Source organism: Undibacterium sp. GW821-FHT07F11, assembly GCF_059418665.1.
In genome coordinates, this window is record NZ_JBWKQH010000005.1 from 57,672 (window position 1) to 173,014 (window position 115,343).

Consider the following 115,343-nt stretch of genomic DNA (forward strand, 5'->3'; position numbering starts at 1 on the left):
TCCCAGACCTTGATGGTGCTTGCTGGAGTGGAGGTGGAAAAAGCCAGATACAGTTCCAGGCTGTCGAGGACTTTGACTTTTTCTACATCATCCGCAGAGCGGCCTATTTCTTTCAGTACCGATGACACCACAAGGCTGCCCTCTACCCATAAATCAAAACGTTTGGCCAGCAACATATTGGCGATGATTTGCGGTGTTGGTGCCTGTTCTATATTTTGAAAACCCTTCTTGCGGGCGGTATCTGCAAAGATGCTGGAACGGTAGGCACCGACCTTGAGTTTTTGTATCTCGTCCCCCATGCTGTGCAGGCGTGTGGCATTGCCTTTGCGCGTATATAAAGACGTGGTCGAGATGGCGATAGGGCCTAACAAGACCATGAGTTTTTCGCGCTCTTCTGATCTGCCGACGGTGAACAACAGGGTATTGGGTTCTTCCAGCAAGGCCTTGTAGCCACGCGCCCAGGGCACAACCTGTATGGGCTGACTGCTGCCTATATGTGCCTGCATGGCTTGCACGACTTCGACTGCCATGCCTTCTGCTTTATTGCCGTTGCCAAAACTGATGGGTGGCCAGTCTTCGGTAAAAATTTGCAGTTCCTGCGCCTGCACATGCATCAGAAACGAAGGCAATACCAATGTACAAACCAGCAAGGTTTTAAGCAGTGTGGAATAGCTGGCGAAGGAGGGAAATTTTTCCGGGCGCATCTTGAACCATTATCTTATTGTGCAAAATGTAAGCAACATTTGCAGACTGTGATGATAGTCTGTAAAGACTGTATTTAAGAGACTGTATTGCGAGTGCTTTGCAAGATGATCGTATTACCGGAATTTACAACAATTGCCGTACTGATGGTAGAGGTATGCGAAAACTGTGTTGGTTAAACCGCATACCGACACAGTTTTCTACAAATGGGATTTGATTTAAAAGACGTATTAGTTTTTTCCTGTGCCTGATTTTTCTGCCATTCTCAACTCCAGTGCTTTTTGAAAATCCATGATAGTCCCGCTGCGGCCATGTACACCGACCAGTTGTTGCACCTGGAGCTGATATTGTTTGATTAAGCTATCCAGTTCCAGGCCGACATCAAACACTGGCGGGATGGGGCCAATTTCTGGCAGATAGAACAAGTCGCCCTGAAACACAATCTGGTTAACTGCATCATAAGCCACCAGCATGTCTGATGCATGGCTGCTTGTCATGGGATAAATGCGGATACTGCGGCCACCAAGATCGAGATCACATGCTGTGCTGACTTCGATCACCCTGCTGGCAACTTCCTGACCCAGTTGCCGCTCCACGGCCATCTTGCCATCCTTGCCTGTCAAAATCTGTACACCTTCATGCATGTACGCTGGTGTACCAGCGATATGGTCGCGATGGGTATGTGACAGCACGACATAGGCAAGTTTGCGGCCGGGTGCAGTCTGCTCTATCAATGCCCTGACCTTGGCGGTTTCGGCAACACTGATGGGGGCATCATAGATTGCCACGCTATGTGTGCCTACCGAAAAACTTGTGTGATAACCGGATTCGTTACCATCGACCCGGTAAGTGCCGGGGGCTATCATGGTGGCGCGGAATGCGCCTTTGTCTTGCTTTTCTACATAGCCTGCTGGCAAGTCAAAAGCGTGGGCATCAAGATGCACAGGTACTTGAGCATTGATACTCCATTGCAGTACCAGCTTGTCACCATTTTTGATCGTAATCTGCCTTGGTTGTTTGAAATTTTGTACCGCGCTGTAGTCTGCATATTCATAAGCAGATGTGGCAGTTTTGGCGCTCATTACCTGGCCGCTGCTGCGCTCAATAATCATGCTGGCAGGCCGTCCCGCAGCATCACTAAAATTTATTTTCTCGTATTTTTCACTCTCTGCACCTGGTAAGCTGGCGGACACGCGCATGCTGGCATGTTCCAGCAATAATGCCGGGCTCAGGAACAGCATGTTGGCGTACTCATTGCGCGCCTCTGTTGCATTGTCTCTGTCTATTTCAATACCCTGCCGCCATTGCAGCAAATCGACCTCCGCTACACCATCCTTGTTACCCGTCGTCAGGAAATGAAACTTGATATTGCCTGGCCAGAGTGATTCACTGATGGAACGGAATTGTCCATCGCTTTGCAGTATCAATTGCTGCTTGAGTTTGATTTCTTGCGTGGCATTCTGTGGGCTTGCAGCCTGGTGCGACGCATAGCGTATGCCCTGCATATCGAGGGTGACAGCAAAGGCAGGAGAAATTGTTTGGGCAACAGCACTGCTAGCAGAAAATAAAATGCAGATGCCTGTGATGAGCGGTAACAGTGGCAACAGCCGTAATAGTCGCAATGGTCGTAACGTAGGTGATGTAAGCATCATAGCCTCTGATTATTGGTGAACGAAGTAATTCCGCATGCCTTGCATGGCATGTCAGTTTGGGCAAAAAACTGAAGGGCTGGTTCAACAAAACCAAACCTCTGCAGCATGCTTTCGTCACATCTTGGTGGCGGGACTAACAGGGGGATCCGGGGTATCTAATCAGGAGAGGCGATCTGAGGAAACAATAGTCAGGCAAGAGCATCAGCCTGGCAGTACGCAGAGTAAAGCAGTGACGAGCAGAAAAGAAAAAGCCAGCCCTTCGTCCCGTATGACCGGACAGGCTGGCTTTTTAAGCTTAAGGGTTTAAGGATTAACGTTCGCTCAAACCACGTATTTTCGCATTGCGTGGATCATCCTTTTCTTTCGGTGGTTCAGCTCTTGGGGCAGGCGCAGGTGCTGGTGTGGGGGCAGGTGCAGGCATTGCCCGTGGAGCTGGTGCTGGCATCGGCGCTGGTGCAGGCGTATGCACTATCGCTGGTGCAGGAGCCTGTCTCTGTTCCATCCGTGGCTCCATGCGTGGTGCCTGCTGGGGTGCTGGCTGTATCATGGGTGCTTGTGCTGGCGCTCTCTCTACCGGCCTTTCCACTGCTCTTTCGACTGGCGCGACTGGAACGGGTCTTTCCCTTGTGCGTTCAACCGGTCTTTCATTGCCACGGTCTATGCGATCCGGCTGGCGTTCAACGCGCGGTTCTTGCTGTGGATTATTGTTGAAGCTATTGCCATATCTGGATGACCTGTCATTGCTTTCGGGCCTGCCCTGGTTCACAGTATTAGGTGAATTCATGATGGCATTGTTGGCCGGTGTATTGGCATTCGGCGTACGCATGGGCGTATTGCTGATGACATTGACCGGTGGAGCCACATTATTATTGGGTGGTACATTCACCGTTGCTGCCGGTGTCGCTGGTGCAATATTGACTTGCGGCCTTTGATTGTAATTATTGCCGCCCTGATTGACATTATCCCGCATGCCGTTGCCATATTGGCGTGGCGCATTGCCTTGTATTTCCGGGCTGCGGTTCATATTGCCCATGCCCTGGTTGGTTGGATTATTCGCAGGGGCAATACTGTTGGCATTTACAGGCGGTGTATTGACTGCATTTGAAATAATGCCCGATACCGTATTTGGCTGTGCATTCTGTGTCCCCACGCCATTGTTTTGTGCACGTGGATTGCCATTTATTTCTGCCGGACGGTTCACTGAACGGATTTCATTCGGATTCTGATTGGTGATGGTACCCGCAGCCCGCGCTGGTGGCATGTCCAGGTTTCTTTGCCTGAACTGTTCACCGTTACGCAAATTGCCCTGGCGTGCTTCACCAAAGCGGTTATTATTGACTGGCGTGATATTCGGTGCCTCAGTGACTACCACCGGGGCCTGGCGGGTTTGTACTGCTGCGACAGGATTTCTGGACACCGGTAATACATGCTCGCCACGTACAAAGGTATTGGTTGGCACTATCGTCACAGCATTACGCACACCCTGGTTTACGAAGCGGGCATTTGTGATGCTGCTGTTGACCACCATGTTTTGATTCAGTCGTTGTATATAGTGGTTATTGTGGGTGTAGCCAGGCCTGTAGACTTCGCCAGGCCCAAGCGGGAACCATGCAACAGAAGGGTGTGAGCCTGGCCTGGATCCATGATTGTTGATGTAAGTGCTGCCGCCGACAAAGGCGACCAAAGCTGGCGCATACACCGGGCGCACATGATGCTGACGTGGGCCAGGTACCCAGGCCCAGCGTGTGCCTACATAAGCCCAGCGGCCATAATGGTAAGGTGCAAATCCCCAGGGCGCACGGTCTACCCAGGTCCAGCCCCACGGCGCAACCCATACCCAACTGCCGTCGCGGTAAGGTGCCCAGGTGGCGCTGACCTGACGTGGATACCAGACTGCGCCGTAGTCGGCGGTGGTTTCCCATGCGCCGTATTGATCAAGCTGCTCATAGCCGATCACTTCGCGCGAAACATAGCGCACGGTTTCCAGATTTTCTTCAGCACGGTCACGGTCAGCAGCCCATAGGTCAAAAGTATCGGGTGGCGGTACGTAGCCTATCATGGTGTGTTGCAGGTTACTGCCAGAGAAACGAGATTGTTCACCTTGCCTGATAGTGACAGTATCGCGTTCGCCACGTGCTATGGCTGTGCCACGCCGCACCAGCACGGTGGTGGTGTTGTCATCATTGACGTTAATCCTGTATTCGCCCGGTTCTTGCAGCGAGAACACCAGATTTGGGGTGCGTATGTCAAAGTTTTCTTTATTGCTGAGTTCACGCACACGTATCACCATGCTGCCCTGGTTCAGGTCAATTTGGGTGTTGTCATCGTCGAGCAGGCTGAAACTCATGCGTGTATTTTCTGCCATGCGCAAGGCATTCGGCCCTACATGCAATTCCGCTTTACCGGCATAAGGTACTTGCAGACTGTCGCCGGTAGAGATGGGACGATTCTGTACCAGCGAACTCCAGCTATTGCTACCGGCATCAGCGAAACTGACATTGCCATAAGAGTAACTGACCCTGGCGACACGCCCAGGCGGCTCATCCTGAGCCTGAGCCGTGCCTATATAAAACAGGCTGGCAACTGCCAAAGCGGCAATTTTTAGCAGGGGACGATGACGGATTTTTTTCCGTAAAACTGGCTGATCTGGGGCGGACATGGATTTCTTCCCGGCAAGGGTAAATAAAAGTGACCTGGTTCAGCTTTAACGCGCGACCAGTCTGTTTGGATGTCATGAAATGTCACAATTTTGTATTTTTTTGTAGCAGGTCGCTTAGTCCAGCTTTTCCTGGAGGTCTGACGAGGTGTGGTTGTCCGGTAAATCCAGACACCGCAGCTGGCTCAACTCTGTTGCACTTTGTAAACTAAATTCTTGTGCCTGTTCGATGAGCCATGTATGCACGCATTGAACGGCCTTGATGCTCAAGCCTTGTTTTGTGGAAAGTAAATAATAGTGACTCTGGCTTTGCAAGCCACTGTCAAAAAGTCTTTGCAAATACCCTTGCCTGATCCTGGCGCTGACATGGCTGTGACGCTCAAAGGCAATGCCATGTCCATGCTCGGCTGCTTGCAAAACCAGGTTGCTGTCATCAAAGCTGATGCTGCGCAAAGTCTGTTGCGCAGGCAATCCCAAAGCCTTGAAATAGGCTGACCAGGAGGAACCTGCGCCCCTGGTATTGGCGTGTACCAGAAGGGGCAATGTGAGCAAGTCCCGGGGTGTTGCAGGCTGGTGTCTGGCGATAAAATCTGGTGAGGCTAAGGGGTAATAGCATTCAGACATTAGTTTGCGGGCCTGCACATTGGCCCAATGACCAGTGCCAAACCGCAGGGCCAGGTCGACACCGTTCTCGCCCAGTTCTGCCAGTTCCACACTGGCCTGTATTTGTACCGAGATATCGGGATGGGCCAGATAAAAATCATGCAATCTGGGCAGTAGCCAGTAAGAGGCAAAAGCTGGCAGGCTGGCGATCCTGACAACCTGACGCGGGCTCTGGTGGTGCTGGGTGATGCGGTCGATTGCCGTACTCAGTTGGTCCAGCGAGAGGCTGACTGCCATATGCAGTTCGCGCCCGGCGTCGGTCAACCGGACACCGTTTTGACGCTCGAATAATTCCAGCTCCAATTGTGTTTCCAGTGAGCGTATGCGGTGGCTGACTGCGCTGTGTGTCAGATTGAGTTCTTGGCCTGCCAGACGAAAATTCTGCAAGCGGCCCGCCGCTTCAAAAATACGTAAATCATTCAAACCAGGAATTTTTCGCATGCCTATGTTTTTTATTCAGTGAGTTTTTCTCTATACCCTGGTGCGTATTTGTCGCTAGTCACGATGATGTTGCTACAAGATACTGTGGGCTTCATTGACAGGGAGTTTGTATGCAAAAGCAATATATACGCAAGGCCAGTTTTCTGGGCAGGAAAGTACTGGTGAATTTGCTGACCAGCATGATGTTGTTGAATATATTTTCAAACCTGGCGGTTGCCGCGGTTACCCCGGTTGCCACGGCTTACCCACTGGCGGCAGATGTCAGCAGCATTGATGGCATTATGCACGCCTATTATGATGTTGTCTCTGGCCCGGCCAATACGCCACGCAATATTGTCAGGGACATCTCCCTGCATCATCCCAGGGCGCAAATTTTTCCGGTCGTGCATGGCAAGGATGGCGAACCACAACTGCTGGTTTTTTCTGTTCAGGAATTTCATGCCTGGAGCAAGCCGGTCTACGATGCTGGCTTCTATGAGAGGGAAATCAAGCGCGAAGTGAAAAGTTTTGGTAGCTCCATCCACATCTGGAGCACTTATGAAACGCGCCAGGCTCCCGAAGGTGAAATGACGGGGCGCGGCATCAATAATATCCAGCTATATTTCGATGGACAGCGTTACTGGATATTGTCAGAAACCTGGGATAGCGAGAGCCTGCAAAACCCCATGCCCACGACAGCGGGAGCAGGCAAATGAAGATAGATCATATCTCCCTGCTGGTGAGTTCACTGGAAACCAGCATGCCCTACTATGAGTGCCTGTTGCCACAACTGGGTTTTGTCGAGAGCGGGCCTCAGGTCTGGACCGATGGTGAGGGTTTCTATTTCCAGTTCTTGCAGGCACACCCTGATACCCGTCCCTATGAGCGCTATGGTGCAGGCATGAATCACCTGGGTTTTGGCGCTACATCGGCAGAGCAGGTCATGCAAATCCGCCAAAGCATGCATGAGGCAGGGTTTGACGTGCCAGCAATGCAAAACCTTGGTGGTTCACTGGCTTTGTTCATGAAAGATGCCGATGGCATCCGGTTTGAAATTACTTATTATGCGCCAGGCGCGGCTGTGGTGGGCTAGCACACCCAGGAATGGCTTTAGCTGAGAATAGCCTGTGCAAAAAAATGTTCAGGGTTAACACTGTTCCCGCAGCGCACGGTGATTGAAATGAACCATGTTTTTGAGCCATTCCGTGCCCAGATGAATAAGCTCAGCATTAAACTCTGTTTGCAAAGAAAAATGCCCCCAGTCAATTTCGACATAGGCTTTTTGACCAGACAGGCGCTGGTAGCAATCCAGCGTCAGTTGTGGCTTCACCATCTTGTCGCGCTTCTGGTTGATGACCAGTACCGGCACTTGCTTATTTTCCTCAAGCGGTATCGCAAAAGCAGTATCGAGCATACTGGCAAAATAACGGGCCGTGACTGTGCGCAGAGTCAGCGGATCGGCTTGCCATTTTGCATAAAACCCTGTTGCCAGGTCGCGTTCATCCATCATGTTTTCAAAGCGCGCGAGTGGGCGGTAGGGCAAGCGTATGCGCGGCGCCAGTTTTGCGAGCAAGCCACTGATGATCCTACATGCTTTGGCCAGGCCGGGGGTTTTTGCCAGGGCCGCAAAGCGGGTAAATGCCAGGCCAGTGACTGGGTCGCCAAAGTCAAACAGGTTCAGGCAAACTGCAGCTGCCGGAGGCTTGCCCTGTTTTGTCAGCGCGGCGGCAGCTGCATAGGTCAGGCCACCACCTATGCTGCCACCGCACAGATAAAGTGATCCACTGAATTCTTGCCTGGCCCAGGCTGCGACATCGACGATGTTTTGCACTGCCTCAGCCACTGTAAAGTCCCCCATGGCACCGCCAGACCGCCCCTGGCCTTTCTGGTCAGGCACGATGACTGTATAGCCCTGTTCATAAAAAGCCAGCGCCAGGCCAACAAACAAGCCGCCATAACCACCACCGCCGTGATTCAATATCAGCACAGGAGCAGCTTTGTCTCGTTGCTGGTACAGGTCTATGTGCAACTCCACCCCTGTGGATTGCAGATGGCGGGTTTGCACCACAGCCAGCACGCGTGTCAACAAGGCTGGGTCGTGGTAGCAGTGCCAGTAAGTCTGGTTTGAGCGGGCTTGATTGAGTTTCATGATATTTAGATGAGGAAGAATGCATGGCTTTGGAGGTGATCTATAATATGAATAATCATTCACATTGTCTATTCGCATTCGGAGGCTGGTTTTTGCCATGACTAAATCACGCGTACAGCCTTTAAAACAGCCTTCTCAGCAACGTTCCAAGGTCACGGTGCAGGCAATTCTGGAAGCGGCTATTCATGTTTTCGATGAGTTTGGCTATGCCGCTGGCACTACTTCGCGCATTGCCAGCCGGGCCGGGGTATCGATAGGTTCGCTCTATCAATACTTCCCCAACAAGGATTCGATACTGACGGCATTGGCAGAACAACACCTGGCTGAAGGTCTGGCACTCAGTGTGCGCCTGCTGGAAACCCTGCGCACAACGACACAATCACTTGAACCTGTACTGCATGACATCGTTGGCCATATGATTGCCCTGCATGAGAACAATCCCGGCTTGCACCGGTTGCTATACGAAGAAGGATTGTTGCCCGCGCAATTGCGGCAGACCGCGAAGCAGGCAGAGCAGTTTTTGATAGAAGAAGTGGCACGCTGCCTGAGCCAGCGCCCCGACGTTGTCAATGTTGCAGACCGCCAGATGCAGGCCTACTTCGTGGTGCATGCGATAGAGCATTTCACGCACAGGCTGGTGATAGACCAGGCACCGGTGGAGTTTCGGTTGCGGGGGGAAAATGAACTGGTCAGTTTGTTGCAGCGGTATTTGCGGGTATAGACTCGTAGGTTGGGCTACGTTTCATCAGCCCAACACTGGGCCTCTGCAAACGTATACGTTATTTAAACGCCGAGTGTTGGGCTGGTAAACCGCAGCCCAACCTACAATACAACTACATCATCACATTGATGATGGCATTACCTATACCCAGGATAGCCGCACCCGAGATCAGACCGGCGCTGATTGCTTCACAACCCTCTACCCAGAAGGTATGTCCCTTAGTGCCTTTTTCAGAATTTTTCTTGCCCATGTACCAGAATATCAAGGCACCCAGCCACATGGCGAAACAGGATTCTGGTGGCAGGACCACGCCCAGGCCTATGGAGACAGCAGACAGCGGCAAGCGGCCACGAGTGATGACGTTAGTCACTTCGATGAACACTGCGCACAGGCCAGCCACCGCCATGGCGATGATGGCAGAAGTCGGCAAACCACTCACGCCCTTGGCGATGATCTCTGCCACACCCTTCCACTGCAAGGCAGACGGGAAGGCGAATTGCTCGCTGACGATAGTTGCCGTGCTGCGCAAACCATTGGCATCTGGTGGCAGGAACAGCAAAAAGAACAGCGGTACGCAAGCCAGCGCGCCAGAAACGATACCGATGATATGGCCGATGACCTGATGACGCGGCTTGCCACCCAGCATATAACCAGGCTTGATATCAGACAGCAGTGAAGAGGCATTGAAGGCGATGTCTGCAGTCATACCGGCTGGCAGCAAGTTATTGGCCGGATTGCTGCGGTCTATCGCACCCATGCTGAATTGCGTGATCTTGGCCAGCGCACCGATAGGTGCCCAGGAAGTCAGCGCCATCGCATTGATACAGATAATGGTCAGCACGAAGATCAGCGGGAAGGCAATCAGCGCCATGATGTAAGGCACGCCAAACAAGGTATTCACCAGCCAGGCAGCCAGTGCACACAAGACCGGTACACCCACGTAAGAAATCCACAATGGTACTTCGATGTCCTTCAATGGATCGGGACCTACATCTTTTTCTTTCTTGCCATTGCCTGTCATGGATTTGAAGGCCGCCTTGAACAGTTCAGGTTTAGCCAGCAAGCCCACCATGGAGCCGACCACCATCATGGTCACCGCCCACCACAAACCCCATTGATTGACAATCTCGGTACGGGAAATTGCCACCACCGTGCCATTTGGCAGGGTACGTGCAGCGATGTCGCCGTTTTGTATCATCCATGGTGCCAGTATGACGAAGTTGATGAAGGCACCCAGCATGACACTGCTGGCAACCCGCACGCCCATCAAGCCGCCGACACCAAACATGGCGACATCCAGGTTCAGGCGTAAACCCAGTTGGCGTATATCCGTGCCCATGATCTTGGGTAGCCACCACTGGAACTTGGTGGCAGTCACGTAGTAATAAGTATCCAGACGTTCTTGCAGGTACCAGGGCTCTGTCATACCGGCCCATTTGTCCATACGTAAAATCTTGAACTGGATCAGACGCATCCAGCCATCGCTGACGATGACCTGATACAGACCGGCGAACAGGCTCGTGTAGCCAAGCAGCTTGGCCTTGTACAAACCGCCACCGGCGCCATCGGTGTAAAGGGAGTCCAGCACCACGCCACAGGCGCGGCCTTCTGGGAAGGGCAGTTGGTCTTCATTGACAAAGCGACGCTTCAGCGGGAAAGCCACCAGCACACCTATCAAGGCCACCACAATGACCCAGACCAGCATTTGCCACCAGGGGATGATCTTGCCGGTGATCAGCATGTAGGCGGCCAGGCTGGAAATCATGGGGTTGATCATGTAGCCTGCAGCTGTGGCGATGGATTGCGTGCAATTGTTTTCCAGTATGCTGTAGTCGGCAGTTACGCCCAGGCTATGCAAAATCTTGAAAATCGCAAACGACAAAATCACTGAAGTCAGGCCAACACCAATACCAATGCCTGTTTTGGCACCGATATATAGTGCCGTGGCGGCCAGTATGCCACCCAGCAAGAAACCGGTCAGGGCTGAGCGCAGGGTAAGCTGCGCCATGTCCTTGCGGTAGACATTATCAAACCACCACTGATCTTTCTGTCGTCGTGTCCAGGTGCGTATCTGTTCATCATCCAGCTGTTGCAGAGCCATGTATCCTCCAATTTTATGTAAGGACTTGCGCAAAACCACCCCGACTGCACAGCAAAGACTGGCAGTAACAATTTTGCGTAAGTCCTGATTTTGATTTGCTGCCTTGTGGGCCGCATATCTATCCTCAGTGTCGCGCCATGGCTCAATTTTTGTAAGGATGAGCTTAGGCGGTAGCGCAATATAGTGTTAGCTGAAGATCATGTCAATTTTTGTGCACTGCATTGACGAATTAGCCTTGAACTTGACGATACGCGTGGAGTCCAAGAGCAGTAAAATGCATACAACAAAATTTGTAATAAATACATGCGGAGAGCATTTCATGAAACTCGATCAGGTGGCAGAAGCCTATGTCAAACTTGTCCTGGCGGTAGGCCAGCATGACCCCGGCTATGTTGATGCCTATTATGGCCCGTCAGAATGGCAGGCAGCATCACCAAAACTGCCTCTGGCAGACTTGTTGCAGCAAGCAGAAGAATTGACGAAACAGGCACAATCCCTGCCGCCTGCAGAGGCGGGGCAAGAGTTGCGCCAGGATTTTTTGGGCTTGCATGTCGCCGCAGTACGCACTTACATCGCCCATCTGGCAGGTAATAAACTGTCTTTCGATGATGAGTCAGTGGCCTTGTATGATGCCCGTTCACCCGATTTAAGCCCGGCAGATTTCGACCCCATCCTGGCCCAGCTGAGCCAGCTCTTGCCCGGTGAGGGTGATTTGAATACGCGTTTGAGTAGCTACGCCAAGCAATTTGAAATCCCGCAGGACAAGCTCGATGCCGTGTTCAAGGCCGCCATCAATGAATCGCGCGCGCGCACCAGGAAATACATCAGCTTGCCGGAAGAAGAAAATTTTGAGATTGAATATGTCAAGGACCAGGTCTGGAGTGCCTACAACTGGTATAAGGGCAATAGCTATAGCCTGATACAGGTCAATACCGACTTCCCCATGTTCATCAGCCGTGCCATCGACCTGGCCAGCCATGAAGGCTACCCAGGTCACCATGTCTTCAATCTGCTGATAGAGAAACACCTGGTCAATGAAAATGCCTGGCTAGAATACAGCGTCTACCCTCTGTATTCACCCATGTCCTTCCTGGCTGAGGGCAGTGCCAATTACGGCATAGAAGTCGCCTTCCCGCATGCAGAGCGCATGGCCTTTGAAAAAGAAGTCCTGTTCCCGCTGGCGGGCATAGACCCGGCCAAAGTCGAACATTACTATCAGGTGCAGGAAGTCCTGCAAAAACTGACTTACGCTGGCAACATGGTCGCCAAGCAGTATCTCGATGGCGAAATAGCTACCGAAGCCGCTGTCGCCATGTTGATGAAATATGCCTTGTCTGACGAAGCCAGATCGCGGCAACGCCTGCGCTTCATGGAAAAACATAGATCCTATGTTATCAACTACAACCTTGGCCAGGATATGACCAAGACTTATGTAGAAAAACTCGCCAAGCCGGGTGATGAACAAAGCCGCTGGCAAGTCTTTGCCGAGCTGTTGTCCAAGCCCCGCACCGCTTCCATGATGAAGGTCTAAGAACCTGCTTACGATCTTAAGCGCGAGCGCAACGTGAGTCCAGCGCGGGCCTCATGCGCTGCTCTTCAACCCGCTGACGCACGCTCGCTACAGATCGCAAACAGGTTCTAAGCTTCCAGCTTAGCTATATTAGTTATTTGGCGTGCCTTATCGACATCCGGGCTGCGGTAAGCTTTTTCCGGGATCGTCGATAAGGTCGATGCATGCACTTGCTGGTTATCGAGCCCATAGAATTTCTGGAAGCTCATGATCAGCGGCTTCCATTTGTCGGGGTCTATGCGATCAGGATTGCCATCTTGCAGTAAGGACGCATCGACATGCAGGCGTTGTATCCGCAACTCGAACGTGAGTATGCCACCCTTCAACATGGCTTCGTCATCTGCTATGCCATGCATGGCCGCGACTGTGCATTCCTGTTGCACCAGGCATTCCTGCACCCGTGCTGCGGCCACGGTTTCTGATTTTTGTGGCGTCAAGCCTGCCAGTTCAAATTTATTCCTCTCCAACCGGTAACCGCGTGCCGCCTTCCACGCCGACATCGCATCCGAGCCTGTCGTCAGCGCTAGTTTGTTGACTGCTGCTACTTCATTGACAGAAGCCAGATTAAGTACGCACTGGCCGTTTCTGTTCAGGTTGCGGGCAGTTTGTGAGCTGGAACCTACGCCTATGACGGCGCGCCAGCCCAGCCAGAAGATGGAGGAAATCGGGGCCAGGTTAAAACTGCCATCTTCATTGACAGTGCTGACCAGAATGACGGGGGTGCCGAAATAGAGTATGGCGGATTCGCTGCTGATGTGCATGGTGTCCTCGCTTGTTGGTTGTTCGATGTTTGGTTCGATGGAGGGAGTATGCAGGGTGTTTTTTGTTTGGGCTGGCTGGAAACGGACGAGGGATTTTTGGGCTCAGCTTGAGCATTTGCAGAATTTGAAGATATTAACCAGGCTGACTATTCGTTAATAAACAGCAATTCTAAATACGTAATTCCACCGGGCTGGCGCTCCAGCGGCGTTCGTGACATGCCGTGTCGTTTTTTGAGTGTCGTACTCTGACTAAAGCGATTACCCTCCGTGGATACAAGCCGGGTCTCGGCCCGGCGGCCGAAATACTTTCTTTGCGTCGCCAAAGTAAGTATTCAAAGAACCGCGACCCAAGCGTCGTCGCCCCTGCGGGGTTCCCATTTGTGCAATACAAAAAATGGGAAAGTCCGAAAACTCGCCTTCGGCCTTGCCCTTAGGAACATGCGCTTGCAAGCGGTTGTCGTTACGCAGGCGCGCAGCAATGCTGCACGAGACCTCTGCTACACCTCAAACAGCGGCTCTTCTTAATCCATTTTCTGTACTGCACAAATGGCGTCGACACATGGGAACTGCTGAAAGTCAAAAACAACGGCAAACCCAACAGCAACAGCAGAGCCACCAATATTCACATTCCGATTGAACGCTCCCTTCTCAAATCGCCAGTTGCTGATACATCCCGGTAATCTTGTCCATCACCTCCAGTATTCTTTCGCTGGTGGTTGCCACGTTGCTGGCGGATTGGCGTTGCAGCTTGCCATCACCAGTTTGACGTAATGCGGCTTCGAAAAATGTCCATTGCGACTGGGCCAGTAGCAATTCATCTTTCAATCTGGTATTGCTGCCGCTGGCAGCTTGCAGGGTTTGCATGGCGGTGGAGAATTCCTTGCGGGTGTTTTCTATGCTGCTGGCAGCATTGCCGGGCGCGATATTCCAGCTGGTGGCTTGGTAGAGTTTGGCCAGGCGTTGCGACAGCATGCGCTGGCGGCCTGCCAGGTTGACCAGTTTGCCTGTGCTGCTGCCTGCATGTTTTTCCAGTTGTGCGGTGACTTCATCGGCCATGTGCAGCAGAGTTTCGCTATGCTTGAGTACCAGCCTGGCGTCGCTTTGATTAGGGGCCTTGCCTACCAGTGCCTGCTTATATTCCTGCCAGGTTTTCTCCATGCTGGATAAATTGCTGCGTATATCTGCTGCGGGGGCAAAGGCATGTAGTTCTACCAGTTGACGGTCAAAGCTGGACATGGATTGATCCAGTATTTTCTTTGATGCTTCTGTTTCCACATTTAAACCAATTTGCAAATAAGCCTTAGCCAGCCTTTGCGTTAGCATGCGCTGGCGGCCAGCCTTATTGATAGCGTCGTGTACTCCAATAATCTGGGCCATGGCCGGGTGAGGTAAAAACAGATTGGCTGCCATGATGGCACTGCCAGTGACAAATGTTCTGCGTTGCATGCCAGCTCCATATACATATCGAATTCAATGGAGTTCAGGCTAGTCCGCACAAGGATGAAAGACTATTCTTCGATGGAACTAGTCCTGCTGTTTTTGACATAGGATTTGATATAGCGCAAACCTGAGCATAAGCACTCTATTGTTCATGCTCTGTGATCTGTGTCAAAGCCCTTGGCGGTATCGGTGCCGACATGATGATAGAAGTGCGTGTCTCACCATAGTGGTTGATATTTCCGACAAAGCTCTCCAGATGACGCAAGTCCCTGGTAGCGACTCGCAACAAAAAAGAATCCTGTCCTGTCACATGCAGGCATTCCAGCACTTCAGGTAAAGATTTGAGGTGGGCGATAAGGCTGGCTTTTTGTGGTTGAGGGACAGTGATGCCGACGACCGCCTGAACTTGCAAGCCTATGGCTTCGGCGTTCACTTCTGCACGATAACCCTTGATGACGCCAGCTTCTTCCAGGCGTTTGACTCTTTCTGAAGTGGCGGGCAGGGACAGACCGGTTTCGTCGGCGAGTGCTTTCAAAGAGATGCGGGCGTCGCGTTGCAGGGCGGCGAGGATTTTCCAGGCTTTGGCGTCGATATCCATGATATTTAAGTCCAGATGAGGGTGCGCAAGAATAGTGAAGGCAATGTAGCAGTTTTACCTGAATTATTCCATGTTAATCCCGGTCTCAAATCTTCATACTGGAGGCATCTTCTTTTTGATCTGGGTGTAACCATGGAGTGGGATTTATTTTTAAAAGCAATGCTGATAGGCGTGTCGATTGCAGCACCGGTAGGCCCCATAGGCTTGCTATGCATACAGCGCACGCTGGCATACGGCATGCGTACAGGATTTATCAGTGGCATGGGCGCAGCTTGTGCTGACGCAGTGTATGGTGCAATAGGTGCATTTGGTATGGTAGCCATCACCGATTATTTTGTATCGTTGAGCGCACCGCTCGCAATAGCTGGTGCCGCGTTTCTGGCATGGATGGGTGGCAAGCTGCTATTGAGCAAAGCGCAAGTTGTGGATCAGGCTGTGGCAAACAAGCAGCCTGTGATCAAAACATTTTTATCCATATTCATGCTGACCATCACCAACCCCATGACCATAGTCTCTTTCATTGCAGTGTTCGCCAGCATCGCTGGACCGGTTGCGGTGCACCCATCTGCCGCAGCCTTCATGGTCACGGGTGTATTCTTTGGATCTGCTTTATGGTGGCTGGTCTTGAGTGGTGGAGTGGCATTGATACGCAAGAAAATCAGCATCAGAGTAATGACGTTGATCAACCGGACAGGTGCTTGCTTGTTGCTGGGGTTCGCAGCATGGCAAATTTGGGGTTTGTGCGCCGCGGTCTGAGATATTCCGGGATAAGAAGTCAAGATAATAAAGCATAAGATTGCCTCTATTCGTCTTGTAAGTGTTGCACTAAATGAGCGAATGAAAATTAGCTTATTGCAGCCTTGCCTGTTTCAACGTAGAGTAGCTTGGCGATCAAAATGATCAAGACAATCAAGGAAAATATAGGCATGAACAAACCGTATTCCCTAGCCTGTGAAAGAAACAGCGCACCCATCCTGCAAGTCATCACACCCGTATTGGCTGACTGCAAAAGCCTGCTGGAAATCGGTAGCGGCACAGGCCAGCATGCCGTGACGTTTGCGCGGCAGCTACCACATCTGCAATGGCAAACCAGTGACAGGCCTGAATATCACCCCGGCATACTGGCCTGGCTGGAAGAGGCCGCTTTACCAAATGTGTTGCCACCGCTGGAATTGAATATAGGTAAAAGCCCCTGGCCAGAAAGGCACTTTGATGCCGTCTTCACCGCCAATACCTGCCACATCATGGCATGGGAAGAAGTGGAGTTGATGTTTGCCGGAGTAGCGTCCTTGCTTGTGAGTGACGGGCGTTTCTGCATTTATGGCCCCTTCAATTATGCAGGCCAGTTCACCAGCGACAGCAACCAGCAGTTTGATGCGTCACTCAAGCAGCAAGCTGCGCACATGGGGATACGCGACATAGAAAAAATCACCGAGCTGGCCGGCCGGCATGGCATGCGCCTGTTGGAGGATGTTGCCATGCCAGCCAATAATCGTTTGCTGGTGTTGACCAAATAGACGAGGATTTTTATAAGTGCCGTGTGCTGAAATCACAGTAAGGTGCGCAGGGGGCACCTTACTGCTTGATGGCAATTATTCGGACGTATTCAAATGCGCCGTGATCACGGCATGCGCAATCAAATCCAGTGCTGGCCTGGCTTTACCCTGTTTGTCTGACCAGACCTTTGGTGTCAGCGCCCCCGACAATGACAGGCTGTCACCATCACCCAGACCCAGCAAAGTATTGCGTGTTGCATCGTTGAAGGCGATCACATTGCATATGATGAATTCACCATCATCCGTCGCGGCACGCACCTTGCAGGTGACGTAGACTGAACCATTTTGTCCTGAGCGTTCTTCGACCTGGCCGTAAATGCGTCCGGCGATGAGTGCGTCTATCATAAATTCTTTCTTTTGCTGTTGATGTTTTGATTAAGGCCGATAAGAGAATCAGGCAACCTGTACCAGGCTGCTTCCGCCCGATACTCTTTGCACCTGTATCCTCGTCGATATTCTTTCTGTCATTTCCTGCACATGAGAAATCACGCCTACCTTGCGGCCCTGGGCTTGGAGGCTGTCGAGTGCATCCATGGCGATGCGCAGGGTGTCGGCATCAAGGCTGCCGAAGCCTTCGTCGATGAACAGGGATTCGACCTTGATGCGGTTGCTGGACAAGGATGCCAGGCCCAGCGCCAGGGCCAGCGATACCAGGAAGGATTCACCGCCGGACAGCGAATGTACAGAGCGCTGCTCATCGCCCATGTCCTGGTCGATGACCATCAAGGCCAGCGTGTCTGTCACGCGTTGCAGGCGGTAGCGACGTGAGAGCTGGTACAGGTGCTGGTTGGCATAGGCGAGCAAGACGTCGAGCGTGATTTGCTGGGCATAGTTGCGGAACTTCTTGCCGTCTGCTGCACCTATCAACTCATTCATCTGTGCCCACAGGCGGGTCTGGCTTTCTTGCTCCTGCATGGTGGCGATCAGGCTCTTGGCTTGCTGGTGGCGTGCTTCGTCCTGCGCCATCGTGAGTTGATGGCGGCTGTATTCTTGCTGTGCGTGTTGGCGTTTCTCACTGACATTACCGAAAACTGATTGCAGATGTTCGCTCTCGCCTATTTCAGTTGGCGCAGTCTCACTTTCTTGTTCAGTCTCATCATGCATGGGTTCTGCCTCAGTAAAACTGAGTGGAGCGGGACGTTGTAGCAAGTGCTGTTGCCTTTGCTGGCTGCGTTCACGCAATATGGTTGTGGCTTGCTGGACTGCATTATTGATGGCTTGCATGGCCTGGCGTTCTGCATCAATCCACGTATGAGGATGTGCCAGCAATTCACGCAAGTGCGTTACGTCCAGATTTTCTATCGTGGCTTGCTGCTGAGCTATCCACTCCTGCAGTTTTTCATGGGCATTGTGTAGTTCCTGGTTTTGCTGGGTGATGCGTCTATTGATTTGCTCTTGTGCTTCATGCAGGCGCGCCAGTTGCTGGCGTATTTCATCATGCGCTTGCAGTTGGATTTGCAGTGCCGCTTTTGCCTGATTGATGGCTAGTGTGAATTGCGCTTCTGTCTCGCTGACGGCGCGACCCTGGAATAGTTCCTGTCGTTTGTATTGTTGCTGTTTTAATGCCGCATCTACATCGAGATAGCGTTTGTTGTCGCTGGAAAACTGCTCATCCAACTGCTGGGAGTGTGTTTGCAGTTTGTCGATTTCCAGCTGCAGCTTCGCCAGTTGTTCCGCATTTTGGATGGATGCGAGTTGATGGCTTTGCCATTGTTGCACATGGGTTGCGCACTGGTTCTGGAATTCCATTGGCGATGCATGCCAGTTGTCTTGCCAACTGTTGCCGTCGTCTGATTGCGCGGCAAATGCCGGTGCCAATTGAGCCAGGGCTTCATCCAGTTTTTGACGGGCATCCTGTTCTTTTTCTGTTGCCTGCGCCAGTGCAGCAGTGAATTTTTCAATGACATGGACTAGCGCTGTATGGCTATCTTTGTGCTCTTGCAGGGTGCGGCGTATTTTTTCTGTATTGGCAAATGCCTCATCCCTGCCCTTTGTTGCCTGTTGATAGGCCTGTTCGGTTTTAAGCAATTGTCGCAGTTGTTCTTGCAGGCCAGTTTGTTGCTGGCTTAACCAGGTGCTGGCTTGTTCATTATCGATTTTCGCTATCCGTAATTCAGTGGCGATGCTGTGCGCTTGCCATGCACTTGCTACGATTTTTTCCTGTTGCTGCAATGCTGCCAGTTCTTGCTGCAATTGTTTTTGCTGCTGTTGATATTGCTTGTGCTCAGCCGTTGCGGTTGCCAGTAACTGGCGCTGGTCTTGCTCGACTTGCTGGCAATGCTTGAGTTCATTTTCCAACTGCACCAGCAAGGCATGCAGTTGCGGGTTGCCGGTTTTGTAGGGGTGTTCAGTCGCTCCGCAGACCGGGCAGGCTTGCTCGTCTTGCAGGGCATCACGCAGGCTTTCTACATTGGCATTGCAGGCGGCCTGGGTCAGTTGCAGGCTTTTATTTGCCTGTTCTTTTGCAGCAATCAGGCTGGGTAATTGTGTCTCGATTTTAACAACGGTTTTATCGGCGGTTTGCATACTCAACTGGCTGGTTTGCTGCTGAGTGTCCAAAACCTGCTTGCGTCGCGCCTGTTCATGCATTTGCCTTTGCAAGTCTGTGGCACTGCTTAATAGTTCACGCCTTTGATCCAGCGTCAGTCTTTGTGCCTGCAAACCGGGCAAGTCAAACTGTGCCAGTTTGTCTGCCGCCTGTTCACGTGATTTTTCTGTAGCTATCCAGCTTTGTTCGCTTGCCTGGAGTTGTAGAGCGCGTTCTGCCAGTAACTGTTCTTGCTTGTCCCTTTGTTTTTGTAGATCAAGTATGTTTTGTTGCTGGTAACTGGCATCTTTTTGGGCTGTTGCGGCCTGCTTGAGTAATAATTCCCATGCTGTCCAGTTGTCGGCCAGGCTTTGCAAGCCAGCGTGTTGGGTCAGCCATATTTGCAGGTCATGCTGCTTTTTGTGCAGTTGTGCCAGGTCAGCCTGTTTGCTCTTAAGTTGTTGCCTTGCAGTCGCCAGTGCCTGTTCTGTCTGCGCTTGCGTCTGTTGCGCAGCCAGCCAGTTGCTGCGCAAGATGTTCAGGCTGCTGTCGAGCGCCTTGGCGGCATCCAGCAAAGGCGTTGCTTCTTGCAAGACATGTTCGGCTTGCTGCAATGCTTGCTGTGCTTGCGTCAGCGCCAGATGTTTTTCTTGTGCGCTGAGCATGCCTGTCTGTATATTGTTATGGGCTGTAGTGATTTCTGCCTGGCCCAGGCTGATTGCCTGTTTCAGACGTTCGAGTTCTGTCAGCAGTGGGCGTGCAGCTTGTATGCTTTCTACTTGTTGCAGATAAGCGGCTCTTGCTGCAGCTGCAACCTTCTCCTGTTCATGAATTTGCAATTGCTGCTGTGCTTGCTGTTCGCCCTGTAGCAACTTGCTATCATCGGCCTGCCAGCGCAAATGTGTTTGCAGCTCTGCGAGTTGGGCATCAAAATCATCTAAGCGGATTTTGCTGATGCCCAGGTCAGTCTCCAGTTGTGTGCGCTCTTCTGCGCTCAGCGGTTTATTGTCTGCCAGGCGCACATGAAAGCGCTCCAGTGCTTCACGTTCCAGCTTGGCACGGGCAAAGGCGCGTTGTGATATCTGGCCATAGATGTCGCTGCCGGTCAGGGTTTCCAGCAATTCGCCACGGTCATTGTCATCGGCTTTTAAAAAGCTGGAAAACTCGTTTTGTGCCAGCAAAACGGCGCGGGTGAATTGTTCAAACTTCAGGCCAAGGCGTTTGATGATTTCTTCCTTGACCTCGGTTTTCTTGCCACCTATGGGCTGCAGTTGCGGCAACTGGTGCAGCGACATCGTGGTCGGCTGCAAGATGCCTGTGGCTTTATTGCGCGAACGGCGCACACTCCAGCGTGATCGATAGGCATTGCCATCGGTGCCCACAAAATCGACTTCGGCATAACCTTCACCAGTGCCGCGCCTGAGCAGGTTACCGGTATCTTGCTGGGTCACCGCATCTGCACCATCTGGTAATTTTGTCGTGCCTGCCTTGATCAGTCTTGGCGTGTTTTCATACAGGGCCATGCAAAGGGCATCCAGCAGGGTGCTTTTGCCTGCACCGGTGGGGCCGCTGATGGCAAACAGGCCAGCAGACTGCAAAGGCTCTTGCGTAAAATCGACAGCAAATTCACCTGCGAGAGAAGCCAGGTTTTTACCGCGTATGGCGAGTATCTTCATTGCACGTTCTCGTCATGCAATAGTTCGCCAAAAGCCCGCAGCATGTCGTCTGGTGCATCTTGCTGGTATTTTCCTTGATACAGGCGACGGAAGATGTCTTCTGGCTGCAGGCGGTCGAGAGTGTCTTGTGTTGCCTGTTCATCGCTATTGTCGTCCTGCGCTTTGCCCGGGTAGTGCGTATCTATCTTTAGCAGTCGCAAGGGCTTGCCTGCTATATAGCCTTCTATGCGCGTACGCAGGCCGGGCTCTGGTGCCTCTAGCTTGATCCTGACTTCAAGGTAGGGATCATATTGTGTACCCTTGCTGGCATCGACGATACTGGCCAGGTCAAGGCTGTCAAGTGCATCCAGCACAGCAGGCAGGGGTGCTGCCTGTTTGGGAATGCGCAAGAGCTGTACTGAACGTGGCACATGGACAGGCGTCACTTTTTCAAGTTGATCACCTTTGATATCCACACACAAGACCTGATGCTGGTAATCGACTTCAGAAAAAGACAGGGGCAGGGGGCTGCCACAATAGCGGAGGTGCTCTTGTTTGCCAACTCTTTGCGCCAGATGCAAATGTCCCAGGGCCGCATAGGTAATTTGGCTATCAAACATACTGGCCGATAAAGCCTCAGTGCCACCGATGACAATACGGCGTTCAGAGTCTTCTGATATTTCACCGCCTACCATGTGGCAATGCCCCATGGCGATGAGGGCCTGGCCAGGCTGGCGCACACTGAGTGCATGCTCAGTCACATCCTTGTACAGCTGGGCGATGCCTGCCATGTAGGGATCGCTGGCATTTTCTACCCTTGGTACGTCGCCAGGGCGCAGAAAAGGTATGGCCAGGCACCAGGCGGCAATTTCATCATTCTGCCGTAATGGCAAGACCATGGCTGCTATATCAATGCTGCCATCGGCCCGGCGCGGCACCATGCCTATGACGCTGATGTCCATGCCATCCAATAGCGGACCGGGTGCTTCCAGCCTGCCAGGGGAATCGTGGTTGCCTGCAATGATGACGATATCCAGTTTGGGCAAACGCGCCTTGGCTTGCTGCAAGAAACGGTAAAACTGTTTTTGTGAAATGGCGGACGGGTTGGCATTGTCGAACACATCGCCTGCGATCAATAGGGCATCTGCCTGTTGTTGTTCCAGCGTAGCGATGAGCCAGTCAAGAAAATACTGATGTTCCAGGGCACGCTCGGCACTATGCAGTGTTTGGCCAAGGTGCCAGTCAGAAGTGTGGATGAAGCGCAAGAGTTTTCCTTAGCCTGTGCAAGTACAAGTGTTTAGCAAGGGAAGTGTAACCGTTTTTATATCGCGATGAAACTTCAAGAAGGGCTGAGCTGTTACCAGCTTAATCAGACTTTTGTCCAGACCAGTTCCGGCGTAATTTGCGCATCTTCAAAATACCGCTGCCCAGGTTCCTGCGCCAGGTATTGTTCTTCACGCACTGGTATTCAACATAGTCTGTGACAGATGGCCCCCAGCGGGTTTTGGAGACATCTTCGCCGACTGATAAATTAATGCGCTTAAAATTTTGTGTGTAAGACCATTGTATGATTTCGGCCAACAGGGTAGTCATGACGCTGTAACGAGCAAACTTCAAGTCATAGCCTGAATAGTAGAGATACAGTTCTTCACCCATGGCAAAGCCCAGACGCATTGCAACGACACGACCGTCCAGCTCCAGGCTGAACAGGCGCATGCGCTGACCAAAATCATTGTCAAGTAGTGCGGCCATGAAGGCGCGGTGCTTGGTGTCGGCAAAGTAGTCTGGGTGTTCTACCGTATTGGTGGCACCGGCGCGGGCTGCATGCAGGACATAAAATTCCTCCAGCCTGGGTTTGATCCCGTCGGCACCTTGCCAGACTTGCAGGCGCAATTGCAAATTGTCGCGCGCCAGTGAGTTATAGCAGCGACGCAAGGATTCCTTGATATTGCGTTTCAGTGCGGATTTAAAGCATGACCAGCTTTCACCCAGATGCAGGATGTAGTTGGGTATGTCCCTCGCTTCCAGCGGATGAACTGCTATGTTCTTTGTCAGAAAATGTAGGGCATGTTGTTTGGTATGGATGATCTGGAACTCGGTCAGGCCTAAAGTTTCCTGTCGCGACAAATCTTCCCATTGTTGCAATATGGTTTCAGTGTGGTCAGGCAAGGCCAGTGGCACCCTGATTTCTGTCAGATTGGGGTCCGCACCGAAAGGCCGGACATAGCGGTACATGAACAGTTGATGCAGGCCGACATGGGTATTTGTCAGTGGCATGACAGCAACGAGCTGTTCTTGCTCATGCAGGGTGCAGATGGCAAGTTCGTCTTTGTGATACCAGGATGAATCGGAAAAAATCTGCCACCAGGCGCGGTTCCAGTCATAAGTCTGGAAGGGCAAAAGTTGCGGCACTTGCGTTTCCAGCAGACGCCAGGAAGCCGCCAGGGCTTCAAACTCCGCTTCTGTGGTAACAACAAGTTTTTTTAAATTCGACATCTGTGGATAAATTTATTGGTGCACATTCGCAATGTTTAAAATTAAATGATAGACATGCCATGCATGCTATATCGAATGCAGCGAAAGCCAAGCTGGCGTTTATGCCATGTTAAGGCGGCAATTGCAAGCTTCCACAAACCTATTTGCTGGTATTAGAGCATTAATACAGGCAAGTCATGGCATTTTTTGCAAGGAGAACTTATATTGATGTCCGTTTGTCTTAGCTAACATCCAATGTCACTTTTAACTTCAGCCCCGGTAATGATCCATGTCAAAACTTAGTAAAACGATTTCCAGCTTATTGCCAGTATTAGCGCTTGGCCTCAGTCATTTGCCTGTACAGGCAGCGGAATCGGCAAATGCGGCGGTGCAGGCTATGGTCGATGTCAACAAGCTGGCCAGCGAAGAAATGGCTGGGCGAGCGACCGAAAGCAAGGGCAGCGCCCTGGCACGTGATTACATTATCAGTCGCGTACAGCAACTGGGTTTGACACCGTGCAAGGATGATTTCGTGCACGAGTTTGAATTCCAGACCCGCCAGGGTGCCAGCCGCAAAGGTAAAAATATCCTTGCCTGCCGTCCCGGCAGCATGAGCGACCACGCGACAGCACCTGTGCTGGTGATCAGCGCGCATTATGATCATCTGGGTGAGAAGGCGGGCAAGATTTATTACGGTGCGGATGATAATGCCTCCGGCGTGGCCGCCGTGCTGGCAATAGCTGCTGCCATGCAAAATAATCCACCGCAACATGATGTCATGTACATCCTGTTTGATGCAGAAGAAATGGGGCTGAGTGGTTCGCGCGCTTTTGCTGCCAAGCCAGTAGTGGAGATGACACGCATAGGCATGAATATGAATTTCGACATGATTGCCCGTGGCGACAAGGGCGAGTTGTATGCCAGCGGTGCTTACCATACGCCTGCACTCAGGGATTTGCTGCACAGCCTCGATGGCACACAGGGCGTGAAACTCAAATTCGGCCACGACAGGCCAGAACAAGGACAAGATGACTGGACCAAACAGTCAGATCACCTGCCTTTCTTTCTGGCGGGTGTGCCGCATATCTATTTTGGCGTGGAAGACCACGCTGACTATCATCAGCCGACAGACACGGCAGACAAGATCAATCCACAGTTTTATCTGGGGGCAGTGGATTTATTGACCAAGGCCAGTTATTTGCTGGATCAGGCCATGCTGACGACTGATTTCAGGAGTAGAGGCAAAGATGGGCAGGCCGCTGTGCTGACTGGAGCAGACAAGGGTAGCAAGGGAAGTAAATAAGGTGGAAGTGAAGCAGAGGCGGGCTGGGGGCTAAACTGGTCTCCAGCCTGCGTTGAAGCAGGCTGGGGAAGATAAAGCTGCTTAGTCACGCAGGCTCATGACGATACGCAAGACATACCAGAACATCAGGGCAACTGAGGCGAACAATTCCAGTGCGGCACCGACATAACGGTCTTCAGGGTAATGATGGATGACGTTGGATGCATCGTACAGGATCGCTGCACCGGCAAAAGCCACCATGCCTACACAAAAGAACAGGCCGAGCTGGAAGCCAAAGATCATGCCACAGGCGATCAGTATCAGGGCAACCAGGCCACCCCATTTCAATACACTGCCGAGGAAAGAAAAGTCTTTGCGCGACACATAGGCAATACCGACCAGGCCTACGGTTGCCAGTATGGTCACCAGGCCAGCATTGGCGATGGCACCCGGGGCTACCTTATTGGCGATCGACAGGATGGGAATAAAGATTATCGCTTCTGCCACGATGTATGCGCCCAGCGCTGCATATTGCAGGGGCAGGCTTTCTACCGTATGTGCCGCACGCGATGCCAGCCAGCCTATCAGCATGAATGCGCCAAGGATGAGGAACCATGGCAGATGGCGCATGGCTTGTGCCATGACATCGGCGATACCGGATTTGAATAAAATGACTTCAATCGCAGTGAACGCCAGGATTGCGCCGCCGAGGTGATTAAAGGTCTTGCTGATAAAACGCTCACGCGCTGGTCCGTAACCTTGTTGGGTGCTTGCCAGTTCCATGGATGTTCCTATCGTAGATGTGCTGCATCAGCCTGAAACAGCTCTGCAGCTTAGATTAATATGTAGAATAATAAGCCTGCAAAATGTGCAAGGCGTGGCCGATTTTATATGAATGTGTCTGTGTAAAGTCAATCATGTTTCAAAGTGTTTCAAATAATTGTATATATGATAACTATTTAATTTCCCTTCAGGTTTCCTCGTGGAAATGAAGTGATGTTATGTTTTTGCTATTCAAGCTCCATTTTCAGGTACATTTTGATACATCGGGCAAGATAGCGTGTTTTTTACACAAATAAGCATAATACATCGCAGAAAATTGCCTGTTCCCTAGTCAAACTTCGTGTAACTTACGTCTATAATGCCCGCAGCAAAAAAGCGGGTTTTTTTATTGACATCATTGCACGCCTTTCCATGAATACACTTATCTGGTTCGTCATCCTGTATTGGGTCATCTCTGTTGGCATAGGTTTGTATGCCGCCCGTTATGTCAATAACTCCAAGGACTATGCAGTCGCGGGTCGCTCGTTGCCCATGTATGTGGTCACCGCCACGGTGTTTGCGACCTGGTTTGGTTCTGAAACAGTGCTGGGTATTTCCTCCACCTTCGTCAAGGAGGGTTTGAAGGGTGTGGTTGCTGATCCCTTCGGCTCTTCCTTGTGCCTGATCTTTGTTGGCCTGTTCTTTGCGCGTCCGCTGTACCGCATGAACTTGCTGACTATCGGTGATTATTACCGCAATAAATTTGGCCGTACTGCCGAGGTGCTGGTGACCCTGTGTATCGTTGTCTCTTACCTGGGCTGGGTGGCTGCTCAGATCAAGGCACTGGGCCTGGTGTTCACAGTGGTGTCTGGTGGTTACATCTCCATGAACACCGGCATGATGATAGGTGCTGGCAGCGTACTGATCTATACCCTGATGGGTGGCATGTGGTCAGTGGCAATCACTGACTTCTTGCAAATGATCATCATTGTCGTCGGCATGTTGTATATAGGCTGGGAAGTGTCTGGCATGGTTGGCGGGGCAGGGGTGGTGATTTCTCATGCGGCCAATGCGGGCAAGCTGGAATTCTGGCCTTCTCCCACTGCCAAAGAGTCACTCTGGTTCTTTGCCGCCTGGATCACCATGATGCTGGGTTCGATACCCCAGCAGGACGTGTTCCAGCGCGTGGCTTCGTCCAAAAACGAAAAAATTGCCGGTAATGCATCGGTATTGGGTGGCGTATTGTATTTCTGCTTCGCCTTCATCCCCATGTTCCTGGCTTATTCCGCGACGCTGATCGACCCCAAGATGGTCGAAAGCCTGATAGACAAAGACCCGCAACTGATTTTGCCTACCCTGATCATGACCAAGGTACCCATGCTGGCCCAGGTCATGTTCTTTGGTGCCTTGCTGTCGGCGATCAAGAGTTGTGCCAGCGCAACTTTGCTGGCGCCGTCTGTGACCTTTTCTGAAAACATCCTGAAACCATTCTTCCCCAAGCAAAGTGACAAGCAATTCCTGTTCATGATGCGTATCGTGGTGCTGGTATTCACTGTCATCATTACCATATTTGCCATGAACACCGAATCCAGTATTTATAAAATGGTGGAGAATGCCTATAAAGTGACCCTGGTTGCCGCTTTTGTACCGCTGTCATTTGGTCTGTACTGGAAGCGTGCCACTACCCAGGGTGGCCTGGCATCCATCATCCTTGGCATAGTCTGCTGGGTCAGTATGGAAGTCTTTGCGCCGGATGGTTTGTGGCCGCCGCAACTGGTAGGTGTGCTCATGAGTGTGACAGGCATGGTAGCCGGGTCTTTGCTGCCGCAATTTATCCGCAAGCCATTAACTGTTTGATATCGGCTTGGGGGGCTGGCATGATGCAATGCGCAAATTCTGGTCAAAAACCTTTATAATTCAGGGTTTTATCAGTTTTTTTAAGGCTACACCATGCCGATTTATGCTTACCGTTGTGAAGAATGCGGGTTTGCCAAGGATGTATTGCAAAAGATGTCCGAAGAGCCGCTCAGTGTTTGTCCTGCCTGCAGCAAATCTTCTTTCCGCAAGCAAGTGACTGCTGCCGGCTTTCAGCTCAAGGGCTCGGGCTGGTATGTGACTGACTTCCGTGGTGGCTCTGGCGGTGCTGCTGCCGCACCATCTGCTGAAGGCGGGTCTGCTGGATCAACAACAGCGCCGGCAGCTGAAGCCAGTACAACAACGGCCGCATCTGCTCCAGTGGCGGCTCCGGCTAGCGATTCAGGCAAAGCTGCCTGAGTTGTACTTGATTACACTTAATCCATTATTATTGTCGTTTCACTCAGAAAACTTGTGATTACCATGCGTAAATACTTTATTACTGGCTTGCTGATTTTAGTACCCCTGGCAATCACGCTGTGGGTGCTGCATGCCATTATCAGTACCATGGACCAGTCCCTGTTGCTGTTGCCAGTTGAATGGCGTCCAGAAAAACTGGTTGGCTTCAAAGTGCTGGGCATAGGTACGATCCTGACCTTGCTCATCGTCTTTGTGACTGGTTTGCTGGCACAGAACTTTATTGGCAATTACGTTATCAAAGCCTGGGAAAGCCTGTTGCAGCGTATTCCTATCGTCAGTTCCATCTATTCCAGCGTGAAACAGGTATCCGATACCTTGTTTTCATCATCCGGCAATGCTTTCCGCAAAGCTGTGCTGATCGAATACCCGCGCCGTGATTGCTGGACCATAGGCTTTCTTACCGGTGTACCGGGTGGTGATGTAGTCAATCACCTCAAAGGTGATTTTGTCAGCGTATATGTGCCGACAACGCCGAATCCGACTTCCGGCTTTTTCCTGATGTTACCCAGGGATCAGGCCATAGAACTGGACATGAGTGTCGATGCCGCACTCAAGTATATTGTTTCCATGGGCGTGGTGGCTCCCGAGCATCTCCCCACCAAATAAATGATGTGGTTATCCACTGCATCAAATCATTTTTAATTTTGAATACAGACAGGTAAGAAATATGTCCATGCGTACCCAATACTGCGGCCTCACTACTGAGGAATTACTCGGCCAAACCGTCAGCCTGTGCGGCTGGGTGCACCGTCGTCGCGATCACGGCGGCGTGATCTTTATCGACTTGCGTGACCGCGAAGGTCTGGTGCAGGTTGTTTGCGATCCTGACCGTGCCGACGTGTTCAAAGCTGCAGAGTCCGTACGTAATGAATTTTGCCTGCGCATTACTGGCCTGGTACGTAGCCGTCCAGAAGGTACTGGCAACAATAATCTGAAATCCGGCAAGATCGAAGTGCTGGCGCATGAAGTGGAAGTGTTGAATCCTTCTGTTACGCCACCGTTCCAGCTGGATGATGACAATCTGTCTGAAACCACACGCCTGACTCACCGCGTGCTGGACCTGCGCCGCCCACAGATGCAAAATAACCTGCGCCTGCGTTACAAGGTAGCGATGGAAGTGCGCAAGTTCCTCGATGCAAATGGTTTCATCGATATCGAAACACCGATGCTGACCAAGTCCACGCCAGAAGGCGCACGTGACTACCTGGTGCCATCCCGCGTTAATGCTGGTAACTTCTTTGCCTTGCCACAATCCCCTCAATTGTTCAAACAATTGCTGATGGTGGCCAACTTTGACCGTTACTATCAGATCACCAAGTGCTTCCGCGATGAAGACTTGCGCGCTGACCGCCAGCCAGAATTTACCCAGATCGATTGCGAAACTTCCTTCATGAACGAGCAAGAGATTCGTGACATGTTTGAAGGCATGATACGTCTGGTTTTCAAAAACACGCTGGACATCGACCTGCCAAATCCTTTCCCTGTCATGGAATTTGCTGAAGCCATGGGTCTGTATGGTTCCGACAAACCAGACATGCGCGTCAAACTGCAATTCACAGAATTGACAGACGTGATGAAGGATGTCGACTTCAAAGTATTCGCCGGTGCCGCCAATATGGTCAATGGCCGTGTAGTCGGTTTGCGCGTACCAGGTGGTGCCAACATGCCACGTTCTGAAATCGACGCGTACACTCAATTCGTCGGTATCTACGGTGCCAAAGGCCTGGCTTACATCAAGGTGAATGACAAGGCACAAGGCCGTGATGGCTTGCAGTCTCCTATCGTCAAGAACATCCATGACGCTGCCCTGGCACAAGTGCTGGAACGTACAGGCGCACAAGATGGCGACCTGATTTTCTTCGGCGCAGACAAAGCCAAAGTCGTCAATGACGCTATCGGCGCGTTGCGCGTGAAAATCGGTCATAGCGAATTCGGCAAAGCCAATGGCTTGTTTGAAGACGTATGGAAACCATTGTGGGTAGTTGACTTCCCCATGTTTGAACATGATGAAGAAAACGACCGCTGGACAGCGACGCACCACCCATTCACGGCACCAAAAGATGGTCATGAAGACTTGATGGAAACTGATCCGGGCAAGTGTATCGCCAAGGCCTATGACATGGTCCTGAACGGCTGGGAACTGGGCGGTGGTTCTGTCCGTATCCATCGTGCTGATGTACAAAGCAAAGTGTTCCGTGCATTGAAGATCGATGATGCAGAAGCACAGCTGAAATTTGGTTTCCTGCTGGATGCCCTGCAATATGGCGCGCCTCCACATGGTGGCCTGGCTTTTGGCCTGGACCGTATCGTCACCATGATGACAGGTGCAGAATCCATTCGTGACGTCATCGCTTTCCCGAAAACCCAGCGTGCGCAATGTCTGTTGACACAAGCACCATCTGAAGTCGACGAAAAGCAATTGCGTGAACTGCATATCCGTTTGCGTGCAGCAGAACCAAAAATCGCCTAAGTAAGCCTAAGTAAGTTAAGCATCTTTAATCTGTAAGCCGGGCCAATAAACTGTGATCAATGAAAAGAGTATGCAAGTGAATAACAAGACAGCCTTATTTTTATTGTTGAGCAGCAGTTTGTTTCTCGCCGCTTGCGGAGAAAAGAAAACTGAACTTGGTGAAGGTTCTTCTGAAGTGACAGGCGCTGCCGGTCCTGCTGGTGCCAAGGGTGCCAGCAAGACTCTGGTCAAGTGTGATGCACCAGTCGCGACCCTGTCACTGGTCGAGAACCCGAATGGCTACACCATGAGCAGCCAGTACAACTTGCCGTCTTCTCCCGTGCCTTTGATACGCTTGCTGGCACAGCAAAGTGGTTGCTTCCGCGTGGTTGATCGTGCATCTGGCCTGAAGGCCGTGATACAGGAGCAGGAACTCAAGGATCAGGGCATTATCCGTAAAAATTCTACGGTGTCCAAGGGTAAAGGCTATGAAGCGCAATACACGATTACCCCCAGCCTGACTTTTTCTGAAAGCAAGGCCGGTGGCGGTATTGGTGCCATCATGGGCATGATCCCTTTCCTCAGGAATTTCACTGGTTATGCAGAGAAGGTCAGCTTCAAGGAAGCACAAGTGGTTTTATTATTGACTGATAATGAAACCACCGAGCAACTGGCAGCTGCAACCGGTTCTGCCAAGACCACGGACCTGGGCATGGGCGGCCTCAGTTTTGGTGCTGCCGGTGGTGGCTTTGGCGCAGGCTGGAGCAATACCAATGAAGCCAAGGTCATCGTTGCTGCCTTCCTGGATGCGCACAATAAGCTGGTGCCGCAAGTCAGGCATTTACAGGAAAAAGAAATGCCGCCTGCTGTGCCAGTGAAGAAGTAAGCCTCAATCCTGCGACAAAAGCATCACCAAAAGAGCCTGTTTCTGACAGGCTCTTTTTTTTGTTTTGATACTGTTAGCCCGGATAGATCAGATACAAAAAAGCACCGGTAGCTAAAGGAGTTAGAATAGCAAGCTGAAAACCAGTTAAAGTTCAGCACATGCTCACCATGTCCTTGCATAAAATCCCCGTATCCGTACTTGTAGTCATTTATACACCCGCGCTTGATGTACTATTATTGGAAAGGGCCGACAAGGCCGGTTTCTGGCAGTCTGTAACTGGTTCCAAAGACAGCGAGAACGAGGCTTTGTCTGACACCGCCATCCGTGAAGTAGCTGAAGAAACTGGTATTGATGCCCTGCAATTCGACTTGCAAGATTGGGGATTGACCAATATATATGAAATCTACCCGGTGTGGCGTCATCGCTATGCACCGGGGGTGACGCAAAATACCGAGCATGTGTTTGGCCTGTGTGTCAGCCCTGATGTAACAATCAGGCTGGCACCGCGTGAACATCTGCAATACCAGTGGTTGCCATGGCGGGATGCAGCAGACAAGTGTTTCTCCGCATCGAATGCCGAAGCCATACTGCAACTGCCAAAGTTGATCCAGGTTTAATAAGCTAAAGGGAATCACCATGAAGCTTCGCATTGCCACCTACAATATCCACAAGGGCGTCAGTGCATTTGGCCGCAAGGCCCGCATCCATGGCATCAAGGAAGCGATAGATTTGCTCGATGCAGACCTGGTTTTTTTACAGGAAGTGCAGGGGCAACATGACTTGCATGCAGAAAACCACACACTGTGGCCGCAAGAGAGCCAGCATGATTTCCTGGCAGGACAATCCCATCAGGCAGTGTATGGCATGAATGCGGTGTATGAGCATGGCCACCATGGCAATGCCTTGTTGAGCCGCTTTCCAATCGCCTCTTTCACCAATCATGATGTATCAGACCATGCCTATGAGCAGCGTGGCATCCTGCATGCCATTGTGCAGGTCGACAAGGTTCAGGTGCATTGTTTTGTGATTCATCTGGGCTTGTTCGCCGGCAGCCGCCGCCGACAAATACTGGCACTGATAAAAACCATCAAGCAAGACTTGCCAGTTGACGCGCCGCTGGTGATAGCAGGTGACTTCAATGACTGGAGCCAGCGCCTGAGCCAGACGCTTTACCAGGAGTTGGGTGTCATCGAAGCCTTTGATGTCGAGGCGCAGCCTGCGGCATCACGGTTTTCACTGAAGGGCATGCGCAGGATATTGAGCAAAAACAACGGTGGCCATGCCCGCACCTTCCCCGCTGGCCTGCCCTGGTTATGTCTGGACCGTGTATATCTGCGTGGCTTCAAGGTGGAAGAGGCGCATGTCATGAAAGGTGCCCCCTGGACTACCTTGTCCGACCATGTACCGATCACCGTTAGCCTGGAATTGCTGGATCAAACTAAAAGCCCATGAGTAAACTGCATTTCATTGAAGGCAATGATGTAGAGCTTTTGCATAGCGGTGCCCAGTTTTTCCCTGCTCTGATTGCATCCATCAACCAGGCACAGCATGAAGTGTATCTGGAGTCTTATATCTTTACGGCTGACCAGACTGCGCAGTCTGTGCAGGAGGCACTGGTGCAGGCGGCAGCGCGTGGAGTGCAGGTAAGAGTGGTTATAGACTGGATAGGCAGTGACAGAAGTCATGCGATTGATTTGACAAGGCGTTTTAATGAGCAGGGCGTAGCGTGCCGTTGCTTTAACCCGTGGTTCAAGCGCGGCCTGGCGCGCACCCATAGAAAAATCTGTGTGGTTGACAGGCGAATCGCCATCGTAGGCGGCTTGAATATCATTGACGACTGCATTGCTGACGATGGTTCTGGTCTGGCTTTGCCTTTTCCGCGCTGGGACTTTGCTGTTACGGTCACAGGCCCCCTGGTCGCCAATATCCATCTGGAAGTCGAATCGCAATGGCGCAAGCTTGGCAAACTGGGTTTGCGTACCCGCTTCGCGCTGATGAAGCATTTGCATGCCGATGCCAAGGTCGCGGGCAAGCAAATCACCTCGGCAGCGCTGGTTGTGCGCGACAATTTGCGCAATCGTGCAACCATACAAAGAGCCTACTTGCAGGCGCTTGGCATGGCGAGATCACGCGCCATTCTGGTCACGCCCTATTTTGCCCCTGGAAGGAAATTTCGCCGCGCCCTGGTGTCAGCCGCCACTCGCGGTGTCGATGTGGTGCTTTTACTCGGTGTCGGTCAGTTCGCTTTGCAGGATGCAGTGTCACAGTCTTTTTACCCCAAATTACTGACAGCCGGTGTGCGCATAGTCGAATATGGCAAGACGCAACTGCATGCCAAAGTCGCTGTTGTTGATGAAGACTGGGCCACAGTGGGCTCCAGCAATTTTGACGGCCTCAGCCTGTTCGTCAACCACGAAGCCAATGTTGTTATCCGGGACAAGATATTTACAGCAAGCCTGGCGCATGAACTGGAATTGGGCATTGCTGACGGCACAGAAATCTTTGCTGAAGATGTGCACAAGAAAGCCTGGTATAAACGCGCATGGTATGGCACGGCCTATCTGATTTACCGTGGCCTCATGCGCATCGTCACCTTTGGGCATTACGGATGAAATTGCACGGTGTGGATTTCACCTCGGCACCATCACGCCGCAAAGGCATCACGATTGCCAGCGGCCAGATGCAAGGCGATGTACTGCGCCTTGAATCCTTGCAAACACTCAGCAACTTCACTGCTTTTGATAACTGGCTCATGCTGCCTGGTCCCTGGCTGGGCGGTTTTGATTTACCATTTTCCCTGCCACGTGAACTAATAAAACATCTGCGCTGGCCAGCTAATTGGCCAGACCTGATGCGCCATCTGCAAACACAAACGCGTGCGGAATTACGCCTGCAATTCAAGGCTTTCTGTGATGCTCGTGCAAGCGGCAATAAATTCGCCCACAGGGCAACTGACATACCTGCGGGGTCTTCACCTTCCATGAAATGGGTGAACCCACCTGTCGCCTACATGCTGCACGCTGGTGCCCCACGCTTGCTGGATGCGAGAGTCAGTATTCCCGGCATGGTAGAAGGTGACTCACAACGCATCGCACTCGAAGCCTACCCCGGCATGGTGGCGCGTAGCATCACCAAAGCCTCGTATAAAAGCGATGACAAGAACAAGCAAACACCAGAACGCCAGCAAGTACGCGAGCTGATCGTCGCCGCTTTGGAAGCGGGAGCCACACCATGGAAAATCAAGCTGGATCTGGGGAAATACAAGACAGAACTGATAGAAGACGGTAGTGCCGATTTGCTCGACGCCGTGTTATGCATGTTGCTGGCTGCATGGGCTTGGCAAAGAAAGGAAAAGAATTATGGCTTGCCTGAATTTGATGGGCTGGAAGGCTGGATCGTTGGGGCTTGAATTCCAGATGCAGTACACAGGAAATTTTTTGTTGTTACAGCTTTTCTGATGCGTGATGATGAAACGATTGCGTAGACAGATAATATACTTATGCTCAAACATAATCCTTTTGACCTGATTCGCGAGTACACAATGGTATTTGACCGGCGCGAGATATTTGGTCCTAAATCGTATGTCGCTCACTATGTTGATTTCGATGTATTCGTTACTCGCGCTCGCTATTTGTTGTCGGTTATTTTAGATAGTCATCTGGAGGACCTTTTCAGATTGGAAGAATTGGACTTCCTGAACGGCCCGGATTCATATTGTTCTCTGCGAGTCGGGATATGGATTGCTGGTTTACAAAAAAATAGAAATTTTCTCTCACGTATTGACGAAATAATTAATGGTGAGAAGCTTTTTGGCGGGCAGTTTGATATTGCTTGCGCGGCAGGGCTCCTGTTTGAAGATCCAGATTTGCACACTTTGTATCGGAGCGCATACGATTGTGACTCTAATGCAGGATTCAATAACACTGAAAACGCAAAAGAGAAAAAAGCATGCGCCATAATATGTCTGGAGCATATTGATAAAATACACGGGACTCAATACAGTAAATCCATTTCGTGTGAATTGGATGACCGCCTTCGATCGCGCGTTCTGAGAAAATTGACACGGGTATTAGAGATTTCGCAAGTAATATGGGCGGGATTTAGTATTGCGGGCCCTAGTGATTTAAAAGCTAAATTATCCGAATTTCTCAGTATTACAGTCTCTCAAAAACATCATGCAGCAGGGGTAATGCGATTGATAGCCATTCGTCGGTTCAGCGGCGAATTAGATGCCCTAAGAAAATGGAATGAACTACGAGATACTTTTCAAACTGAGAATCAAATTTATGCAAGGCTTGGAATGACAGTGCCGATTCAGAAGATAGCGGATCTGAATGCAAGAAATGAGCAATTATTTTGTCAGGATGAACCCAAACTGGCAAGGGATGATTTACTACGTCGCTATACTAAAAAATATTTAAATGCTGAGAACGGCGATCTGCGCTGGCTCTGGATAGCAGGGCGTGCTGCCAATAATTTCATTGATATCGTCTGTACCCTGGAGTGCGATTTAGGTCATCGTTTACCCGCAGATTTTGTTGATTACCTTTATGAAAAACTTCATTCTATGGCTTCTTTTAATGCAGATGCCTACGAACAGCACGCCTACGATTTACTGCTGCGCAGTTCGCAATTTGATGAAAAAGCCAAACTCTTGTTGCAAAAAGCTGGTGCACTGAGAACGCGTGTCAAAGAACATCCTAAGCATGTCGGTGTTGATATGACTGCTTCCTGGCAATTCCAGAACGCATAATTTACCTGATGCCGATTTTATTTATTAATAAAAAAGAATATGTAAAAAATGGTGCCATTTTAGTTGGCCTTACTTCTTAGTGTTCAACTCCAAAGCATATGAAGCAAGACCATAAACAAGCCCTGCATAAACAGCGAGCTTGGGATCAAAAATAGCCAGGGTAAGTGCACCGACGGTGCAGCCTATTGCCCGGTACAGAGAATCTTCACCCCTGATTTTCGCCTGTAACGCAGATGCCATTGCCGCTACCGCCAGTATGATGGCGCTATAAAAGCACCAGGCCAGGAAATGCCCTGGACTAATGTCAAAGATTGAGGCTACAAATGCTTCTTCGGCGAAATCTCCTTGCTTGATCGATATGTCAAACAATCGGGAAAAGTCAAAGTTCTGAGGCAGAGAGTTTACATAAGTGACTGAACAAACGATGATCAGGGCCAGCACAGCTTTGATGAGGGAAAATATGCTCCAGATCATTGGCTGCCTGTTCAACCATGCCAGACTGGTGGGGTGGCTGTTTCGATCTGCGGGCGAGAACATGTTTTTCAGGCTCATAAACATGCCCAGGCAGGTGAGCAGCATGAATACCAGATACACGAGGTTCTGCGTTGAATGCCGGGCATCCTGAAACCCGGGCTGTGCATACACTATACCCAGTGCCAGCGCAGCGATCGCGGCAAATGCAAAGCCAGCATAGCTGGTTTTTTGCGGCTTGCGTACCAGGCCCGCCCAGATATGCAGCAAGGGTGTACACAATGCATAAGAACCCAGCAGCAATAGCAGCATAAACAAGAACTTCATCCCAAATGCAGCCAGGCTCAGCCCCCGGCCATAAAGACTTGTCGCCACAGCCGCAAGCAACCAGGTCAGCGGCGCAAACATGGGTGCCAGCACATAGGCCTGAAAGGGAGCGCACAGTGCATTGCTGTTGTAGTGATCAGTCGGCATCGCTTTTTAATAATTGCCACAAGAATTCACTATATGCATCCCCCTGCGGCAATTCATAGTCTGTCTTCAAGACTTTTCTTGTACCGATTACTTCTTTATTTTCTTTTGGGTTAAAGCCGATTTTTACTTCTTCGACCGTGTACAACCCAGTGCCGCGCTTTTGCCACAGTGGCAGGGTCTTGAAATTGATATCCCTGCTTTGCAGTAGCGCTTCTTTTTCAGCCAGCGACTTGCCTTCGATGAAGCTGGTAGTTTCGTTTTGTGATTTGCCCTCTTTCCTGAGCTGCTAGTAGCAATGTGCATTCAAGGCATTTCTGTTGGCATCTTCATTACGCCAGCGAAAATAATCCACGACCAGGTTCTGGGTGGGTAACTGGCAGATGCGGCAATCGAAAGCCGCTACCTGGCCGAGCATCAGGCTGAATTTGGCGGATGCTTCACCTGCCAGCAGGGAATTGTATTTTCTTAGCTTGCGGCCAAAGGCATTGATATGCAGGTCAAACAACAAGGAAATCTCATCGCTCTGGTTATAGGCGTAGATGATCTTGAAGCCACAATTCATCAGATGCTTGCAGGTTTCTACCATCAGGTCGCGAAACCTGATGTCAAACGGTGCTTCGAATGCGCAGGTTTCTTTGGTCAGACGGGTAAAGCCGCGGCCATCAATGCGGGCAACCATATAAGTCCCGGCAGGGACACAATCATCATACGCAGTTTCATAGCCGCGCATCACTTTTTCCAGTTCATCAAACTTCATTTTTTCCAATCAGTGGCAGTTAATTTACCATCTATAAAATCGACGTAATACAAGCGATCAAAGCCTTCATCATAATCGGGGATTTCCAGCTTTCTATGCGTATCGAGTATGCCAACCTTGGGAACCAGGTCCTTGCCTTGCCGCTGGCTATTCCATGTCAGCGCTCTTTCCAGATCAGTTTTGAAATAATACGCAGTCACCGGCCATTGTCTGGCCTTGATCTGTTCCAGATAGCTTGCCCGGATTTCTCTTGTTGGATTGGTATTGTCAATGACAAAGGGCATGCTGGTGTCAAAACAAAAATCCAGCAGGCGAGTCTGGCGGTTTTTGGTTTTCAGCAAATCATTGCTGATACGCAGATGGCTATTGAAAAAGTGTTCTTTGTAAAAAGAAGATTTACCGCTGGCCTGTAGTCCTATGAAGATGATGGCTTCCATTTGTGTGCATGCGAGTCCGTTTGGTCTGCATTGTGACACAGGCCAGCGCTTCAGCCCACCCGCGTAGCCGCCTTGATGCCATCGGTGATGAAACGCAGCAGATAGGGTGCCGCCAGATCAGCCTGCCGTGCCGGGCACAAACCATCAGACAGGCGTTCTATGCGTGTATCGACGACATGATGCAGCAAGGCGCCGAGGGCGAACTGATAGCTCCAGTAGACACTGTCAGCAGGGGCATGAGGTAGTGCGTCGTGCAGGGCAGCGATGAATTCGCGTGCCATGGGGTCGTAGAATTCTCGCGTGATGCGATCGCTGGCTTCGTGCTGGTCAATCACGCCACGCATGACCATGCGTGAAAAGTTTGCGCCTTCTGCTTTTTCATTGAGTTTCAGTACCGGCATCACAAAGGCGGCGATGATGGCATCCAGTGCTACACCCGGTGCACTATGCGTGCGTGCGTGACGCAAACCGTTCAGGCGTTCGGCGATATAACCGCTGTGATGTTCATAGATGGCGTGATACAACTCATTCTTTGCGCCAAAGTAATAACCGATCAGGGCGATGGGTACACCGGCCTCATGGGCGATGTCGCGTATGGACACGCCTTCGTAGCTTTGCGCGGCAAAGCATTTCTCTGCGGCAATGAGAATCGCGCGCTTTTTTCCACTTAGTTCTTCAACAGAGCTCATGAGCTGATCCGACCAAATTGGCAAACATGCGAAGTATATGAATTAATACAAAACTTTGCCGAATTGTACGGTCGTTCAGTTTATTGTCTATGCGCACTGCAACATAGTCCAATTTCGTGGCGCGCTGTGTTGTATGCACAATCATTGGGCAAAAATGCATTGTATTTGACTGACAGCTGCCATAAATTGCATCAAAATAGAATGGACGTATTTTTTAGGGCCATACTGGATAGTAATTGGCCTGGAAACCTGGTACAGAAAAGCGACACCTTCATGAGTGACACCACCCGCATCGATAAATGGCTATGGGCAGCCAGATTCTTTAAAACCCGCAGCCTGGCGACCAATGCCATAGAACTGGGCCGCGTCCTGCAAAACGAGCAGCGCGTCAAGCCTGCCCATAATGTCAAGATCGGCGACCTGATCGAGGTGCAGCAGGCTGAACAGGTGTGGCAGGTCAGGGTCTTGCGCATACTGGAGACGCGAGGATCGGCAACCATCGCTCAGACCATGTATGAAGAAACCGAAGAGAGCGCAGCAAAACGAGCCAAAGTAGCAGAAGACAGAAAGTATTTCCGTGAACCGACAGCGAAGCTGACAACCAGACCAACCAAGCGTGATAGGCGTCAACTTGACCAGACCCATAACCAGAACTAAGTCAGGACTGAACCGGGACTAAGCAAAGAGCAAAAAACGGGATGGCAGGAGGAAAAACATAATAGATACTCTCCTCTAAAGACGCAATCTGGTTTGACTTTTCAGGCGCTGTGCATAATAGTACGAGCGTTCGATAAATTCATTTGTTTGCATCACTTCTGGCATCACTACTGTAGACATGAATCTTTTCAACACAATCAATGTAATATGAATATGACATCAAAATTCATGCGCAAGGGAGAATTGACCCGCGCCGCCATTCTGGACGTAGCCCTGGATGCTGCCAGCCGGGATGGTATAGAGGGGTTGACCATAGGTTTGCTGGCCGACAAGATGAACATGAGCAAGTCTGGCGTGTTTGCCCATTTCGGTTCGCGTGAAGATTTGCAGATTGAAGTGCTGAAGCTGTACCACCATCATTTCGAGCAAGAAGTGTTTTATCCAAGCATGAAAGAAGAACGTGGCTTGCCGCGTTTGCAGTCCATGTTTGCATTATGGGTCAAGCGCGTCACGGTAGAGATTGCATCTGGCTGTATCTATATCAGCGGTGCAGCCGAATATGATGACAGGGCAGGACCTATCAGGGATGAGCTGGTTGGTATGGTCCACGCGTGGCAGGGGGCCTTGCACCGCGCTGCGGCACAGGCGATACAACTGGGCCATTTGCGTGATGATGTCGAACCTGAACAGATTGTGTATGAAATGTATGGCCTGATATTAGCCCTGCACCATGATGCGCGCTTCTTGCGCAAGCCGGGCAGTGTAGGCCGTGCCGAGATTGGATTTGAACGAATGATCGAGTATTACGCGCCGGTGCAGATCACTGCTTGATTGATCATCGCCGCAAAAATTTAGTATCCACATTTACCGTTTTAACTTTGCCGTCAGGAGAAAATCATGGGTCAATATATCGCTCCATTGCGTGATATGCAGTTCGTGTTGCATGAGCTGTTGAATGTAGAAGAAGAATTGAAACAGCTGCCCAAGCACGCTGATGTTGATGGCGACATCATCAACCAGATTTTGGAAGAAGGCGGCAAATTCACTGCCAATGTATTGTTCCCACTGAACCACTCCGGTGACCGCGAAGGCTGCCACCACGACAAGACCAATCACACTGTCACTACACCAAAAGGCTTTAAAGAAGCTTACAAACAGTACGTGGAAGCTGGCTGGCCTGCATTGTCTTGCGACCCGGAATTCGGCGGCCAGGGCTTGCCACTGGTAGTCAACAATTCTTTCTATGAAATGTTGAATTCATCCAACCAAGCCTGGTCCATGTACCCAGGTTTGTCGCATGGTGCCTATGAATGTATCCATGAGCATGGCACACCAGAACAAAAATCCCTGTACCTGCCCAAGCTGATCTCTGGCGACTGGACTGGCACCATGTGTCTGACCGAGCCACATTGCGGTACTGACCTGGGCATGCTGCGTTCCAAGGCAGAACCACAGGCTGACGGCAGCTACAAAATCACAGGCGCAAAGATCTTCATCTCGGCCGGTGAACACGATATGTCAGAAAACATCGTCCATCTGGTACTGGCACGTTTGCCAGGCGCACCAGAAGGTTCGAAAGGTATTTCCCTGTTCATCGTTCCTAAATATCTGCCAAATGCAGATGGCAGCAATGGCGAACGCAATCCTATTTTCTGCGGCGCGATTGAAGAAAAAATGGGTATTCATGGCAATTCCACTTGCCAGATGAACCTGGACGGCGCAATTGGCTGGCTCATCGGTGGTCCTAACAAGGGTTTGAATGCGATGTTCGTGTTCATGAATGCCGCACGTCTGGGCGTGGGTATGCAAGGTCTGGGTCTGACAGAAGTGGCTTACCAAAATGCCCTGGTCTACGCTAAAGACCGTATCCAGATGCGCAGCCTGTCTGGCCCTAAAGCACCGGACAAGCCAGCTGACCCTATCATCGTCCACGCTGACGTACGCCGCATGCTGTTCACAGCAAAAGCCTATGCAGAAGGCGCACGCGCATTCTGTTCCTACGTTGCCCTGCAACTGGATAAAGAACTGAATCACCCTGATGAACAAGTCCGTAAAGATTGCGCTGACGAAGTCGCCTTGCTGACACCAGTCATCAAAGCCTTCATCACCGACAATGCATGGACAGCGACTTCTGAATGTTTGCAAGTCTACGGTGGCCACGGTTTCATCGCTGAATGGGGCATGGAGCAATATGTACGCGATGCCCGCATCAACATGATTTATGAAGGTACAAATACAGTACAGTCCCTGGACTTGCTGGGCCGTAAAATCCTGATGGACAATGGTGCAAAACTGCGCAAGTTTGGTGCCAAGGTACAGGCTTTTGTTGAAGCCAATGGCACTAACGAAGCACTGGCAGAATTTGTTACTCCACTGGCTGAGCTGGGCGACAAAGTCACCAAGCTGACTATGGAAATCGGCATGAAAGCCTTCCAGAATCCGGATGAAGTCGGCGCTGCTGCCGTGCCTTATCTGCGTGTAGTCGGTCACTTGGTCTATAGTTATTTCTTTGCACAAATGGCAAAGATCGCTCTTGAAAAACAAGATTCTGGCGACAAGTTCTATGTCTCCAAACTGGCAACTGTGCGTTTCTACTTTGCCCGCCTGTATCCGGAAACAGCGATGCTGATCCGCCAGGCACGTTCTGGTTCTGCCAATTTGCTGGCACTCGAAGCTGATTTGTTCTAATCAAACATGCGCCCCTTCCCATTCCGATGAGCTGGGGCGTCCTACCTGAGGTTAAAAATGACCAATTTCATCGTTAAAAAAGTCGCCGTTCTGGGCGCTGGCGTGATGGGTGCGCAAATTGCTGCTCACTGTATCAATGCAAAGATACCTGTAGTCCTGTTTGATTTGCCAGCCAAGGAAGGCCCAAAAAACGGCATCGTCCTGCGCGCTATCGAGAACCTGAAAAAACTCAATCCTGCGCCGCTGGGCAACAAGGATGACGCTGCTTTGATTGAAGTCGCCAATTACGAAGACAACCTCGACGTGCTGGCCGGTTGCGATCTGATCATTGAAGCCATTGCAGAACGCATGGACTGGAAACATGATCTGTACAAAAAAGTATCCCCGCACATTGCACCAAATGCGATTTTTGCATCCAACACTTCCGGTCTGTCCATCACGGCCCTGTCTGACGGCTTTGATGCAGAACTGAAAGCCCGTTTCTGCGGCGTGCATTTCTTCAATCCACCACGCTATATGCACCTGGTGGAATTGATCCCTACCGTTGCTACCCGTCCAGAAATCATCGACCAGCTCGAAGGCTTCCTGACGACATCCCTGGGTAAAGGCGTAGTACGCGCCAAAGATACACCTAACTTCATCGCCAACCGCGTCGGTATCTTCGGCATGCTGGCAACGATTTATGAAGCAGAAAAATTTGGTCTGACTGTTGATGTCGTCGATGACCTGACAGGCAAAAAACTGGGCCGCGCTTCTTCCGGTACTTTCCGTACTGCTGACGTGGTTGGTCTTGATACCATGGGCCATGTCATCAAGACCATGCAAGACAATCTGTCTGATGATCCTTTCTTCGCTGTCTACAAAACACCTGAAGTGCTGGCCAAACTGGTCGCTGCAGGCGCGCTGGGTCAAAAATCCGGTGCCGGTTTCTACAAAAAAGTCGGCAAGGATATTCAGCGTCTGGACTTCGCTACAGCACAATATGTGACTGGCGGTGCCAAGGCTGACGACGTTGTCGCCCGCATGCTGAAAGAAAAAGACCCGGTCAAGAAAATGAAGACCCTGCGTGAATCGACCAATGTACAGGCACAGTTCCTGTGGGCGATTTTCCGTGATGCCTTTCACTACATCGCTGTGCATGGCGCAACGATTGCTGACAATGCACGCGACATCGACTTTGCGATGCGCTGGGGCTTTGGCTGGAATGTAGGCCCGTTCGAAACATGGCAGGCGTCTGGCTGGCAAGAAGTTGCAGGCTGGGTCAAGGAAGATATCGACGCAGGCAAGGCACTATGCAATGCACCGCTGCCAGCCTGGGTGCTGGATGGCCGCACAGGCGTGCACACCGCTGAAGGCTCATGGTCGCCAGCAAGCAGCACTTACGTGCCACGCTCCAATCTGGCCGTGTACGACCGTCAAGCCTTCCGTGCACCGGTACTGGGTACAGGCGTGGCAACTGGCGCAAATGCCGGCACGACTTTCTTTGAAGATGATTCTGTCCGTATCTGGCACCAGAATGACGACGTTTTGGTCCTGTCACTGAAAACCAAGATGCATGTGATTGGCCCAGGCGTTATCGAAGGCATGGAAAAAGCCATCGCTGAAGCCGAGAAAAACTTCAAGGGTCTGGTGATCTGGAGTGCAGATGCGGCTGACGGCGGTGCCTTCTCTGCCGGTGCTGATTTGCAAGCCATGCTGCCTCTGTTCATGTCCGGTGGTGTGAAAGCAATCGAGCCAGCAATCTCCCGCCTGCAAGATGCACATCAGGCCTTGAAATACGCCAACATCCCTGTGGTTGCTGCCGTTTCTGGCCTGGCACTCGGTGGTGGTTGCGAATTGATGATGCACGCGGCAAAACGCGTGGCATCCATCGAGTCTTACATCGGTCTGGTAGAAGTGGGCGTAGGCCTGGTTCCTGGCGGTGGTGGTTTGAAAGAAGCAGCAGTACGTGCAGCGGCAGATGCCAAAGGCACAGATTTGCTGCAGTTCCTGAAAAACTACTTCACCAATGCAGCCACAGCCGCAGTCTCCAAATCTGCGCTGGAAGCACAGAAGATGGGCTATCTGTCTGCGGATGATGTCATCGTCTTCAATCCTTACGAATTGCTGCACGTTGCCAAGGTAGAAGCACGCGCCATGTTTGACGCCGGTTACCGCGCTCCTATGCGCAAACTGGTGCCAGTCACAGGCCGTCATGGCATCGCCACGATAGCTGCGCAACTGATCAATATGCGTGATGGCGGCTTTATCTCTGCACATGATTTCAAACTCGGCAAAATGATTGCTGAAGTGGTTTGCGGTGGTGACATCGATAATGGCAGCCTTGTCAGCGAGCAATGGCTGCTGGACATGGAGCGCAAGGCGTTTATGGAATTGCTGAATCATCCAAAAACACAAGAGCGCATTATGGGCATGATGCAAACTGGCAAGCCAGTCCGTAACTAATCGAGGTACATTAACATGACTAAACAACTCCAAGACGCCTACATCGTCTCTGCTACCCGTACCCCGATCGGCAAATCTGGTCGTGGCATGTTCCGTAACACCCGCCCTGATGATTTGCTGGTGCGCGTACTGCAATCTGCTTTTGCACAAGTACCTAATCTTGATCCCAAGCTGGCTGAAGATGCGATCATTGGTTGCTCTTTCCCTGAAGGCGCACAAGGTTTGAACCTGGCACGCATGGGCATCTTGCTGGCGGGTTTGCCAAACAGCATCGGTGGCGTCACCATCAACCGTTATTGCGCATCCGGTATCACTGCCGTTGCGATGGCGGCAGACCGCATCCGCGTTGGCCAGGCTGACGTGATGATCGCTGGTGGTGTCGAATCCATGTCCATGGTGCCTATGATGGGTAGCAACCCATCGATGAACATGGCTATCCTGAAAGATGAAAACGTAGGCATGGCCTATGGCATGGGTCTGACAGCAGAAAAAGTGGCCCAGCAATGGAAAGTATCCCGTGAAGCACAGGATGCATTTGCTCTGCAATCGCACCAACGTGCCATCGCTGCGCAAAACGCTGGTTACTTTGATGCTGAGACAACTTCTGTCGATATCATCGACCGCGTGCCTAACCTGGCAACTGGCGAAATCGAACTGAAAACCCGCACTGTCAGCCGTGACGAAGGCGCACGTCCAGATACTTCCATCGAAGGCCTGGCAAAACTGAAACCTGTATTCGCCGCCAAAGGCAGCGTTACTGCAGGTAACAGCTCGCAAACTTCCGACGGCGCTGGTGCCCTGATCCTGGTCAGCGAAAAAATCCTGAAAGAATTCAACCTGACACCACTGGCACGTTTCGCTTCCTTCGCAGTACGTGGCGTACCACCAGAAATCATGGGTATCGGTCCTAAAGAAGCCATCCCGGCAGCATGCCGTGCCGCTGGCATCACACAAGACCAGATCGACTGGTTTGAATTGAATGAAGCCTTTGCTGCACAATCCCTGGCCGTAGTACAAGACCTGGGTCTGGATCCATCCAAGGTTAATCCTATGGGCGGCGCGATTGCCCTGGGCCATCCACTGGGTGCAACTGGCGCGATTCGTTCTGCAACGACTATCCACGCCCTGCATCGCAACAACCTCAAATACGGCATGGTCACCATGTGCGTAGGTACAGGTATGGGCGCTGCCGGTATTTTTGAACGCATGTAAGCTGCTTGCCTGAACAAAAAAAACCGCGCAGACTGTATTTTCTGCGCGGTTTTTTTTAAGCGACTGAGTTTGAAGGAGCCATGATGGAGACGGTACAAATCATCACTGCTGACGGCACGGCGCTGACAGCAAAAAAATTTACACCCGCAAGCGCAATAAAATCCGTCGTCGTCATGCCGGCGGCCATGGGCGTGAAGCAAAATTTTTATGAGCCCTTTGCCGATTTCCTGGCAGAGAATGGCATTGCCGTACTGAGTTTTGATTACCGCGGCATGGGCGAGTCCATACCCGCGCAATACCGCAATTCATTGCGTGGTTTTGATGCCGATATCCTGGTCTGGGCCGAGCGTGACTACAATGCTGCCCTGAAAACTGCCAAGGAATGGCAACCCGATGTGCCCCTGCTCATCGTCGGCCACTCCCTCGGCGGGCAACTTCCTGGTCTGGTGCCTGACAACCATCTCATCGATGGCATGCTGACCGTAGGTTGCGGCAGCGGCTACTGGCGCGATAATTCACCGCAATTGAAGCGTTTTGTCTGGCTCATGTGGTATTTCCTCGTGCCTGTATATACCCGCATCTGGGGTTACTTTCCCGGTAAAAAAATGCGCAAGGTCGGTGACTTGCCCAAGGGGGTGATTTATCAATGGTCACGCTGGTGTCGCAGCCCTGAATATTTTGTCGAGAAAGATGGCAGCCCCATGCAAACCGGCCACCATAAAATCCACAAGCCCATACTCTGCATGAGCTTCACCGATGATGAAATGATGAGCCGCCGCAGCATAGACAGCATGCATGACTATTACAGCAATGCCAGGGTCGAGCGCCGTTACATCAATCCCAAAGACGTCGATGCCAGACGCATAGGGAATTTTGGCTTTTTCCGCCCACAGTTCCGCAACACACTTTGGCAGCAAGCCTTACAATGGCTGACTACTGCACCACAATCTACCTGATCTATACCTGATAATTAAGAGACGACAATAATGGATATCCTGACCCACAAAGAAAACGGAATTTTGACGATCAACTTCAATCGTCCAGAAAAGAAAAACGCCATCACCCAGGCCATGTACCAGGCCATAGCAGATGCGCTGCGCGATGCAGAAACCGACGTGGCAGTACGCGCCATTCTCATCACTGGCAAGCCAGAAATTTTCACTGCCGGTAATGATCTTGAAGACTTCATGAAAAACGCACGCAGCCTGGCAGAGCCAGACGCCGTGCCACCTGTCTATCAATTCATGCAGGCTCTGAACGAGTCTGGCAAACCTGTGATTGCCGCCGTCTCCGGCGCAGCAGTTGGCATAGGCACCACGCTGCTGATGCACTGCGACATAATTTACCTGGCTGACAATGCCAAGCTCTCCATGCCCTTCACGCAACTTGGCTTGTGTCCTGAGTTTGCCTCCAGCATGGTCTTCCAGCAAATCGTCGGCTATCAACGCGCAGCAGAAAAACTCATGCTCGGTGAAGCCTTCACCGCCGCTGAAGCTTTTGAAATGGGTTTCGTCAATAAAGTCTTGCCGCTCGAAGAACTGCTGCCTTACGCCCAGCAACAAGCCGCCAAACTCGCGGCATTGCCAGCCGCATCAATACGTGCCACCAAGCGTCTGATGAAAGGCAACCAGCCAGCCGCCATCAGCACCAAGATGGCAGAAGAAAACAAGTACTTCTCAGCGATGCTGAATGCACCAGAGGCGAAAGAGGCATTCATGGCCTTTTTCCAAAAGCGCAAGCCGGACTTCAGCCAGTTCAATTAAGCGACATGCGCTTCTTAAATTCGCTCATAAAGTGCCACAGAAGTTGAGATTCTTGCCTTGGAAGTTGAGATTCAATAAAAGAGAAGGGCGATCGTTTGATCGCCTTTTTCTTTTTGCTTGCTAGCTGATTTCAACCGGTCAGTTTGATCAAGCTTCCACTTTCTGGCGAAGTGCCACATGGTCATATGACCCTGCAAATCCCAGTTCTTTCAAATCCAGATATCTAGAACTCATTTCATCAATAGGATGAGTGCGAACAAGACGATTTGGGATGCAGTGCAAGGTCTAAGGTGTGTACCCTGTGAAGCTAAGGCTGGTGCCCTGGCGAGGGCGAGGTAACAAACTGCACGCTGTAATGCGCCCAAATCGTCAGTTCACTAAGGGTTTGCCTCATAACGCGCGCAGGACTGCGTTGGACTCGTTATCAATAGCACCGCTATTGACTGCCTCGTCCGTCTTGCCAGCCCACGTTATGAGACAAACGCATCTCACTCTATTTATGGAATGAGTTCTAGTCAGCAGATGAAACGCCGTTGGCAAGGATTACCCTGCAGTCCGCACCAAGTAGTCTGTGAGCTTTTGCATCTTGGTACGCCGGACTGTCGTACCATGTTTTGGCCGCATCCATGTCCTTGAATTCCAGGATGACGACACCGTCCACATCAGGACCTTCCAGAGCAAGGGCTTCACCGTAGTAAGCCAATGGTGTCGGTGGCTCCGTGCCACGGGCTTTTCTGGCCATCGACGCGTAAATGTCGAGTTCACTTTGGTTGACGATGCTGTTTCGAATCAGTATGACGTATGCGGGCACGATGGCTTCCTTTGTTTGTGGATTGGGTTAATCAAATCGAAAAGAGGAACACTGCTAATACACCATTCGCGACCATAAGCGAGAAGTCCATAAGAAAAATAAGCAACATTGAACCTCTCAGAACCGGCCAATAGGGAGCGCCACGGTTGCTGTACAAGAGGGCAGAGGGTACATTGGTCGCGAATTGAGTGCCGTGTGCAAGCGCAAGCACAGAAGTCAGCGTGGCCATTTGCGCCGCCCCGGGAAACAGCGTTCGGTTGAATAACAGGACGCCAGCAAGGACCGCGAAGCCCAGATTCAATCCCCCCAGAAAGCGCACCGCTGCAAACACGGCTGAAAAAAGAGGTGACTGTCTGGCGGATCGTGAAACCAGGAGTTTGGTGGCAGAGTTCGTCGCAACTCCGAAATACAATGCCCCAGCGCCGAACCATAGAACGTTCAGTGCCATCAGGATGTCTGTTAGCAATGACATATGATCAGTCTCTGAATAAGCGTGGACGAACGACAACTACTTTTCCGGCATGCACCGCAAGTGCATCCGGTGCCTCGTCCGTACTTACGACGGTCGTCAGCGACATCGGATCGCACTGCCCTGTGGCCACCAGGTCGATGACCTTGGACATGTGAGGCCGCACGCTGCATAGTCCCACAGACAGGGTGACATCGCGCAAGTACATCGAGAATAACGGAATCTTCGGATCGTCGAAGATGATCCCAATGCAGGAGCAGTGTCCGCCGGGAGCCAGTGCTAGCAGCGATGCACGAAGTTTTTCGGGGTCGCGGGTTGCCGAAATCGTGAAGTCGAACTGTTCGTGCAGCAAGCTTTCGTCCCCCTGGTGGATACGTGCCCCAGCCCTTGCCGCTATCTCATTGCGCTTTGCGTCAGAATCGTAATAGGTGACCTCGGCGGCGCCTGCGGCGACAGAAAGCTGGGTGGCTAGCACGCCGATGCTTTCTGTTCCACCGACGACGAGAACGCGCGCGTCCTTGTTGCCAGTGACCAGTGGACGCCGGGCAGCGACCCAGGCATCGGTCAAGTTATCGCTGACAGCTGCGACCGCGGCTGGCTCAATACCCTCCGGCAACGCTACCAGCATCGCATCGGCGAAAGGAATATTCACCAGTTCGGAAAACAGGCCGCCCCAATGTCCACCAACGGGAGTCCCGTAGCTGGCATACTTTCTGACCGTAGTGCAGGCTGAGGTCCGCCCAAAGAGGCACTGGGCGCATTTTCCGCAAGAGATTTTCCAGGGGATTGACACCAGGTCACCGCGTTGGAATCCTGTAACTGATCCACCCACTTCAACAACTTCCCCGACAGCTTCGTGACCAATGGCGAAACCCGGTGGAAAAGGCGTTACTCCGGCGCGTATGCGTCGATCAAGGTCGCAAAATGCTGATGCAATCGGGCGCACCAAAGCCTGGTCGGATCCCGTGATCGTTGGCTCCGGCGTCTCCACCCACTCCAGTTTTGAGGGCTTGCTATAGATCAGTTCTTTCATTGTTCATTTTCACTTGTTAAGGTCAATAGTATTGACCTAATTGGGAAATGTCAGTTATCCTTCTTCAACTTTCAGATGCTGCAACGGGAATTCATCATCAGTTTTTATTTTTAAGGTCAACTATATTGACTTGATGGGGCAGTGTCAAGTATTCTTCCGCAACTTTTTGGAGCGCACTATGAGAACATCAGGACTTGAATTATTGAAGAAGGCCTTTGATGAAGGCGGTTTTGGCAGGGGAATCGGGCGAACCCTGGGACTTGTGGGAACCAGTGTTGCCCATGGAAAAGTTACGCTGCAGGGCCACCCTACGCCTGATCACTACAACCCGGCTGGCATGGTGCATGGGGGATACGTAGCGACCATGCTTGATGGGGCAATCGCTTTGGCTGTCTATAGCACGCTGGCTGCAGACGCTCTATACAGCACTCTCGATCTCAAGATAACTTATCTGCGACCTTTGACTGAAAACTCCGGGCCTGTCAGGGCAGAGGCAACGGTCATTCACAGTGGTCGTACCGTCGCAGCAGCGGAAGCCCGCCTCCTTGATAAAGACGATAAACTCTGCGCGCATGCGACGGGAACCTGCATGATCGCAAGCGCGAAGTAGCGATCAAGGAGCCCGTCAATTATAATGGAGCGATGACCAAACTAAACTCCATATTCGAACTGCCAGCTGTACAAAAGGCTGGCATGAACGAGATCCATACGCTGGATGGAGCCCTGCTTCTGATGCATTTTGCTTTTCGTGGGCTGGTTCTGCAAGCGGACCGATACCTTGCAGAACATGGCTTATCACGTGTGCACCATAGGATTCTTTACGTTATTGCACGTACCGATGGTATTTCCGTGGGGAGCTTGCTGGAAACCCTCGGCATCACCAAACAGGCACTTCACCGCCCCATGAAATACCTGCAGGAAAACGGCTATGTCGTTGCAGAAAGAGATACCGTCGAGCATCGCGTCAAGCGACTTAGGCTGACACCGAAAGGTGTTCGCATGGAACGCACCGCGTCGGATCACGAGCGGGCGGCGATGCAAACTGCCCTGGGTGAAATGTCGGCCTCGGGGCAGAAAGCCTGGCGGGAAGTGATGATCGCTCTTGCTAAACAGGCTTGATTCTTAACCCCTGCACCGCAAGAAATCGGCGGATGGCTATGATTACTCCATCCCAAATAAGCTTATCCGCACATATTCTTCGCGTACGTTCCTCGCATACATGCCTACTTATCAGATAAATTCTGATATTCGGGAAGTCAATACCTCGGGTTTTTCAGGAAGCTTGACAGGAGGAAAGCGGTCGAAGCAACTGCCTCTGCCATCCAGGACGAAGCAGACTTTTGAGGATTTGAATCTGTAACATTGGCCATGGTTGACTCCTGGCGATATTCTTGCGGCATAGTGGCAGACTGATGCCCCCGGAGATGCAGAGTTTACCACTATGACATTCAGCTTGGATGAGAGTTTTAATTCCAGAGTCGGCAATAGGTTTCCAGACTCTCAAGATTGTCGCTGCTTGTGCCATCTTTTTGGACGATCTTGATGAATCCATTCGGCTTGCTGGGACTTGGTGTTTGCTGGCAGTCGGTATGCACCCAATGGATGCCTTTTGTGCCGTCTGTATATTCCTGTCCGCACAGTTTCAAGTTGTCGCCAACTTTGATCTGACTCAATGAAGGGGGCACTTTTTTGCTGTTCTTCACATAGCCTGTAGCAAATACATTATCTATTGCTACGTCATAGATATCACCAGATCCATCAACTTTCACGCTCAGGTGGGTATGCGAGAGCTCAACGCCCTTAAGGAATTTCCCGCTTGTGAACTTTGGACCGGATGTGACTGTGCCAGTGATATAGCTCCCTTTTCCAGCATCACAAATTGCTTTGTCATCTGCATGGCAAATTGAACTTGACATGATCAATCCCAGAAATGCTGCTCCAAGAATCGAGATTTTCATATTTTTCCTGTATTGAGTTGGAAGTGTGATTTGATTACCGAATATAAAACTGAGAGAAAGCTCCGATGAGTCCCTATAAAGAATCAGGTGAGGATCAATTGAATAATATCTTGTTATATTTTTCAGATAAATTATAAATAAGACTAGATTTTCAAATATTTGTTAAATCGTTGTAAAAACGACTTAATTTTTGAAGAGGGGAAAATTTCTTTTATCCTGTGGCGTTTCAGGATTGCTGAGGTATCACCCATAGCGAAATTCAGCGGGATCTGAAAACTTGAAAAGCCTGCTTCAAGCAGGGTTTTTGTCTTCCGCCATGGGCCATGTGAATGGTTTGAAACACTATGAATTCGTGTTTGCAAACATTTGTCATTTTCTGTTTCGCAATGATAAATTACTCTGATGCACTGTATTTTAAAAACGGGATTCGTTTTATCCTGCAAACATAGAATTTTGTTTGTTGTTAGGGGAGTTAGCCGTGCATCGTAGAACTTTATTACAACTTGCCTGCCTGTCAGGTTTATTGCCAACGATTGCCCTGTCGCAGGACAGCAAGCTCCTGCAAATTTCAACGCTGATAGAAAAAGACCCAGCCACAAAAATAGCGGAAAGGATCATGGAGATCGCTTACCGCAGACTGGGCATGAACATGAATGTCCATTATCTGCCTGGCGAGCGTTCCCTGCGCAGCGCCAATAATGGCGAAATGGATGCTGAGCTTTATCGCAAGCTGGGCATGGACAGGGATTACCCTAACCTGGTCATCATCCCTGTACCATTACTGACCTATGAAATTGTTATTTTCACCAATGGCACCAATTTTGTCGTCAATGGCTGGGAGAGTTTGCGGCCCTACACGATAGGCTTTGTCAAAGGCATCAAGATCATTGAGCAAAACACGATAGGGATGAAGCTGGAGTCAGCGCCCACGGTGCGCCAGGCGTTTCAAAAAATGCTGCTTGGGCGTTCCGACATCGTGGTCTCAAATCGTATCTCTGGTCAGGCTGTGCTGGATGAGATGAAGCAGACCGATATCACAGCTCTCGCACCTCCTTTGGCTACTTTTCCGGTATTCCATTACCTCAACAAGAAGCATGCAGCGCTGGTACCTGCCCTGACTGAGATTTTGCAGAAGATGCAAAAAGATAAAACCATTGAGGGCATACAAAATGCCGTCATGGCAGAGATGCAGCGTGGGAATTAGTGCCGGATGATGATGTCTGCCGGATAAAAAAACGCAGCAAAGTTTTCTTTGCTGCGTTTTTTCTTTATTGTATTTTTTATCGGTTACGGTACAGGTTCACTGCAAATTGCGCATGCGTGCACGCATGGGTTTGAGTACGGCCAGTGCCATGATGGCGGCCAGGGCATTCAAACCTGCGGCTATATAGAATACTTCGTGCCAGCCTTTATAGGCTTCTACTACATAAACAGACAGTGGCACCAGCAAGGACGCAGTACCCTTGGCTGTGTAGAGCAGGCCGGCATTTGTTGCTGCAAATTTGCTGCCAAAGGTGTCGCCGCAAGTGGAAGGGAAGAGGCTGTAGATTTCTCCCCAGCCAAAAAATACCAGGCCGGTCAGCAAGACGAAAAGGACAGGGTCTTTACCAAAAATACTCAGTGCCAGGATACCCACAGCCTCCATCGTAAAAGCGATGAACATGGTGTTTTCACGACCTATATTGTCGGATACCCAGCCAAAGAAGGGGCGCGTGATGCCATTGAAAATGCGATCCAGGGACAGGGCAAAGGTCAGGGCAGGCAAGGTGAAGCCTATCAGCGATACAGGAATTTCAGCAATTTTAAAATCCTTGGCGATAGGGGCCAGTTGTGCCGTGGCGACCAGGCCACCAGCAGCCATCATGACGAACATCAGGTACATGACCCAGAACACCGGTGTCTTGATCATTTGCTTCCAGGTGAAATCTACCTTGGTCTGGCTGATGCGTGCCGCTGGTGTTGCTGTAGTCGGGGCTGTTTTTGGCGTACTCAGCAAGAAGGACAGCAAGAATACGACCAGGCCCTGACCCAGGCCAAAATACAGGAAGGCTGATTCATAGCCGCTGTTCTTGATCATGGCTGAAATAGGGATGATGGTCAGCGCCGACCCCATGCCAAATCCGGCGGCGGTCAGGCCTGCTGCCAACCCGCGACGGTCCGGGAACCATTTGAGCGCATTCCCCACACAAGTGCCATATACAGCACCAGCGCCAATGCCACCGATTGCTGCAGCGATATACAGCATGGTCAATGAATCTGCATAGGAGTTCATGACCCAGGCCAGGCCTATCAGCAAACCACCGACCAGCACTACCGGACGGGGACCGAATTTATCAACCAGATAGCCTTCTACTGGCACCAGCCAGGTTTCGGTAAGCACAAAAATAAAGAATGCAACCTGTATGGCTTTGCGACCCCAATGGTATTTTTGATCCAGAGGGTCAACAAACAAGGTCCAGCCATATTGAAGATTGGCGATCATCGCCATGCAAATAATGCCTAACAATAATTGTAGCCAGCGATACTGTGAGGCGGTTTCTACCAGAGGGATTTCTGGCTTGAGGGATATTTCCAGAGTCATGCGCCTGTCCTTTAATCAAAATCTGAGAGGTGAATAGAAGCAATGCAGGGCCATACTAGGGTGCACAATCATATGCAAAAAATTTTGTCGAATTTGCTAGCCGATTCGACTAGACTATAATAATTCATTTAATGTTATTTAACAAAATTACCTTTAGCATATGCTTATTTGTTAAGAGATTAAAACTGCTTCTTAATCCTAGGTATTTTTATCGACATGACACATTGGTTACGCTTTGAACATGCAAATCAGCCCGGCTTTGGCAGTCTTGACGCTGGCATCATCACCGTCTTTGAGGGTGATCTGTTCGATAATCCCAGGCCAACTGGTCAAACGCTGGCATTGAGCGAGGTGCGTTTGCTAACACCAAGTCTGGCCTCAAAAATGATAGGCCTGTGGAACAATTATCATGAACTGGCTGAAAAGCTGGGGCAGGCCATTCCTGCCGAGCCTTTGTATTTCATCAAGACTTCCAATTCTTACTTGCCGCACGATGGCATCATCAAACGCCCACCGGCATATGAAGGAAAGATCCTGTATGAAGGCGAACTGGGTATCGTGATAGGCAAGACTTGCACCAATGTGGATGAGGGCATGGCCGTCGCCAGCATTTTCGGCTACACCTGTGTCAACGATGTGACAGCATTAGAATTGCTGCAGCGTGATACGACATTTGCACAGTGGTGCCGGGCAAAAAGTTGTGACAGCTTTGGTGTGTTCGGACCCGTGATTGCTACCGGGCTGGATCCGCAAACGCTGACAGTCAAAACATTTTTAAATGGCAAGGAGCGGCAAAATTATCCCTGTCGCGATATGATCTTTGCACCAGCGCAGATAGTCAGCATGATTTCACGCGAGATGACTTTATACCCGGGTGACGTGATTGCCTGTGGCACATCAGCCGGCGCTGGTCCCATGCGCAGCGGTCAGGTAGTGGAAATCGTCATAGACGGTATAGGCAGTCTGCGGAACAGTTTCGAAAGCCTTGAGGAAAATACTAAATGAAAATAGCAGTCGTAGGCGCAGGCGCAATTGGTGGTTACCTGGCAGTCAAGCTTGCCGGGTTGGGGCATGAAGTCAGCGTCGTGATACGCGGTGCCAATTTGCAGGCGGTGCGTGAAAACGGCATGAAACTGATCATGGATGATGGCAGCGAGCATGTGGCAAACCTCTTCGCTACGGACCGTATTGCTGATTTGCCGGTGCAGGATGTCGTCATCCTTGGCATGAAGGCCCATCAGGTCGCAGCAGTGGCTGCTGACATACCTGCTTTGCTGGGGCCAGAATCTATCGTAGTGACGGCACAGAACGGCGTGCCCTGGTGGTATTTCCACAAGCATGGTGGTGACTATGAAGGGCGCAGGGTAGAAGCAGTCGATCCTGGTGGCGTGGTAACTGCCAGCATCGATGTGAATAAAGTCATAGGCTGCATCATCTACCCTGCCTGCGAGATCATCGCGCCTGGCGTCATCAAGCACATAGAAGGCAACCGTTTTTCACTGGGTGAGATTGATGGCAGTGATACACCACGCATACACATGTTGGCTGATGCCTTGCGCCAAGCGGGTTTCAAGGCACCGATCTCGTCTGACATCCGCTCAGAAATCTGGCTCAAGCTCTGGGGTAACCTGAGTTTCAATCCCATCAGTGCGCTGACTCATGCGACGCTGGTAGATATCTGCGAATTTGCACCGGTACGCGAACTGGTGGCGCGCATGATGCGTGAAGGGCAGGTGATAGGTGAAAAGCTGGGTGTGAATTTCAAGGTCACCATAGACAAACGTATCGCCGGTGCTGCTGCTGTTGGCAAGCACAAGACTTCGATGCTGCAGGATATTGAAGCTGGCCGCCCCATAGAGTTGGAGGCGCTGGTTGGCACTGTCATAGAAATGGGCAAGATTACTGACACTGCCACGCCGAACATAGAAGCGGTGTATGCACTGACTGCGCTGCTGGCACGTACGGTGCAGGAACAAAATGGCAAACTGCGTATTCAGTAGTCAGTAAGCAGAAGAAGTAAGCGACTGAACTGTACTGCATCAAGGGATTTACTTTTTATCATAGAAAGCAATCATGCAAAGATTTTCCACACTCGTCGAATTACTCGCCGTCGGCTCTGACAATGCCATCGCTCTGCAAGCGCCAGGTGCCAAGCCGCTGACTTACCGCGACCTGCGCGCCAACCAGCAAAGAACCCTGGCTACCCTGAACAGCTTTGGCATAGGCCGCCAGGACAGGGTTGCCATCGTCCTGCCGAATGGCCCGGAAATGGCCAGCGCCTTTGTCTGCATTGCTGCGGCTGCCACTGCTGCACCGCTGAACCCTGTCTATCGTGCTGATGAATTTGAATTCTATCTGTCTGACCTGCATGCCAAAGCGCTGGTGGTAGAGAAGGGCAGTACTTCACATGCGCTGGCAATTGCTGACAAGTTGAAGATACAGGTGCTGGAACTGACTCCCAGTGACGAGGGCACAGGTGCATTCACGCTGACGCAGGTCAATCCGCAAGCTGCCAGTGCATCCTTCTCTCCTGGCCCTGCTGCGCCTGAAGACGTAGGCCTGATATTGCATACATCAGGCACTACCTCACGTCCCAAGATCGTGCCACTGTCGAATATCAATATCTGTGCCTCTGGCTGCAATGTACGCGACAACCTGCAATTGACTGCGGCTGACCGTGGTCTCAATATCATGCCGCTGTTCCATATCCACGGTCTGATCGCGGGTTTGCTGGCACCCTTGTCGGCTGGTAGCAGCATCTTTTGCACACCAGGCTTTAATGCCCTGAAATTCTTTAGCTGGATGACAGAAGCGAAACCTACCTGGTACACCGCCGTGCCTACCATGCACCAGACCATCGTTGCGCGCGCAGCGCAAAATCATGACGTGATTGCGGCCAATCCCTTGCGCTTCATACGCTCATCATCATCTTCCATGCCGCCGCAAGTCATCAGTGAACTTGAAGCTGTTTTCAAGACCCCTTTGATTGAGGCCTATGGCATGACCGAAGCCGCACATCAGATGGCCAGTAACCCACTGCCGCCTGCCAGGCGCATACCCGGCTCGGTCGGCATTGCCGCCGGCCCTGAAGTCGCGATCATGGACGTGGATGGTAATTTGCTGGAGCGTGGACTGACAGGCGAAATCGTTATCCGTGGCCCGAATGTGACGGCAGGCTATGAAAATAATGCCAAGGCCAATGCAGAAGCTTATACCAATGGCTGGTTCCGTACCGGTGACCAGGGCATCATGGATGTGGATGGCTACCTCAGCATTACTGGTCGTCTCAAGGAAATCATCAGCCGCGGCGGCGAGAAAATCTCCCCGCGTGAAGTTGATGAAATTTTGATGGATCATCCTGCGGTACAGCAAGTCGTTACTTTTGGCATACCCCACGACAAGCTGGGTGAAGAGGTAGGGGCTGCCGTGGTATTGCGTGAAGGGACGACAGCTACAGAAAAGGAATTGCGAGAATTTGCCGCCATACGCCTGGCTGATTTCAAGATACCGCGCAAGATATTGTTTCTGGAAGAAATACCCAAGGGTGCCACCGGCAAATTGCAACGCATAGGCCTGGCTGCCAAGTTAGGATTGTAAGCGTAGAAGCAAACAAATCAGGCGCTACAATCAAAAAGGGTACAGATGTAATCTATACCCTTTTGCTATGCCTGGACTATTTTACAGGCCCAGTCGCTTGATTGCATCTGCCATGACTGCATTGTCCCATGGCACAAAACCCTTCATATTGATGCTCTTTAATGCCACTTTCCCGGCATCGTTTTCGCTGAGTTTAAGCAAAATATTTTGCAACTTGTCACGTTGATCTGTACTCAGTTTTCGTGAGGCCAGAAATTGCTTGATAGGGACAGGTTTTGTTTCTCCAATCACACGCCCGCCTTTGGCGACCCAATCTTTGGCAACAGCACCTGAACCTGTAACGCCAGCTTCAACAAAACCATTTTCTACCATGAAGGGAACAGCATCCTGGTAGCGGGTAGCGCTAAAGCGTGAAGCCGGATCGCGAAAGCCTAACTCAGTCAGGTTGGCCGTGAACATGACCGTAGTGATGGATTCCAGCGAGGGTACCCCTACTTTTTTATCGCGCAGATCAGCGATGGTTTTTATGACAGAGTCTTTTTTGACGAATACGCGGGCACGGTATTCAGTAAAATCTTTGGCGCTGACCAGTCCAAAATATTTCCCGCTCTTGGCCGCACGCAAGCCTATATGTGCAGGATGGATAAATACCAGATCATAGCGTTCAGCGTCGAGACCTGCCTCGAAATTACTGTATCTGTCCACTGCCTGCACTTTGATGGGATGTTTGAGTTCTTTCTCCAGCAGGTCGACTAATGGCTTATAGCGCTCGCTGATAGGGCTGCCATCTTGATAGGTTACACCTTCATTCACTGCGAGTACCCACTCTTGCGCAATGCTTACCTGTGCCACGAGTGTAAGAGAAACAAAGATAAAAGCGCGTAGGGAAAACATGGATAAGGTCCAAAAAAATGGTAAATAAGAAAGAATTGCAAGCATTGTAATACAATTTGGCAAACACACAACTTTTTCTAAAACTTTTTCCAGAGAACTACTCACAATAAAGAAGCAAGTGCTCTTATAAAATGGCCTGAAATTTTAAGTGCGAGAAAAACAGGCACGCAATATCTGCACCTGTGTCATCAAAGCGAGGGACAAAACATATCGATTTGCTACGAAATTATTCTAAGCCACATAAGGCATAGTGTTTAGAAGGAGTTGTAATAAGCATCGAAGGAAATGCAACTTCGTTGGGCCTGGCAGGGCAGTTAAAATGCGTGTTCAAGGCGACTCTGGTCAGTCTCAGGCTCAGTCTCAGGCTCAGGCTCAGGCTCATTCATTGTCGGCTATTCCAGATACCCATCTCATCTACGCAGGCAAAAAGCGCATGTATCAGCAAACCGGGATTAATAGTCAGCGACCTCTGCTAATTACGGCTCCGTGCATACCAATCGAATTCGAGGCCAGCCAGGTGGCTTGCCTCAAGGGACATCGTTACCTGTTCTCGGGTATTCAGATTCAATTGCGTGCCGGTCATGCCCTGTATGTCAGGGGTAGTAATGGCAGCGGTAAATCAAGTTTGTTACGCATACTCTGCGGCTTGGCCAGTCCGGCAACAGGTTCTGTATTGTGGCGAGGAAAAAGCATACAAAAACTAAAAGAAGAATTTCACCAACACCTGCTCTTTCTTGGTCATGCAAACAGCATCAAGGACGATTTGCTGGCCTGGGAAAATATCGCTTTCCATGCCAGACTGGCCGGTCAGTATTGTTCTTATGCGATGGCTTGCGCGGCACTGGATGCCATGGGCTTGCTACAGACTGTGCTACTGCCCGCAGGGCAGTTATCACAAGGGCAGCGTAAACGTCTGGCATTGGCCAGATTATATTTGCCGGATCTGCCGCAGCTATTGATACTCGATGAAGCCTTCAGTGCACTGGATCAGAAAGCTGCTGCAGCGTTAACAGCGATATTGCGTGCACACTTGCAACAAGGTGGCTTGCTGATTTACACCACGCATCAGGACATCGATTTGCAGGTAGCTGATCATCATGAATTGTGGCTCGGTGAACCTCCATGCTGATGCTGTTTCTGGCTGTGGCAGGACGTGATTTGCAACTCACATGGCGACGTCGTTCAGATGTGTTGAACACCATGGTTTTCTTTGTGCTGATTGTCAGCCTGTTTCCGTTGGGTGTGGGAGCTGATAAGGTTTTGTTGCAAACGATAGCTCCAGGCATCATCTGGGTGGCAGCATTGCTGTCATCCATGCTGGCAGCACCACGCTTGTTTGCCAGCGATTATGCTGATGGTACGCTGGAGCAGATGCTCTTGTCCTCAGAACCACTGGTTGTCATTGTCAGTGGGAAAATCCTGGCACATTTTCTGGTGTCTGGTTTGCCCCTTGTTTTTGTGGTGCCCTTGTTGGCGTTGCAATTTGATTTGTCTTTTGACGCCATAGGTGTGCTGGTACTCAGTCTTTTGCTCGGTACACCTGTACTCAGCCTGATTGGTGCCATGGGTGCTGCATTGACACTGGGCACGCGTGGTAGTGCGGTCTTGTTATCTTTGCTGGTCTTGCCTTTGACCATACCCGTGCTTATCTTTGGCTGCGGCGTATTTGTTGCGCACAACGCAGGTCTGGATACTGCTGCCTACTGGTATGTCCTGGCCGGAATGCTGGCTGCTTTAGCTGTTCTTTCTCCTGTCGCAAGTAGCTATAGCTTGCGCATCATGCTTGACTGATGCCTGACTGATACCTGGTTTGGTTATCAGCTCAATTCTCAACATCCCTTGTGTTTATCTGCTGTATTCGCAACATGCAGCTACATATTCATATCTGAATTAATTCGCATACTTTTTAAAAGCCGCAAGGTATATTTACTACGTCGTACATCTCTAGGGGTTCATTTTTGCTCGCTTTACGGCGAGCATTTTTTTCATTTTTTTTTGATGACATTTTTAGTTTGATTACACTTTCAAGGCAAACAGCAATCGCATGAACACGTTGAGTCTGGATCACTTTTCAAGTACAGCCAAAAGCAGCAGCTGGTTTGCGCTGGCTTCGCCACCGGTTTTTTATCGGGTGGCAGGAAAATGCATACCCTGGCTGTTTGCGCTCGCTGGCTTGTTGACTGTTGTTGGCCTGGTGCTGGGTTTTCTGATCGCACCGACTGACCGGCAGCAAGGCGAGGCTTATCGCATCATTTTCATTCATGTGCCTGCTGCCTGGCTGTCCATGCTGATCTATCTGGCCCTGAGCTTCTGGTCGGCGATCAGCCTGATCTTCAATACCCGTCTCGCTGCATTGCTGGCGCGTGCCCTGGCACCTACGGGCGCTTTGTTTACTTTTTTGGCCTTATGGACAGGGGCATTCTGGGGCAGGCCTACCTGGGGTGCCTGGTGGGTCTGGGATGCGCGCCTGACTTCTGAATTGATCTTGCTGTTCCTGTATCTTGGGCTGATCGCCTTGCAAGCGGCGATTGACGATAGCCGTCGCGCTGACCGTGCTGGTGCAGTGCTGGCGCTGGTGGGTGTTGTGAATATCCCCATCATTTATTTCTCCGTCAAGTGGTGGAATACCCTGCATCAGGGGGCATCGGTCAGCCTGAGTGCTGCACCCAAGATGGCCAATATCATGCTCAGCGGCATGCTGGTGATGACCCTGGCATTGTGGGCATATGTCATTGCCATCGTGTTGTGGCGTGTGCGCCTGTTGATACTGGACAGGGAAAGGCATAGCGCCTGGGTGCAGGCTGAAGTGGGAGCAACATCATGATCTGGCAAAACTGGTCTAGCTTTATTGCCATGGGTGGATATGCCTTGTATGTGTGGGGGGCTGCGCTGGTATTCTTTGCTGCTCTCGCGCTGGAGCTGTTCAGTGTAGGGCTCGCAAAGAAAGCGTTCTTGCGTGAGCTAAAGCTGGAACAGAAAATCCGTGACTCTGAAGCTGGCGGGGCAACATGAAAGCACGACACAAGCGCCTGCTGCTGGTGGCAGTCAGCCTTTCTTTGCTGGCATTGGCGACATTTTTTATCTTGAATGCCTTTCAAAAGAATCTGGTGTTCTTTTTTACACCTACACAAATCAGCGCAGGCGAAGCGCCCTTGCGGCATAGTTTTCGTGTCGGCGGCATGGTTGAGAATGGCAGCCTGAAAACACTGGAAGATGGCATTACAGTACGTTTTCTGGTGACTGATACACGCAATAGCCTGGCGGTGCAATACCGCGGCATCTTGCCCGATCTGTTCAAGGAAGGTAAGGGCGTAGTAGCACAGGGTAAGCTGGCACAGGCGGGTGTATTCATTGCCGAGCAAGTGCTGGCCAAGCATGATGAAAATTACATGCCGCCGGACGCGAAATATGCGATAGACCGGGCGCAAGCCAAGTCCGGAGTACCACTGCCATGATCATCGAACTTGGGCATTTCGCCCTGATACTGGCACTGGTTTTCTCGGCCCTGCAAGCGGTCATTCCAAGTCTGGGGATAGTCAAAAAACAAGCTGTCTGGATAGCAATGGCGAGGCCGCTGGCAGCTTCGCAGTTCTTGTTGATCTTATTGTCTTTTGTAATTTTGATTGCTGGCTTTGTCAGTGATGATTTTTCTGTTGCCTATGTCGCAGCACATTCAAATACCCGCTTGCCCGTGTTTTATAAAATTGCCGGTAGCTGGGGTGGACATGAAGGCTCACTCTTGTTGTGGGTTTTGATACTGGCAGGCTGGGGCCTGGCAGTTGCATGGCGTAGCCGTGCTTTGACTGCAGTTTTCCTGGCCAGGGTCTTGGCCTTCATGGGCGCAATCAGTTTTGGTTTTTTAAGTTTTATCCTGTTCACTTCCAATCCATTTACCCGCGTCTTTCCTGCTGTAGCAGAGGGGCGCGACCTCAATCCTCTGCTGCAAGACCCGGGCATGATTATCCACCCGCCTCTGCTGTACATGGGCTATGTGGGGTTTTCCGTGGCATTCGCTTTTGCCCTGGCAGCGCTTATGGATGGCAAAGTTGAACGTGACTGGGCGCACCAGGTGCGCCCCTGGACTTTGTCAGCCTGGACCTTCCTGACGTTGGGCATTTTCATGGGCAGCTTCTGGGCATACTATGAACTGGGCTGGGGTGGCTGGTGGTTTTGGGATGCGGTGGAAAATGCCTCCTTCATGCCATGGCTGGTGGGCACGGCTTTGCTGCATTCCCTGATTGTCAGTGAAAAGCGCGACAGCTTCAAAAGCTGGACCATCCTGCTGGCGATATTGGCTTTCTCGCTGTCACTGCTGGGCACTTTCCTGGTACGCTCAGGTGTGCTGACTTCGGTACATGCCTTTGCTTCTGACCCTAAGCGTGGCGTGTTTATCCTCATCTTCCTGGCGTTGGTCAGTGGTGGTGCTTTGGGTCTGTACGCATGGCGCGCACCGCAAATCCGTTCGAATACAGCTTATGCACCTGTATCAAAAGAAACGGCTTTGCTACTGAATAATGTGCTGCTCCTGGTGGTGGCAGCTACAGTATTGTTGGGAACACTGTATCCCTTATTTCTGGATGCCCTGCAACTAGGGAAGATTTCGGTAGGGCCGCCATATTTTGAAGCGACTTTTGTGCCTCTGATTCTACCGGTGCTGTTTCTCATGGCATTGGCACCTTACCTTGCATGGAAACAGGTGAAGCGAGAAAATCTGGACGGGTTTTTACTGACTGCCCTGTTGCTGGCTTTGTCTGCGGCTGGTGCGCTGACTTATCACTATAGCTTCATGCTCGGGCTTGGCGTTGGCCTGGCGGTATGGATATTACTGGCTACTGCAGGGCAAGTCATTAAGCGGGTGTACAGGCCTGCCGGTGATGCAAGCTGGTGGGAGAGCCTGCACGCGCCGTCACTGGATTTCTGGGGCATGGTCGTGGCCCATGCAGGCGTCGCCATTTTTACGATAGGGGTCAGTGCGGTCAAGAGTCTGGAAACCAGCGAGGATTATCACTTGCGCCCCGGAGCGCATGTGCAACTGGCAGGTTATGACGTGTTTTTCAAGTCGCTGGAAAAAATCGATGGCCCGAATTACATTGCAGCCAGGGGCTACTTTATAGTCAGTAAAGCAGATACAACTTTACAGCTGGAACCAGAACGCCGCATCTATACTGCACAAAACATGCCCATGACCGAGGCCGCCATTGATCGCGGCTGGCTCAGGGATGTGTACATCTCTCTGGGTGAAGCCAGTAAAGACCAGGGTTGGATGGTCAGGGTGCAAATCAAACCTTTCATGAGCTGGATCTGGGCTGGCTGCCTCGCCATCGCCTTGGGTGGCTTGCTGGCTGCGCTGGTGCGCAGATATAAGCCCGCAGCTGTGATCGTCACACAGCAGACTCGCGCCCCTACACCTGCAGAAAACTTCCAGAATGCGGAGCCAGCATGAAGCGCTTTTTACTGCCCTTGTTAGGGTTTGTGATCTTGCTGGCCTTCCTGGCGACAGGTTTGCTCATCAAGACGGACGAGCTGCCTTCTGCCTTGATAGGCAAACCAGCCCTCGGTTTTTCATTGCCGCAAGTTGAACAGCAAGGACACTTTCAGTCATCCAGTCTCAAAGGCAAGGTATGGCTGCTGAATGTCTGGGCTTCATGGTGCGAGTCTTGCCGCCATGAGCATCCGGTACTGATCAAATTTGCCGGCCAGCTCTCTGCGCCAGTCATAGGGCTCGATTATATGGACAAGGCAGCAGATGCCAAACGCTGGCTCAGTGACTTTGGTAATCCCTATCAATTGTCCGTACAGGATGTCGATGGCCGAGCTGCGACTGACTACGGCGTGGTCGGTGTGCCCGAAACCTTTGTCATCGATAGCCACGGTCTGGTGCGCTACAAGCATGTAGGCCCGCTGACCGAGCAAATCGTATTTGGCAAATTACAACCCTTGATTGATCAACTGCAGCGTGAGCAATGATATGAATCCGCACTTTAAAAAACTCATGCGGTGGGTACTCAGTATCACCCTCGTGTTCATGGCAACTGTCAGTCAGGCAGAAACACTCAGCATCGATCAACGCGTACAGAAACTCTCTGAGGAATTGCGCTGCCTGGTTTGCCAGAACCAGACTCTGGCAGATTCACATGCCGAACTGGCGATGAACCTGAAACAGCAAATCCGCGAAAAATTCCAGCAGGGACAAAATGAACGAGAAATAACCGACTTCCTGGTGGCACGCTATGGTGACTTTGTGCACTACCGCCCGCCATTCAATTATCAGACTGCATTGCTCTGGGTAGGCCCCTACTTGTTATTGCTGGCTGCGCTGGTATTCCTATTTACCAGGGTAAAAATCATGTCTGCTAACGATGATGATCTTGAATCAGTGGAATCAGCGAAATTGACAATAAGCAGGCGACATTTTTCTGATCCTTTGCCTTGATTTTAATTATTGAATTTGGTCATGATTTCTTTCTACATGCTATGTCTGCTGTTGCTGGTACTGGCCAGTGCTCTTCCCTTGCGCGTATTGCTGGCACACCGTGCTCACAGTGACGATGCCAAGGAAAACCAGTTCAAGACTTGGCTGTTACGTCAGGCTGGCGCGTTTCTCATTGCCGTACTATGCTCGGTAGCTATCCTGTACGCGTATCTGGGTAACATCCAGGCAATCACCCAACCCCAATTTGACAAGGAAATAAATGCTCAACAAGGGAAGCAGGGAATAGGACAGAAACAGATATTGGCTATGGTCGATGGCCTCGCTGCACGTTTGCAAAAGCAGCCTGATGACGTAGAAGGCTGGCGACGTCTTGCACGCTCCTACGAAACCTTGCGACGCTTTGATCTTGCCGTGAACGCCTACCAGCAGTTGATACGCTTGCGGCCAGATGATGCTGACGTGTTGACTGATTATGCAGTGACCCTGGCGGTGAGCAGGCAACAGAATTTATCTGGCGAACCTGAGCAATTGCTGCAAAAGGCATTGATCATTAAACCTGGCCATATACAGGCGCTGGCTCTACTTGGCAGTGCTGCCTATGAAAAACAGGATTACAAGGCTGCTGTCCTGGCATGGAAAAGAATAGTCGAGCAATTACCGGCAGATGATGGGATGGCAGTGTCCATTAATGCCAGTATCAGCAAGGCAGAAAAATTGGCGTCGCAAAAGAAATAAGACCCCTGATACTCATTGAGCATCAGGGGAGATGCAAATTACTCGTCCTGCAATGCACGATAGCGGTCAGCCTGAGCTTTGCCATCGACGGCATGCGTTCTCACGTCTTTTGTGATAGGCAGCATTTGCGCATTCCAGTTTTCCCAATCCTGTTTTAATTTTGCAAATACCTGAGGATTCTTTTGGGCCAGGTTAGCCCGCTCACGCGGATCACGCGCCACGTCAAACAGGAATTCATTATCCGCAATCTTCAGATACTTCCAGTCGCCAGAACGCACAGCTTTTTGTTTGTTGGCCTTGTAGCGCCAGTACAAGGTACGGGGCTGCACTGCCTGTGTACCGAGGATGACTGGCAAAAGATTCTGGCCATCGCTAGGGTAGGCCGGGTCGGGCGCGCCACCGGCTGCAGCCAGCAAGCTGGGTAACCAGTCCATGCTGATGGCAACCTGGCTGCTGACCTGGCCAGGCTTGATCTTCGCAGGCCAGCGTACGATTGCCGGTACGCGTATGCCGCCTTCCAGCAATTCTGTCTTTTGCCCACTAAGCGGCCATGTTCTGGAAAAGCGTTCGCCACCGTTGTCACTGGTAAAGATGACGATGGTATTGTCTGCCAGCCCCTGTTCCTCAAGACTCTTTAATACCCGGCCTATGGCAGTATCCAGCGACACCACCATTTTCCCGTAAGTTTCCAGACTGCCGCCATCGAGATGGAACAGAGATTTGATTTCGCGTGATACCGCTTCATCATCCGGTGTTTCCCACGGCCAGTGTGGAGCTGTGAAATGCAGGGACAGGAAGAAAGGCTGGGCTGCGCTTTGCTGCTTGACATAAGCCACCGCCCGGTCAGCGATCAGGTCAGTGTAATAACCCACTTTGTTGACAGGCACTTCACCTTCAAACAAGCCGTCTTTGGCATCCGGCCCTACGCCGGTTTTGTGGGTGAAATAATCAATGGCACCGCCATAATTACCAAAGAACACATCATAGCCACTCTTCAGGGGGCTGAATTTTGGCAAGAAACCTAAATGCCACTTGCCAAACAAGGCTGTTGTATAAGACTGTTTTTTCAAAAGGGATGGCAGGGTAGGGTGTTCAGGCGGCAATCCTATGGTATCTGATGCACCCGCGATAGGCTCTTCCAGTCCGCCACGTAAACGATACTGATAGCGTCCGGTAATCAAGCCAAAGCGAGTGGCCGAACACACCGCCGAATTGGCATAAGCCTGGGTAAAACGTAAGCCTTGCCTGGCCAGTTGATCCAGTTGTGGTGTCTGGAAGTCGGTCTGCCCGTAGACGCTGAGATCTGCATAACCCAGGTCATCGGCAAGGATGAAAATGATGTTTGGTTTTTTTGTAGTTGCCGCATTGTCAGCAGCATTGCTGGTTTCACTGATCAGGGAACTTAGCGACAGTGCTGACAGGCTGCCCAGCATTTGCCGGCGTTTTTTATTGAAGTGGCTCATGTGTATCTCAATTGAAAGAATGCTGACATTGTAATTTTGATGATGCAGCTATTTGCGATGGAGGACAAGAATATCTTTGCATAAGCACATGCAGTTTACTATCTATGCATAAAACGTAAAAAGCCGGGAATGCATTTCAACATTCCCGGCTTTGCATACAGACTAATCAGATTAATTGATGCGGATTAGTTGATACCATTCAGTTAACCCCTATATAGCTCTGCAAATCAGCCAGCTTGACGGCTTTCTGACCGTGCAAACCAGCAATCTGGTCAACATCCAGTTTCAATTTTTTAAGATTGTCATACAAATTGACTGAGTAAGGATTCGCAGGTACCAGTGCCGGGGCATTGGCTGCCGGTGGGTTATACGCATCAGCCTCAACCAGGATTTTCTCGGCTGGCAGATACACCAGGGCGAAAGCATCATTGTGGGTATTGCCTGCAATAGGATAAATTTCTATCGCACGTTTGCCATCAGTCAAGACATGCCTGGCCTTGAAGGTATCGAAACGTGCCTTGGTTTTTGACGCAGCCAGACGGTCAGGATTCAGGCTGTGTTGATTGGCCCAGATTTTTTGGTAATAGCTACGATTTTCCTGATGGGTGACGATGATCGTCCCTTCATCGACATAGGTGCGCAAACCACCGGAATGATCAAAGTGGGCATGGGTATTGATCAGGTATTTGATGGGCTTGCCGGGGATGATTTCCTTGGCTTTGGCAATCACTGCCAGCGATCTCTCTTCGCTTAAGGGCGCTTCGACAATGACGATATGATCAGCCTGTTCTATCGCCACGCTGTGATGTGTCCCACCGGTCAGGTGATACACGCCTTCGGCCAGCTTGGTCGACGTCACGGCGATGACAAGTGCCGTTGCATTCACGACTTCTGCCGGAGCGCTGATATCTACTGGAGTATTAACTTGCAGTTCAGTGACTTGCAGATCCAGCACAGGGTGACCACCCAGACTACGGACTATATGTGCAGGATATTGTTGCCCGCCAAAGTCCTTGTACTGGCTGAATTTGGTCAGTAATTCAGTATCACCCAGCACAGGATTATCTATCCAGGTTTTTACCTGTTCCAACTGGTTATTTTTGTTGATGAAACCGACATAACGGTATTTTCCATCAGCGTTGAAGCTGATTTCTACGCCCCCCTTGCTTGCTTTGGACGTGGCATTGTTTGCCAGTGCCGCGCGGATGAAACCATGCGGAGTAGACCAGATTTCGGCGCGGCGTTCTTCCAGCGCTGCCCTTTGCGGATTGTAATTGCTGCTGCCATTGGTTGCCGTAGTTGCATTCCAGGCCAAAGCGCCACTGACATATTGGTCAGGTTTTTGTTCAGTGGCAGTGGGACGCGCACGCTTGGGGTCAACAGTTTGCAAGCGCGTGATTTGTACCCGCGCCGCGGCCTTGTCATAGTTGATGGATGTCTTGTAGCTGCTGACATCAAATTCTGGCCAGGCCAGACTTGGTGCCGGTGCCTGGCCAAACTGGAACCACTTGCCAGTACCGATGAGGCTGACAGATTGCGTATTGGCTGCATTCAATGCGTCCGCCGCTGCCTGCAAGCTGGCTGCTTGAGACTGCCCTGCCAGCAAGGCAAGTGGCAACAGATAATGCACCTTGATTTTTATTGTATTCATAATGCTTCCCTATTGTTTTGTCTGCTATTTTTAGTTTTGACTGATTTTCGCTGGTTGATAGATTTGATCAAATACACCGCCATCGGCAAAATGGGTTTTCTGGGTCTTGGTCCAGCCGCCAAAGGTGTCATCTATGCCAAACAGTTTGACTTTGGCAAAGGTGTTCGCATATTTCTTCAGCGCTTTTTCAGTCGTTGGACGATAGTAATTCTTGCCTATGATGTCCTGTGCTTCATCTGTGTACAGATAGTTCAGGTAGGCTTCAGCGACCTTGCGTGTGCCATGCTTGTCAACCACCTTGTCAACAATGGCTACTGGTGGTTCTGCCAGCACGCTGATGGATGGGGTGATGATCTCGAATTTATCCGCGCCAAATTCCTTCAGTGCCAGATGTGCTTCGTTTTCCCAGGACAGCAAGACATCACCTATACCACGCTCGGCAAAAGTGACTGTTGATCCGCGCGCGCCAGAATCGAGTACTGGTACATTCTTGTAGACCCTCTGCACATAGTCTTTGGCCAGTGCTTCAGAACCACCCGGTTGTTTCAAGGCATAACCCCATGCTGCCAGATAAGCCCAGCGTGCGCCACCTGAGGTCTTAGGATTTGCCGTGATAACGGACACACTAGGTTTGGCAACATCAGCCCAGTCCTTGATGCCTTTGGGATTGCCCTTGCGCACCAGGAAGACGATGGTAGAGGTGTAAGGCGATGCATTATGTGGCAAACGCTTTTGCCAGGCTTTGTCGAGCAAGCCAGCTTCTGCAATCGCATCAGTGTCATAGGCCAGGGCCAGTGTGACCACGTCTGCATCCAGGCCATCGATCACCGTCCTGGCCTGTTTGCCAGAGCCGCCATGCGATTGCTTGAAATTCAGGTTGTCGCCACTCTTGGCCTTCCACTGCTTGGCAAAAGCCTGGTTGATATCCTGATACAGTTCACGGGTAGGGTCGTAAGAGACGTTGAGTATGTTGATATCTGCCGCAATGGCTGCTTGTGTCAGCGTGCCCAGTATCAGGGCAGAGATCGCCAGTTTTTTTAACAACATGGATAGTCCTTTCAAGAATAGCTAGAGAGATGAATGAGATAGATGAGTTAGAGAAATGTGTTAGGGAGTTTTAGCCACCAGTAGGGGCAGTAAGTACGGAGAGTTTGCTGACACCTGATTTTTGTATGGTCGCCATGACCTTGGCGACCGAGCGATATGGGACGCCTTCATCAGCCTGCAGGCTGAGTGCCAGGTCAGGACTGGCGCTGACCTGGGATTTCAATTCAGCTTCCAATGCCTCTTGCGCGATTTCGCGCTTGTCGATAAACACCTTGTTGGCTGCATCTATGCTGACTGTGACCGACTTGGTTGTATCAGGTGTAGACGTTGCAGCCGTTTTTGGCAGGTTGATACGTACTGCGTTATTGAGCAAAGGGGCAGTGATGATAAAGGTCACCAGCAAGACCAGCATGACATCCACCAGCGGCGTGATATTGATTTCGCTGACCACATCACCGCGGTCATTTCCAGTTGAGAAGGCCATTATGCGAGCGCTCCTGTGACAGGGATATCGTTGGTAGGAGCAGCTTTGCCAGCATCAACAGATTTATTGACCGGTTTGCTGACGCGGAAGGCATTCTTTTGTGCCAGGTTGACGAAGTCAGTCGCATAGTTATCCAGCTCGGCAGCCGTGACTTTCAGACGGCGGATATAAAAGTTATAGGCCAATACGGCAGGTACGGCAACGGCGATACCTACGCCAGTTGCGACCAGTGCTTCACCGATAGGGCCAGCCACCACGTCTATGCTGGCCGAGGCGTTTTTACCTATCGCACTGAGGGCATGGATGATGCCGAATACCGTACCAAACAGGCCGACGAAGGGTGCAGTGCTGCCTATCGATGCCAGCACCGCCAAACCGCTTTCCAGCGACTGGTATTCTTTCTGGATTTGCTGGCGCAAATGACGCTCCAGTAATTCTTGTCTGTCCCAACTATGTTCGAGGTCGTGGCCTTCGCCATTTTTTTCATTGACGTACAGAGCACCGAACCCAACTTTTGCCAGGCGGGACTTGGGGCTGGCATCACTGGCAATGGCAGTTGCTGCATCCAGGCTGGTCGCGCTCCAGAATTTTTTTGCAAACAATTTGTCCTGTTTGGACAGACGCCAGTGTTGCACCGCCTTGGCGAAGATTAGTATCCAGGTGACGACAGAAAACAGCAACAAGGCATACAAGGAGGCTTGGACGATAAGGTTCAGGTAGTAATCATTCATGATGCGATCTCTTTACAGTTTAAAAATAAGGGGAACGTGTACCCAGCCATCGATAGCCGTCTGTCCGCGCTTGGCAGGCTGAAAAACCCAGGAAGTCACGGCCTTGATGGCTGCTTCATCGAGTATTGGATGGCTGCTGGATTTGGCGATCTGGATATTGTCGGGATGGCCGCTGGCGAGTACATGCACTTTCAAGGTGACCTGACCTTCCAACCCGCGACGCTGAGCAACTGGTGGATAGTTGGGCGCAGGGTTTTGCAAATAACCTGCATAGCCTTTGGGTTCTGTGATTGGCTCAGGCGGTGCCGGCGCTGCCACTGGCGCAGGCGGTGCTGTTGGTGCAGCCACAGCAACAGTCACGGTATTTGTGCCGGGTGCGGTGTCCGTTGGTGCGGCGTTAACTACAGGCACATTATCTGGCGGTGGCGTCCTTGCCGGCGCAGCCACAGGTTTGATCTGCGGTTGCAGCCTGGGCTTGATTTCAGGCGGAGGAGGTGGTGGCAACTCTTTCACTGGTGGCGGTGCAATTTCTATGCTGAGTGGCACGACCTTGGCTTTCTCAACAGGGCTGACATTTATTGGCTGGTGCAAGCCATACACCAGTGCGACATGCACACCAGCGACAGCTACAATCAGCGTATTCAGGCTCCAGTTGAGCTTGCCGGTTTTATCTTGCGCAGGTAAAACCGCCGCTACTTTTACCGGTGGTAATTCTTGCGCTACTTTTGGCTTGGGTATTATGCGATTTGATCTTCTCACTGCGGACTTACGCAAGAAAAAGTCACTGCTTTCAAACGTCATGCTGGTCATGTTTTTCCCTTTCTATGTACGAAAATCTGCTTGTGATATTCAGGTTTTGACTATGAAATGCGCAGACAAATTTTCCACTGGACTTGCATCTTCTATTGCAGGAAGTGTGCCAATGGATTTGCACAGAAATTGCTGGTATTGGTATGGGTTATGTACGGAATTCAGCTGCCTGGTCGCGAGACGCTGCTGCAATCTCAACAGCCTGATGAAGTTGATACATGCTGAAATAATTCGACTATTCAAATGTATTTCTCAAATAAAAAAGCTACCGTCCAGGCAGCTTTTTCAGAAACAGCGATTGGATAAACTGATTACTTACCAGGCTGGTTTTTCGTGCACCACTTCCGGCGCTTTGACTTGAGTGAAATATGTGCCGCTGGCAAAGTAGATAGTGATTGCAAGCAAAGCCAGTGACAATATCAGCGCCAGCCAGTTTGGTTTGCTTGCTGCTGACCGGGCATCTTCGTCAACTTCTTTCCAGCCAGTGACCATGGGCGTGAGCAGGTTCTGTTTTTTAAATCTCAAGTACCAGAAGATGGCGAGTATGTGCAATGCAATCAATGCCAGCAAGGCATAAATACTTAGTTTATGAAATGAAGTCAGTGCAGCTGCAGTCTTTTCTGTGACAAGGCTAAACAAAGGGCCGGTAAAATCGATGTCGTTATTGCTGAACAAACCGCTGCCAGCTTGCGCAGCTACAGCCAGCAATAATGCAAAGACTGAAATGGCACCTAAAGGATTGTGACCTGGCGTTGACCATCGACCTTGAAAAAATAGACGGATCTTTCCCGGTGATGGAAAAAAATTGCTGAAGCGGGCATAAGTTGTGCCGACAAATCCCCAGGCAAGCCGAAAGCCGAGCAAGCCCAGGATAGCGAGGCCTGCCTTGGCATGCAAATTCATCCAGTTACCACCTATAAAACCAGTGACGCTTGCAATAGTGATGGCTAACACCAGCAACCAGTGAAACAGGCGTAGAGGCAGGTCCCATAACAGAATATGCTTTTTGTTACTGTCTGGTGTATTGCTCACCGTGCCTGCCGTGTCCGCCGTATCACTAGCCGTCGTAGAAGTAATGGATGAAGTCATACTGTATTCATTTCTATTCTTGCCGTATCAATTACCAGTCTTTCTTGACTGCAGCTGCAGCCGTGGTTACTGCAGGCGCGGCTGCAGGTGTCCCTGTTGCGGTACGCGGCGGTGGCACTGCTATCTTGGTGATCGTGCCACCTTGTGATTCATAGTCTTCAGAACCGGTCGCACCAGCAACGGTGAAACCCTTGGCTGCTAGCAGGTCTCCTGCTGCACCGGCGCGTACTGCATGATTCGATACTGTTAATATCGCGCGGTCTTTTGGTATATAAGCCAGACTTTTTTCCAGTTCCTTGTTCTGGATGTTCAGGTACACAGGGAAACCGCCTTTGGCCGTCAATTCATCCGGGCGACGTACGTCAATGACGACCAGTTTTTCTGGCTTGGCCAGCAAGGCATCAACTTCGCTGCGTTCCAGGCGTTTGGTTTTGTATTTCCATGCCTGTTCGGCAGCACTGGTAGTACCAGCAGCAGGTGTGCTTGCTTGTTGAGCCATGGCACTGGCAGCGGCGACACTGAGGAAGAGAGCGATAAAGTTTTTACGTTTGATCATTTTTGGCTTTCAAGAGTTGGAATGGAAGACGATCAGTCTGCGCTGTTAGTGCAACTACCATGCCAAGTTGATTAATTGGCTGTTTACCCCTGACAAGAAAATTGGAAACGATGCGACAAGTTGCGTAGTCAACACGGGCTGATGGCTACGCAACAGCCGCAAGGTTTGACGCTGTTCATGGTCCAGCAGTACGTGGAATATGCATATGTGGCGGCATGCCTGATATGCAGCAAAGTGCGGCAAAAATCTTGCTGCACACGCAGCAACGCAGGAACAATATCTTTGTATGTGACTGGTATTCAACAGGCGTGGAATGGATCGCGATTTGGATCAGGATTTTTGCATGTCTTCCCGATAAGCGGATCGCGTGGCACGCTCTTTGCGATAGCACAAGGAAACATTTCCTTCAAATGCTACAGGAGCAACACGCATGAGTCTCAATTACCAATCAACAAAATCAGCACGAACGCCGTCCTTCTTTTCTCTCCGTCGCGGGCAAGTACCATTCCGCCGCTCACCCATCGCCAGCGTATTGGCTGGTGCTGCCTTGCTGGCGTCTGGCAGCCTGCATGCAGCAGATGGTCCCAGCGTCGCCGAATTACAGGCAGAGATCGCCCGCCTCAAGGAAATTATCGCCAAGCAGGCAATCAGTAATGCACCAGCCACGCCAACGGCTACTGCACAGGCTAATCCATCCGCCGATACAGCAACTGCGCAAGCAGCGAAGAGCGCTCCGGAAGAAGTCGATACTCTGGGTGCAGTAACAGTACGCAGCCGTAACCGTATAGAACGTCTGCAGGATGTACCTCTGTCTGTTTCAGTGGTTACTGGCAAGGAGCTCGACAGGCTGCAAGCTACCGACATAGGCGCGATTGCCCAGCGTGTGTCGAATGTATCCTGGAACCAGGGTAACCAACGCACCAGCAGTCTGTCGATACGTGGCATAGGCAAGCAAGGGCAGACCGAGGCGCAAGATCCCAGCGTGGGCCTGATCGTTGATGGTGTCAATTATGCTTATAACGCGCTCTCATCCAGTTATGACTTTACCGATGTCGATGCGGTGGAAGTTACGCGCGGCCCTCAAGGTACCTTGCTGGGCAAGAATACCAGTGTGGGTGTCATCAATGTAACGACACGTCGACCTTCATTTGCACCTGATGCCAGTTACTCCCTGACCTTTGGGCAGAACGATACCGTGCAAGGTCGCTTCTCTGCTGGTGGCCCTATCGTTGATGATGTACTGGCGTGGCGCGGCACCCTGAGCGTCAGCAAAGGCGCTGGTGATATCACCAACCTGTATAACAAGAATATTACCTACACCAATAAAGACAGGGTTTCTGGTCGCGTGCAGTTTTTGCTGACGCCGACCAAAGACTTCAGCGCCCGCATAGCCTTTGATGCCCAGCCACGCGGTGGCGAAACCACCAATGGACGCACCATCAATACAGCAACACCAACTACCTATGCCAATGGCAGTGTGAATACTCTGAGCACAGATGCCAGTGTACGTCTGGCACGCCGCTGGTTCACACAGCAGAGCAGCTATACTTATCTCAGGGACTATCTGAATGGAGGCGGGCAAAATGCAGTCAACAATGATTACCAGCGTCCCCTGATTACCGGCAGCAATGGTGCATCTGCCGAGTTGAACTGGAACCTGGGTACGCATACGCTGACTTCGATTACTGCCTACAAAGATTACCATTTCAATGCTGTCAATGACGAAGGAACACCATTTGACATCTACCGCAATGCAGGTGGTTTCTGGAATGATTATCGCCAGGCCAGCCAGGAAATTCGTCTGACTTCTCAACCTGGTGGCAAGGTCGACTACCAGACTGGCTTGTTCTTCCTTGATGTCACCAATAGCGCGGACTATCGCCGTCAATGGGCCAATGATGCGGGTGCCTGGTTTGCCAGTGCCAGCCAGTACACTACCCTGGACAAGGATGCTGCTGGCCGCTACCTGTTGCAAAACTCTCTGGATGGCTTGAACATGTCTTTTAACAGTCCGGCTGGCTTGCAAAAAATTAAAAACAAAAGTACTGCAGCTTTTGCTCAGGCTGACTGGCATGTCAGCGATGACTTCACTTTGACCACAGGTTTGCGTTACACCTATGAGAACCGAAAAAATACTGCCGCTACGCTGCTGAAAGACTATGGCAATGCGCCTGAGTTGAACCCTGTTGCCATCAATGGTGTGCAACTGGGTGGCTTTTCATCGAATAGTGCAGGCTTGCTGAATGCCGGTAACACCGACAGCCAACTGGCCCTGGCTGATCTGGCGGCCAGCAAGTATTTCGGCACAACCATCACAGGCGCAGCTGGTACTGCCTACAATAGCTTGACGACAGCACAAAAAGCCCAGGTGGCAGCCGCCAAGGCCTTGCGCCAGTCACAAATCGGGGTAGTATTCAATCCAGTGCAGGCAGAAGCTTTCAAGGGTGGTTTGCCAGCTTTCGTGATCAGTCCATCTTATAAAATCAACGACAACATCACTGGCTATGCTTCCTGGCAGTATGGTGAAAAAGCGGGTATATCCCAGGTTACCAATGGGGTATCCAATCTGGTCAAGGCAGAAAAGACCAGTGCCTTTGAATTCGGTTTGAAATCCGCCTTGCTGGACAATAAGCTGATTTTGAATGCAGCATTGTTCGTCATGGATATCAAGGATTACCAGCAAGCCGTGCGCGTGCTGGATGTGTACACCACCAATCTGAACAATGACGGCACCAACTACTACACCTCGGCCACCGGCAATGTACCAAAAGTCAGGGCGCAGGGTCTTGAAATTGACGGCGTCTACAGTGGCTTGCCCAATACGCTGGTGCGTTTCTCAGGTGCTTATAACGACGCGCGCTATAAGAGTTTCACTAACTCTGCCCAGCCTGCTGAAAATGGCTATACCGGCGCTGCGCCATATCGTGATGTTTCGGGTCAGGCCTTGCCGGGAGCTGCAAAATTCAGCTTTAATGTGGGCGTAGATTATCGCTTACCAATTTTGGGTAACAGGGAATTCCATGCCAGTACGAATACCCTGTATAGCAGTAAATATAATAGCGATAATTCCTTGTCGGATTATGGCTGGATATCTGCAAAAAGCGTTACTGACATAGCGATAGGCATAGGCAGTCGCAATCAATCCTATGACCTCAGTCTGGTCGTCAAGAATGCTTTCAATGACAGTACACCTATACTGAAAACCTGGAATAGCTATACTCCTGCAGTACCGCGCTGGATAGGCGTGACATTGAGTGGCAAGCTGTAATTTTATTCAAGCAGAACAAATTGAAGCAAAAAACCCAGGCAGATGCCTGGGTTTTTTGTTTTGACGTTACAAAACGATACGTACTGTTGGGCCTGAAACAGGTCGCAATAGCTGCTTGTTTTTAATTCAGCAGGGTGTTTTACAAATGTTTGAAAAATAAGCAGCGAGGAAATCCTGTTGATTACGGAAGGTATATTGAAAAATCCATATTTATCAAAGACTTATAATAAATTTGGCGTGAGTTTTAATGGTGGCGCGATAGTTGCTATTGATAGTGAAAATCGTTGTTTACTAATTATTTCCAGGGAGTATTTTCATGATTAAAACCCAGCATCAGCAAGGAGTGCTTGATGTATAAGTCACTCAATAAGCCACTTGCACTCGCCGTCATATTAGCTTTGTCAGGCACAGCAATCAGTTTGAGTGCTGCAGAAGACAGCAAAGCTATCGCCAAAACCCAGGCTGCTGTTGCCCAGGGCTGGGCTTACCAGCCTTTGAAAAATCCTGAACTGCCAGCAGTCAAACAAAAAGGCTGGGTACATACTCCAGTTGACAATTTCATCCTGGCGCAGCTTGAAGCGAAGAGCATCAAGCCCTCGCCAGATACTGACAGGGCCAGCTTCATCCGCCGAGCTACGCTGGATACCTGGGGCGTGATACCGACGCCGGAAGAGGTACAGGCTTTCGTCACAGACAAGTCTCCCAAGGCTTATGAAAAGCTGGTGGACAGGCTGCTGGCATCAACCCGCTATGGCGAGCGTTGGGGCCGTCGTTGGCTGGACCTGACCCGCTATGCTGATAGCGACGGTTTCAATGCCGACGGCACGCGTCCGAATGTATGGCGTTACCGTGACTACGTCATCAAGGCGTTTAACGATGACAAACCTTATAACCGCTTCATACAGGAGCAACTGGCCGGTGATGAACTTTTCCCCGGCAATCAGGAAGCCCTGATTGCCACAGGCTTCCTGCGTAACTACCCGGACGAAGTCAATGCCCGCGACCTTAATCTCAAGCAAGTCGAAATTGCGACTGACCTGACAGACACAGTTGGCTCGGTCTTCCTAGCCACCACAGTAGGTTGCGCTGCCTGCCACAATCACAAGTTCGACAAGATTTCGCAAAAAGAGTATTACCAGTTGCAATCCTTTTTTGTGAATGCCAGTGCCAGCGATGACATCCTTGCTGCAACTGGCAAGCAAAAAGAAGAATATGAACTCAAGCAGGCGAAATGGGAAGCGGCCACCAAGGATATCCGTGACAAGCAGGAAGTCTTGATACGCCCCATCATCGATAAGGCAGAAGCTGACCGCCTTCTCGGCTTTGTACCCGCCACGCGTGAATCCATCACCAAGCCAGAAAATGAACGCACTGCCTATGACCGCTGGATTTATCACCGCAATCTCTGGACCATGCAGGGCCGTACCCGCAATGCTGTTAATCAGTTGAAAACCAAGGATAAAGAAGGCTACGAAAAATACCAGAAACTGGAAGCTGAGTTGAAGAAATTTGACAACATCAAGCCCAAGCATCCTGGTTATATCTCTGCCATGACTGAGCTCGGTCATGCGGAGGCGCCACCGACTTACATATTGGCGAATGGCATCTATGACAGACATCTGGAAGAAGTACAGCCAGCCTTCCTGTCACTGTTGACTAATGAAAAACCAAATATCGTGCCGACTGCCACCTCATCTGGCCGCCGCACTGCCCTGGCTAACTGGTTGACCAGCACCACTAATCCGCTGCCTGCCCGTGTTTTTGTGAACCGCGTCTGGGCGCAGTATTTTGGCCGCGGCATTGTTGAATCAGTCAGTGATTTTGGCAAGATGGGTACCAAGCCCAGCCATCCTGAATTGCTGGATTATCTGGCCAGCAATTTCATCAAGGAAGGCTGGAGCGTCAAGAAATTGAATCGTCAGATTTTATTGTCCAAGGTCTACCGTCAGTCCTCTGCAGAACGTGAAGACACCAAAGTAACAGATCCGACCAACAAGTTGCTGGCATCTTTCCCAAGGCAACGTCTGGATGCAGAACAGATACGTGATTCATTGCTGTTGGCTTCTGGTTTGCTGGAAGAAAAACTCGGTGGACCCTCTGTCTTGCCACCAGTGCCGAGTAACTTCAATGCCGGCAATGCCTGGGTCACGTCGACCGACCCGCATGATTACCACCGCCGCAGCGTGTATGTCTTCACCCGCAGGAATATTCCTTACCCGTTGCTGGAAACCTTTGATATGGCGAACCCGCAACTGGTACACAGCAAGCGCGATGTGACGACGACAGCGCCGCAGGCACTGGCATTGATCAATAGTGATCTGGTGTTCCAGTGGTCACAGGCATTGGCAGGCAGGGTCTTGCGTGAGGCAGGCAATAGTGAGTCGGCACAAATCGACCGTTTGTACCAGATTCTGTATGCCCGTTTGCCGGATAAAACCGAGAAAGCGACACTGTTAGGTTTCCTCGATAACCAGGAAAAAATCACCAGGAAGCAGATTGCTGACGGCAAAAAAGTGGGTGTGCCTGAAGGTTTTGGTGAGTCAGCCGAACTCAGAAGCAATATCGACAAGTTATATAAAACTGCTTATGGACGTTCTGCAGACCGTTTCGAAAAAATCGCCTTCCTGGAATTCTTAGAAAAACAAAAGCAGGCCAAAGCTAAATCTGGCCAGGGCGATGATGATGCTGACGCCAGCAGTGCTGCAGCCAGGGACGATAGCCAGAAGCTCAACAAGGCCAGGGCTGCTGCCTTCCTCAGTCTGGTGCATGCTGCGGCGAATTCAAATGAATTCAGTTACCGGTTCTGATGCCAGGTCATCAGCTTAAGCATACAAAATAAACATACGAAAATTACGAATAGAGTGAAAAGGGAAATATCATGACCAATAAATCACGCCGCGACTTTTTGTCACATGCTGGACTTGGCTTGGGTGGCCTGGCTGCCGGGGGGCTTCTGGGAGGTGGCTTGCTGTCTAGTGCGCAGGCCGCGACATTTGATGATCCGCTAGCCTTGAAAGTCGCGCACCATGCGGCGAAAGCCAAGTCTGTCATCTGGCTGCACATGGCCGGCGCGCCAAGTACGCTGGATTTGTTTGACTACAAACCTGACCTCATCAAACTGGCAGGCCAGCCCATGCCAGATTCATTTTCCAAAAATCTCAAGACCGCGACTGATGGTGGTGTCGGTGCCCTGTATGCGACAAAACGCACGTGGAAACAGCATGGCGAAAGTGGTGCCTGGTTTTCTGACCTGGTACCGAATATCGCCAAGCAGGCGGATGATATCTGCTTCATCAAAGGCAGCAAGACCGAAGGTAGCACCCACGTGATTTCTTCCTTGAAATTGCATACCAGCGCCCTGACGCCTGGCCGCCCGGCATTGGGTGCCTGGATCACTTATGGCCTTGGCAGCGCCAATCCTGACCTGCCCAGCTTCGTCGTTTTGCCAACCGGTTATGACAATAGCGGCGGTGGCCGTGGCCAGACGATCTGGAGTTCCGGTTTCTTGCCAGCGACTTATCAGGGTACGGCTTTCCGTCAGGGTGATTCACCCATCCTGCATCTGGACAGGCCAGCCGTGGTGTCATCTGCCGAGCAAAAAAATACCCTGGATCTGATACGCAAGCTGAATGCACAGCATGCCTCACGCTATCCATCTGACAGTGAACTGGAGGCGCGTAACCGCTCCTATGATCTGGCCTACCGCATGGAATCATCTGCACCTGAAGCAGTCGATCTGAACAAGGAGAGTAAAGAGACCAAAGCGGCTTATGGTCTCGATGATGACGCAACCAAGGACTATGGCACCAATCTCTTGCGTGCGCGTCGCCTGGTGGAACGTGGTGTGCGTTTTATCCATGTCATTTCAGGGTCCAATGACAAAACCTATGGCAGCTGGGATGCCCATAACAATATTGAGAAAAACCATGCTGTCATGGCCAAGTCCGTTGACAAGCCTATTGGTGCCTTGCTGGCTGACCTGAAAGCCCGTGGTTTGCTCGATAGCACCCTGGTGGTATGGACATCTGAATTTGGCCGCACACCTTATGGCCAGACTGGCGATGGCCGCGATCATAACCCCTGGGGTTACACTACCTGGATAGCAGGTGGAGGTTCCAAAGGTGGCTATACCCACGGTTCTACCGACGCGATAGGCTTGCGGGCTGAAACTGGCCTGGTCGATACCTATGATCTGCAGGCAACGGTATTACACCTGCTGGGATTAAACTACCGTAACCTGACTTATACCCACCAGGGGCGTTCAGAACGCGCCACGACCGTGTTTGGTGAGGTCGTCAAGGAACTCATAGCCTGATCGCTGATGTGGGTGGTTCCTGACCTTGTGGAACCGCCTAGTCTGCGAAATGGCCAGGAAGCAACAGGATGTAGAAATGAAAAAGAAATTGATAAAAGCAACATTCCTGCTATTCAGTTTACTGGCAGGCGTGGCAGTAGCGGTAAATGAAGTGGATATGGACTTGATGCAGAGAATAGAAGAATCCACAAAAAGTGTGGATTCGAATATCTCTCTGAAAGATGGCAAGGCGGCTTTGGCTGATGCCCGTGAAATAGAAGAAATGTTCAGCCAGGTTGAATTATTCTACAAGCACAAAGGGGACGCTGCTGATGCGATTGAGTATGCAAGGAAGAGCAAGAATTTCGCCAGCGAATTGATACGGCAAGTCAGTGAAAAAGACTTTGACAATGCTTCCGCCACCGTCAGTGCACTGGCGAAATCATGCAAGACCTGCCACCAGGTTTATAAGAAAAGTTGAGTAAGAAGCTGCTGCAGACAGAGGGTATATGAAAAGAAATGTAATCAGATTCAGTTTATTGTTGGCGCTGGCAGCGATGACTTCCATTGCCGTGGCTGCCTTGAAAGAAGGTGATACTGCACCTGACATCAAGGCACAGGCCTCGCTGGCAGGAAAGAGTTTTACTTATTCACTGAAAGACGCCCTGAAGAAGGGGCCGGTGGTGGTGTACTTTTACCCTTCGGCGTTTACTGGCGGCTGCAATATACAGGCGCATAGCTTTGCTGTCAGTCATGAAAAATTTCAGGAAGCCGGTGCCACCGTAGTCGGTGTTTCCCTGGACAGCATCAGCCGCCTGAATGATTTTTCTGCCGACCCCGATTATTGTGCAGGTAAATTTCCTGTCGCATCTGATGAGGATGGCAAGATTGCCAAAAGCTATGATCTTACCGTAGCCGAGACGCCAGCAAGGCGCAAGGACACACGTGGCAATGAGATTGACCATGGGCGCGCGGAACGCAGCACTTTCATCGTCACGGCCAATGGCAAGGTCTATACAGCGATAGGTGGCCTGACACCAGAACAGAATGTGGCCAAGGCGCTGGAAACAGTGCAGAAACTTGCTGGTAGCAAAGCTGCCAGGTCATGAAGTCAGGCACTGCAGTGAGGAAATATGCATTGCTGTTGGCTTTGATGGTACTGGCAGTGGGTACATCATCTGCTGCCAGCATGCTCGATTTTGATATCTGGATGCGCAAGATAGACAAAAAAATAGTGGACGTGCAAAAACGCATATCGCAAAAAGACGACGAGGCAGCCATACAAAGCGCAGAAGAAATCGAGGACCTGTATTTGAAGATGGAAAACTACTTCATACAGATCAGGCATCCTGAAGAGGCCGTACAGATGTCCAGAGATGGAAAGGAAGCCGCAGCCATCATCAGTGCGTCTGTACGCAATCAGGACTATGATAAAGGGTCGCTGGCCGCAGTCAGTATTGCCAAAGCCTGTAGCGCCTGCCATGACAATTACCGCCCCTTTAAATAAATCAAAGAACCAGGAGAATAAGATGACCCGTCAAACCTCAGATGATTTCAAACCAGAAGTATTGCAACTGTTTGACCAGTATGTCCATGGGCAAATCGACAGACGTGGTTTCTTGCAGTCGGCCAGTAAGTTCGCCGTAGGTGCGGTAACGGCAGAGGTATTGCTGCAGCAGTTAAGTCCCAATTTTGCCCAGGCGCAACAGGTACCCAAGACCGACGCACGCATACAGGCGCGCTATGTAGAATATCCATCACCACAGGGGTATGGCACTTTGCGTGGTTATCTGGTCACACCAGCAGAAGTGAAAGGCAAATTGCCTACTGTGCTGGTCGTGCATGAAAACCGTGGTTTGAACCCACATATAGAAGACATCGCCCGTCGCCTGGCATTGGATGGCTTTATCGCCTTTGCGCCAGATGCCCTGGCACCGCTGGGTGGTTATCCCGGTGATGAAGAAAAAGCCCGCGAGCTTTTCCCCAAACTTGACCAGACCAAGACACGTGCTGACTTTTTAGAAGCTGCGGCGATCCTGAAAAAACTGCCGGAAGGGAATGGCAAGGTAGGCGTGGTTGGTTTTTGCTATGGTGGTGGTATTTCCAATTTCCTTGCGACCAGAGTGCCTGATCTTGCTGCTGCCGTACCTTTCTATGGCGGTCAGCCAACGGAAGAGGACGCTGCGAAAATCAAGGCACCTTTGCTCATCCATTATGCCGGTGTTGATGAACGCATCAATGCTGGCTGGCCAAAATATGAAGCTGCACTGATCAAGGCAGGCGTCAAATACCAGGCCTTTGTCTATGCCGGCGCCCAGCATGGTTTTAATAATGATACGACGCCGCGTTATGACCAGGCAGCAGCAAGCCTGGCATGGCAGCGCACGGTAGATTTTTTCAAAGCCAATTTGCGGGCCTGACAAAGCCTGAAGCAAGATTTTTTAACCACGATAGTCCGGGAACATCCATGAAGAAAACTGCATCAAGAATATTGCTCAGCTTAAGCGCAGCCACCGTTCTGGTTGTATCAACATCCGTGTTGGCGCAACAGGCACCCAAGCCGGAAACGCTGATCAAATGGCGGCAATCTGCTTATCAGGTCATAGGCTGGAATTCAGGCCGCATCAAATCCTCGCTGGAAGGACAATACAACAAGGAGGAGGTCATCAAGGCTGCCAATACTATTGCGGTTTTGTCGAATGCAGGATTGGGTGCCTTGTTCCCGGCAGGAACCGAGCAGGGCAAAGGCTGGCACGACACCGCAGTCAAACCTGAATTATTCAAGGATGGCAAACGCGTGGGTGAGCTGGCAGCGAACTTCAGCAAGGAGGCTAATGAACTGGCAAAGCTTGCGCTGGCAGGCGATCCGGCCGCTGTCAAGGAACAGTATGGAAAATTGACCCGCACCTGCAAAGCTTGTCACGATGACTTCAAAGTATCGAATTAGAGGCTGAGTCAGTGCTGGCTTAGTGCTGGCTTTGTGCAGAATTAAGTGCAGTGTCGTCATCACACAACAAGTAAAGGACGGGCATTTTTTGCATTCTGTTATGTGAAGAAAAAGATGTCTTTCCAGATGTTTTCCTCTCACTGGTATTGAATTTAATTTTCTGACAGAAATATTCTAAAAAAAATGGATAAGAAAGTTTGGAAAAATTCGTTTTACTTGCGGAACTCGCACGTTAGTCTGGTGTCGTCGAATGCAGATGTAGCGGAGTAGGAAAATTCCAACTCCTCTTTACCATATTCATTTCTGCATTCATTTTTCTTTCAGCAGACTCAGCCAGAAAGCGCGTCGTGAACAAATTACTGACTTTTCCTGATAATCAAAACATGATCTTGTCCATCCGGGCCAAGGCCATGATGTTTAATGATCCCCGTTCTGCCGCTCTCTTGCTGCAAGTCGAACGCATTGCCCGCAGCGAAGCCACTGCATTGATCATAGGCGAAACCGGGACAGGCAAGGAATTGGTTGCACGCCACATCCATAATCATAGTGGCCGCAAAGGCCCCTTCATTGCCGTGAATTGCGGCGCATTCAGCGAAACCCTGATAGATGCTGAATTATTTGGTCATGAAAGCGGCGCGTTTACTGGTGCCACACAATCACGCTCAGGCTGGTTTGAGGCAGCCAATGGCGGCACTTTATTTCTTGACGAGATTGGTGACCTGTCACTGGCATTGCAAGTGAAACTGCTGCGCGTATTGCAGGAGCGCCAGGTCGTCAGGCTGGGTTCGCGCAAACCGATACCGCTGGATGTCAGGCTGGTGGCGGCCACCAATGTGGACTTGCACAAGGCCATAGAGGCCGAACATTTTCGCTCGGATTTATATTACCGCTTGAGTGTGGCAACCATCAACCTGCCGCCGCTGTTTGAGCGAACGGGTGACATCTTGCCGCTTGCCCATCATTTTATCGCTCTGTATGGTGAAAAAATGAAGCTGGATAATGTACGTCTGTCGCCCGAAGCAGAGACAGCTTTGTTGCAGTATGACTGGCCAGGCAATATACGCGAACTGGAAAACGTCATTCACTTTGCCCTGATTGTTTGCCGCGACCGGATGATCGTGGCAGAAGATTTGAAACTCGCTGGTGCCGCAAGAAGGCGCGGTACTGCTGCACTGGCGACGGTCACTGCACAGCAATCGCCCGCGGAGGTTCAGCAACATGCGGTGAATATTCCGCAGGTGCCTGCTACGGAAACCAGTCTGAAAGACAGACTGCAATCCTTGATAGTCGAGAGCATGGAAACCGGAGACGCCGGTGTTTTTGAGTTTTTTGAGCAGACGCTGATACACACGGCATTCCATTTCTGCGCACAAAACCAGGTGCAGACCGCCAAGCTATTGGGTATTTCCAGAAACATCTTGCGCACGCATTTAAAACATCATGGCCTGATCGGCTTTGATGTAGAACCGAGACATCACCCGGATGGCAATGCGCAGTTTGGATTGGCAGTGCAATAAAGAGTTGCGACCAAATCATGTGTAATCTCAGAACTCATTGCATCATTGATGCAACGAGTTCTAACGCCAGGCTTATTGTTTTTGCCATCGTCCACCGATATTTTTCAACAGTATATTAGTTGCAGCAAGCTGGCGGTTGCGTATCGACAGCAAATTGGATTCGCTCGACAAGGCAGCATTCTGCGATGTGACCACATTCAGGTAACTGACTGTACCTGCCTTGTATTGTTCCTGCGTGATCTCCAGGTTGCGCTGGGCGGCTTGCAAGGCTTCTGTCTGTAATTGCAGTTCCGCATCCAGCTGTTCCAGCACGACCAGATTGTCTTCCACTTCCTGTAATGATGTCAGTACTGTCTGGCGATAAGTCGAAGCGGCAATATCTGCCGCCGCACGCGCCTGGTCACTGGCCAGTTGACGTGCGCCGCCATCAAAAATAGACAGTAATATCGAAGGGCCTAAAGACCAGACCAGGTTTGGTGCATCGATTAATTTACTCAGAGAGGAACTGCGGTAACCTGCATTGGCCGACAAGCTGATGTCAGGGAAAAAGGCGGCATCCTTTACGCCTATCTGGGCATAGGCCGCAACCAGCTTGCGTTCAGCCGCTGCGATATCTGGCCTGCGTTCCAGCAAGGTGGCCGGGATCAGTACCGGCACGGCTGGCGCGGCAGGCAGGGTGGCGGTATAGTTGATATTGAGGGCTGCTGGCGTTACACCCAGTAGAACGGCAATCGCATGTTCCAGTTGTGCCCTTTGTGCCACGGCATCTTTCAATTGCACCTGGCCGGTCGTCACTTGTATTTTTGCTTGCAAGACATCGCTTTGACCGGCGACCCCGGACTGGTATCTGGCCTCGGTCAATTCCAGGCTGCGTTGATTGGAGGTAGTAGTTCTTTGCAATATGGCTTGCTGGGCCTCGGCCACGCGCATGGCAAAATAGGTTTGTGCGAGTGTCGCCTGGGCAGACAGGCGGGCAGCATCATAGTCGTCACGGCTGGCTTGCAGGCTGGCGTTTGCCACATCAGTTGCTTTGGACAGCCGGCCCCATAGATCAATTTCCCACGAAGTATCGACAGCCAGTGAATAACTATTGCTGGTAGTACGGCCACTCTGACCTGAGCCAGGATTGCCGCTGCGTGTGCCGCCTGCATTCAGTGACACTGTAGGCCACAATGCAGACTGGCTGGCTTTGAGCACCGCCTTGGCATTGGCGATCTGGGCGGCGGCTGATTTCAGGTTTTCATTCCCCAGTAATAGCTTTTGTTGCAGTTCATTGAGTACAGGATCATTGAACATTTCCCACCAGGACTCTGATACGGCAGCTTCAGTATTGGCGCGTATAGCCTGCGCTGATTTCCAGTAACTGGCTTCCTTGAATTCAGCTGTCAGTGGGACAGTGGCCGGTGGCGGTGTTTTTGTCTGTGCGCAGGCAGATAGCAGCAAGACCAATGTCAGCACGGACAGTCGTGGAACAGAGAAACTTGTAAAAGATACGGGACGCAAGTTAATATTTTTTTTCATAATCACTCTCATGCAATATCCAAAGCGCCTGCGCTCTCGACTGCTTTTACGGGTTTTTTCTTGCGGCGTAATCTGTCCATGCAGACAAAGACGACAGGCGTGGTGTACAGAGTCAGCAACTGGCTCAACAAGAGGCCACCGACGATGGCTATGCCCAGTGGCTGGCGCAATTCTGCACCATCACCCGTGCCCAGTGCCAGTGGCACGGCACCAAAGATTGCTGCCAGGGTAGTCATCAGGATAGGACGCAGGCGCAGCAGGCTGGCGCGGTAAATTGCCGCACCGGCAGTCACGCTGCTACCCCGGCTGTTGGCTGCATGTTGCGCAGATATTGCAAAATCTATCATCATGATGGCATTTTTCTTGACGATGCCTATCAGCAGCACCACGCCGATCAGGGCGATGATGGAAAAATCAGTCTTGAACAACATCAGCGCCAGCAAGGCACCTATACCTGCCGAAGGTAAAGTTGACAGTATGGTCAGTGGATGGATCAGGCTTTCATATAGCATGCCAAGTACCAGGTAGATGGTGATGATGGCAGCCAGCACCAGCAGAGGCTGACTGCTCAGTGACGACTGGAAAGCCTGCGCCGTACCCTGGAAGCTGCCATGCACGGATATCGGTACACCCAGTTTGCTGATGGTGTCATTAATCGCGTCCACCGCCTGCGACAAGGCGACATCCGGTGCCAGGTTGAAGCTGATCGTGCTGGCTGGCGAACCGCTCTGATGATTGACAGCCAGAGGCGTATTGGTGGTTTCCACCCGTGCTACGCTGGCCAAAGGTATGCGCACACCCTTGGACGTAGTGACATACAGACTCTTCAAACTCTCGGGGCTTTGCAGGTAGGCGGGTGCCAGTTCCATCACTACGCGATATTGATTCAGCGGGTTGTAGATGACGCCGATCTGGCGCTGCCCAAAGGCATTGTTAAGTGTGCTGTCGATGGCGCTGACAGTCAAACCCAATCTTGCTACGGCATCGCGGTCTATCACCAGTGAAGTCTGTATGCCCTTGTCTTGCTGGTCGCTATTGAGGTCAGCCAGTTCAGGCAGTTGTGACAAGGCCTTGCGTATGCGTGGCTCCCAGGTACGCAAGTCGGTCAGATCATCTGCCTGCAAGGCATATTGCCAAGAGGCGTTACTTTGCCGGCCACCAATGCGTATATCCTGTACCGGTGACAAAAACAAATTGGCACCCGGCAGATGCGCGAGCTTGCCGCGCAAACGGTTGATGACCTGGTCTACACTTTCTTCACGCTCAGTCCTGGGTTTGAGCGAGATAAACATGTTCGCGCTATTGCGCTGGCCGCCACCGGTAAAACCCGTTGCATTGGCCACCGCAGGGTCGGCCAGCACAATTTTGCTGAAGGCATTGAGTTTCTCTTGCATGGACGTAAAAGAGCTGGCCTGGTCAGCTTGCACGCCCCCCATCATCAAGCCAGTGTCCTGTTGCGGAAAAAATCCTTTGGAGATCGTGATGTACAGCGACACATTCAGCGCAATCACGCCTGCCAGTACCAGCAGCGTCAATGGCTGATGCCGCAAGGTCCAGCGCAGGCTGCGACGGTAACCACGCATGAGGCCACGCTGGAAGCGGGCAAGTGCGCGTGAGAATTTACCCGGTGCCTTGGCTTTTTCCACAGGTCGCAACAGGGCCGCCGCCATCATGGGCGTGGTGGTCAGCGATACCAGCATGGATACCAGGATAGACACCGACAACACCACCGCAAACTCACGGAACAAGCGCCCGACTATGCCACCCATCGCCAGGATGGGGATGAAGGCGGCAATCAGTGACAGGCTGATCGATACTACTGTGAAACCAATTTCACGCGCACCCTGCAATGCAGCTTCCATCGGTGTCTTGCCACGCTCTATATGCCGCGAAATATTTTCCAGCACGACGATCGCATCATCCACCACAAAACCGGTGGCCACTGTCATCGCCATGAGCGAGAGATTATCTATGCTGTAGCCTAGCAAATACATGACGCCGAAAGTGCCAGCCAGTGAAACCGGCACTGCCACCGCGGGTAACAGGGCAGCGCGGAAATTACGCAAGAAAGCGAAGACCACCACGATGACCAGGCCAAAGGCAATCGCGAGTGTGCGCTGCACTTCAGTAATGGATGCGCGTATGGTCGGCGTCCTGTCCATGACCACATTCACATCAATGGCCGGTGCGATGGACGCACGCAATTGTGGCAACAAGGCACGGATGGTATCCACGGTCTTGATGATGTTGGCACCAGGTGCCTTGTTCAGTATCAGTAAGATCGCAGGCGTGCCATTCGCCATACCGTAATTGCGCACGTCCTGTACGCTGTCTACCACTTCAGCGACATCGCGCAGGCGCAGTGCGGCACCATTGGCATAGCTGATGATGAGCGGTGCATATTGTTCGGCTTTATAAGACTGGTCATTGGCACTGAGCTGCCAGTAATGTTGCTGGTCTTCGACCGAACCCTTGGGGCGGTTGGCATTGCTGGCGACGACGGTAGCGCGTACATTTTCCAGCGAAATACCATTCGCTGCGAGCTTGTTGGGGTCTACTTCTATACGTACCGCAGGCAATGCACCGCCACCTATGGTGACCTGGCCTATGCCATCTACCTGTGACAGGCGTTGCGCCAGCACGGTGGAGGCAGCATCATACATCTGGCCGCGTGTCAGCGTCTTGGATGTCAGCGCGATGATCATCACCGGCGCATCAGCTGGGTTGACCTTACGGTAAGTGGGGTTGCTCGGCATGCCGGACGGCAGCATGGCACGCGCCGCATTGATGCCAGCCTGCACATCCCGTGCTGCGCCATCAATATCCCGGCTCATGTCGAACTGCAGAGTAATGCGCGAACTTCCCAATGATGAAGAAGAGGTGATTTCATTGACACCGGCAATGCTGCCCAGTGCACGTTCCAGCGGTGTGGCAACGGTGGCTGCCATGGTATCCGGGCTGGCACCCGGCAATGAGGCATTGACGGAGATGGTAGGAAACTCAACCTGCGGCAACGGCGCGATAGGCAGCAAGAAATACGCGATGATACCCGCTAGCGCCACACCCAGTGTAATGAGTGCAGTGCCGACCGGGCGTTCTATGAAGGGACGGGAGAGATTCATCTGCTCACACCGCAGTTTCTGCTGCAGTTCCTGAGCCAGGCTTGCCGGTAAACTTGCTCGCCAGCGCCGTGAAGCCAAGATAAATCACCGGCGTGGTGAACAGGGTCAGCAACTGGCTGACAATGAGCCCGCCCACCATGACCACACCAAGTGGGTGACGCAATTCACTGCCCACGCCCGAACCCAGCATCAGTGGCAAGGCACCCAACAAGGCTGCCATGGTAGTCATCAGGATGGGGCGGAAGCGCAGCAGGCAAGCCTTGTGTATGGCTTCGCGCGGGTTCAGGCCTTCTTCACGTTGGGCATACAGGGCAAAATCAATCATCATGATGGCGTTCTTCTTGACGATACCGATCAGCAACACAATACCGATGATGGCGATGATACCCAGGTCCAGCCTGAATACCAGTAAGGCCAGCAAGGCTCCCAGGCCTGCTGAGGGCAGGGTGGAAAGAATAGTCAGTGGGTGTATATAGCTTTCATACAAAACACCCAGCACGATATACATAGTGACTATCGCAGCCAGTATCAGCAAGAGTGTGCTGGACAGAGATGCCTGGAAAGCCAGTGCAGCACCCTGGAAGCTGGTTTCCACACTGACGGGTAAATGCAAGGCTGCTTCTTCTGCCTTGATGGCATTGACCGCATCACCCAGTGCCGCACCCTGGGCAAGGTTGAAGGAAATAGTCGCGGCAGGGAATTGCGCTGCATGGTTGACCGCCAGTGGCGCTATCCTTTCCACCACTCTGGCAATGGAAGACAGCGGCACCTGCACACCATTCGTGCCCGGCACATACAGGTTATTCAAGGCTTCCATACCCATTTTGTACTGTGGTGCCACTTCAAGCACCACGCGGTATTGATTGCTTTGGGTAAAAATCGTTGAGATCAGGCGCTGGCCAAAGGCGTTGTACAGCGAGTTGTCTATTGCTGCGACACTGACGCCAAAGCGACCTGCGGCATCCCTGTCTATATCCACATAAGCTTGCAGGCCCAGCTCTTGCTGGTCACTGGCGACATCGGCCAGTTGCGGCAGCTTGCGCAGGCGTTCCAGCAGGGCGGATGTCGAGCGTGACAGTTCAGCAATATCGGGTGAACTCAGCATGAACTGGTACTGCGTCTTGGCTATCCTGTCTTCTATGGTCAGGTCCTGCACTGCCTGCATATAGATGGCGATGCCTGGCACCTTGCGCGTCAACTCAGCCAGGCGTCTGGCGATCTGGGTAGCCGATATCACGCGTACATTCAGCGGTTTCAGCACGATCAGCATACGGCCTGCATTCAAGGTCGCGTTTGCGCCATCCACGCCGATGAAGGACGATACGCTTTCCACTGCCGGGTCAGTCAAAATTACGCTGGCCAGTGCTTGCTGATGTTCAGCCATGGCGGCGAATGAAGTAGATTGCGCTGCCTCGGTAATTGCCTGTATCTGGCCGGTATCCTGCACAGGAAAGAAACCCTTGGGGACAAAGATATACAGCAAACCAGTGAGTGCCAGTGTCGCCAAAAACACCAGCATGGTAGTTTTTTGCCTGTCTAATACCCAAGTCAACATGCGGCCATAGCCTGCAATGGTTCGTTCAAACATCCGTCCCACGGCACGTTTGACCGGGCCAAAGTCTTCTTCTTTTTCATGATGCAAAAGACGTGCGCACATCATAGGTGTCAGGGTCAGGGACACGAAGGCTGAGATCAATATCGAGACTGCCAGGGTAATCGCAAATTCATGGAACAGGCGGCCAACCACGTCCCCCATGAACAGTAGCGGTATCAATACCGCAATCAGGGAAACGGTGAGGGATATGATGGTGAAGCCGATTTGCTGCGATCCCTTCAGCGCCGCAGCCATCGGGGTTTCGCCTTCTTCGACATAACGGGCGATGTTTTCTATCATGACTATCGCATCATCAACCACAAAACCCGTTGATATCACCAGCGCCATCAGCGTCAGATTGTTGAGTGAAAAACCTACCATGTACATGACGCCAAACGTGCCTACCAGCGACAAAGGTACGGCCACACTGGGGATGATGGTCGCAGGCACGCTGCGCAAGAACACAAAGATGACGAATACCACCAGGCCTATGGCCAGCAGCAGTTCGATTTGCACATCGTCGACTGAGGCGCGGATAGTCGTGGTTCTGTCGCTCAGTACCCGTACATCGACAGAGCCCGGCATGGCAGCCTGCAAACTGGGCAGCAAGGCTTTCACGCGGTCTACTGTCTGTATCACATTGGCGCCAGGCTGGCGCTGCACATTAAGGATAACAGCCGGGGCCTTGTCTGCCCATGCTGCCAAGCGCATGTTCTCAGCGTCGTCGACCATGGTGGCTACATCACGCAGGCGTATGGGGTTACCGTTCTTGTAGGCAACGATCAGGTTGGCATATTCTGCCGCGCTTTTCATCTGGTCATTGGCATCAATCGTCGAGGCGCGCAGCGGGCCATCAAAACTGCCCTTGGCCTGGTTCACATTGGCGCTGCCTATGGCAGTGCGCAAATCATCCAGCGAGAGGCCAAGGTTGGCCAGTGCCGTAGGGTTGGCCTGTATCCTGACTGCGGGCCTGCGCCCACCCGCAATACTGACCAGACCCACACCACGTACCTGTGAGATTTTTTGTGCCAGACGGCTCTCGACCAGATCATGTATGCGTATCACGGGCAGGGTGGTCGATGAAACCACAATCGTCAATACCGGTGCATCAGCAGGATTGACCTTGCTATATACCGGGGGCATCGGTAAATCGCTGGGCAGCAAATTACTGCCCGCATTGATGGCGGCCTGCACTTCTTGCTCGGCAACGTCGAGCGACAGGCTCAACTCGAACCGCAGGGTGATCACAGAGGCACCGCCAGAACTGGTCGATGACATTTGGGCCAGGCCCGGCATTTGCCCGAACTGGCGTTCCAGTGGTGCCGTGACCGACGAGGTCATGACATCCGGGCTGGCACCGGGATAAAGCGTGGTCACCTGTATGGTGGGGTAATCGACTTCCGGCAAGGCCGCGATAGGCAACAGGCGATAAGCCAGTAAACCGGCCAGCAAAATCGCCAGCATCATCAGCGAAGTTGCGACCGGTCTTTCAATAAACAGACGTGAGGGGTTCAGGGTAGCCATGATGTGATGAGCTAAGTGCCCTTATTTCCTGGTTTCTGCTGCGGAGGCTGGAGCAGGTGCTGATGCCGATGGTGACGTAGATGCTGAGGCAGATGCAGAAGCACCACCGCCTCCTTTACGCCGTTTACCACCGCGAGGTTCATCACCGCCACCAGATCTGGCTGATGCCGCGATGACTTCCACCTTGCCACCATCGCGCAAACGGTCTGCGCCATCGGTCACCAACTGGTCACCTGGCCTGAGTTCAGCCTTGACAGCCACCCAGTCGCCATCGGTCGCCAGTGTGGTGACCGGCTTCAGTGTGACCACACCTCCTTCACCGACGACATACACAAAATTACCTACCGTGCCGCGCTGTACCGATGCCACTGGCACTGCCAGCGCATCTTTCATGGTATCGAGTTGCAGACGTACATTGACAAACTGGTTGGGGAACAGACCATTGTCCTTGTTGGGAAACAGGGCCTTGACTTTGATCGTGCCTGTCGTCAAATCTATGCTGTTATCGGTATTGGCGACACTGCCTTCTGCCAGGATGTTTTTTTGCTCCCTGTCCCATGCTTCTACTCTCAAAGGCACATCATTCTTCATTTGCTGACGCAATTTATCGAGGCGTACATCGGGGATGGCAAATACGATGGCAACGGGCTGGGTTTGCGTGATCGACACCAGGCCATTGATGTCTGAGCTATGCACGATATTGCCCAGGTCAGCCTGCTTCAAGCCAGCCAGGCCAGAGATAGGGGCAGTCACACGGGTATAACTCAACTGCAGTTTGGCATTATCAACAGCAGCCTGGTCTGACAGGATGGTGCCGTGCAATTGCTGCACCAGTGCTTCTTGCGTATCCATTTGTTGTTTTGGTGCGGCCTGTTTTTCAACCAGGTCTTTGTAGCGCTGCAAATCAAGCTCGGCATTTTTTAACTGCGCCTGGTCACGTGCCAAGGTACCCTGTGCCAGTGACAAGGCAATCTGGAAAGGCTTGGGATCTATCTGCGCCAGCAACTGTCCGGCCAGCACTGCCTGGCCTTCCTTGAAATAAATCGCTTTGAGTTCGCCATCAGCCTTGGTGCGCACAACAGCAGTATTGGCGGCAGAGATATTGCCTATCGCCGTAACAATGAGGCGTATGTCACGTTTTTGTGCAGGTACAACGGACACCGGCTGCACTTTATTGCCGCCATCACGTCCGCCGCCTCGCTTCCCTGAATTCCCTGAAGGGCCATTGCCTGCATTTGCTGGTGTGCTGGCATCCGTGCGGTGGTAATACCACCAGCCACCCGCTGCGGCAGCAATAACGACCAGTACGGCAACAGCCGATTTCCAATTGACGATTCTTGATGTCATCTTAATGCCTTCACACTGTCAGTACTGAAACGAATAGCAAATCACTGTATTTTTGCGTGTATTGCGTGTATTGCGTGTATTGCGTGTATTGCAGAGAACTTCTGGCGTCTCAAGCACCTTAACGAAGGTGAATATGGCGTGAGTTGCGCAGTTTATTTCGTGAGACTTTACGAAAACTTAAGGAGATATCAGAGAGCCGTATGGCTATATCCATAGTTGCCGATGTGCGTAGCAATGTCAACGACAGTCTGGTGTGGGAAGGTAAGCAATCCCGCAAGAAATTGATTAATGCGCTACCGGCAAATCTTGATCATTCCCTCAAGAAATAAGTTCTGATTGAAACTATACTATCGGAAAACAAGCCGTCTATTCAAGGCAGAATTCAATTCGTTACGAAAGTGAGAGAATACGTTACTTGCGAGGACATGCATTAGGTTAATAATATTTCCAGACACGAGATAAGCGTTTGCTTATTATCAGTTTTAAGGATGCATGCGTGGAAAATACGATATTCTCGGAATTGAAATTTTGGTTGATGATGATAGTCTCATTTGTCCTGCCTTTCGGGATATACAGTTTCCTGATATTGAAAAGAGCTATCTCCAAGAAAACCACCCTGTTTTTTGGTTTTGCACTGGTGGCTATCGCAGGCCTGGATGTTTACTTTCTCAAGGTGCTCTCAGCCGCTGCAAAACTGTCGCCCTCACTTGCAGACGACACGATATTTGTCTCAGAGATTTCGCTGGCCCTGTATCTCGTGCCCGCCATGTTTGGTGGTATTGGGGTCAATATCATTTCGCATGTGTTGATACAACATCTGGATGAAGCGAATCAGCGTTTCAAAAGCGAACATCCTGAATCGTGATTGTGCAGTCTTTCAAGACAAATGCAGAATATTCTTAGGAGCAATGCAGCGTCCAGATGGACAAACTGCATTGCGGGTATCAACTTATTTGAACGCCTTTACCAGCGCTTCAAATTTCGTGCCCAGGGATTTATCATGGGCCGTAATTGGTGGTACTTCGCGATTTACACCCAGCAACTGATACACAGCCATCTGGGCAGCACGCACTGAGTATTCCACCGTGAAAACCACGTCATCCGGCACTTCGACAAACTGGCTGATGAAAGCAAAGTTTCGTGTGCCAGGTGGCACTGGCAAAGGCCGATCGCCAACTGAACGTGGCATGAACATGCTGGTAATGTAAGGCATACGGCAAGGAATGCAATTGGCATTATCAAACACCTCGGCATCAAAGCGCAGGTGACCCAGCAATTCTTCAAGGATTTCTGCACCGCTGCATTCGCTCATGGGTTTCGCCACATAGTCACCTATGCGGTCAGGGTAGAGCGCATAACCCCAAAATACCTGTACACCAGCGGGCTGGTTGATAAAGTGTGGCTGGTGTGCCAGCACGATGGACATCAGCCAGTTAGAATCCTTGAAAGTCACCAGTCCACCTGTACCAGCTTCGTTACCGCTGAACTTTTGCATCAGATCAAAGAAGCGCGGATCTTTGAGTGTAACCGTGAACGATTCCCACCAGGATTGGGCGATGCAGGTATTGAAAGCTGCCGGATTACCCATGTCAGGTCTTTCAGCCGCAAGCTGTTCCCACAAACGCCAGCCGCAACTGTCCAGCTTGCTGCGTTTTTCCGGCGCGCTGCCCATGGAGCCCAGACTGGATGCATCGGTCATGGAACCGTTTTGCAGGAAAACCAGATCACCATCAGCAACCGTGATGCTTTCTGCTACGCCATCACGCAGGCATTCGAGACCAGTGACCTGAAATTGTTCATTGATCACACTGTGCGTCAGTTTTTGCACCTGGCAATTCGTGATGAATTGCACGCCATTTTGTTTCAGCCAGGTTTGCAGTGGCAGTACCAGCGAATCATATTGGTTATAGATGGTGCGCTTGACACCCGCCAGTGTCTCTATGCGCGAAAATTCCATCATGAATCTGTGCAGATAGCGTTTGAACTCAACAGCGCTGTGCCATGGTTGAAAGGCAAACGTGGTTGCCCACATGAACCAGAATTCAGTCTCAAAGAAAGAGGGTGATAGCCAGTCAGTAATGGTGCTGTTGCCCATGTCTGCCTCATCTGCCTGACTGAGTTTCAGCAATTCCATGCGGTCTTGCATGGAGAAACCCATCGACGATACCGGCACCTTGGCGCGGCGCTTGTCTACCAGCCTGGCTTTTGAGTTGGACTTGTAGTGTTCATTGAACTCTAGCGTTTCTTCAAATACCGATCTTCCCGGATTATGCAGTGAAGGGATGGATTTGAACAAATCCCAGGTGCATTCATAATTGTCGGTCGTCAACATGCGGCCACCGCGCAATGAATATCCCTGGTCTGGATTGCCTGCGCCATCCAGACTGCCACCTATCAGTGAGCTTGCCTCGAAGATGGAAATATTGTCGCCCTTGATTTTTCCGTCGCGTATCATAAACGCGGCAGCTGCCAATGAGCCTATGCCGCCACCGATCAAATAAGCCTTTGTATTGCTGGTCATGATTTCCTTTTTTATTTATTGGATTTGCGTCGAATGTTTGATATATGACATCCTCGCATGCGTGCCCTTGCATGTTTTGCGCTATGACAAACAAATGAATTTTTGCTGCCTGGCAGATAGAATGAACCAGGCTTCTCGCAAAGCAAGATCTCACATATCAGTGCAACTATCTGCGCAGGTCCGGCACGCTTTTGCGCACTCACTCATCATACCGTCAGCATCTGCATGGGCTTCGCAAAAGGTCGCGCAAGAAAGACAAATCTCTGCACATTCCCTGGCCAGGTGCATATGATGCGGCGAACGGCGCGCCATGAAATCTGCATGCACCAGGCAAATCTGCGCACAGTCCAGCAGGCTGACAAGATGCAAGACCTCACTGTGATGACTGTCGCCATGCATGACATGGGCAGCGGTTTCAGTGCAAACGCGGTGACATGCAAGGCAGTTGGCCAGACATTGTTCCATTTTTTCATTAAGGGGCGTGAGTTTCATTTTAATTCTCCTGAATGACTGAGTGAGGCCAAGTTAAAAAGCTAAAAAGCCAAGACATGAGAATTTATACGCCGTATTGACGAAAATGAATGTGCGCTGTCGTACACGGCGGCCTGTAATTGTTTTCATTAAAATTGATTCCGCTAAGAAACCCTGCTATCAAACCCTGTCTGTCGACTGCACATAAAAAACACCTTTAATAAATCTATCTGTATCTGTTTGAATCTGGTCCAACAAGTGCTATAAATTTATGTGTGGCAGCGTACAGAAGGGATTTAAAAAAAATGGGATGCTGTGATTCATGGTGCCCCGGTATGGACGTATCGCCCATACTGGCTCTCTTGCTAAGTCTGAATGGCGGGACAGGAGCATCCGTCATCCCTTGTTCAGATTTCAACCTTGGAGAAACAAATGAAACAACAATTAAAATTCATCTTTGGTGTGTCCAGCCTGTTACTGGTTGCTCATGCGAGCGCGCAAATTGTGTTCTATGAAGGCGAAGGCTTTCGCGGACGTGCTTTTAGTACCAACGTGCAACAAAACAATTTTCGTAATAGCGGTTTCAATGACCTGGCTTCGTCAGTCGTTGTTTCTGGCGGACGCTGGGAAGTCTGTGATGATGCCAATTTCGGTGGCCGTTGCATGATTTTGAGCAGGGGCAGTTACGATACACTTTCAGGTATGGGCATGAACAACCGCATTTCTTCAGTCCGCCCTATCAGTAACAGGCGTCGTTACGATAATGAAATTGAAGCGCCTTTGAGTTCGCCAAATTATGATTACCGCCGTCGTCCAAATGAAGGTGTGTATGATGCACCTGTGACTTCAGTGCGTGCAGTGGTCGGCCCACCTAATGAGCGCTGCTGGGTAGAACGCCAGCAAGTGCAGACAGAACGTAGCGAACCAAATGTTGGTGGTGCCATTGCTGGTGCCCTGATAGGTGGCATACTTGGTCATCAGGTTGGCGGCGGTACCGGGCGTGACCTGGCAACGGCCGGTGGCGCTGTCGCTGGCGGTGCATTGGGCGCAAATGCAGGACGCAGTAATGGTGGTACTTATGAGCGGGATGTACGCCGTTGCCAGACCGTGGCCAGCACCAAGCCTGAATACTGGGATGTGACTTATAACTACCGTGGTGTTGAACATCACGTGCAGATGAGTTCTCCTCCAGGATCCACCATAGCAGTGAACCGGAATGGCGAACCCAGGCAGTAAGTGATTGAAATAAGTAGCTTCAAATGAGAAAGGCCAGATGCGAATTGCATCTGGCTTTTTTCATTTCAGGATTCGCGTTAATTGCTATTGCCAGCATGTATCAGACGATAAACCCATTCATGCCAGATGGATTTATCGTCGGGTTCTTAAGGTGAATTACAGGACGACAGGAAAATATTCTCAAAACCTGTCCTGGTTACTTCTGAACCGGCTGCACATAGTTGAGCTCCACTACGTGCTCACGCTGATCATCCATCAGAGGGATCAATAAACTACCCATGGCAATGTCATCAATAAACAGCAGGCTCTGTCCATAAGCCACATCCCTGAGTTTGACGGTGATCTGGTAAGTGCTGCTCAGATGTTGGTAGCGCAGGCTGAAACTGGTCCATCCTGCTGGTACACATGGTGTCAGGCTCAGATGCCTGCCTTCGCGCTTCAATCCCAGTAATGACTCCATCATGAAGGTATACATCCAGCCTGCCGAACCTGTGTACCAGCTCCAGCCACCGCGTCCAGTATGTGGTTCGACTGCATATACGTCAGCGCAGATGACATAGGGCTCAACCTTGTAGCGGGCTATGGTATCTGGAGAATTACCATGATGTATGGGATTGATCATGTCAAATGCCTCCCAGGCACGGGCGGCATCTCCCATTTTTGCAAATGCCATGCCAGTCCAGATAGCAGCATGGGTGTATTGCCCGCCATTCTCGCGTACTCCGGGCACATAACCACGGATGTAGCCGGGATTTTGTCCCGAGCAATCAAAAGCGGGATCGAGTAATTGTATGATCTGCTTGTCACGCCGCATCAGGCGTTTGTCCAAAGATTGCATGGCCTGTGCAGCCCTTTGCGGACTGGCTGCCGCAGACAGTATGGCCCAGCTTTGTGAGATCGAATCTATCTGGCATTCAGCATTTTGTGCCGAGCCCAGTGCGCCACCATCATCAAAGTAAGCCCTTCTGTACCAGGCACCATCCCAGGCGTTGGCGTCAATATTTTTCGATAACTGACTTGCCTGGCTCAGACAATGAGCTGAAAACTCCTTGTCATTACGGTTAAGCGCAATTACCGAAAATCTTGTCAAAACCTGATGAAGGAAGAAAGCCAGCCAGACGCTTTCGCCTCTGCCTAGATGACCAACCTTGTCCATGCCGTCGTTCCAGTCGCAGGAACCGATCAAGGGTAAGCCGTGGCTGCCAAACCTCAAGCCGTGCTCTATAGCTTTGACACAATGCTGATACAAACTACCCGTCTGTGCTGATCTGGCAGGCAAGTCGTAATATGAATCTTCTTCCTGATTGACTGCACGTCCTTCCAGATAAGGCAGCTCTTCATCGAGTATACCAAGGTCACCACTGCTGTTCACATAGCGCGCCACGGCCAAAGGCAGCCATAAATAATCGTCTGAGCAATGCGTGCGTACACCACGGCCAACCGGCGGATGCCACCAGTGCTGTACGTCGCCTTCCAGAAATTGATGCGCAGCAGATAAAAGTATTTGTTCGCGCGCCAGGGTTTGCCCTGTATGCACCAGGGCCATGCTGTCCTGTAACTGGTCACGGAAACCAAATGCACCACCAGACTGGTAATAACCGCTACGTGCCCACAGGCGACAGGCGATGGTTTGATACAGCAGCCAGCCATTGGCCAGCAGGTTCAAATCCTGATCGGGGGTAGTGACCTGTACCGTACCCAAAGTGTTGTGCCAGTACTCATGGACTTTGTTCAATGCCTGCTCAGCTGCAGCAATGCCCCTGTGCTGTTGTATGAATTGCGTGACATTACCGTGCTCTGCCATTGCCATGCCCAATACAAATACCAGGTGTTTTTCTTGCCCCGGGCTAAGTTCAAATTCTTGCTGTAAAGCTGCACAGGGATCCAAGCCTGCTCCGGTTTTTCCTGACAGGCGCTGTCTTTCCATGGCAGCCGGGCTGCGCAGGCTGCCGTTGCGGCCTATGAATTCATTGCGGTCACCACTGACACTGCGGTTACTACCATCCAGGTCAAAGAAAGCCCTGCGTCCGGGGAATTCGGTATTGTATGGGTTGCGTGCCAGCAGACAGCCACTGACAGGATCAATTTCCGTGGCGATATGCATCAGGGATTTCGGTCTGAGATCACCGAGCACCCATTCCACATAACCGGTAGCCGACAATTTTCTTTGTTCATCCGAGTCATTAATGACACGCAGTATGGAATATTTGGCTGCCGTATCTATACTGACAAACACCGTCAACTCGGTGCGTATGCCTTGCTCCTGGTGCGTGAAAACACTATAGCCAAAACCGTGACGTGTCACATAGTCACCGCTGCCACGGCAGGGCAGGGCCGTAGGTGACCAGTATGCCCCTGTGTCTTCATCGCGTATGTAAAATGCTTCACCGCTGCTATCGCAGACAGGGTCATTATTCCATGGGGTCAGGCGGAATTCATGGGCATTTTCAGCCCAGGTATAGGCCTGTCCGCTTTCAGAAATCACACTGCCAAATTGCGGGTTAGCCAGCACATTGACCCACGGTGCAGGGGTTACTTGTCCTTCCCTGGTGGTGATGACATATTCGCGGCCATCTTCAGAAAAACCACCTGTGCCATTAAAACTCTGCAGTTTTTCAGATGGATGACTGAGCTTGTTGCTGGTCAGTGATTGATATCCGGTTTGTTGATACATCTGTCTGGCAGGCAACAGTTTTGGGGCACGCAATTCCACCAGGTCACGGCGGTTCAATTGCTCCAGCAAGCTACCACGATGATCATTCAATATTACCCTGGCCACTGCCTGGAACAGGATTTTGTCTTCAGGTGAAATCTGCTCTGCCATTCTGACAAAGATGCCGCCCGGACGCTCTATGGCATGGGTGCCGATGACCGAGGAGATCATGCCCATGATCTGTTCCTGCAGTGCCTGACGATAAGTGGCATGGTCTTCATTCCAGATCACCAGATCTACTGCCAGGCCTTTGGAGCGCCAATAGGCGTGTGCCTGCACCAGTTGCCTGACCAGTTCTATATGATCCTGGTGATTGATTTGTAGCAGCACGATGGGCAAATCGCCGGATATGGCATAGCCCCACAAACCAGACTGTCCACGGTGATTGCGGCTGAGTATGCTGGTATCGGCGCGCAAAAGTGGATTCATATAGATAACAGAATTGGCCAGACGTCCATATAACTGTGCATCAGCTTCACTGATATTTAACTGACGTAATACGACCTGGCTATGCGTCCAGGAAAGTTCGATAACCCGGTCAGCCAGATGCTTGTCCTGGTATTTTTCTATCAAGGCCAGGCAGAGTTCGCGATTTTCTGCCACGCCGGTGACCACATCCATCGTGGCAGCCTGTTCCGGTTCCAGCGTAATCTGATAGCGTATGGCAACCACCGGGTCGAGTACCGAACCCTGGCTGTCTGACAGACGGCTGACGCGCATGGCGGCGGGGGCTTCCAGCGTATTACCACGTCCTATGAATTGGGCCCTGTCAGTTTCATAGGAAACGCTTTCCATGCTGGCGCCATGCAAGGCCATCAGATGAAACATGCTGGGTATTTTTTCATCGACAGAACGTGGGCGGCGAGTACATAAAATCGCATGTTGTCCGTCCAGAATTTCTGTTTCTACAAACAGCTTGCTGAAGGCCGGGTGCATGGCATCCGCAGCTGCCGGTGCCAGCACAACTTCTGCATAGCTGGTGAAGTCTATGGTGCGAGGATGGCGCGAGCGATTGACGATGCGGGTGCGGCGCAACTCTATATCGTCTTCGGGCGAGACGACGATCTCGGTATGCATGTCGAGATTATTGTCACTGCGGCGGAATTCTGCCCGCCCTTCAGAAAAAATCACTTCATAGGTAGGTGAATTGACCAGGCAAGGCTGGAATGCGGTTGACCAGTAACGACCATTGCTGACATCACGCACATAGCAGAAGCTGCCCCAGTGGTCGCGGGTACTGTCTTCATTCCAGCGGGTGACGGCCAGATCATTCCAGCGGCTATAGCTGCCGCCCACACTACTGATCATGACGTGATAACGACCATTGGATAGCAATTGCACTTCTGGTGTGCGGGTATTGACATGATGTATGACACGCAAGGGGACTTCCTGGCCGCTGCTGGCACTGCGTATGTCTGCCAGTTCGGTGGTATTGGAATAAACTGCCGTGGCTTTAGGTACCCGCTCATGCAGCAGTGACATGGTCGCCTGGAACAGCGGGTCGGATTCAAAGCGTTTTTGCAAAGGCTGCCCCAGTAACAGATAGGCCAATGACAGGAAACCCATACCCTGATGGTGAACCATGAAAGAGCGTATCAATGCATGCGTTTGCCCGCGCGGTAAGCGCGAAGGGGTATAGTCTATCGCCTCGAAGAAGCCGTACATTCCTTCAAACCCCTGGGCCGATAATTGTTCCAGATTGCTGCAGGCCTGTTCAGGTGCGACCATCAAGGCCATCATGGAAGCATAAGGCGCAATCACCAGATCATCGCCCAGGCCACGCTTAAAACCGATACCAGGGACTCCAAAGGCACGGTACTGATAATTCAGATGTGCGTCAAAAGTGTTGTAACCGGACTCGGAAATCCCCCAGGCCACACCGCGCTGCTGCCCATACTCAATTTGACGTTGTACGACGGACCGGTAAGTTTGATCCAGCAAGGTGTTCTGAAAATTTGGCATGACCAGCAAGGGCATCAGATATTCGAACATTGAACCACTCCAGGACAGCAGTATTGGTTCGCCGCCTGCAATGGTCAGTTGACGCCCGAGTGCGAACCAGCTCTCCTGTGGTATTTGTCCCTGGGCGATGGCAACAAAAGTGGCCAGCCTGGCTTCTGATGCAAGCAGATCGTAGCAGGCTTCATCCCGCCTGCGTTCATTGACGTTATAACCTATAGTCAGCAAGTGCGTGTTGGCATCATAGAGGAATTCATATTCTAACCGGGCGAACTCGCTGGTTTGCTGTACCAATTGTTCAATTTGCAGGATGCGCTCACCGGCACGCTTCCTGGCCATCATCAGAAATGTTGCCAGTCTGGTATTGTGATTTTCTACTTGTGCAGCTTGATCAAGTGGGATACCACCTTCTGTAGGAGAGACATATCCAAGACCTAACTGTGTCAGTTCTTGTAAACTGGGGATGGTATCAAGCAAGGGAAATGCATGTAACCAGTTGCCAGGGGCCGGCAGGCTCAGCCATGGCGCCAGGTAAAGCAGCTCTTCCAGTTGCGCATGGGTTTGCCTGCTCAGGGCGCTTGCCCAGATATGGCTGGCGTTGTCGGCAGTCACAGTCACGCTGGACAAATAGGCATCTGCATGATGCGTCAGTCGCTTCAGGCAATCATAGATGACGATCAATGACTTCGGTACCCCCAGGCACAGTACATCCAGGTCTGTTTCAAAATCCGCCAGCCTGTTTGCAATATTGGGAGCAACCGAGTTGCGCAGCAGCAGATAGGTATCATGCAAGCCGCAAAACAGGCGGGGCTGGCAAATTGGTGCGTCAATTAATTCGCTCAAGCCGGGCCTCAGTGTCAGCAAATGACCGGCCAGATTGCCACTATCTACCGTTGATACATACAAAGGCTGCAAGGGTTGCAGGCTCTTGGTGTCATACCAGTTATAAAAGTGATCTTGATAACGTTCCAGCCTCGCCAGACTGGTGTAAGTATTTTGAGTGCGCTGCAAGAGCTGTCCAGCGGGGATATAACCAAAATCATACGCTGCCAGATTGGCCAGCAGGGACAAGCCTATATTCGTTGGCGAAGTACGGTGTGCAACTACACCTACAGGCTGGAACTGCACATTGTCCGGCGGCAGCCAGTTATCCTCGGCACCGACATAAGTTTCAAAAAACAACCAGGTCTTGCGGGCTGTAGCTTGCAAGAACTCTACTTGCTTCGCGCTTAACTGTGATGCACGCCTTTGCTTTGCACGGCTCATCTGATATGCGATGAGTGGTGAAATAAACCAGAGCAATAATATTGGCGTTGCTGCCTGCAAGGCAAGCGGATTGATATGCCGCAGGAGGAAAAACGTTGCGATGGAAAACGCCGGAGCTATCCACATGCTGCGAATATTATTCCACAGGCTATTCTTGAACTGATGATTGCTGAGCGTGGATGGATTCCACTCCAGCAAATGCTTGCGCGAAATCAGTATGCGCCATTGCGTGCGCACTATCGCATCAAGATTGACCCATGCTTCATATGGCAAGAAAACCAGGCTCAGGGATGCATGGGTGACATGCTGGGCACTTGAACGCAACAGGGACAGCAGGTGCTGGCGAAAAAAAACATCATCCGGTTTTTTACTCAGGCTCCATAAAAATGCGCTGGCAGCGGGAATCAGCAAAAAACCGATAGCGGCTGCGGACCAGAACCAGGTGCTGGGAAAACTGCTCCAGGCGATCAGTAAAAAGGCCGTCAGAGCAAGTGGCACCATACTGCGGCGCAGGTTATCCAGCAACTTCCAGCGTGACAGCAAAGACAGGGAATTACCAAGCTGACTGGATTGCCCGTTGGCTTCATCCCTGGGGCCGGGCACTTTGGGTAACAACCATGAAGCTATTTGCCAGTCACCGCGTATCCAGCGATGGCGACGGCGTATGTCGGCCAGATAGCTGGAAGGATATTCTTCATACAGTTGCACGTCGCTTAACAGACCTGCCCGTGCATAGCAGCCTTCGAGTAAATCATGGCTGAGTATGCGGTTTTCCGGCATGCGGTTTTTCAGGGCTCGTTCAAATACATCGATATCATAAATACCCTTGCCTATGAAGGAGCCTTCATCGAATACGTCCTGGTAGACGTCAGACACGCTGCGCGTGTAAGGGTCTATACCAGCTTCGCCGCCGCAGAGCAATTCATAGTAAGAGGCATCGCTGGCCGGCAGGCCGACTGCTACGCGGGGTTGCAGAATGCCATAGCCTTCGGTCACTCTTTTCAGAGCCTCATCGTAGTGTGCGCGATTCAGCGGATGTGCCATGGTGGCGACGAATTTGCGTGCCGTATCGCGTGGTAATTCAGTATCGGTATCCAGCGTAATCACATATTTCATGTGCTCCAGTCCAGCCGTATTACCGATGATAAGCATGAATGCTTTCGTGCCTGCGCCGCGCAGATAGGCATTCAGTGCCCCCAGTTTTCCGCGTTTGCGCTCATATGCCATCCATATTTTTTCTTGTGCATTCCATGCTCTTGGTCTGTGCATGACCAGAAAATGATCGCCATTCGGGCGGGGATATTTTTTATTCAATGCTTTAATGCTGTTGCTGATGTGAGTCAGCAAGGCTTCGTCTTCTGGCAACTGTTCCTGATCGGCATCGGTAAAATCAGTCAGCAGGCAAAAGCGCAAATTGGCATCGCAGTTCGCCAGAAAACGCACTTCCATGGCTTCACATAAAGCATCGATATTGTGCGGGTTGAACAGCATGGTGGGGACCACGACCAGTGTGCTGGACTCCAGCGGTATTCCCAGGGAAAAATCCATGCGTGGCAAAGGGCGGGGCAGGGCTATGCAGGTCACCAGCCAATTCACCATGGACAAGGCAAACTGACTGCTGGCAATCAGGCTGGCGACGATGAAACAAGCCAGTAAATAAGGATTGATTGCAGTCTTGCTGGCCTGGTGCAGGAATAATCCAGTACTCAACAGACTCAGGATAGTGATACTGCCCAGATAAATACTCAAGGCGGATTCACGCCCTGCTCGTTTCACAGACTCAGGGAAACTGTGCTGCATGGCGGTGGAACGTTCCAGCTCGGGTCTGCCTTTTCCTATCAGGAAATAACCTATATGGGCACTGCGCGCAGCCTGACCATACTTGATGGCTGCTTCACGTGCAAAGCGCAAGGCATTGTGAGCGACATCGGCTTCAGAAAAGCTGCTGTTCTTGGCAATTTTTTCAACCGCATGACGGTACAGATCGCGCGTAGCGAAATCCATGCTGCCATAGATGCCGGTTGGGTCATCGCGCAGGCAACGATCAACCACACTCATGTTTTCTACAAATTCGCGCCAGTCCATGGATGTCAGCAGGCGCAAGCTACCTATGCTGTTGCTGATGGAAATCTGATCAGCAGCTTGTTGCTGAGAATCCAGATGTACCAGATGTTCTATGGTTTGGCCGGTCTCTGCCAGTCGCTGTGAAAGCCAGTTCAAAGGTAGCGCGAGGGCAGGCCCCTGACCTTGCAGTCTTCTGAGCATTTCCGCCACGAAGGAACTATCCAGTGGTGGTTGAGAGCGCGACATGTCGGCCACCAGCAAGATCAGGTTGCTGGGATCTTTCTCGGCAGTCTCTGCCATCTCCTCTGCCCATTTGGCGGCCAGATTACGGTGATTATGGGTTGTCGTCAGATTGGTGGCGACCCTGCGCAGGTTTTCTATCAGTGCCAGGCGCAACATGATAGGTATGGCCCAAAGCTCACCTAGCTTCAAGACAGATACCAATTGATAAGCGCTGATGAAGCGACTCAGGTTTTCAGGATCAACCCTGCCATCTCCATGTGAAATAGTTTCCAGTGCTATGTCGTATACCCTGGGTCGTCCAGCTGAGTTGCCGCGCAATAGCCTTGGCAATTCCTTGCTGTAATCTTTCGGCAAATGACGCTTGGCTGTTCGTATCTGTTCTTCTATCAGGTAGTAATTATCCAGCAGCCAGGCCGCAGCTGGCGTTACTGGCCGGCCATCCTTGATAGCTTCCGTCAGCAAGGTGCAGGCATTCATGATCACGTCCTGATTATCCGCCAGACGCGACAAGAGTTGATCCTGACCAAAGACAGAACTCAGTTTATGGCTGTTGGCCAATATGCGGCCATGCTGTTCCATCTGCAGGGCGCTGTATAAATCTGCCCGTAAAGGCAGTTCTGCACCAGCCTGCGCAACATAGGCGCGCAAACGTATCTGGCTGTCCTTCAAAACATTTTTTAGCTGATGCAGGCTGGATGACAGCATATCTTTGGCTGATTTCAAATCGCACACTTCTTTCTTTTATTGGGATTTGTCAGTGACCGTAGTGATTGGTCGTCGCTGCCACGCCTTCGGCCATATCTGCATGTGTGGGGTTTCAGCATGCAAAAAAAAGAGGGTATGACCTATGGGAGCGGCTGTGCTTTGATAATAAAACATCAGCACGGGAGTGTAAGTTCGTTAGCGTACATACGCGCCTGCCTTAGCGCACTGCGTGCGCATATCCTGGCACATGGTGGAAGTGTGCGGCAACGAACAGACCCGCTCTTGTCGTGAGCGGTATAAAGACTGCGAAGATCACAATAAATGTGGCTTGCGAGAGTACTTATCTACTGGAGAAAAAAAATGAACAAAAACTTGAAAAGTGGTCTGTTGACCGTATGCAGCGTGAGCTTGGTAATGATGATGGGTTGCGCCAGCAGCATGAAAACACCGGCGACGGCAGAAGTGGCTGTTTCTAAAGAAGCTGTCGACAACGCTGCAGTTGCTGGCGGCAGTGAATTTGCTCCGGCAGAAATGAGTTCTGCGCGTCAAAAATTGGCATTGGCAAACAAGGCGATGCAAGACAAAGACTATAAGCTGGCCAATGACCTGGCAACCCAGGCTCAAGCTGACGCCAAACTGGCACAAGCCAAAGCGAATTCTGCCAAGGCAGAGAAAGCTGCTAATGCATTGCAAGATGATATCCGCGTTTTGCGTGAAGAATTGCAGCGGGCAAATAACAAGCAATAAAAATAAGCAATAAAAACATTGTCAGCAACTCTGATACAGAGCTTGCAATTAAATTTTTTAAGGAAAAATCATGAATAAGAACATATTTGCACCAATGGTCCTGATGACAGCAATGCTGCTTTCAGCTTGCAGCACAGCACCAAAAACTACCAGCCTGCTGGACCAGACCCGTATGGATTACCAGGCTGCACAAAATAATCCAAATGTGCAGACTCTGGCACCTTTGGAAATGCGCCAGGCTGACGTGGCAATGAACGATGCCAATAAGGCAGCCAAAGATAATGAGAGTTCAGAAAAAATTGACCGTCTGGCTTACATAGCCAAGCAAAAAATAGGCGTGGCACAAGAGTTGGCCAAGCAGAAACAGGCAGAAGCCAGTGTTGCCGATGCCGCAAAAGCGCGTGACCAGATTCGTTTGGAACAACGCACCAATGAAGCTGATAAAGCAAAAATGCAAGCCGACCAGGCCAAGGCGCAAGCTGACCAAGCCAGACTTGCAGCACAAATAGCGCAAGGTGAAGCCAGTGAAGCCCAGCGCAAGGCGCAGGAAGAACAGGCAAAGGCATTGGAGATGCAAAACCGCAATGCCGCATTGGAGTCACAACTGGCTGACTTGCAAGCCAAGACCACCGTACGCGGCATCATCATTACCCTGGGTGACGTCTTGTTTGGTGTGGATCAGGCCAAACTGAATCCTGATGGCATGCGTACCGTGCAGAAACTGGCAATTGTCTTGCAAAACAATATGCAAAGAACAGTACTGGTTGAGGGGCATACCGACAATACCGGTACACAAGCACATAACCAGGATTTGTCAGAGCGTCGCGCCAACGCCGTGCGCAGTGCCCTGGTCTTGATGGGGGTATCACGCGATCGTATTGAAACCAAGGGTTATGGCGAAGCATTTCCTGTTGTAGAAAACAATACAGCACAAAACCGTCAGTTTAACCGTCGTGTGGAAATCATTTTGTCTGATGTCAACGGCAAGATATTGCCACGCTAATTGCCAGAGATTGAAAAGAAAGGAACGATGATGAGTTACTTACTACATACAAAATGCACTAAATATATCTTGCCCCTGGTATCTGCTTCTCTGCTGGTACTGGCGGGTTGCAATAAAGCGCCAGATGGCACCGCATCAAATGCCTCCACTACTATTGGTGTGGCAATTGATGATTCTGTCATCACCACCAAAGTCAAAACTGCATTGATGTCTGACGATATCATCAAAGGCACGGACGTAAAAATTGAAACCCGCAAGGGCGAAGTTTTGTTGAGTGGCTTTGCCGACAATCAGGCACAAATTGACCATAGTGCCGCCGTAGCGATGGCTATAGAGGGCGTCAAGAAAGTCGATAATAAGCTCGTGCTGAAAGAAGGCAAACAGACAGTGGGTAACAAGATCGATGATAGTGTCATCACTGCCGGCATCAAAACAGCCATGCTGCAAGACACGCAAATGAAAAGCATGGATGTAGCTGTAGTCACCCGCAAAGGCGAAGTCCAACTGAGTGGTTTTGTCGATAGCGAGTCGCAGGCAACGCACGCAATTGAGGTTGCCAAGAGCGTTTCGGGTGTGCAGAGCGTTATCAATAATCTGAAAGTAAAAAACTGATCGGATCTTTACCAGATATTTGCAGTTCAACACTTCCCCTCATCTTTCAATGATGTGGGGAAGTTTTACCAATTAATGTGGGGTAATGTGATGATCAATGATAAAAACGAGAAGCTAGTGCCTGTTAAGCCTGAACCAGAAGAAAAGAAAAAAGTTATTAAAAAGAAAGAGGACGATCTGGACGAGGCTCTGGACGAAAGTTTTCCAGCCAGTGACCCGGTGGCTATCTCAATTACACCGCAGAAAGTGGCAGATATACCCGTGTCTGACAAGAAGAAATAATTGTTATTGCCGACGGCAGGCGAGCTGGAACATGCATATTTGTTGTATGGTGGTGAGCAGCGATATTAGTCCTGGTACTTATTGTTACGGTGACTCCAGTATGCACAATGAAACAAAAACATGTCCGTCCCTATCATGACCATATCAGAGCCAGTATTCAAGCCGCCTGGCCAGCCATTCCTTCAGCTTATTCATGTGCGGACGTTGTTGCCAGGTTTCCAACGTGATCTCTGTAGACAGGCGTAAATCTTCTTTAAACGCATTTTCCATCGCTACCGCAAACTCAGTGTCAATGACGACGACATTGACTTCTTTATTATGCAAAAAACTGCGGGTGTCGATATTGGTTGATCCTACAGTTGACCACACCTGGTCGATGACAGCGGTTTTTGCATGCAACACAGAAATATTCAATTGATAGACTTTGATTCCCCCAGCCAGCATCTCATCATAAAAAGATTGACCTGCATGAAACACCAGGCCGCTGTCCGTCACGCCAGGCATGATGATCTTCACGTCCACGCCACGTTTGGCCGCTGCAATCAGCGCTTTTAATATCTGTGCATCAGGTACAAAATAAGCGGACGTTATATGGATACTGTCCCTGGCCTCCTGTATCGCCAGTAAATACGCTTTATAAATGGCAGGGTTACTTTCTGGCTCACTGGCAAGCACACGAACCATTTTATTGCCCTGGTTTTTTAATGCCGGGAAATATAATTTATCAGCTGGCGGCTTGTCGCCAGCATTCAGCCAGGTTTCCAGGAATACCCATTGCAATGCGGCGACGGCTGGCCCGGTGATCTGTATATGCGTGTCACGCCAGCCAACCTTGTCAGGATTTTTTGATTTCGAGCGGAATAGCGAGCTATTCGCATAACTGGCGCTGATATTGACACCGCCTGTGAAGGCAATTTCACCGTCGACGATCAGGATTTTCCTGTGGTCACGCCGGTTTGGTGACCATGGACCCTGCAGTTTGGCAGGATTGACCGGATTGAACGCCAGCAAATGTATGCCAGCTGCCTTCATATTGTCGAAAAAGCTTTGAGGCGTGCCTATGGTGCCAACACTGTCGTAGATGATATTGACCTCTACCCCAGCCTGTTGTTTTTCTATAAGCAGTCTGGCAAATTCCAAACCCAGTTCATCTTGGTCAAAGATATAGGTTTCCAGGTGTATATGGTCTTTTGCCTGCCTGATGGCCGTCATCATTGCATTCATGGTTTGTGGGCCATCGAATAGCAAAGTGACCTGGTTACCGGCAATCAGCGGGCTACCGGTAACGGCTTCTTCCAGCGCTGCCAAGGCTTGCATATTGGCCAGGCCGACACTGGAATTTTTCCATCGCTGCCGCATCAGGGCCTGAGCTTTCGAGGTACTGAGCTCACCCTTGGCGTTACTGATGGTAGGTTTGGCTGATGCAGTTTTTTGTGGCTGGTCAAGGGCCGGCTCCAGGTAATTAATTTCTGGCAGTGAACTGCAGGCATTGAGCATGATGAGGATGGCTATGCCCACAGAACTCATCAATAAATGAGGTGGTAGTCTATGGTGAACAGCCATGTCTGGTCCTTTTTGTAGAGTCAGGTTGTAATAGCGACTTTCAATACGCCATCGCGCTGATTGGCAAACAAGTCATAGGCTTGTTCTATATCATCAAGTTTAAAGCGGTGCGTCACCATAGCATCAAGCTTTACTCGCCCCGATTTGACGACATTCATCAGGCGTCGCATACGCTCCTTGCCGCCCGGACATAAGGTCGTAATGATTTTGTGATCCCCCAGACCTGCAGCAAAGGCATCCAGAGGCAGGCTTAACTTGCCTGAATACACACCCAGGCTGGACAATCTTCCGCCCGGTTTTAAAGCACGTAAACAACTCTCGAAAGTCATTTGTGTACCCAGGGCTTCAATCGCCACATCCACACCACGACCATGAGTCAGGCGCATGATTTCTGTCAATGGGTCAGTTTTGGTATAGTCGATAGTGATATCTGCCCCCAGCGTCCTGGCCATGTCAAGACGACTGGTCACCCCATCCACTGCAATGATCAGGCTGGCTCCGCGCAATTTGGCACCGGCAGTCGCACACAGGCCTATGGGCCCCTGGGCAAAGATGACGACAGTGTCACCTATCTTGATATCACCACTTTCAGCACCACCAAACCCTGTGCTCATGATGTCAGGGCACATCAGCACCTGCTCATCTGTAAGCCCATCGGGTATTACTTCCAGATTACTCATGGCATACGGTACCAGCAGGTATTCTGCCTGGCAGCCATCGATAGTATTGCCAAAGCGCCAGCCGCCTGCGGGTTTTCCGCCACATTGCGAATGCTGTCCATCCAGACATGAATAGCATTGCCCACACGGTGATATGGCACCAACGACGACACGCTCACCCATCTCATATCCAGTCACGCCTGCACCCAATGCAGCGATCACACCTACCGGTTCATGCCCTATGGTCAAGCCAGGTTTAACGGGATATTCACCTTTCAGAATGTGGATGTCAGTGCCGCAGATAGTCGTCGTGGTGATCCTGATGAGTGCCTCACCCGGTCCGGGAACAGGGATGGGTTTTTCTTCTATCGCGATCTTGCCAGGGCGCAGATAAACTGCGGCTTTCATAGTGGGCATTGCTTTTCCTTATCAGAGCGCATTTCCTCATTCAGAGGCGAGATGAGTCCGTGTATCAACGTGGACGGATGCCCGATTTTCTATAAGCGTCAGCCATATCCTGTTGCATGGTCGCTTTGGCTTCACGCAGGCAAGCACTTTGCTGGCTGCGTTCTACCCGTTTGCATTCAATCACTGACAACTGATACACAGCTTCTGCTTCTTTTTTCAGGGTTTTGAAATAAGCCATGGGCGTCATTTCTTCCTGATACCAACGCTCAGGATCACCGCGTTGGGCGATCGCTGCTGGATCAACATCAGCAGCCAGTACCGGGCTCAGCATTGCGCCGCTGATCAACGCAAAAAGAATGCCGGTCATAAATTGTTGTTTTGTCGTTTTCATGATAACTCCTTGAAAGTGAGAATTGAGAAATTAAGAAACTACATGCATTACAAATGCATGGACATTACAAACGGCCCGTCAGCAATAATATAACGAGAATAACCACGATCAGGCCAGTAACGCCACTGGGACCATAACCCCAGGAACGGCTGTGCGGCCAGCTTGGAAATACACCAATCAAGGCCAGGATAAGTATGACGAGTAGTATGGTGATCATTTTGTAGCCTATAGAGTGGGTGAAATTGGGTTAAGGTTCAATTTTTTGTTGATTGGTTTTTGACTCAGCCCATATGTTGCATTCAGGATTTACTTATCCTGGAGTTGGGCTTTAAAATAATGGCAAGAATTGACAAAAGCGTCGCGTACCTTTTCGGTTGTGGCGATCATGTTTTCCCAATTACTTTCACTGGCAGATTTGATCTCGTCCAGCTTTTCACGTACTTGTTGCGCCTGTGCATGCAGTTTTTGCATTTCTTTCGCATATTGCTCATGTAGTACTTCTTTTGAGACAGCTATTCTTTCTTCCATCTCAGTCATGCTGAGATTTATTTCATTCAACTGCGCCTTGATACTCGCTATATAAGCTTCGCGTTTGGCCGTCATGATGTTTCTCCTTATTGGGGGTAATAATTTTCCGGCCTGACTCAGATATTGGCGTATTCCCCATGTTGATCTTTCCACGCTTCCAGCCTTTGCTGATCATCGGCTCTTGCTATCGGGCAAAAGCTGGCATTGGATTCCAGATCAGTTTCCAGCTGCTCAAATTTTTGACTGGAAATGCCCCAGCCCAGCAAAGAACCAACGACACCCCCAAGAACTATGCCCATAGCTGCCCCTGTCAGTGCAGCCATCATAGGCTCGGTAACCAGTAAATCGAAACCAGGAACAAAAAACGGAGAAATCATGACAGCAAGTGTTGCATTGATCATGCCCAGTACGCAGCCGACTGCCATACCTATACTTGCACCAGTGCTGATACTGGAACTGAATTGAAAATGCTCCATGGTTTGCCTTTTGAAGTCGCTATGTCGTGAATAAAGATGTACGGGCAGAGTGTGGGGGGACTGCGTTCCTGTGCGGTTCATGTTCAGTGATTGGGTGTCATTGATAGTAATCATGATGTCTGGTTCCCTGGTAAAAGCTGGCTCACACGGGGTGAGCCCTGTTCTTAAGGCTTGGTGATTTCTTTCACGGTTTTTTCTATGGCTTCACGGGCATCACCCATGGTCTGCTCCACCTTGCCGACGACCTGTTTTTGCAGGCCTTTGATTTCCTGATCCTTGCTGCCTATGATTTTCCCCGTGCTTTCTTGCACTTTA

General features: G+C 51.1%; 100 protein-coding genes and 1 pseudogene (2 of these 101 cut by a window edge). 55 read left to right on the forward strand and 46 right to left on the reverse strand.

Annotation, left to right across the window (positions count from 1 at the left end; all coding sequences use genetic code 11):
* From AC07OI_RS13645 to AC07OI_RS13660, 4 genes and pseudogenes are all read right to left on the reverse strand, one after another.
* On the reverse strand, nucleotides 1–704 hold the 5' portion of the coding sequence (locus tag AC07OI_RS13645) for a substrate-binding periplasmic protein (RefSeq protein WP_495257624.1). 118 nt of this gene lie to the left of the window's left edge; only the first 704 of its 822 coding nucleotides appear in the window; the start codon lies at nucleotides 702–704; its stop codon lies off the left edge, out of view.
* 228 nt (nucleotides 705–932) lie between these two features.
* Nucleotides 933–2,354 carry an MBL fold metallo-hydrolase gene (locus tag AC07OI_RS13650; RefSeq protein WP_495257625.1) on the reverse strand — a complete coding sequence of 474 codons (1,422 nt, stop codon included), beginning with the start codon at nucleotides 2,352–2,354 and terminating at the stop codon, nucleotides 933–935.
* A 1,600-nt stretch (nucleotides 2,355–3,954) separates the two neighbouring features.
* A pseudogene (locus AC07OI_RS13655) lies at nucleotides 3,955–5,013 on the reverse strand (DUF6600 domain-containing protein); the annotation flags it as partial.
* 114 nt (nucleotides 5,014–5,127) lie between these two features.
* A complete protein-coding gene (locus tag AC07OI_RS13660; RefSeq protein ID WP_495257626.1) occupies nucleotides 5,128–6,114 on the reverse strand; it encodes a LysR substrate-binding domain-containing protein in 987 nt (328 codons plus the stop codon).
* Between the two features lie 110 nt (nucleotides 6,115–6,224).
* Between AC07OI_RS13660 and AC07OI_RS13665 the strand changes: the two genes are divergently transcribed.
* Both AC07OI_RS13665 and AC07OI_RS13670 read left to right on the forward strand, forming a co-directional pair.
* Entirely contained in the window at nucleotides 6,225–6,809 is a 585-nt protein-coding gene (locus AC07OI_RS13665; protein ID WP_495257627.1) for a hypothetical protein, read from the forward strand.
* Entirely contained in the window at nucleotides 6,806–7,186 is a 381-nt protein-coding gene (locus AC07OI_RS13670; RefSeq protein ID WP_495257628.1) for a VOC family protein, read from the forward strand. Before AC07OI_RS13665 ends, AC07OI_RS13670 begins: the two co-directional genes overlap by 4 nt.
* A 54-nt stretch (nucleotides 7,187–7,240) precedes the next feature.
* Here AC07OI_RS13670 and AC07OI_RS13675 read toward each other — a convergent pair whose 3' ends face one another.
* Nucleotides 7,241–8,242, reverse strand: a complete 1,002-nt coding sequence (locus AC07OI_RS13675; protein ID WP_495257629.1) for an alpha/beta fold hydrolase — start codon at nucleotides 8,240–8,242, stop codon at nucleotides 7,241–7,243.
* A 97-nt stretch (nucleotides 8,243–8,339) separates the two neighbouring features.
* Here AC07OI_RS13675 and AC07OI_RS13680 point away from each other — a divergent pair, with 97 nt between their 5' ends.
* A complete protein-coding gene (locus AC07OI_RS13680) occupies nucleotides 8,340–8,963 on the forward strand; it encodes a TetR/AcrR family transcriptional regulator (protein WP_495257630.1) in 624 nt (207 codons plus the stop codon).
* 112 nt (nucleotides 8,964–9,075) lie between these two features.
* Here AC07OI_RS13680 and AC07OI_RS13685 read toward each other — a convergent pair whose 3' ends face one another.
* Nucleotides 9,076–11,064: an OPT family oligopeptide transporter gene (locus AC07OI_RS13685; protein ID WP_495257631.1), complete on the reverse strand. Its 1,989-nt coding sequence runs from the start codon at nucleotides 11,062–11,064 to the stop codon at nucleotides 9,076–9,078.
* Between the two features lie 319 nt (nucleotides 11,065–11,383).
* Here AC07OI_RS13685 and AC07OI_RS13690 point away from each other — a divergent pair, with 319 nt between their 5' ends.
* On the forward strand, nucleotides 11,384–12,595 hold the full coding sequence (locus AC07OI_RS13690) for a hypothetical protein (RefSeq protein ID WP_495257632.1): 1,212 nt from the start codon (nucleotides 11,384–11,386) through the stop codon (nucleotides 12,593–12,595).
* Between the two features lie 107 nt (nucleotides 12,596–12,702).
* Here the strand turns inward: AC07OI_RS13690 and AC07OI_RS13695 are convergent, their stop codons facing one another.
* The 3 genes from AC07OI_RS13695 to AC07OI_RS13705 all read right to left on the reverse strand — a co-directional run bounded on the left by AC07OI_RS13695 (nucleotide 12,703) and on the right by AC07OI_RS13705 (nucleotide 15,433).
* A complete protein-coding gene (locus AC07OI_RS13695) occupies nucleotides 12,703–13,395 on the reverse strand; it encodes a flavin reductase family protein (RefSeq protein ID WP_495257633.1) in 693 nt (230 codons plus the stop codon).
* 648 nt (nucleotides 13,396–14,043) lie between these two features.
* Entirely contained in the window at nucleotides 14,044–14,841 is a 798-nt protein-coding gene (locus tag AC07OI_RS13700) for a type IV pili methyl-accepting chemotaxis transducer N-terminal domain-containing protein (protein ID WP_495257634.1), read from the reverse strand.
* A gap of 136 nt (nucleotides 14,842–14,977) precedes the next feature.
* Nucleotides 14,978–15,433: an Lrp/AsnC family transcriptional regulator gene (locus AC07OI_RS13705; RefSeq protein ID WP_492703231.1), complete on the reverse strand. Its 456-nt coding sequence runs from the start codon at nucleotides 15,431–15,433 to the stop codon at nucleotides 14,978–14,980.
* Between the two features lie 132 nt (nucleotides 15,434–15,565).
* Between AC07OI_RS13705 and AC07OI_RS13710 the strand changes: the two genes are divergently transcribed.
* Nucleotides 15,566–16,189, forward strand: a complete 624-nt coding sequence (locus tag AC07OI_RS13710) for a LysE family translocator (protein WP_495257635.1) — start codon at nucleotides 15,566–15,568, stop codon at nucleotides 16,187–16,189.
* Nucleotides 16,190–16,329: 140 nt separating this feature from the next.
* Nucleotides 16,330–16,950, forward strand: a complete 621-nt coding sequence (locus AC07OI_RS13715) for a DUF938 domain-containing protein (protein WP_495257636.1) — start codon at nucleotides 16,330–16,332, stop codon at nucleotides 16,948–16,950.
* Between the two features lie 75 nt (nucleotides 16,951–17,025).
* Here AC07OI_RS13715 and AC07OI_RS13720 read toward each other — a convergent pair whose 3' ends face one another.
* From AC07OI_RS13720 to AC07OI_RS13735, 4 genes are all read right to left on the reverse strand, one after another.
* Nucleotides 17,026–17,334, reverse strand: a complete 309-nt coding sequence (locus AC07OI_RS13720) for a single-stranded DNA-binding protein (protein ID WP_495257637.1) — start codon at nucleotides 17,332–17,334, stop codon at nucleotides 17,026–17,028.
* A 48-nt stretch (nucleotides 17,335–17,382) separates the two neighbouring features.
* Nucleotides 17,383–21,192: an SbcC/MukB-like Walker B domain-containing protein gene (locus AC07OI_RS13725; protein ID WP_495257638.1), complete on the reverse strand. Its 3,810-nt coding sequence runs from the start codon at nucleotides 21,190–21,192 to the stop codon at nucleotides 17,383–17,385.
* Nucleotides 21,189–22,436 (reverse strand): exonuclease SbcCD subunit D C-terminal domain-containing protein, encoded by a 1,248-nt coding sequence (locus tag AC07OI_RS13730; protein WP_495257639.1) that lies wholly within the window; start codon nucleotides 22,434–22,436, stop codon nucleotides 21,189–21,191. Before AC07OI_RS13730 ends, AC07OI_RS13725 begins: the two co-directional genes overlap by 4 nt.
* A gap of 100 nt (nucleotides 22,437–22,536) precedes the next feature.
* Nucleotides 22,537–23,667: a GNAT family N-acetyltransferase gene (locus tag AC07OI_RS13735; RefSeq protein WP_495257640.1), complete on the reverse strand. Its 1,131-nt coding sequence runs from the start codon at nucleotides 23,665–23,667 to the stop codon at nucleotides 22,537–22,539.
* 268 nt (nucleotides 23,668–23,935) lie between these two features.
* Here AC07OI_RS13735 and AC07OI_RS13740 point away from each other — a divergent pair, with 268 nt between their 5' ends.
* A complete protein-coding gene (locus AC07OI_RS13740; protein ID WP_492703241.1) occupies nucleotides 23,936–24,949 on the forward strand; it encodes a M20/M25/M40 family metallo-hydrolase in 1,014 nt (337 codons plus the stop codon).
* Between the two features lie 81 nt (nucleotides 24,950–25,030).
* On the opposite strand, the gene AC07OI_RS13745 is transcribed toward AC07OI_RS13740, so the two are convergent.
* Nucleotides 25,031–25,711 (reverse strand): Bax inhibitor-1/YccA family protein, encoded by a 681-nt coding sequence (locus AC07OI_RS13745; RefSeq protein ID WP_492703242.1) that lies wholly within the window; start codon nucleotides 25,709–25,711, stop codon nucleotides 25,031–25,033.
* 411 nt (nucleotides 25,712–26,122) lie between these two features.
* Between AC07OI_RS13745 and AC07OI_RS13750 the strand changes: the two genes are divergently transcribed.
* The 10 genes from AC07OI_RS13750 to AC07OI_RS13795 all read left to right on the forward strand — a co-directional run bounded on the left by AC07OI_RS13750 (nucleotide 26,123) and on the right by AC07OI_RS13795 (nucleotide 36,112).
* The gene (locus tag AC07OI_RS13750) at nucleotides 26,123–27,547 is read left to right on the forward strand and encodes a high affinity choline transporter 1 (RefSeq protein WP_495257641.1); all 1,425 of its coding nucleotides are present in this window, start codon (nucleotides 26,123–26,125) and stop codon (nucleotides 27,545–27,547) included.
* A gap of 93 nt (nucleotides 27,548–27,640) precedes the next feature.
* Nucleotides 27,641–27,964, forward strand: a complete 324-nt coding sequence (locus AC07OI_RS13755) for an FmdB family zinc ribbon protein (RefSeq protein ID WP_492703245.1) — start codon at nucleotides 27,641–27,643, stop codon at nucleotides 27,962–27,964.
* Between the two features lie 63 nt (nucleotides 27,965–28,027).
* Nucleotides 28,028–28,630 carry a DUF502 domain-containing protein gene (locus tag AC07OI_RS13760; protein WP_423009111.1) on the forward strand — a complete coding sequence of 201 codons (603 nt, stop codon included), beginning with the start codon at nucleotides 28,028–28,030 and terminating at the stop codon, nucleotides 28,628–28,630.
* 61 nt (nucleotides 28,631–28,691) lie between these two features.
* Nucleotides 28,692–30,494 carry an aspartate--tRNA ligase gene (aspS, locus tag AC07OI_RS13765; RefSeq protein ID WP_492703246.1) on the forward strand — a complete coding sequence of 601 codons (1,803 nt, stop codon included), beginning with the start codon at nucleotides 28,692–28,694 and terminating at the stop codon, nucleotides 30,492–30,494.
* Between the two features lie 70 nt (nucleotides 30,495–30,564).
* Complete coding sequence (locus tag AC07OI_RS13770; RefSeq protein ID WP_492703247.1) at nucleotides 30,565–31,359, forward strand: CsgG/HfaB family protein; 795 nt, start codon at nucleotides 30,565–30,567, stop codon at nucleotides 31,357–31,359.
* A 167-nt stretch (nucleotides 31,360–31,526) separates the two neighbouring features.
* The gene (gene nudB, locus AC07OI_RS13775; protein ID WP_492703248.1) at nucleotides 31,527–31,976 is read left to right on the forward strand and encodes a dihydroneopterin triphosphate diphosphatase; all 450 of its coding nucleotides are present in this window, start codon (nucleotides 31,527–31,529) and stop codon (nucleotides 31,974–31,976) included.
* A gap of 19 nt (nucleotides 31,977–31,995) precedes the next feature.
* Complete coding sequence (locus AC07OI_RS13780) at nucleotides 31,996–32,811, forward strand: endonuclease/exonuclease/phosphatase family protein (RefSeq protein WP_492703250.1); 816 nt, start codon at nucleotides 31,996–31,998, stop codon at nucleotides 32,809–32,811.
* Complete coding sequence (locus tag AC07OI_RS13785) at nucleotides 32,808–33,971, forward strand: phospholipase D-like domain-containing protein (RefSeq protein WP_495257642.1); 1,164 nt, start codon at nucleotides 32,808–32,810, stop codon at nucleotides 33,969–33,971. Before AC07OI_RS13780 ends, AC07OI_RS13785 begins: the two co-directional genes overlap by 4 nt.
* Nucleotides 33,968–34,768: a DUF429 domain-containing protein gene (locus AC07OI_RS13790; protein ID WP_495257643.1), complete on the forward strand. Its 801-nt coding sequence runs from the start codon at nucleotides 33,968–33,970 to the stop codon at nucleotides 34,766–34,768. Before AC07OI_RS13785 ends, AC07OI_RS13790 begins: the two co-directional genes overlap by 4 nt.
* Before the next feature lie 90 nt (nucleotides 34,769–34,858).
* A complete protein-coding gene (locus AC07OI_RS13795) occupies nucleotides 34,859–36,112 on the forward strand; it encodes a hypothetical protein (protein ID WP_495257644.1) in 1,254 nt (417 codons plus the stop codon).
* Between the two features lie 69 nt (nucleotides 36,113–36,181).
* Here AC07OI_RS13795 and AC07OI_RS13800 read toward each other — a convergent pair whose 3' ends face one another.
* The 4 genes from AC07OI_RS13800 to AC07OI_RS13815 form a co-directional block, all read right to left on the reverse strand.
* Nucleotides 36,182–37,057 carry a hypothetical protein gene (locus AC07OI_RS13800; protein ID WP_495257645.1) on the reverse strand — a complete coding sequence of 292 codons (876 nt, stop codon included), beginning with the start codon at nucleotides 37,055–37,057 and terminating at the stop codon, nucleotides 36,182–36,184.
* 286 nt (nucleotides 37,058–37,343) lie between these two features.
* The gene (locus AC07OI_RS13805) at nucleotides 37,344–37,814 is read right to left on the reverse strand and encodes a tRNA(His) guanylyltransferase Thg1 family protein (RefSeq protein WP_495257646.1); all 471 of its coding nucleotides are present in this window, start codon (nucleotides 37,812–37,814) and stop codon (nucleotides 37,344–37,346) included.
* Complete coding sequence (locus AC07OI_RS13810) at nucleotides 37,811–38,251, reverse strand: ATP-binding protein (protein WP_495257647.1); 441 nt, start codon at nucleotides 38,249–38,251, stop codon at nucleotides 37,811–37,813. The genes AC07OI_RS13805 and AC07OI_RS13810 overlap by 4 nt, the downstream gene beginning before the upstream one ends.
* Before the next feature lie 50 nt (nucleotides 38,252–38,301).
* Entirely contained in the window at nucleotides 38,302–38,940 is a 639-nt protein-coding gene (locus AC07OI_RS13815) for a TetR/AcrR family transcriptional regulator (protein ID WP_492703259.1), read from the reverse strand.
* A gap of 273 nt (nucleotides 38,941–39,213) precedes the next feature.
* On the opposite strand from AC07OI_RS13815, the gene AC07OI_RS13820 reads away from it, so the two are divergent.
* The 7 genes from AC07OI_RS13820 (at nucleotide 39,214) to AC07OI_RS13850 (ending at nucleotide 47,705) form a co-directional block, all read left to right on the forward strand.
* Entirely contained in the window at nucleotides 39,214–39,597 is a 384-nt protein-coding gene (locus AC07OI_RS13820) for an RNA-binding S4 domain-containing protein (protein ID WP_495257852.1), read from the forward strand.
* A 228-nt stretch (nucleotides 39,598–39,825) separates the two neighbouring features.
* Nucleotides 39,826–40,428 carry a TetR/AcrR family transcriptional regulator gene (locus tag AC07OI_RS13825; RefSeq protein WP_492703641.1) on the forward strand — a complete coding sequence of 201 codons (603 nt, stop codon included), beginning with the start codon at nucleotides 39,826–39,828 and terminating at the stop codon, nucleotides 40,426–40,428.
* Nucleotides 40,429–40,494: 66 nt separating this feature from the next.
* Complete coding sequence (locus tag AC07OI_RS13830; protein WP_492703262.1) at nucleotides 40,495–42,285, forward strand: acyl-CoA dehydrogenase C-terminal domain-containing protein; 1,791 nt, start codon at nucleotides 40,495–40,497, stop codon at nucleotides 42,283–42,285.
* Nucleotides 42,286–42,342: 57 nt separating this feature from the next.
* Nucleotides 42,343–44,730, forward strand: a complete 2,388-nt coding sequence (locus tag AC07OI_RS13835; protein WP_492703263.1) for a 3-hydroxyacyl-CoA dehydrogenase/enoyl-CoA hydratase family protein — start codon at nucleotides 42,343–42,345, stop codon at nucleotides 44,728–44,730.
* Nucleotides 44,731–44,745: 15 nt separating this feature from the next.
* Entirely contained in the window at nucleotides 44,746–45,942 is a 1,197-nt protein-coding gene (locus tag AC07OI_RS13840) for an acetyl-CoA C-acyltransferase (protein WP_492703264.1), read from the forward strand.
* Nucleotides 45,943–46,022: 80 nt separating this feature from the next.
* The gene (locus tag AC07OI_RS13845) at nucleotides 46,023–46,898 is read left to right on the forward strand and encodes an alpha/beta hydrolase family protein (RefSeq protein ID WP_495257648.1); all 876 of its coding nucleotides are present in this window, start codon (nucleotides 46,023–46,025) and stop codon (nucleotides 46,896–46,898) included.
* 30 nt (nucleotides 46,899–46,928) lie between these two features.
* Nucleotides 46,929–47,705 (forward strand): enoyl-CoA hydratase, encoded by a 777-nt coding sequence (locus AC07OI_RS13850; protein ID WP_495257649.1) that lies wholly within the window; start codon nucleotides 46,929–46,931, stop codon nucleotides 47,703–47,705.
* Nucleotides 47,706–48,216: 511 nt separating this feature from the next.
* On the opposite strand, the gene AC07OI_RS13855 is transcribed toward AC07OI_RS13850, so the two are convergent.
* Genes AC07OI_RS13855 through AC07OI_RS13865 form a run of 3 tightly spaced genes read right to left on the reverse strand, consistent with a single transcriptional unit; the run spans nucleotide 48,217 to nucleotide 50,018 of the window.
* A complete protein-coding gene (locus AC07OI_RS13855; RefSeq protein ID WP_495257650.1) occupies nucleotides 48,217–48,516 on the reverse strand; it encodes a DUF1330 domain-containing protein in 300 nt (99 codons plus the stop codon).
* 31 nt (nucleotides 48,517–48,547) lie between these two features.
* Complete coding sequence (locus tag AC07OI_RS13860; RefSeq protein ID WP_495257651.1) at nucleotides 48,548–48,988, reverse strand: hypothetical protein; 441 nt, start codon at nucleotides 48,986–48,988, stop codon at nucleotides 48,548–48,550.
* 4 nt (nucleotides 48,989–48,992) lie between these two features.
* Nucleotides 48,993–50,018, reverse strand: coding sequence for a zinc-dependent alcohol dehydrogenase (locus AC07OI_RS13865; protein WP_495257652.1), 1,026 nt, complete (start codon nucleotides 50,016–50,018; stop codon nucleotides 48,993–48,995).
* A gap of 178 nt (nucleotides 50,019–50,196) precedes the next feature.
* Here AC07OI_RS13865 and AC07OI_RS13870 point away from each other — a divergent pair, with 178 nt between their 5' ends.
* A complete protein-coding gene (locus AC07OI_RS13870) occupies nucleotides 50,197–50,628 on the forward strand; it encodes a PaaI family thioesterase (RefSeq protein ID WP_495257653.1) in 432 nt (143 codons plus the stop codon).
* A gap of 32 nt (nucleotides 50,629–50,660) precedes the next feature.
* Nucleotides 50,661–51,137, forward strand: a complete 477-nt coding sequence (locus tag AC07OI_RS13875; protein WP_492703327.1) for a MarR family winged helix-turn-helix transcriptional regulator — start codon at nucleotides 50,661–50,663, stop codon at nucleotides 51,135–51,137.
* 347 nt (nucleotides 51,138–51,484) lie between these two features.
* Here AC07OI_RS13875 and AC07OI_RS13880 read toward each other — a convergent pair whose 3' ends face one another.
* Entirely contained in the window at nucleotides 51,485–51,976 is a 492-nt protein-coding gene (locus AC07OI_RS13880; protein ID WP_495257654.1) for a hypothetical protein, read from the reverse strand.
* Nucleotides 51,977–52,454: 478 nt separating this feature from the next.
* Here AC07OI_RS13880 and AC07OI_RS13885 point away from each other — a divergent pair, with 478 nt between their 5' ends.
* Nucleotides 52,455–53,180 carry a substrate-binding periplasmic protein gene (locus AC07OI_RS13885; RefSeq protein WP_492703330.1) on the forward strand — a complete coding sequence of 242 codons (726 nt, stop codon included), beginning with the start codon at nucleotides 52,455–52,457 and terminating at the stop codon, nucleotides 53,178–53,180.
* Nucleotides 53,181–53,276: 96 nt separating this feature from the next.
* Here AC07OI_RS13885 and oxlT read toward each other — a convergent pair whose 3' ends face one another.
* Entirely contained in the window at nucleotides 53,277–54,557 is a 1,281-nt protein-coding gene (oxlT, locus tag AC07OI_RS13890; RefSeq protein WP_492703331.1) for an oxalate/formate MFS antiporter, read from the reverse strand.
* 216 nt (nucleotides 54,558–54,773) lie between these two features.
* On the opposite strand from oxlT, the gene AC07OI_RS13895 reads away from it, so the two are divergent.
* From AC07OI_RS13895 to AC07OI_RS13905, 3 genes are all read left to right on the forward strand, one after another.
* Nucleotides 54,774–55,562, forward strand: coding sequence for a fumarylacetoacetate hydrolase family protein (locus AC07OI_RS13895; protein ID WP_495257655.1), 789 nt, complete (start codon nucleotides 54,774–54,776; stop codon nucleotides 55,560–55,562).
* A complete protein-coding gene (locus AC07OI_RS13900) occupies nucleotides 55,559–56,557 on the forward strand; it encodes a 2-dehydropantoate 2-reductase (RefSeq protein WP_492703333.1) in 999 nt (332 codons plus the stop codon). The genes AC07OI_RS13895 and AC07OI_RS13900 overlap by 4 nt, the downstream gene beginning before the upstream one ends.
* 73 nt (nucleotides 56,558–56,630) lie before the next feature.
* Nucleotides 56,631–58,154 carry an acyl--CoA ligase gene (locus tag AC07OI_RS13905; RefSeq protein WP_495257656.1) on the forward strand — a complete coding sequence of 508 codons (1,524 nt, stop codon included), beginning with the start codon at nucleotides 56,631–56,633 and terminating at the stop codon, nucleotides 58,152–58,154.
* A gap of 81 nt (nucleotides 58,155–58,235) precedes the next feature.
* On the opposite strand, the gene AC07OI_RS13910 is transcribed toward AC07OI_RS13905, so the two are convergent.
* Nucleotides 58,236–59,048, reverse strand: a complete 813-nt coding sequence (locus AC07OI_RS13910) for a phosphate/phosphite/phosphonate ABC transporter substrate-binding protein (RefSeq protein ID WP_492703336.1) — start codon at nucleotides 59,046–59,048, stop codon at nucleotides 58,236–58,238.
* Between the two features lie 319 nt (nucleotides 59,049–59,367).
* Here AC07OI_RS13910 and ccmA point away from each other — a divergent pair, with 319 nt between their 5' ends.
* From ccmA to AC07OI_RS13955, 9 genes are all read left to right on the forward strand, one after another.
* Nucleotides 59,368–60,177, forward strand: coding sequence for a cytochrome c biogenesis heme-transporting ATPase CcmA (ccmA, locus tag AC07OI_RS13915; protein WP_495257657.1), 810 nt, complete (start codon nucleotides 59,368–59,370; stop codon nucleotides 60,175–60,177).
* Nucleotides 60,171–60,839, forward strand: coding sequence for a heme exporter protein CcmB (ccmB, locus tag AC07OI_RS13920; protein WP_495257658.1), 669 nt, complete (start codon nucleotides 60,171–60,173; stop codon nucleotides 60,837–60,839). Before ccmA ends, ccmB begins: the two co-directional genes overlap by 7 nt.
* A 253-nt stretch (nucleotides 60,840–61,092) precedes the next feature.
* Nucleotides 61,093–61,872 carry a heme ABC transporter permease CcmC gene (gene ccmC, locus AC07OI_RS13925; RefSeq protein ID WP_495257659.1) on the forward strand — a complete coding sequence of 260 codons (780 nt, stop codon included), beginning with the start codon at nucleotides 61,093–61,095 and terminating at the stop codon, nucleotides 61,870–61,872.
* Complete coding sequence (ccmD, locus tag AC07OI_RS13930; RefSeq protein WP_495257660.1) at nucleotides 61,869–62,060, forward strand: heme exporter protein CcmD; 192 nt, start codon at nucleotides 61,869–61,871, stop codon at nucleotides 62,058–62,060. The genes ccmC and ccmD overlap by 4 nt, the downstream gene beginning before the upstream one ends.
* The gene (gene ccmE / locus AC07OI_RS13935; RefSeq protein ID WP_495257661.1) at nucleotides 62,057–62,503 is read left to right on the forward strand and encodes a cytochrome c maturation protein CcmE; all 447 of its coding nucleotides are present in this window, start codon (nucleotides 62,057–62,059) and stop codon (nucleotides 62,501–62,503) included. Before ccmD ends, ccmE begins: the two co-directional genes overlap by 4 nt.
* The gene (locus AC07OI_RS13940; protein WP_495257662.1) at nucleotides 62,500–64,491 is read left to right on the forward strand and encodes a heme lyase CcmF/NrfE family subunit; all 1,992 of its coding nucleotides are present in this window, start codon (nucleotides 62,500–62,502) and stop codon (nucleotides 64,489–64,491) included. Before ccmE ends, AC07OI_RS13940 begins: the two co-directional genes overlap by 4 nt.
* Nucleotides 64,488–65,015 carry a DsbE family thiol:disulfide interchange protein gene (locus tag AC07OI_RS13945; RefSeq protein ID WP_495257663.1) on the forward strand — a complete coding sequence of 176 codons (528 nt, stop codon included), beginning with the start codon at nucleotides 64,488–64,490 and terminating at the stop codon, nucleotides 65,013–65,015. Before AC07OI_RS13940 ends, AC07OI_RS13945 begins: the two co-directional genes overlap by 4 nt.
* A gap of 1 nt (nucleotide 65,016) precedes the next feature.
* Nucleotides 65,017–65,481 (forward strand): cytochrome c-type biogenesis protein, encoded by a 465-nt coding sequence (locus AC07OI_RS13950; protein ID WP_495257664.1) that lies wholly within the window; start codon nucleotides 65,017–65,019, stop codon nucleotides 65,479–65,481.
* Nucleotides 65,482–65,502: 21 nt separating this feature from the next.
* Complete coding sequence (locus tag AC07OI_RS13955; protein WP_495257665.1) at nucleotides 65,503–66,216, forward strand: tetratricopeptide repeat protein; 714 nt, start codon at nucleotides 65,503–65,505, stop codon at nucleotides 66,214–66,216.
* A gap of 38 nt (nucleotides 66,217–66,254) precedes the next feature.
* Here AC07OI_RS13955 and AC07OI_RS13960 read toward each other — a convergent pair whose 3' ends face one another.
* The 8 genes from AC07OI_RS13960 to AC07OI_RS13995 all read right to left on the reverse strand — a co-directional run bounded on the left by AC07OI_RS13960 (nucleotide 66,255) and on the right by AC07OI_RS13995 (nucleotide 74,047).
* Nucleotides 66,255–67,679, reverse strand: coding sequence for a sulfatase family protein (locus AC07OI_RS13960; RefSeq protein WP_495257666.1), 1,425 nt, complete (start codon nucleotides 67,677–67,679; stop codon nucleotides 66,255–66,257).
* A gap of 199 nt (nucleotides 67,680–67,878) precedes the next feature.
* Nucleotides 67,879–69,330, reverse strand: a complete 1,452-nt coding sequence (locus tag AC07OI_RS13965) for an MBL fold metallo-hydrolase (protein ID WP_495257667.1) — start codon at nucleotides 69,328–69,330, stop codon at nucleotides 67,879–67,881.
* A 30-nt stretch (nucleotides 69,331–69,360) separates the two neighbouring features.
* Nucleotides 69,361–70,377, reverse strand: coding sequence for a sulfate ABC transporter substrate-binding protein (locus AC07OI_RS13970; protein WP_495257668.1), 1,017 nt, complete (start codon nucleotides 70,375–70,377; stop codon nucleotides 69,361–69,363).
* Nucleotides 70,378–70,447: 70 nt separating this feature from the next.
* The gene (locus tag AC07OI_RS13975; RefSeq protein WP_492703353.1) at nucleotides 70,448–70,861 is read right to left on the reverse strand and encodes an ExbD/TolR family protein; all 414 of its coding nucleotides are present in this window, start codon (nucleotides 70,859–70,861) and stop codon (nucleotides 70,448–70,450) included.
* Nucleotides 70,861–71,592, reverse strand: coding sequence for a MotA/TolQ/ExbB proton channel family protein (locus AC07OI_RS13980; protein ID WP_492703355.1), 732 nt, complete (start codon nucleotides 71,590–71,592; stop codon nucleotides 70,861–70,863). Before AC07OI_RS13980 ends, AC07OI_RS13975 begins: the two co-directional genes overlap by 1 nt.
* Nucleotides 71,593–71,604: 12 nt before the next feature.
* Nucleotides 71,605–72,402, reverse strand: coding sequence for an energy transducer TonB (locus AC07OI_RS13985; protein ID WP_495257669.1), 798 nt, complete (start codon nucleotides 72,400–72,402; stop codon nucleotides 71,605–71,607).
* Between the two features lie 315 nt (nucleotides 72,403–72,717).
* Nucleotides 72,718–73,491 carry a cytochrome b/b6 domain-containing protein gene (locus AC07OI_RS13990; RefSeq protein WP_492703358.1) on the reverse strand — a complete coding sequence of 258 codons (774 nt, stop codon included), beginning with the start codon at nucleotides 73,489–73,491 and terminating at the stop codon, nucleotides 72,718–72,720.
* Between the two features lie 31 nt (nucleotides 73,492–73,522).
* The gene (locus AC07OI_RS13995) at nucleotides 73,523–74,047 is read right to left on the reverse strand and encodes a rhodanese-like domain-containing protein (RefSeq protein WP_495257670.1); all 525 of its coding nucleotides are present in this window, start codon (nucleotides 74,045–74,047) and stop codon (nucleotides 73,523–73,525) included.
* Between the two features lie 430 nt (nucleotides 74,048–74,477).
* Here AC07OI_RS13995 and AC07OI_RS14000 point away from each other — a divergent pair, with 430 nt between their 5' ends.
* The 9 genes from AC07OI_RS14000 (at nucleotide 74,478) to AC07OI_RS14040 (ending at nucleotide 86,073) form a co-directional block, all read left to right on the forward strand.
* Nucleotides 74,478–77,315 (forward strand): TonB-dependent receptor domain-containing protein, encoded by a 2,838-nt coding sequence (locus AC07OI_RS14000; RefSeq protein WP_495257671.1) that lies wholly within the window; start codon nucleotides 74,478–74,480, stop codon nucleotides 77,313–77,315.
* 350 nt (nucleotides 77,316–77,665) lie between these two features.
* Nucleotides 77,666–80,122: a DUF1549 and DUF1553 domain-containing protein gene (locus tag AC07OI_RS14005; protein ID WP_495257672.1), complete on the forward strand. Its 2,457-nt coding sequence runs from the start codon at nucleotides 77,666–77,668 to the stop codon at nucleotides 80,120–80,122.
* 71 nt (nucleotides 80,123–80,193) lie between these two features.
* On the forward strand, nucleotides 80,194–81,630 hold the full coding sequence (locus tag AC07OI_RS14010; RefSeq protein WP_495257673.1) for a DUF1501 domain-containing protein: 1,437 nt from the start codon (nucleotides 80,194–80,196) through the stop codon (nucleotides 81,628–81,630).
* Nucleotides 81,631–81,706: 76 nt separating this feature from the next.
* Nucleotides 81,707–82,090 carry a hypothetical protein gene (locus tag AC07OI_RS14015; protein ID WP_495257674.1) on the forward strand — a complete coding sequence of 128 codons (384 nt, stop codon included), beginning with the start codon at nucleotides 81,707–81,709 and terminating at the stop codon, nucleotides 82,088–82,090.
* 28 nt (nucleotides 82,091–82,118) lie between these two features.
* On the forward strand, nucleotides 82,119–82,718 hold the full coding sequence (locus AC07OI_RS14020) for a peroxiredoxin (RefSeq protein ID WP_495257675.1): 600 nt from the start codon (nucleotides 82,119–82,121) through the stop codon (nucleotides 82,716–82,718).
* Nucleotides 82,715–83,116 carry a hypothetical protein gene (locus AC07OI_RS14025; protein WP_492703367.1) on the forward strand — a complete coding sequence of 134 codons (402 nt, stop codon included), beginning with the start codon at nucleotides 82,715–82,717 and terminating at the stop codon, nucleotides 83,114–83,116. Before AC07OI_RS14020 ends, AC07OI_RS14025 begins: the two co-directional genes overlap by 4 nt.
* Before the next feature lie 22 nt (nucleotides 83,117–83,138).
* Complete coding sequence (locus AC07OI_RS14030; RefSeq protein WP_495257676.1) at nucleotides 83,139–84,029, forward strand: dienelactone hydrolase family protein; 891 nt, start codon at nucleotides 83,139–83,141, stop codon at nucleotides 84,027–84,029.
* Nucleotides 84,030–84,076: 47 nt separating this feature from the next.
* Complete coding sequence (locus AC07OI_RS14035) at nucleotides 84,077–84,556, forward strand: c-type cytochrome (protein WP_495257677.1); 480 nt, start codon at nucleotides 84,077–84,079, stop codon at nucleotides 84,554–84,556.
* Between the two features lie 347 nt (nucleotides 84,557–84,903).
* A complete protein-coding gene (locus AC07OI_RS14040) occupies nucleotides 84,904–86,073 on the forward strand; it encodes a sigma-54 interaction domain-containing protein (RefSeq protein ID WP_495257678.1) in 1,170 nt (389 codons plus the stop codon).
* A 72-nt stretch (nucleotides 86,074–86,145) separates the two neighbouring features.
* On the opposite strand, the gene AC07OI_RS14045 is transcribed toward AC07OI_RS14040, so the two are convergent.
* From AC07OI_RS14045 to AC07OI_RS14060, 4 genes are read right to left on the reverse strand one after another with little or no spacing between them, the layout of a single operon-like run.
* Nucleotides 86,146–87,594 (reverse strand): efflux transporter outer membrane subunit, encoded by a 1,449-nt coding sequence (locus AC07OI_RS14045; RefSeq protein WP_495257679.1) that lies wholly within the window; start codon nucleotides 87,592–87,594, stop codon nucleotides 86,146–86,148.
* A gap of 8 nt (nucleotides 87,595–87,602) precedes the next feature.
* Nucleotides 87,603–90,716, reverse strand: coding sequence for a multidrug efflux RND transporter permease subunit (locus AC07OI_RS14050; RefSeq protein ID WP_495257680.1), 3,114 nt, complete (start codon nucleotides 90,714–90,716; stop codon nucleotides 87,603–87,605).
* A 4-nt stretch (nucleotides 90,717–90,720) separates the two neighbouring features.
* Nucleotides 90,721–93,825 carry an MdtB/MuxB family multidrug efflux RND transporter permease subunit gene (locus tag AC07OI_RS14055; protein WP_495257853.1) on the reverse strand — a complete coding sequence of 1,035 codons (3,105 nt, stop codon included), beginning with the start codon at nucleotides 93,823–93,825 and terminating at the stop codon, nucleotides 90,721–90,723.
* 30 nt (nucleotides 93,826–93,855) lie between these two features.
* Nucleotides 93,856–95,181, reverse strand: a complete 1,326-nt coding sequence (locus AC07OI_RS14060) for an MdtA/MuxA family multidrug efflux RND transporter periplasmic adaptor subunit (RefSeq protein ID WP_495257681.1) — start codon at nucleotides 95,179–95,181, stop codon at nucleotides 93,856–93,858.
* 200 nt (nucleotides 95,182–95,381) lie between these two features.
* Here AC07OI_RS14060 and AC07OI_RS14065 point away from each other — a divergent pair, with 200 nt between their 5' ends.
* Both AC07OI_RS14065 and AC07OI_RS14070 read left to right on the forward strand, forming a co-directional pair.
* Nucleotides 95,382–95,510, forward strand: coding sequence for a hypothetical protein (locus AC07OI_RS14065; protein WP_492703374.1), 129 nt, complete (start codon nucleotides 95,382–95,384; stop codon nucleotides 95,508–95,510).
* Nucleotides 95,511–95,677: 167 nt separating this feature from the next.
* Nucleotides 95,678–96,046, forward strand: coding sequence for a hypothetical protein (locus AC07OI_RS14070; protein WP_492703375.1), 369 nt, complete (start codon nucleotides 95,678–95,680; stop codon nucleotides 96,044–96,046).
* 84 nt (nucleotides 96,047–96,130) lie between these two features.
* On the opposite strand, the gene AC07OI_RS14075 is transcribed toward AC07OI_RS14070, so the two are convergent.
* Together AC07OI_RS14075 and AC07OI_RS14080 are read right to left on the reverse strand one after the other, a co-directional pair.
* Nucleotides 96,131–97,702 carry an oleate hydratase gene (locus AC07OI_RS14075; protein ID WP_492703376.1) on the reverse strand — a complete coding sequence of 524 codons (1,572 nt, stop codon included), beginning with the start codon at nucleotides 97,700–97,702 and terminating at the stop codon, nucleotides 96,131–96,133.
* Nucleotides 97,703–97,852: 150 nt separating this feature from the next.
* On the reverse strand, nucleotides 97,853–98,194 hold the full coding sequence (locus AC07OI_RS14080; protein ID WP_492703377.1) for a four-helix bundle copper-binding protein: 342 nt from the start codon (nucleotides 98,192–98,194) through the stop codon (nucleotides 97,853–97,855).
* A 411-nt stretch (nucleotides 98,195–98,605) separates the two neighbouring features.
* On the opposite strand from AC07OI_RS14080, the gene AC07OI_RS14085 reads away from it, so the two are divergent.
* Entirely contained in the window at nucleotides 98,606–99,409 is an 804-nt protein-coding gene (locus AC07OI_RS14085; protein ID WP_492703378.1) for a beta/gamma crystallin-related protein, read from the forward strand.
* A gap of 196 nt (nucleotides 99,410–99,605) precedes the next feature.
* Here the strand turns inward: AC07OI_RS14085 and AC07OI_RS14090 are convergent, their stop codons facing one another.
* Complete coding sequence (locus AC07OI_RS14090) at nucleotides 99,606–108,377, reverse strand: glycoside hydrolase family 94 protein (protein WP_495257682.1); 8,772 nt, start codon at nucleotides 108,375–108,377, stop codon at nucleotides 99,606–99,608.
* Between the two features lie 342 nt (nucleotides 108,378–108,719).
* Here AC07OI_RS14090 and AC07OI_RS14095 point away from each other — a divergent pair, with 342 nt between their 5' ends.
* The 4 genes from AC07OI_RS14095 to AC07OI_RS14110 all read left to right on the forward strand — a co-directional run bounded on the left by AC07OI_RS14095 (nucleotide 108,720) and on the right by AC07OI_RS14110 (nucleotide 111,003).
* Complete coding sequence (locus AC07OI_RS14095; protein ID WP_492703380.1) at nucleotides 108,720–109,106, forward strand: DUF4398 domain-containing protein; 387 nt, start codon at nucleotides 108,720–108,722, stop codon at nucleotides 109,104–109,106.
* 70 nt (nucleotides 109,107–109,176) lie between these two features.
* The gene (locus AC07OI_RS14100) at nucleotides 109,177–110,109 is read left to right on the forward strand and encodes an OmpA family protein (protein ID WP_492703381.1); all 933 of its coding nucleotides are present in this window, start codon (nucleotides 109,177–109,179) and stop codon (nucleotides 110,107–110,109) included.
* 27 nt (nucleotides 110,110–110,136) lie between these two features.
* Entirely contained in the window at nucleotides 110,137–110,721 is a 585-nt protein-coding gene (locus tag AC07OI_RS14105; RefSeq protein ID WP_495257683.1) for a BON domain-containing protein, read from the forward strand.
* A gap of 90 nt (nucleotides 110,722–110,811) precedes the next feature.
* Complete coding sequence (locus tag AC07OI_RS14110; RefSeq protein WP_492703383.1) at nucleotides 110,812–111,003, forward strand: hypothetical protein; 192 nt, start codon at nucleotides 110,812–110,814, stop codon at nucleotides 111,001–111,003.
* Between the two features lie 144 nt (nucleotides 111,004–111,147).
* Here the strand turns inward: AC07OI_RS14110 and cls are convergent, their stop codons facing one another.
* The 7 genes from cls to AC07OI_RS14145 all read right to left on the reverse strand — a co-directional run.
* Nucleotides 111,148–112,566: a cardiolipin synthase gene (gene cls / locus AC07OI_RS14115; protein ID WP_495257684.1), complete on the reverse strand. Its 1,419-nt coding sequence runs from the start codon at nucleotides 112,564–112,566 to the stop codon at nucleotides 111,148–111,150.
* A 20-nt stretch (nucleotides 112,567–112,586) separates the two neighbouring features.
* Entirely contained in the window at nucleotides 112,587–113,642 is a 1,056-nt protein-coding gene (locus AC07OI_RS14120; RefSeq protein WP_495257685.1) for an NAD(P)-dependent alcohol dehydrogenase, read from the reverse strand.
* A gap of 55 nt (nucleotides 113,643–113,697) precedes the next feature.
* Nucleotides 113,698–114,024 carry a hypothetical protein gene (locus AC07OI_RS14125; protein ID WP_492703386.1) on the reverse strand — a complete coding sequence of 109 codons (327 nt, stop codon included), beginning with the start codon at nucleotides 114,022–114,024 and terminating at the stop codon, nucleotides 113,698–113,700.
* A 64-nt stretch (nucleotides 114,025–114,088) separates the two neighbouring features.
* Complete coding sequence (locus tag AC07OI_RS14130) at nucleotides 114,089–114,241, reverse strand: DUF3309 family protein (protein ID WP_492703387.1); 153 nt, start codon at nucleotides 114,239–114,241, stop codon at nucleotides 114,089–114,091.
* An 89-nt stretch (nucleotides 114,242–114,330) separates the two neighbouring features.
* Nucleotides 114,331–114,627 (reverse strand): sll1863 family stress response protein, encoded by a 297-nt coding sequence (locus AC07OI_RS14135; RefSeq protein ID WP_495257686.1) that lies wholly within the window; start codon nucleotides 114,625–114,627, stop codon nucleotides 114,331–114,333.
* Nucleotides 114,628–114,668: 41 nt separating this feature from the next.
* Nucleotides 114,669–115,142 carry a hypothetical protein gene (locus AC07OI_RS14140; protein ID WP_495257687.1) on the reverse strand — a complete coding sequence of 158 codons (474 nt, stop codon included), beginning with the start codon at nucleotides 115,140–115,142 and terminating at the stop codon, nucleotides 114,669–114,671.
* Between the two features lie 50 nt (nucleotides 115,143–115,192).
* Nucleotides 115,193–115,343, reverse strand: partial view of a CsbD family protein gene (locus tag AC07OI_RS14145; RefSeq protein WP_492703390.1) — the 3' portion only. Its footprint extends 44 nt past the window's final position; only the last 151 of its 195 coding nucleotides appear in the window; its start codon lies beyond the right edge, outside the window; the stop codon is at nucleotides 115,193–115,195.

Excerpts from the sequence above, each read along its gene's own strand:
- AC07OI_RS13660 (WP_495257626.1), bottom strand. The coding sequence starts at position 6,114 with ATGCGAAAAATTCCTGGTTTGAATGATTTACGTATTTTTGAAGCGGCG.
- AC07OI_RS13680 (WP_495257630.1), top strand. The coding sequence starts at position 8,340 with ATGACTAAATCACGCGTACAGCCTTTAAAACAGCCTTCTCAGCAACGT.
- AC07OI_RS14030 (WP_495257676.1), top strand. The coding sequence starts at position 83,139 with ATGACCCGTCAAACCTCAGATGATTTCAAACCAGAAGTATTGCAACTG.
- AC07OI_RS13985 (WP_495257669.1), bottom strand. The coding sequence starts at position 72,402 with ATGACCAGCATGACGTTTGAAAGCAGTGACTTTTTCTTGCGTAAGTCC.
- AC07OI_RS13965 (WP_495257667.1), bottom strand. The coding sequence starts at position 69,330 with ATGAATACAATAAAAATCAAGGTGCATTATCTGTTGCCACTTGCCTTG.
- nudB (WP_492703248.1), top strand. The coding sequence starts at position 31,527 with ATGTCCTTGCATAAAATCCCCGTATCCGTACTTGTAGTCATTTATACA.
- AC07OI_RS13830 (WP_492703262.1), top strand. The coding sequence starts at position 40,495 with ATGGGTCAATATATCGCTCCATTGCGTGATATGCAGTTCGTGTTGCAT.
- AC07OI_RS14140 (WP_495257687.1), bottom strand. The coding sequence starts at position 115,142 with ATGATTACTATCAATGACACCCAATCACTGAACATGAACCGCACAGGA.
- AC07OI_RS13900 (WP_492703333.1), top strand. The coding sequence starts at position 55,559 with ATGAAAATAGCAGTCGTAGGCGCAGGCGCAATTGGTGGTTACCTGGCA.
- AC07OI_RS13725 (WP_495257638.1), bottom strand. The coding sequence starts at position 21,192 with ATGAAGATACTCGCCATACGCGGTAAAAACCTGGCTTCTCTCGCAGGT.
- AC07OI_RS14025 (WP_492703367.1), top strand. The coding sequence starts at position 82,715 with ATGAAGTCAGGCACTGCAGTGAGGAAATATGCATTGCTGTTGGCTTTG.
- AC07OI_RS13815 (WP_492703259.1), bottom strand. The coding sequence starts at position 38,940 with ATGAGCTCTGTTGAAGAACTAAGTGGAAAAAAGCGCGCGATTCTCATT.
- AC07OI_RS13950 (WP_495257664.1), top strand. The coding sequence starts at position 65,017 with ATGAATCCGCACTTTAAAAAACTCATGCGGTGGGTACTCAGTATCACC.
- AC07OI_RS13960 (WP_495257666.1), bottom strand. The coding sequence starts at position 67,679 with ATGAGCCACTTCAATAAAAAACGCCGGCAAATGCTGGGCAGCCTGTCA.
- AC07OI_RS13650 (WP_495257625.1), bottom strand. The coding sequence starts at position 2,354 with ATGATGCTTACATCACCTACGTTACGACCATTGCGACTATTACGGCTG.
- AC07OI_RS13835 (WP_492703263.1), top strand. The coding sequence starts at position 42,343 with ATGACCAATTTCATCGTTAAAAAAGTCGCCGTTCTGGGCGCTGGCGTG.
- AC07OI_RS13865 (WP_495257652.1), bottom strand. The coding sequence starts at position 50,018 with ATGAAAGAACTGATCTATAGCAAGCCCTCAAAACTGGAGTGGGTGGAG.
- AC07OI_RS13980 (WP_492703355.1), bottom strand. The coding sequence starts at position 71,592 with ATGAATGATTACTACCTGAACCTTATCGTCCAAGCCTCCTTGTATGCC.
- AC07OI_RS13990 (WP_492703358.1), bottom strand. The coding sequence starts at position 73,491 with ATGACTTCATCCATTACTTCTACGACGGCTAGTGATACGGCGGACACG.
- AC07OI_RS14135 (WP_495257686.1), bottom strand. The coding sequence starts at position 114,627 with ATGACGGCCAAACGCGAAGCTTATATAGCGAGTATCAAGGCGCAGTTG.
- AC07OI_RS13685 (WP_495257631.1), bottom strand. The coding sequence starts at position 11,064 with ATGGCTCTGCAACAGCTGGATGATGAACAGATACGCACCTGGACACGA.
- AC07OI_RS13995 (WP_495257670.1), bottom strand. The coding sequence starts at position 74,047 with ATGATCAAACGTAAAAACTTTATCGCTCTCTTCCTCAGTGTCGCCGCT.
- AC07OI_RS14130 (WP_492703387.1), bottom strand. The coding sequence starts at position 114,241 with ATGATCACCATACTACTCGTCATACTTATCCTGGCCTTGATTGGTGTA.
- AC07OI_RS13810 (WP_495257647.1), bottom strand. The coding sequence starts at position 38,251 with ATGGAAGCCATCATCTTCATAGGACTACAGGCCAGCGGTAAATCTTCT.
- AC07OI_RS13710 (WP_495257635.1), top strand. The coding sequence starts at position 15,566 with ATGGAGTGGGATTTATTTTTAAAAGCAATGCTGATAGGCGTGTCGATT.
- aspS (WP_492703246.1), top strand. The coding sequence starts at position 28,692 with ATGTCCATGCGTACCCAATACTGCGGCCTCACTACTGAGGAATTACTC.
- AC07OI_RS13940 (WP_495257662.1), top strand. The coding sequence starts at position 62,500 with ATGATCATCGAACTTGGGCATTTCGCCCTGATACTGGCACTGGTTTTC.
- AC07OI_RS13675 (WP_495257629.1), bottom strand. The coding sequence starts at position 8,242 with ATGAAACTCAATCAAGCCCGCTCAAACCAGACTTACTGGCACTGCTAC.
- AC07OI_RS13840 (WP_492703264.1), top strand. The coding sequence starts at position 44,746 with ATGACTAAACAACTCCAAGACGCCTACATCGTCTCTGCTACCCGTACC.
- ccmA (WP_495257657.1), top strand. The coding sequence starts at position 59,368 with ATGCGTGTTCAAGGCGACTCTGGTCAGTCTCAGGCTCAGTCTCAGGCT.
- AC07OI_RS13700 (WP_495257634.1), bottom strand. The coding sequence starts at position 14,841 with ATGCAACGCAGAACATTTGTCACTGGCAGTGCCATCATGGCAGCCAAT.
- AC07OI_RS13975 (WP_492703353.1), bottom strand. The coding sequence starts at position 70,861 with ATGGCCTTCTCAACTGGAAATGACCGCGGTGATGTGGTCAGCGAAATC.
- AC07OI_RS14035 (WP_495257677.1), top strand. The coding sequence starts at position 84,077 with ATGAAGAAAACTGCATCAAGAATATTGCTCAGCTTAAGCGCAGCCACC.
- AC07OI_RS13895 (WP_495257655.1), top strand. The coding sequence starts at position 54,774 with ATGACACATTGGTTACGCTTTGAACATGCAAATCAGCCCGGCTTTGGC.
- ccmB (WP_495257658.1), top strand. The coding sequence starts at position 60,171 with ATGCTGATGCTGTTTCTGGCTGTGGCAGGACGTGATTTGCAACTCACA.
- AC07OI_RS13735 (WP_495257640.1), bottom strand. The coding sequence starts at position 23,667 with ATGTCGAATTTAAAAAAACTTGTTGTTACCACAGAAGCGGAGTTTGAA.
- AC07OI_RS13905 (WP_495257656.1), top strand. The coding sequence starts at position 56,631 with ATGCAAAGATTTTCCACACTCGTCGAATTACTCGCCGTCGGCTCTGAC.
- cls (WP_495257684.1), bottom strand. The coding sequence starts at position 112,566 with ATGGCTGTTCACCATAGACTACCACCTCATTTATTGATGAGTTCTGTG.
- AC07OI_RS13715 (WP_495257636.1), top strand. The coding sequence starts at position 16,330 with ATGATCAAGACAATCAAGGAAAATATAGGCATGAACAAACCGTATTCC.
- AC07OI_RS13760 (WP_423009111.1), top strand. The coding sequence starts at position 28,028 with ATGCGTAAATACTTTATTACTGGCTTGCTGATTTTAGTACCCCTGGCA.
- AC07OI_RS13805 (WP_495257646.1), bottom strand. The coding sequence starts at position 37,814 with ATGAAGTTTGATGAACTGGAAAAAGTGATGCGCGGCTATGAAACTGCG.
- ccmE (WP_495257661.1), top strand. The coding sequence starts at position 62,057 with ATGAAAGCACGACACAAGCGCCTGCTGCTGGTGGCAGTCAGCCTTTCT.
- AC07OI_RS13850 (WP_495257649.1), top strand. The coding sequence starts at position 46,929 with ATGGATATCCTGACCCACAAAGAAAACGGAATTTTGACGATCAACTTC.
- AC07OI_RS13800 (WP_495257645.1), bottom strand. The coding sequence starts at position 37,057 with ATGCCGACTGATCACTACAACAGCAATGCACTGTGCGCTCCCTTTCAG.
- AC07OI_RS14085 (WP_492703378.1), top strand. The coding sequence starts at position 98,606 with ATGAAACAACAATTAAAATTCATCTTTGGTGTGTCCAGCCTGTTACTG.
- AC07OI_RS13695 (WP_495257633.1), bottom strand. The coding sequence starts at position 13,395 with ATGCACATCAGCAGCGAATCCGCCATACTCTATTTCGGCACCCCCGTC.
- AC07OI_RS14045 (WP_495257679.1), bottom strand. The coding sequence starts at position 87,594 with ATGAAAAAAAATATTAACTTGCGTCCCGTATCTTTTACAAGTTTCTCT.
- AC07OI_RS13870 (WP_495257653.1), top strand. The coding sequence starts at position 50,197 with ATGAGAACATCAGGACTTGAATTATTGAAGAAGGCCTTTGATGAAGGC.
- AC07OI_RS13755 (WP_492703245.1), top strand. The coding sequence starts at position 27,641 with ATGCCGATTTATGCTTACCGTTGTGAAGAATGCGGGTTTGCCAAGGAT.
- AC07OI_RS14010 (WP_495257673.1), top strand. The coding sequence starts at position 80,194 with ATGACCAATAAATCACGCCGCGACTTTTTGTCACATGCTGGACTTGGC.
- AC07OI_RS13825 (WP_492703641.1), top strand. The coding sequence starts at position 39,826 with ATGCGCAAGGGAGAATTGACCCGCGCCGCCATTCTGGACGTAGCCCTG.
- AC07OI_RS13880 (WP_495257654.1), bottom strand. The coding sequence starts at position 51,976 with ATGAAAATCTCGATTCTTGGAGCAGCATTTCTGGGATTGATCATGTCA.
- AC07OI_RS13785 (WP_495257642.1), top strand. The coding sequence starts at position 32,808 with ATGAGTAAACTGCATTTCATTGAAGGCAATGATGTAGAGCTTTTGCAT.
- ccmC (WP_495257659.1), top strand. The coding sequence starts at position 61,093 with ATGAACACGTTGAGTCTGGATCACTTTTCAAGTACAGCCAAAAGCAGC.
- AC07OI_RS14005 (WP_495257672.1), top strand. The coding sequence starts at position 77,666 with ATGTATAAGTCACTCAATAAGCCACTTGCACTCGCCGTCATATTAGCT.
- AC07OI_RS13910 (WP_492703336.1), bottom strand. The coding sequence starts at position 59,048 with ATGTTTTCCCTACGCGCTTTTATCTTTGTTTCTCTTACACTCGTGGCA.
- AC07OI_RS14100 (WP_492703381.1), top strand. The coding sequence starts at position 109,177 with ATGAATAAGAACATATTTGCACCAATGGTCCTGATGACAGCAATGCTG.
- AC07OI_RS14065 (WP_492703374.1), top strand. The coding sequence starts at position 95,382 with ATGGCTATATCCATAGTTGCCGATGTGCGTAGCAATGTCAACGACAGT.
- AC07OI_RS13740 (WP_492703241.1), top strand. The coding sequence starts at position 23,936 with ATGTCAAAACTTAGTAAAACGATTTCCAGCTTATTGCCAGTATTAGCG.
- AC07OI_RS13745 (WP_492703242.1), bottom strand. The coding sequence starts at position 25,711 with ATGGAACTGGCAAGCACCCAACAAGGTTACGGACCAGCGCGTGAGCGT.
- AC07OI_RS14050 (WP_495257680.1), bottom strand. The coding sequence starts at position 90,716 with ATGAATCTCTCCCGTCCCTTCATAGAACGCCCGGTCGGCACTGCACTC.
- AC07OI_RS14060 (WP_495257681.1), bottom strand. The coding sequence starts at position 95,181 with ATGACATCAAGAATCGTCAATTGGAAATCGGCTGTTGCCGTACTGGTC.
- AC07OI_RS13795 (WP_495257644.1), top strand. The coding sequence starts at position 34,859 with ATGCTCAAACATAATCCTTTTGACCTGATTCGCGAGTACACAATGGTA.
- AC07OI_RS14075 (WP_492703376.1), bottom strand. The coding sequence starts at position 97,702 with ATGACCAGCAATACAAAGGCTTATTTGATCGGTGGCGGCATAGGCTCA.
- AC07OI_RS14105 (WP_495257683.1), top strand. The coding sequence starts at position 110,137 with ATGATGAGTTACTTACTACATACAAAATGCACTAAATATATCTTGCCC.
- AC07OI_RS14080 (WP_492703377.1), bottom strand. The coding sequence starts at position 98,194 with ATGAAACTCACGCCCCTTAATGAAAAAATGGAACAATGTCTGGCCAAC.
- AC07OI_RS13790 (WP_495257643.1), top strand. The coding sequence starts at position 33,968 with ATGAAATTGCACGGTGTGGATTTCACCTCGGCACCATCACGCCGCAAA.
- AC07OI_RS13665 (WP_495257627.1), top strand. The coding sequence starts at position 6,225 with ATGCAAAAGCAATATATACGCAAGGCCAGTTTTCTGGGCAGGAAAGTA.
- AC07OI_RS13970 (WP_495257668.1), bottom strand. The coding sequence starts at position 70,377 with ATGTTGTTAAAAAAACTGGCGATCTCTGCCCTGATACTGGGCACGCTG.
- AC07OI_RS13720 (WP_495257637.1), bottom strand. The coding sequence starts at position 17,334 with ATGATAGACGCACTCATCGCCGGACGCATTTACGGCCAGGTCGAAGAA.
- AC07OI_RS13820 (WP_495257852.1), top strand. The coding sequence starts at position 39,214 with ATGAGTGACACCACCCGCATCGATAAATGGCTATGGGCAGCCAGATTC.
- AC07OI_RS13750 (WP_495257641.1), top strand. The coding sequence starts at position 26,123 with ATGAATACACTTATCTGGTTCGTCATCCTGTATTGGGTCATCTCTGTT.
- oxlT (WP_492703331.1), bottom strand. The coding sequence starts at position 54,557 with ATGACTCTGGAAATATCCCTCAAGCCAGAAATCCCTCTGGTAGAAACC.
- AC07OI_RS13945 (WP_495257663.1), top strand. The coding sequence starts at position 64,488 with ATGAAGCGCTTTTTACTGCCCTTGTTAGGGTTTGTGATCTTGCTGGCC.
- AC07OI_RS13690 (WP_495257632.1), top strand. The coding sequence starts at position 11,384 with ATGAAACTCGATCAGGTGGCAGAAGCCTATGTCAAACTTGTCCTGGCG.
- AC07OI_RS14125 (WP_492703386.1), bottom strand. The coding sequence starts at position 114,024 with ATGAAAACGACAAAACAACAATTTATGACCGGCATTCTTTTTGCGTTG.
- AC07OI_RS13875 (WP_492703327.1), top strand. The coding sequence starts at position 50,661 with ATGACCAAACTAAACTCCATATTCGAACTGCCAGCTGTACAAAAGGCT.
- AC07OI_RS14095 (WP_492703380.1), top strand. The coding sequence starts at position 108,720 with ATGAACAAAAACTTGAAAAGTGGTCTGTTGACCGTATGCAGCGTGAGC.
- AC07OI_RS13780 (WP_492703250.1), top strand. The coding sequence starts at position 31,996 with ATGAAGCTTCGCATTGCCACCTACAATATCCACAAGGGCGTCAGTGCA.
- AC07OI_RS14110 (WP_492703383.1), top strand. The coding sequence starts at position 110,812 with ATGATCAATGATAAAAACGAGAAGCTAGTGCCTGTTAAGCCTGAACCA.
- ccmD (WP_495257660.1), top strand. The coding sequence starts at position 61,869 with ATGATCTGGCAAAACTGGTCTAGCTTTATTGCCATGGGTGGATATGCC.
- AC07OI_RS13955 (WP_495257665.1), top strand. The coding sequence starts at position 65,503 with ATGATTTCTTTCTACATGCTATGTCTGCTGTTGCTGGTACTGGCCAGT.
- AC07OI_RS14120 (WP_495257685.1), bottom strand. The coding sequence starts at position 113,642 with ATGCCCACTATGAAAGCCGCAGTTTATCTGCGCCCTGGCAAGATCGCG.
- AC07OI_RS13860 (WP_495257651.1), bottom strand. The coding sequence starts at position 48,988 with ATGTCATTGCTAACAGACATCCTGATGGCACTGAACGTTCTATGGTTC.
- AC07OI_RS13705 (WP_492703231.1), bottom strand. The coding sequence starts at position 15,433 with ATGGATATCGACGCCAAAGCCTGGAAAATCCTCGCCGCCCTGCAACGC.
- AC07OI_RS14000 (WP_495257671.1), top strand. The coding sequence starts at position 74,478 with ATGAGTCTCAATTACCAATCAACAAAATCAGCACGAACGCCGTCCTTC.
- AC07OI_RS13770 (WP_492703247.1), top strand. The coding sequence starts at position 30,565 with ATGCAAGTGAATAACAAGACAGCCTTATTTTTATTGTTGAGCAGCAGT.
- AC07OI_RS14020 (WP_495257675.1), top strand. The coding sequence starts at position 82,119 with ATGAAAAGAAATGTAATCAGATTCAGTTTATTGTTGGCGCTGGCAGCG.
- AC07OI_RS13845 (WP_495257648.1), top strand. The coding sequence starts at position 46,023 with ATGATGGAGACGGTACAAATCATCACTGCTGACGGCACGGCGCTGACA.
- AC07OI_RS14015 (WP_495257674.1), top strand. The coding sequence starts at position 81,707 with ATGAAAAAGAAATTGATAAAAGCAACATTCCTGCTATTCAGTTTACTG.
- AC07OI_RS13670 (WP_495257628.1), top strand. The coding sequence starts at position 6,806 with ATGAAGATAGATCATATCTCCCTGCTGGTGAGTTCACTGGAAACCAGC.